At 65.4% G+C, this 112,892-nt stretch carries 106 protein-coding genes, 3 tRNA genes and 1 pseudogene (1 of these 110 only partly in view); 58 read left to right on the top strand and 52 right to left on the bottom strand.

What is annotated here, in order from left to right; translation table 11 throughout:
• Together ACEQZ0_RS01125 and ACEQZ0_RS01130 are read left to right on the top strand one after the other, a co-directional pair.
• Positions 1-309: the final stretch of a fumarylacetoacetate hydrolase family protein gene (locus tag ACEQZ0_RS01125; protein ID WP_370187484.1), read on the top strand. The gene continues 702 nt to the left of window position 1, outside the view; only the last 309 of its 1,011 coding nucleotides appear in the window; its start codon lies beyond the left edge, outside the window; its stop codon occupies positions 307-309.
• Between the two features lie 28 nt (positions 310-337).
• Positions 338-1,600, top strand: coding sequence for a hypothetical protein (locus tag ACEQZ0_RS01130; RefSeq protein WP_370187486.1), 1,263 nt, complete (start codon positions 338-340; stop codon positions 1,598-1,600).
• Positions 1,601-1,633: 33 nt separating this feature from the next.
• On the opposite strand, the gene ACEQZ0_RS01135 is transcribed toward ACEQZ0_RS01130, so the two are convergent.
• Both ACEQZ0_RS01135 and ACEQZ0_RS01140 read right to left on the bottom strand, forming a co-directional pair.
• Positions 1,634-2,797, bottom strand: a complete 1,164-nt coding sequence (locus ACEQZ0_RS01135) for an acyl-CoA dehydrogenase family protein (protein ID WP_370187488.1) — start codon at positions 2,795-2,797, stop codon at positions 1,634-1,636.
• A 43-nt stretch (positions 2,798-2,840) separates the two neighbouring features.
• Positions 2,841-3,602 carry a crotonase/enoyl-CoA hydratase family protein gene (locus tag ACEQZ0_RS01140; protein ID WP_370187491.1) on the bottom strand — a complete coding sequence of 254 codons (762 nt, stop codon included), beginning with the start codon at positions 3,600-3,602 and terminating at the stop codon, positions 2,841-2,843.
• A gap of 95 nt (positions 3,603-3,697) precedes the next feature.
• Here ACEQZ0_RS01140 and ACEQZ0_RS01145 point away from each other — a divergent pair, with 95 nt between their 5' ends.
• The 5 genes from ACEQZ0_RS01145 to ACEQZ0_RS01165 all read left to right on the top strand — a co-directional run bounded on the left by ACEQZ0_RS01145 (position 3,698) and on the right by ACEQZ0_RS01165 (position 8,345).
• Entirely contained in the window at positions 3,698-4,960 is a 1,263-nt protein-coding gene (locus ACEQZ0_RS01145; RefSeq protein ID WP_370187493.1) for an acetyl-CoA C-acetyltransferase, read from the top strand.
• A gap of 58 nt (positions 4,961-5,018) precedes the next feature.
• On the top strand, positions 5,019-6,080 hold the full coding sequence (gene obgE, locus ACEQZ0_RS01150; protein WP_370187495.1) for a GTPase ObgE: 1,062 nt from the start codon (positions 5,019-5,021) through the stop codon (positions 6,078-6,080).
• 113 nt (positions 6,081-6,193) lie between these two features.
• Positions 6,194-7,312 carry a glutamate 5-kinase gene (gene proB / locus ACEQZ0_RS01155; protein WP_370187500.1) on the top strand — a complete coding sequence of 373 codons (1,119 nt, stop codon included), beginning with the start codon at positions 6,194-6,196 and terminating at the stop codon, positions 7,310-7,312.
• A complete protein-coding gene (locus tag ACEQZ0_RS01160) occupies positions 7,309-8,220 on the top strand; it encodes an NAD-dependent epimerase/dehydratase family protein (protein ID WP_370187502.1) in 912 nt (303 codons plus the stop codon). The genes proB and ACEQZ0_RS01160 overlap by 4 nt, the downstream gene beginning before the upstream one ends.
• A 49-nt stretch (positions 8,221-8,269) precedes the next feature.
• A tRNA-Thr gene (locus tag ACEQZ0_RS01165) sits at positions 8,270-8,345 on the top strand.
• A gap of 21 nt (positions 8,346-8,366) precedes the next feature.
• Here ACEQZ0_RS01165 and ACEQZ0_RS01170 read toward each other — a convergent pair.
• The 9 genes from ACEQZ0_RS01170 to ACEQZ0_RS01210 all read right to left on the bottom strand — a co-directional run bounded on the left by ACEQZ0_RS01170 (position 8,367) and on the right by ACEQZ0_RS01210 (position 16,590).
• Positions 8,367-9,122, bottom strand: a complete 756-nt coding sequence (locus tag ACEQZ0_RS01170; RefSeq protein WP_370187505.1) for a phosphoadenylyl-sulfate reductase — start codon at positions 9,120-9,122, stop codon at positions 8,367-8,369.
• Positions 9,119-9,544, bottom strand: coding sequence for a DUF934 domain-containing protein (locus ACEQZ0_RS01175; protein ID WP_370187507.1), 426 nt, complete (start codon positions 9,542-9,544; stop codon positions 9,119-9,121). Before ACEQZ0_RS01175 ends, ACEQZ0_RS01170 begins: the two co-directional genes overlap by 4 nt.
• Complete coding sequence (locus ACEQZ0_RS01180; protein WP_370187509.1) at positions 9,537-11,171, bottom strand: nitrite/sulfite reductase; 1,635 nt, start codon at positions 11,169-11,171, stop codon at positions 9,537-9,539. The genes ACEQZ0_RS01175 and ACEQZ0_RS01180 overlap by 8 nt, the downstream gene beginning before the upstream one ends.
• A complete protein-coding gene (locus tag ACEQZ0_RS01185; protein ID WP_370187511.1) occupies positions 11,171-11,467 on the bottom strand; it encodes a DUF2849 domain-containing protein in 297 nt (98 codons plus the stop codon). Before ACEQZ0_RS01185 ends, ACEQZ0_RS01180 begins: the two co-directional genes overlap by 1 nt.
• Positions 11,464-12,222: a uroporphyrinogen-III C-methyltransferase gene (gene cobA / locus ACEQZ0_RS01190; RefSeq protein WP_370187514.1), complete on the bottom strand. Its 759-nt coding sequence runs from the start codon at positions 12,220-12,222 to the stop codon at positions 11,464-11,466. Before cobA ends, ACEQZ0_RS01185 begins: the two co-directional genes overlap by 4 nt.
• 97 nt (positions 12,223-12,319) lie before the next feature.
• Complete coding sequence (locus ACEQZ0_RS01195) at positions 12,320-13,387, bottom strand: mechanosensitive ion channel family protein (RefSeq protein ID WP_370187516.1); 1,068 nt, start codon at positions 13,385-13,387, stop codon at positions 12,320-12,322.
• Between the two features lie 2 nt (positions 13,388-13,389).
• Positions 13,390-14,601, bottom strand: coding sequence for a cystathionine beta-lyase (gene metC, locus ACEQZ0_RS01200; protein ID WP_370187858.1), 1,212 nt, complete (start codon positions 14,599-14,601; stop codon positions 13,390-13,392).
• Between the two features lie 2 nt (positions 14,602-14,603).
• The gene (locus ACEQZ0_RS01205) at positions 14,604-15,437 is read right to left on the bottom strand and encodes a sulfurtransferase (RefSeq protein WP_370187518.1); all 834 of its coding nucleotides are present in this window, start codon (positions 15,435-15,437) and stop codon (positions 14,604-14,606) included.
• 37 nt (positions 15,438-15,474) lie between these two features.
• Complete coding sequence (locus ACEQZ0_RS01210; protein ID WP_370187520.1) at positions 15,475-16,590, bottom strand: hypothetical protein; 1,116 nt, start codon at positions 16,588-16,590, stop codon at positions 15,475-15,477.
• A 117-nt stretch (positions 16,591-16,707) separates the two neighbouring features.
• On the opposite strand from ACEQZ0_RS01210, the gene queF reads away from it, so the two are divergent.
• The 4 genes from queF (at position 16,708) to ACEQZ0_RS01230 (ending at position 22,838) form a co-directional block, all read left to right on the top strand.
• Positions 16,708-17,166 (top strand): preQ(1) synthase, encoded by a 459-nt coding sequence (gene queF / locus ACEQZ0_RS01215; protein ID WP_370187523.1) that lies wholly within the window; start codon positions 16,708-16,710, stop codon positions 17,164-17,166.
• A gap of 3 nt (positions 17,167-17,169) precedes the next feature.
• On the top strand, positions 17,170-18,942 hold the full coding sequence (locus ACEQZ0_RS01220) for a sulfotransferase (protein WP_370187527.1): 1,773 nt from the start codon (positions 17,170-17,172) through the stop codon (positions 18,940-18,942).
• 154 nt (positions 18,943-19,096) lie between these two features.
• Complete coding sequence (locus ACEQZ0_RS01225) at positions 19,097-21,550, top strand: TonB-dependent receptor (protein ID WP_370187530.1); 2,454 nt, start codon at positions 19,097-19,099, stop codon at positions 21,548-21,550.
• A 4-nt stretch (positions 21,551-21,554) separates the two neighbouring features.
• Positions 21,555-22,838, top strand: a complete 1,284-nt coding sequence (locus ACEQZ0_RS01230) for an APC family permease (RefSeq protein ID WP_370187533.1) — start codon at positions 21,555-21,557, stop codon at positions 22,836-22,838.
• Here ACEQZ0_RS01230 and ACEQZ0_RS01235 read toward each other — a convergent pair.
• Entirely contained in the window at positions 22,835-23,431 is a 597-nt protein-coding gene (locus ACEQZ0_RS01235; protein WP_370187536.1) for a TetR family transcriptional regulator C-terminal domain-containing protein, read from the bottom strand. The genes ACEQZ0_RS01230 and ACEQZ0_RS01235 overlap by 4 nt on opposite strands.
• A 39-nt stretch (positions 23,432-23,470) precedes the next feature.
• On the opposite strand from ACEQZ0_RS01235, the gene ACEQZ0_RS01240 reads away from it, so the two are divergent.
• From ACEQZ0_RS01240 to ACEQZ0_RS01255, 4 genes are read left to right on the top strand one after another with little or no spacing between them, the layout of a single operon-like run.
• On the top strand, positions 23,471-24,637 hold the full coding sequence (locus ACEQZ0_RS01240) for an aromatic ring-hydroxylating dioxygenase subunit alpha (RefSeq protein WP_370187539.1): 1,167 nt from the start codon (positions 23,471-23,473) through the stop codon (positions 24,635-24,637).
• A complete protein-coding gene (locus ACEQZ0_RS01245) occupies positions 24,634-26,241 on the top strand; it encodes a phytoene desaturase family protein (RefSeq protein ID WP_370187542.1) in 1,608 nt (535 codons plus the stop codon). Before ACEQZ0_RS01240 ends, ACEQZ0_RS01245 begins: the two co-directional genes overlap by 4 nt.
• A gap of 53 nt (positions 26,242-26,294) precedes the next feature.
• Positions 26,295-27,692: a M20/M25/M40 family metallo-hydrolase gene (locus ACEQZ0_RS01250; protein ID WP_370187545.1), complete on the top strand. Its 1,398-nt coding sequence runs from the start codon at positions 26,295-26,297 to the stop codon at positions 27,690-27,692.
• Entirely contained in the window at positions 27,689-28,954 is a 1,266-nt protein-coding gene (locus ACEQZ0_RS01255; RefSeq protein WP_370187548.1) for an amidohydrolase family protein, read from the top strand. The genes ACEQZ0_RS01250 and ACEQZ0_RS01255 overlap by 4 nt, the downstream gene beginning before the upstream one ends.
• Before the next feature lie 167 nt (positions 28,955-29,121).
• Here ACEQZ0_RS01255 and ACEQZ0_RS01260 read toward each other — a convergent pair.
• Positions 29,122-29,211, bottom strand: a tRNA-Ser gene (locus ACEQZ0_RS01260).
• 162 nt (positions 29,212-29,373) lie between these two features.
• On the opposite strand from ACEQZ0_RS01260, the gene hspQ reads away from it, so the two are divergent.
• The gene (gene hspQ, locus ACEQZ0_RS01265; protein WP_370187552.1) at positions 29,374-29,754 is read left to right on the top strand and encodes a heat shock protein HspQ; all 381 of its coding nucleotides are present in this window, start codon (positions 29,374-29,376) and stop codon (positions 29,752-29,754) included.
• Positions 29,755-29,767: 13 nt separating this feature from the next.
• Here hspQ and ACEQZ0_RS01270 read toward each other — a convergent pair whose 3' ends face one another.
• Positions 29,768-30,673, bottom strand: coding sequence for an ABC transporter permease (locus tag ACEQZ0_RS01270; protein WP_370187555.1), 906 nt, complete (start codon positions 30,671-30,673; stop codon positions 29,768-29,770).
• A 72-nt stretch (positions 30,674-30,745) separates the two neighbouring features.
• Here ACEQZ0_RS01270 and ACEQZ0_RS01275 point away from each other — a divergent pair, with 72 nt between their 5' ends.
• From ACEQZ0_RS01275 to ACEQZ0_RS01285, 3 genes are all read left to right on the top strand, one after another.
• A complete protein-coding gene (locus ACEQZ0_RS01275; protein ID WP_370187558.1) occupies positions 30,746-31,423 on the top strand; it encodes a GcrA family cell cycle regulator in 678 nt (225 codons plus the stop codon).
• 152 nt (positions 31,424-31,575) lie between these two features.
• Positions 31,576-32,757, top strand: coding sequence for a diguanylate cyclase (locus ACEQZ0_RS01280; protein WP_370187561.1), 1,182 nt, complete (start codon positions 31,576-31,578; stop codon positions 32,755-32,757).
• A gap of 70 nt (positions 32,758-32,827) precedes the next feature.
• On the top strand, positions 32,828-33,349 hold the full coding sequence (locus ACEQZ0_RS01285; RefSeq protein ID WP_370187563.1) for a DUF1993 family protein: 522 nt from the start codon (positions 32,828-32,830) through the stop codon (positions 33,347-33,349).
• A 10-nt stretch (positions 33,350-33,359) separates the two neighbouring features.
• Here ACEQZ0_RS01285 and ACEQZ0_RS01290 read toward each other — a convergent pair whose 3' ends face one another.
• From ACEQZ0_RS01290 to pspF, 15 genes are all read right to left on the bottom strand, one after another.
• Complete coding sequence (locus ACEQZ0_RS01290) at positions 33,360-34,040, bottom strand: spermidine synthase (protein WP_370187566.1); 681 nt, start codon at positions 34,038-34,040, stop codon at positions 33,360-33,362.
• Positions 34,041-34,108: 68 nt separating this feature from the next.
• Complete coding sequence (gene pnp / locus ACEQZ0_RS01295; protein ID WP_370187569.1) at positions 34,109-36,397, bottom strand: polyribonucleotide nucleotidyltransferase; 2,289 nt, start codon at positions 36,395-36,397, stop codon at positions 34,109-34,111.
• A gap of 173 nt (positions 36,398-36,570) precedes the next feature.
• Positions 36,571-36,840: a 30S ribosomal protein S15 gene (rpsO, locus tag ACEQZ0_RS01300; protein WP_278322139.1), complete on the bottom strand. Its 270-nt coding sequence runs from the start codon at positions 36,838-36,840 to the stop codon at positions 36,571-36,573.
• Between the two features lie 5 nt (positions 36,841-36,845).
• Positions 36,846-37,844 carry a tRNA pseudouridine(55) synthase TruB gene (gene truB / locus ACEQZ0_RS01305; RefSeq protein ID WP_370187573.1) on the bottom strand — a complete coding sequence of 333 codons (999 nt, stop codon included), beginning with the start codon at positions 37,842-37,844 and terminating at the stop codon, positions 36,846-36,848.
• Complete coding sequence (locus ACEQZ0_RS01310; RefSeq protein ID WP_370187576.1) at positions 37,841-38,524, bottom strand: site-2 protease family protein; 684 nt, start codon at positions 38,522-38,524, stop codon at positions 37,841-37,843. The genes truB and ACEQZ0_RS01310 overlap by 4 nt, the downstream gene beginning before the upstream one ends.
• Positions 38,525-38,549: 25 nt before the next feature.
• Positions 38,550-39,128 carry a thymidine kinase gene (locus ACEQZ0_RS01315; RefSeq protein WP_370187579.1) on the bottom strand — a complete coding sequence of 193 codons (579 nt, stop codon included), beginning with the start codon at positions 39,126-39,128 and terminating at the stop codon, positions 38,550-38,552.
• A complete protein-coding gene (rbfA, locus tag ACEQZ0_RS01320) occupies positions 39,129-39,530 on the bottom strand; it encodes a 30S ribosome-binding factor RbfA (RefSeq protein WP_370187580.1) in 402 nt (133 codons plus the stop codon). It abuts the gene before it with no gap.
• Positions 39,530-39,943, bottom strand: coding sequence for a PaaI family thioesterase (locus tag ACEQZ0_RS01325; protein ID WP_370187582.1), 414 nt, complete (start codon positions 39,941-39,943; stop codon positions 39,530-39,532). The genes rbfA and ACEQZ0_RS01325 overlap by 1 nt, the downstream gene beginning before the upstream one ends.
• The gene (locus ACEQZ0_RS01330; protein WP_370187585.1) at positions 39,940-40,371 is read right to left on the bottom strand and encodes a PaaI family thioesterase; all 432 of its coding nucleotides are present in this window, start codon (positions 40,369-40,371) and stop codon (positions 39,940-39,942) included. Before ACEQZ0_RS01330 ends, ACEQZ0_RS01325 begins: the two co-directional genes overlap by 4 nt.
• A gap of 17 nt (positions 40,372-40,388) precedes the next feature.
• Positions 40,389-42,908, bottom strand: coding sequence for a translation initiation factor IF-2 (gene infB, locus ACEQZ0_RS01335; protein WP_370187588.1), 2,520 nt, complete (start codon positions 42,906-42,908; stop codon positions 40,389-40,391).
• Positions 42,909-42,983: 75 nt separating this feature from the next.
• Complete coding sequence (locus ACEQZ0_RS01340; protein WP_370187591.1) at positions 42,984-43,685, bottom strand: DUF448 domain-containing protein; 702 nt, start codon at positions 43,683-43,685, stop codon at positions 42,984-42,986.
• The gene (gene nusA, locus ACEQZ0_RS01345) at positions 43,666-45,330 is read right to left on the bottom strand and encodes a transcription termination factor NusA (protein ID WP_370187593.1); all 1,665 of its coding nucleotides are present in this window, start codon (positions 45,328-45,330) and stop codon (positions 43,666-43,668) included. Before nusA ends, ACEQZ0_RS01340 begins: the two co-directional genes overlap by 20 nt.
• Positions 45,330-45,893, bottom strand: coding sequence for a ribosome maturation protein RimP (gene rimP, locus ACEQZ0_RS01350; protein WP_370187596.1), 564 nt, complete (start codon positions 45,891-45,893; stop codon positions 45,330-45,332). The genes nusA and rimP overlap by 1 nt, the downstream gene beginning before the upstream one ends.
• A 154-nt stretch (positions 45,894-46,047) precedes the next feature.
• Positions 46,048-47,493, bottom strand: a complete 1,446-nt coding sequence (locus tag ACEQZ0_RS01355; protein ID WP_370187599.1) for an amidohydrolase family protein — start codon at positions 47,491-47,493, stop codon at positions 46,048-46,050.
• A gap of 34 nt (positions 47,494-47,527) precedes the next feature.
• On the bottom strand, positions 47,528-48,550 hold the full coding sequence (pspF, locus tag ACEQZ0_RS01360; protein WP_370187601.1) for a phage shock protein operon transcriptional activator: 1,023 nt from the start codon (positions 48,548-48,550) through the stop codon (positions 47,528-47,530).
• Positions 48,551-48,717: 167 nt separating this feature from the next.
• Here pspF and ACEQZ0_RS01365 point away from each other — a divergent pair, with 167 nt between their 5' ends.
• From ACEQZ0_RS01365 to ACEQZ0_RS01430, 14 genes are all read left to right on the top strand, one after another.
• Positions 48,718-48,870 carry a hypothetical protein gene (locus ACEQZ0_RS01365; RefSeq protein WP_370187603.1) on the top strand — a complete coding sequence of 51 codons (153 nt, stop codon included), beginning with the start codon at positions 48,718-48,720 and terminating at the stop codon, positions 48,868-48,870.
• Between the two features lie 2 nt (positions 48,871-48,872).
• Positions 48,873-49,763, top strand: a complete 891-nt coding sequence (pspA, locus tag ACEQZ0_RS01370; RefSeq protein WP_370187860.1) for a phage shock protein PspA — start codon at positions 48,873-48,875, stop codon at positions 49,761-49,763.
• A 5-nt stretch (positions 49,764-49,768) separates the two neighbouring features.
• Entirely contained in the window at positions 49,769-50,065 is a 297-nt protein-coding gene (gene pspB, locus ACEQZ0_RS01375) for an envelope stress response membrane protein PspB (RefSeq protein ID WP_370187605.1), read from the top strand.
• Positions 50,062-50,439 (top strand): envelope stress response membrane protein PspC, encoded by a 378-nt coding sequence (pspC, locus tag ACEQZ0_RS01380; RefSeq protein WP_370187607.1) that lies wholly within the window; start codon positions 50,062-50,064, stop codon positions 50,437-50,439. The genes pspB and pspC overlap by 4 nt, the downstream gene beginning before the upstream one ends.
• Before the next feature lie 28 nt (positions 50,440-50,467).
• Positions 50,468-50,785: a hypothetical protein gene (locus tag ACEQZ0_RS01385; RefSeq protein WP_370187610.1), complete on the top strand. Its 318-nt coding sequence runs from the start codon at positions 50,468-50,470 to the stop codon at positions 50,783-50,785.
• Positions 50,782-51,123 carry a hypothetical protein gene (locus ACEQZ0_RS01390; protein ID WP_370187613.1) on the top strand — a complete coding sequence of 114 codons (342 nt, stop codon included), beginning with the start codon at positions 50,782-50,784 and terminating at the stop codon, positions 51,121-51,123. Before ACEQZ0_RS01385 ends, ACEQZ0_RS01390 begins: the two co-directional genes overlap by 4 nt.
• Positions 51,123-51,446, top strand: coding sequence for a hypothetical protein (locus ACEQZ0_RS01395; protein WP_370187616.1), 324 nt, complete (start codon positions 51,123-51,125; stop codon positions 51,444-51,446). Before ACEQZ0_RS01390 ends, ACEQZ0_RS01395 begins: the two co-directional genes overlap by 1 nt.
• Positions 51,446-51,760 carry a hypothetical protein gene (locus ACEQZ0_RS01400; RefSeq protein WP_370187618.1) on the top strand — a complete coding sequence of 105 codons (315 nt, stop codon included), beginning with the start codon at positions 51,446-51,448 and terminating at the stop codon, positions 51,758-51,760. Before ACEQZ0_RS01395 ends, ACEQZ0_RS01400 begins: the two co-directional genes overlap by 1 nt.
• Positions 51,757-52,041 carry a hypothetical protein gene (locus ACEQZ0_RS01405; RefSeq protein WP_370187620.1) on the top strand — a complete coding sequence of 95 codons (285 nt, stop codon included), beginning with the start codon at positions 51,757-51,759 and terminating at the stop codon, positions 52,039-52,041. The genes ACEQZ0_RS01400 and ACEQZ0_RS01405 overlap by 4 nt, the downstream gene beginning before the upstream one ends.
• 31 nt (positions 52,042-52,072) lie before the next feature.
• The gene (locus ACEQZ0_RS01410) at positions 52,073-52,312 is read left to right on the top strand and encodes a hypothetical protein (RefSeq protein ID WP_370187623.1); all 240 of its coding nucleotides are present in this window, start codon (positions 52,073-52,075) and stop codon (positions 52,310-52,312) included.
• Positions 52,309-52,485, top strand: coding sequence for a hypothetical protein (locus ACEQZ0_RS01415; protein ID WP_372520089.1), 177 nt, complete (start codon positions 52,309-52,311; stop codon positions 52,483-52,485). The genes ACEQZ0_RS01410 and ACEQZ0_RS01415 overlap by 4 nt, the downstream gene beginning before the upstream one ends.
• Before the next feature lie 41 nt (positions 52,486-52,526).
• A complete protein-coding gene (locus tag ACEQZ0_RS01420; RefSeq protein ID WP_370187628.1) occupies positions 52,527-52,934 on the top strand; it encodes a SufE family protein in 408 nt (135 codons plus the stop codon).
• Between the two features lie 6 nt (positions 52,935-52,940).
• Positions 52,941-53,291 (top strand): YbaN family protein, encoded by a 351-nt coding sequence (locus ACEQZ0_RS01425; protein ID WP_370187631.1) that lies wholly within the window; start codon positions 52,941-52,943, stop codon positions 53,289-53,291.
• Between the two features lie 71 nt (positions 53,292-53,362).
• Positions 53,363-53,521 carry a YqaE/Pmp3 family membrane protein gene (locus ACEQZ0_RS01430; RefSeq protein WP_370033519.1) on the top strand — a complete coding sequence of 53 codons (159 nt, stop codon included), beginning with the start codon at positions 53,363-53,365 and terminating at the stop codon, positions 53,519-53,521.
• 34 nt (positions 53,522-53,555) lie between these two features.
• Here ACEQZ0_RS01430 and ACEQZ0_RS01435 read toward each other — a convergent pair whose 3' ends face one another.
• Positions 53,556-54,074, bottom strand: coding sequence for a sterol desaturase family protein (locus tag ACEQZ0_RS01435; RefSeq protein WP_370187633.1), 519 nt, complete (start codon positions 54,072-54,074; stop codon positions 53,556-53,558).
• A 49-nt stretch (positions 54,075-54,123) separates the two neighbouring features.
• Positions 54,124-54,549 (bottom strand): acyl-CoA thioesterase, encoded by a 426-nt coding sequence (locus tag ACEQZ0_RS01440; protein WP_370187635.1) that lies wholly within the window; start codon positions 54,547-54,549, stop codon positions 54,124-54,126.
• A 91-nt stretch (positions 54,550-54,640) separates the two neighbouring features.
• Here ACEQZ0_RS01440 and leuC point away from each other — a divergent pair, with 91 nt between their 5' ends.
• From leuC to ACEQZ0_RS01485, 9 genes are all read left to right on the top strand, one after another.
• Positions 54,641-56,092, top strand: a complete 1,452-nt coding sequence (leuC, locus tag ACEQZ0_RS01445; RefSeq protein ID WP_370187638.1) for a 3-isopropylmalate dehydratase large subunit — start codon at positions 54,641-54,643, stop codon at positions 56,090-56,092.
• A gap of 13 nt (positions 56,093-56,105) precedes the next feature.
• A complete protein-coding gene (locus ACEQZ0_RS01450) occupies positions 56,106-56,252 on the top strand; it encodes an isopropylmalate isomerase (RefSeq protein ID WP_370187640.1) in 147 nt (48 codons plus the stop codon).
• Between the two features lie 26 nt (positions 56,253-56,278).
• Positions 56,279-57,115, top strand: a complete 837-nt coding sequence (locus tag ACEQZ0_RS01455; protein WP_370187642.1) for an N-acyl homoserine lactonase family protein — start codon at positions 56,279-56,281, stop codon at positions 57,113-57,115.
• A complete protein-coding gene (leuD, locus tag ACEQZ0_RS01460; protein WP_370187644.1) occupies positions 57,115-57,720 on the top strand; it encodes a 3-isopropylmalate dehydratase small subunit in 606 nt (201 codons plus the stop codon). Before ACEQZ0_RS01455 ends, leuD begins: the two co-directional genes overlap by 1 nt.
• The gene (locus ACEQZ0_RS01465) at positions 57,717-58,715 is read left to right on the top strand and encodes an NADPH:quinone oxidoreductase family protein (RefSeq protein WP_370187646.1); all 999 of its coding nucleotides are present in this window, start codon (positions 57,717-57,719) and stop codon (positions 58,713-58,715) included. Before leuD ends, ACEQZ0_RS01465 begins: the two co-directional genes overlap by 4 nt.
• A gap of 67 nt (positions 58,716-58,782) precedes the next feature.
• Complete coding sequence (locus ACEQZ0_RS01470; RefSeq protein WP_370187649.1) at positions 58,783-59,109, top strand: DUF1476 domain-containing protein; 327 nt, start codon at positions 58,783-58,785, stop codon at positions 59,107-59,109.
• Positions 59,110-59,113: 4 nt separating this feature from the next.
• Positions 59,114-59,347 carry a BolA/IbaG family iron-sulfur metabolism protein gene (locus ACEQZ0_RS01475; RefSeq protein WP_370187652.1) on the top strand — a complete coding sequence of 78 codons (234 nt, stop codon included), beginning with the start codon at positions 59,114-59,116 and terminating at the stop codon, positions 59,345-59,347.
• A 38-nt stretch (positions 59,348-59,385) separates the two neighbouring features.
• Positions 59,386-59,718 carry a Grx4 family monothiol glutaredoxin gene (gene grxD / locus ACEQZ0_RS01480; RefSeq protein WP_370187654.1) on the top strand — a complete coding sequence of 111 codons (333 nt, stop codon included), beginning with the start codon at positions 59,386-59,388 and terminating at the stop codon, positions 59,716-59,718.
• Between the two features lie 314 nt (positions 59,719-60,032).
• On the top strand, positions 60,033-60,815 hold the full coding sequence (locus tag ACEQZ0_RS01485) for an NUDIX domain-containing protein (RefSeq protein ID WP_370187657.1): 783 nt from the start codon (positions 60,033-60,035) through the stop codon (positions 60,813-60,815).
• A gap of 2 nt (positions 60,816-60,817) precedes the next feature.
• On the opposite strand, the gene ACEQZ0_RS01490 is transcribed toward ACEQZ0_RS01485, so the two are convergent.
• A tRNA-Arg gene (locus ACEQZ0_RS01490) sits at positions 60,818-60,894 on the bottom strand.
• A gap of 61 nt (positions 60,895-60,955) precedes the next feature.
• Between ACEQZ0_RS01490 and ACEQZ0_RS01495 the strand changes: the two genes are divergently transcribed.
• Positions 60,956-61,681: a queuosine precursor transporter gene (locus tag ACEQZ0_RS01495; RefSeq protein ID WP_370187659.1), complete on the top strand. Its 726-nt coding sequence runs from the start codon at positions 60,956-60,958 to the stop codon at positions 61,679-61,681.
• 63 nt (positions 61,682-61,744) lie between these two features.
• Here the strand turns inward: ACEQZ0_RS01495 and ACEQZ0_RS01500 are convergent, their stop codons facing one another.
• The 10 genes from ACEQZ0_RS01500 to ACEQZ0_RS01545 all read right to left on the bottom strand — a co-directional run bounded on the left by ACEQZ0_RS01500 (position 61,745) and on the right by ACEQZ0_RS01545 (position 73,258).
• The gene (locus tag ACEQZ0_RS01500; protein WP_370187661.1) at positions 61,745-64,765 is read right to left on the bottom strand and encodes a TonB-dependent receptor; all 3,021 of its coding nucleotides are present in this window, start codon (positions 64,763-64,765) and stop codon (positions 61,745-61,747) included.
• A 202-nt stretch (positions 64,766-64,967) separates the two neighbouring features.
• A complete protein-coding gene (gene virB11, locus ACEQZ0_RS01505) occupies positions 64,968-65,993 on the bottom strand; it encodes a P-type DNA transfer ATPase VirB11 (protein ID WP_370187663.1) in 1,026 nt (341 codons plus the stop codon).
• Between the two features lie 14 nt (positions 65,994-66,007).
• Positions 66,008-67,135 (bottom strand): TrbI/VirB10 family protein, encoded by a 1,128-nt coding sequence (locus ACEQZ0_RS01510; protein ID WP_370187665.1) that lies wholly within the window; start codon positions 67,133-67,135, stop codon positions 66,008-66,010.
• A gap of 3 nt (positions 67,136-67,138) precedes the next feature.
• Positions 67,139-67,909 carry a TrbG/VirB9 family P-type conjugative transfer protein gene (locus ACEQZ0_RS01515; RefSeq protein ID WP_370187668.1) on the bottom strand — a complete coding sequence of 257 codons (771 nt, stop codon included), beginning with the start codon at positions 67,907-67,909 and terminating at the stop codon, positions 67,139-67,141.
• Entirely contained in the window at positions 67,906-69,081 is a 1,176-nt protein-coding gene (locus tag ACEQZ0_RS01520) for a type IV secretion system protein (protein ID WP_370187669.1), read from the bottom strand. Before ACEQZ0_RS01520 ends, ACEQZ0_RS01515 begins: the two co-directional genes overlap by 4 nt.
• Positions 69,078-71,516, bottom strand: coding sequence for a VirB4 family type IV secretion/conjugal transfer ATPase (locus ACEQZ0_RS01525; RefSeq protein ID WP_370187670.1), 2,439 nt, complete (start codon positions 71,514-71,516; stop codon positions 69,078-69,080). The genes ACEQZ0_RS01520 and ACEQZ0_RS01525 overlap by 4 nt, the downstream gene beginning before the upstream one ends.
• Positions 71,506-71,790 carry a type IV secretion system protein VirB3 gene (locus tag ACEQZ0_RS01530; protein ID WP_221600823.1) on the bottom strand — a complete coding sequence of 95 codons (285 nt, stop codon included), beginning with the start codon at positions 71,788-71,790 and terminating at the stop codon, positions 71,506-71,508. The genes ACEQZ0_RS01525 and ACEQZ0_RS01530 overlap by 11 nt, the downstream gene beginning before the upstream one ends.
• 1 nt (position 71,791) lies before the next feature.
• A complete protein-coding gene (locus ACEQZ0_RS01535) occupies positions 71,792-72,091 on the bottom strand; it encodes a TrbC/VirB2 family protein (protein WP_370187673.1) in 300 nt (99 codons plus the stop codon).
• Between the two features lie 5 nt (positions 72,092-72,096).
• Positions 72,097-72,726, bottom strand: coding sequence for a lytic transglycosylase domain-containing protein (locus ACEQZ0_RS01540; RefSeq protein WP_370187675.1), 630 nt, complete (start codon positions 72,724-72,726; stop codon positions 72,097-72,099).
• A gap of 148 nt (positions 72,727-72,874) precedes the next feature.
• Entirely contained in the window at positions 72,875-73,258 is a 384-nt protein-coding gene (locus tag ACEQZ0_RS01545; RefSeq protein ID WP_370187677.1) for a hypothetical protein, read from the bottom strand.
• 266 nt (positions 73,259-73,524) lie between these two features.
• Here ACEQZ0_RS01545 and ACEQZ0_RS01550 point away from each other — a divergent pair, with 266 nt between their 5' ends.
• Both ACEQZ0_RS01550 and ACEQZ0_RS01555 read left to right on the top strand, forming a co-directional pair.
• Positions 73,525-75,087 (top strand): hypothetical protein, encoded by a 1,563-nt coding sequence (locus ACEQZ0_RS01550; RefSeq protein WP_370187679.1) that lies wholly within the window; start codon positions 73,525-73,527, stop codon positions 75,085-75,087.
• 126 nt (positions 75,088-75,213) lie between these two features.
• On the top strand, positions 75,214-77,961 hold the full coding sequence (locus tag ACEQZ0_RS01555; RefSeq protein WP_370187682.1) for a TonB-dependent receptor domain-containing protein: 2,748 nt from the start codon (positions 75,214-75,216) through the stop codon (positions 77,959-77,961).
• Between the two features lie 68 nt (positions 77,962-78,029).
• Here ACEQZ0_RS01555 and ACEQZ0_RS01560 read toward each other — a convergent pair whose 3' ends face one another.
• The 7 genes from ACEQZ0_RS01560 to ACEQZ0_RS01590 form a co-directional block, all read right to left on the bottom strand.
• The gene (locus tag ACEQZ0_RS01560; RefSeq protein ID WP_370187685.1) at positions 78,030-78,707 is read right to left on the bottom strand and encodes a response regulator transcription factor; all 678 of its coding nucleotides are present in this window, start codon (positions 78,705-78,707) and stop codon (positions 78,030-78,032) included.
• Positions 78,708-78,812: 105 nt separating this feature from the next.
• The gene (locus ACEQZ0_RS01565) at positions 78,813-79,835 is read right to left on the bottom strand and encodes an aldo/keto reductase (RefSeq protein ID WP_370187687.1); all 1,023 of its coding nucleotides are present in this window, start codon (positions 79,833-79,835) and stop codon (positions 78,813-78,815) included.
• Positions 79,836-80,053: 218 nt separating this feature from the next.
• Complete coding sequence (locus ACEQZ0_RS01570; protein ID WP_370187689.1) at positions 80,054-80,791, bottom strand: SDR family NAD(P)-dependent oxidoreductase; 738 nt, start codon at positions 80,789-80,791, stop codon at positions 80,054-80,056.
• A gap of 13 nt (positions 80,792-80,804) precedes the next feature.
• The gene (locus tag ACEQZ0_RS01575) at positions 80,805-81,947 is read right to left on the bottom strand and encodes an acyl-CoA dehydrogenase family protein (RefSeq protein ID WP_370187691.1); all 1,143 of its coding nucleotides are present in this window, start codon (positions 81,945-81,947) and stop codon (positions 80,805-80,807) included.
• A gap of 13 nt (positions 81,948-81,960) precedes the next feature.
• Positions 81,961-82,935 carry an NAD(P)H-dependent flavin oxidoreductase gene (locus tag ACEQZ0_RS01580; RefSeq protein WP_370187693.1) on the bottom strand — a complete coding sequence of 325 codons (975 nt, stop codon included), beginning with the start codon at positions 82,933-82,935 and terminating at the stop codon, positions 81,961-81,963.
• Positions 82,936-82,991: 56 nt separating this feature from the next.
• Positions 82,992-83,582, bottom strand: coding sequence for a flavin reductase family protein (locus ACEQZ0_RS01585; RefSeq protein ID WP_370187696.1), 591 nt, complete (start codon positions 83,580-83,582; stop codon positions 82,992-82,994).
• A 40-nt stretch (positions 83,583-83,622) separates the two neighbouring features.
• Complete coding sequence (locus ACEQZ0_RS01590; protein WP_370187698.1) at positions 83,623-85,125, bottom strand: tryptophan halogenase family protein; 1,503 nt, start codon at positions 85,123-85,125, stop codon at positions 83,623-83,625.
• 153 nt (positions 85,126-85,278) lie between these two features.
• Here ACEQZ0_RS01590 and ACEQZ0_RS01595 point away from each other — a divergent pair, with 153 nt between their 5' ends.
• The 5 genes from ACEQZ0_RS01595 to ACEQZ0_RS01615 all read left to right on the top strand — a co-directional run bounded on the left by ACEQZ0_RS01595 (position 85,279) and on the right by ACEQZ0_RS01615 (position 94,816).
• A complete protein-coding gene (locus ACEQZ0_RS01595) occupies positions 85,279-88,620 on the top strand; it encodes a TonB-dependent receptor (RefSeq protein WP_370187701.1) in 3,342 nt (1,113 codons plus the stop codon).
• Between the two features lie 178 nt (positions 88,621-88,798).
• Positions 88,799-89,860, top strand: a complete 1,062-nt coding sequence (locus ACEQZ0_RS01600; RefSeq protein WP_370187703.1) for a LacI family DNA-binding transcriptional regulator — start codon at positions 88,799-88,801, stop codon at positions 89,858-89,860.
• A 224-nt stretch (positions 89,861-90,084) separates the two neighbouring features.
• Complete coding sequence (locus ACEQZ0_RS01605) at positions 90,085-92,460, top strand: glycoside hydrolase family 3 N-terminal domain-containing protein (RefSeq protein ID WP_370187706.1); 2,376 nt, start codon at positions 90,085-90,087, stop codon at positions 92,458-92,460.
• Between the two features lie 111 nt (positions 92,461-92,571).
• A complete protein-coding gene (locus ACEQZ0_RS01610; protein WP_370187709.1) occupies positions 92,572-93,993 on the top strand; it encodes a sugar MFS transporter in 1,422 nt (473 codons plus the stop codon).
• A gap of 91 nt (positions 93,994-94,084) precedes the next feature.
• Positions 94,085-94,816, top strand: a complete 732-nt coding sequence (locus tag ACEQZ0_RS01615; protein WP_370187711.1) for a 3'(2'),5'-bisphosphate nucleotidase CysQ — start codon at positions 94,085-94,087, stop codon at positions 94,814-94,816.
• 87 nt (positions 94,817-94,903) lie between these two features.
• Here ACEQZ0_RS01615 and ACEQZ0_RS01620 read toward each other — a convergent pair whose 3' ends face one another.
• Positions 94,904-95,797, bottom strand: a complete 894-nt coding sequence (locus ACEQZ0_RS01620; RefSeq protein ID WP_370187714.1) for a CoA ester lyase — start codon at positions 95,795-95,797, stop codon at positions 94,904-94,906.
• Positions 95,798-96,054: 257 nt separating this feature from the next.
• Between ACEQZ0_RS01620 and ACEQZ0_RS01625 the strand changes: the two genes are divergently transcribed.
• Genes ACEQZ0_RS01625 through ACEQZ0_RS01640 form a run of 4 tightly spaced genes read left to right on the top strand, consistent with a single transcriptional unit; the run spans position 96,055 to position 101,182 of the window.
• Entirely contained in the window at positions 96,055-97,557 is a 1,503-nt protein-coding gene (locus ACEQZ0_RS01625) for an MFS transporter (protein WP_370187717.1), read from the top strand.
• Positions 97,558-97,582: 25 nt separating this feature from the next.
• Positions 97,583-98,794, top strand: coding sequence for an acyl-CoA dehydrogenase family protein (locus ACEQZ0_RS01630; RefSeq protein WP_370187720.1), 1,212 nt, complete (start codon positions 97,583-97,585; stop codon positions 98,792-98,794).
• 19 nt (positions 98,795-98,813) lie between these two features.
• Positions 98,814-99,884 carry an acyl-CoA dehydrogenase family protein gene (locus tag ACEQZ0_RS01635; RefSeq protein ID WP_370187723.1) on the top strand — a complete coding sequence of 357 codons (1,071 nt, stop codon included), beginning with the start codon at positions 98,814-98,816 and terminating at the stop codon, positions 99,882-99,884.
• Positions 99,881-101,182, top strand: coding sequence for an MFS transporter (locus tag ACEQZ0_RS01640; RefSeq protein WP_370187726.1), 1,302 nt, complete (start codon positions 99,881-99,883; stop codon positions 101,180-101,182). The genes ACEQZ0_RS01635 and ACEQZ0_RS01640 overlap by 4 nt, the downstream gene beginning before the upstream one ends.
• Here the strand turns inward: ACEQZ0_RS01640 and ACEQZ0_RS01645 are convergent.
• On the bottom strand, positions 101,174-102,400 hold the full coding sequence (locus ACEQZ0_RS01645; RefSeq protein WP_370187729.1) for a TetR/AcrR family transcriptional regulator: 1,227 nt from the start codon (positions 102,398-102,400) through the stop codon (positions 101,174-101,176). The genes ACEQZ0_RS01640 and ACEQZ0_RS01645 overlap by 9 nt on opposite strands.
• Entirely contained in the window at positions 102,397-104,133 is a 1,737-nt protein-coding gene (locus ACEQZ0_RS01650) for a class I adenylate-forming enzyme family protein (protein WP_370187730.1), read from the bottom strand. The genes ACEQZ0_RS01645 and ACEQZ0_RS01650 overlap by 4 nt, the downstream gene beginning before the upstream one ends.
• A 176-nt stretch (positions 104,134-104,309) precedes the next feature.
• On the opposite strand from ACEQZ0_RS01650, the gene ACEQZ0_RS01655 reads away from it, so the two are divergent.
• The 4 genes and pseudogenes from ACEQZ0_RS01655 (at position 104,310) to ACEQZ0_RS01670 (ending at position 112,824) form a co-directional block, all read left to right on the top strand.
• Positions 104,310-105,545, top strand: coding sequence for a serine hydrolase domain-containing protein (locus ACEQZ0_RS01655; protein ID WP_370187732.1), 1,236 nt, complete (start codon positions 104,310-104,312; stop codon positions 105,543-105,545).
• Between the two features lie 11 nt (positions 105,546-105,556).
• On the top strand, positions 105,557-107,593 hold the full coding sequence (locus ACEQZ0_RS01660; protein WP_370187735.1) for a 3-hydroxyacyl-CoA dehydrogenase NAD-binding domain-containing protein: 2,037 nt from the start codon (positions 105,557-105,559) through the stop codon (positions 107,591-107,593).
• A gap of 160 nt (positions 107,594-107,753) precedes the next feature.
• Positions 107,754-109,618: pseudogene (locus ACEQZ0_RS01665) on the top strand (TonB-dependent receptor).
• A gap of 260 nt (positions 109,619-109,878) precedes the next feature.
• Positions 109,879-112,824 (top strand): TonB-dependent receptor, encoded by a 2,946-nt coding sequence (locus ACEQZ0_RS01670; protein ID WP_370187737.1) that lies wholly within the window; start codon positions 109,879-109,881, stop codon positions 112,822-112,824.
• Positions 112,825-112,892: the final 68 nt, after the last annotated feature.

Here is a 112,892-nt window from a genome sequence, read left to right on the forward strand (position 1 = left end):
GTCGATGCGACCTTCAGCCTCGCCGACCTGGTGGCGCATGCCGCCAAGACTCGCGATCTTGGCGCGGGCAGCATCATCGGTTCGGGCACCGTTTCGAACCAGGGTCCCGACGGAGATCCGGGCAAGCCGGTTTCCGAAGGCGGCCTCGGCTACAGCTGCATCGCCGAAATCCGCATGATCGAGACCATTGCGGACGGCGAGGCCAAGACCCGCTTTATGGCACCGGGCGACACCGTCCGCGTCGAGATGAAGGACGCCGATGGGCATTCGATCTTCGGCGCGATAGAACAGACGGTCGTCGCAGCCTGACGATCGCCCGCCTGCCGCGGATCACGTCATGTCTCGATCACGACCGGGCAAGCGGCGCTGGCGCATTGTGCTGGCACTGATTCTGGGCGGCGCCGTGGCGCTGTTCCTGCTGGTCACGAGTTCGGCCCCCTGGGTGCCGGAAACGCGCAATGCGACCGCCGAACAGGTCGCCATGGTGCGCGCATTGGCGAACGAAGCGCGGCGGAGCCGGGCAACCGGCGAACCGGTCGAACTCGAGCTCGACAATACCAAGCTCGATGCGCTCTCGGCGATGATGACGCAGGGATTCGACCCCAATCGCTTCGAGGCGAAGCTCGAGGATGGCATGCTGACGCTCACCGGCAGCCGCCCGCTGCTGTTCCGCTGGCTCAACATCCGCGCGCAAACGAGCGGCACGAGCGAGGGAATCCCGCCCTTCGCGGTCAGGATCGGGGCGCTTTCCCTGCCCGGCTGGCTGTCGCGCCTGGGGCTTGGCGTCGCCCAGCGCAGGTTGGCCGGGGAGGACGGCGCGCTCCCGCCGATCGATACGATCGTGCGCTCCATTAGCGTCCGGGAGGATACTCTCACCGCGCAAGTGGTCTTGCCGCAGGGCAATCTGCTCGCCCATGTCAGGGCGACGGGGGTGCCCGCCATCGACGACAGGGCCGTGGCTACGATCTATTGCCAGCTGGCCGAACAGCAGCGCTCCAATCCAGACCCTTTGCTCGCCCACCAACTGGGCCGTGCGCTGGCAGCCGCGGAACCTTCGCCCGAAGGCCATCGGTCCGCGCTGGTCGCGCTGGCGCTGCTTTCAGTGGGGCCGGAAGCGGGCAAGGTAACCGGCGGAAGCGAGGGCGCGATCGGCAAATGCGCCGGCGCCCCCGTGCGGCTGACGCTTCAGGGGCGCGAGGACTGGGCAAAGCACTGGGCGCTTTCGGCCGCTCTGGAAACCACCACCGGCAGCCGCATCAGCGCCGCGATCGGGGAATGGAAAGAGCTTGCGGATACGCTGGCCAAGGGCCCCCTGCTAGGGCCGAATGACCCGAGCGGCTTCTCCTTCGTCGACCTTGCCAGCGACCGGGCGGGAATCCTGACGGCGCGGCAGTTGACCGATCCCGACCGTCTGGCCGCTGCACGCGAGAGGTTGCTTGCCGCCCAGGACGATATGTTGCTCCCCCAGGCCGCGCTGTCGCTGAGCGACGGGATGACCGACGCGGATTTTGCCGCCCGCTACGGCGCGACCGACGATCCGCGCTTCGAAAGGAAGGTCGACAGCATCGATGCGATGCTCCGGCGGGGCGGGATCGACTGACACGATCGGGCGCTTCCCAGCCTGATCGGGCGCTTACATCGAGCGGGCGATCAGCATCTTCATGACCTCGTTCGAGCCGCCGAAGATGCGCGCGATGCGCGTGTCGCGGTACATGCGGGCGATCGGGTATTCGTTGATATAGCCTGCCCCGCCGTGGAGCTGGAGGCACTTGTCGACCACTTCGCTCTGCAGTTCGGTGACCCAGTATTTGGCCATCGCCGCCGTCGCGACATCGAGTTCGCCCTTGAGCAGCTTGGCGATACAGTCGTTGACGAAGACCCGCGCTGCCGTGCCGCGTGCCTTGAGGTCGGCGAGGACGAACTGAGTGTTCTGGAAATCCCAGATCGTCTGCCCGAAGGCCTTGCGGTTCTTGACGTAGTCGAGCGTGACTTCGAGCGCCTTCTCGATCCCCGTCGCCGCGCCCATCGCGATGACGAGGCGTTCCTGCGCCAGTTCGCCCATCAGCTGGTAGAAGCCCTTGCCCTCGACCCCGCCGAGCACGTTTTCGGCCGGGACGAAGACATTGTCGAAGAACAGCTCGGAGGTGTCCGAGGCGTCGAGCCCGACCTTGTCGAGCTTCTTGCCGCGCTCGAAGCCCTCGGCCCCCTCGGTCTCGAGCAGCATCAGCGAGATGCCCTTGGCGCGTTCGTTGGGATCGGTCTTGGCGACGACGATGATGAAGTCGGCGGTCTGGCCGTTGGAGATATAGGTCTTGGCCCCGTTGATGCGGTAGCCATTGCCATCCTTGAGCGCGGTCGTGGTGATGCTCTGGAGGTCGCTGCCGACTCCCGGCTCGGTCATGGCGATGGCGCTCACCAGCTCGCCGGTGACCAGCTTGGGCAGGTATTTCCGCTTCTGCTCCTCGGTCCCGTGGCGCACCAGATAGGGCAGGATGATGGTGTTGTGCAGGCTCGCGGCGAAGCCTTCGACACCGTGCTTGGCCTGCTGGTCGATCACCACCATGTCGTGACGGAAGTCGCCGCCATGGCCGCCGTATTCCTCTGGCACCGAGACGCCGAGCAGCCCAGCCGCCCCCGCTTCGCGCCAGAACTCGCGCTCGACCTGGCCGTCCTCGCGCCATTTCATGATCCGCTTCTGCGGCGCGTGCTGCTGGTAGAACTTGCCCACGGCGTCGGCGAAGATGGCGATCTCCTCGTCTTCCATGAACTCGGGCTGTGGTACGTCGATTACGGGCATCTCTCTGGTCCTCTCGGGTGTTCTCGTGTCGCGCGGAAGGGTCCTACTTGCCCTTCCAGTTGGGCGCGCGTTTCTCGGCGAAAGCGGCGGCGCCCTCGCGGGCGTCCTCGGAAACGAAGACCGGCGCGATCAGCTGCGTCTGGCGGGTATAGCGCTCGTCCATCGGCCAGCCGCGCGACTGCTTGATGACCTGCTTCGAGACGCGCACGGCGAGCGGGCCGTTGGCGACGATCGATGCGGCGAGCTGTTTCGCGCCGTCGAGCGCCGAGCCATCGGTCACGCGGTTGATCAGGCCCAGCTCATAGGCGCGCGCGGCGGTGATGAAATCGCCGGTCAGCGCCAGTTCCATCGCGATCCGTTCGGGGATCTGATCGGGCAGCATCATTACCCCGCCCGCCGCTGCAACGAGGCCGCGTTTCACTTCGGGAATGCCGAATTTCGCACCCGCATCGGCGACCACGAGGTCGCAGGCGATCATCAGCTCGAGCCCGCCGGCCAGCGCATACCCTTCCACCGCGGCAATCAGCGGCTTTTCGGGCGGCTTCTGCACGATCCCGCCGAAACCGCGCCCCTCGATGCTGGGCGATTCGCCGCGCAGGAAGCCCTTGAGATCCATGCCCGAGCAGAAGGTGCCGCCCGCGCCGGTCAGGATACCGACCCGCAAGGCATCGTCGCTGTCGAGCCGGTCCATCGCCGCCGCGATTCCTTCGGCCGCGGCCTTGGTCATCGCGTTCTTGGCTTCGGGACGGTTGATCGTGACGATCAGGATGCCGTCCTCCTCGCTCGTCAGTACCTCTTCGCTCACGCCTCTCTCCCATTGCAATTTGAAACTTGCCTTGCGCCATTGCTGGGCTACGCTTACGCAAACGTCAACCGTTATCAGACCTGAGAGGAACCGCCATGGCCGAAGCCTATATCATCGACGCAGTCCGGACGCCGCGCGGCATCGGCAAGCCCGGCAAGGGCGCACTGTCGCACCTCCATCCGCAGCATCTCGCGGCCACCGTGCTCGGCGCCCTGCGCGAGCGGAACGACCTCGACACGGCTTCAGTCGACGACATCATCTGGTCGACCAGCAGCCAGAACGGCAAGCAGGGGGGCGACCTCGGCCGCATGGCCGCGCTCGCGGCCGGCTATGACATCAGCGCCAGCGGTACCACGCTCGACCGGTTCTGCGGCGGCGGCATCACCTCGGTGAACCTGGCCGCGGCAACCGTCATGAGCGGCATGGAGGACTGCGTCATCGCTGGCGGGACCGAGATGATGAGCTACACCGCCGCCTATGCCGCCGAACAGGCCAATGCCGGCCTGCCGCCGCGGCTGATGGGCTCGGGCAACGAAGCGCTCGACGTGCTCCATCCGCAGAGCCATCAGGGCGTGTGCGGCGATGCGATAGCCAGCATGGAAGGCATCGACCGCGAAGCGCTCGACGCGCTCGCGCTGGTCAGCCAGCAGCGCGCCAAGCGCGCGATCGACGAGGGTCGCTTCGACAAGTCGGTCGTGCCCGTGCTCAACGAAGACGGCACCGTTGCGCTCGACCGCGAGGAATTCCCGCGACCCGAAACCACCGCCGAAGGCCTTGCCGCGCTCAATCCGAGCTTCGCCAAGCTCGCCGATTTCGACATCGGCGGCACGACCTTCCGCAAGCAAATCAACCGCAAGTATCCCGACCTCGAGATCGAGCACTTCCACCATGCCGGCAACAGCTCGGGCGTGGTCGACGGCGCGGCGGCGCTGCTGGTCACCTCGGAAGACTATGCCAAGGAGCATGGCCTCAAGCCGCGCGGCCGGATCGTCGCCTATGCCAATCAGGGCGATTGCCCGACGCTGATGCTCAACGCGCCCGTCCCGGCGGCAAAGAAGGTTCTCGAAAAGGCAGGGATGACCAAGGACGACATCGACGTCTGGGAAATCAACGAAGCCTTCTCGGTCGTCGCCGAGAAGTTCATTCGCGACCTCGATCTCGATCGCGAGAAGGTCAATATCAACGGCGGCGCGATGGCGCTGGGCCATCCGATCGGCGCGACCGGCTCGATCCTCATCGGCACCGCGCTCGACGAACTTGAACGCTCGGGCGGCCGCTACGGCCTCGTTACCATGTGCGCCGCGGGCGGCATGGCACCGGCCATCATCATCGAGCGGGTAGACGATTTCGTCGCCTGACACCGCCTGAGCATGCGTGCCCTCGCCTAAGCCCGCGAAAGCGGCTAGAGGGCGCGCCATGCATTTCCTAGACCAAGCCAAGATCTACTTGAAGTCGGGCGCCGGCGGCCCCGGCGCCGTCAGTTTCCGGCGTGAAAAATATATCGAATACGGCGGCCCCGACGGCGGCAATGGCGGCAAGGGCGGCGACATCGTCTTCGAGGCCGTCCAGGGCCTCAACACCCTGATCGACTTCCGTTATGCGCAGCACTTCAAGGCCAAGCGCGGCGAGCACGGCCAGGGCAAAGACCGGACGGGCGCGGGCGCGCCCGACCTTGTGATCAAGGTTCCCGTCGGCACGCAGGTGCTTTCGGAAGACAAGGAAGAAGTACTCGCCGACTTCACCGAGGTCGGCCAGCGTATCGTCTTCCTCGAAGGTGGTATGGGCGGCCGCGGCAATGCGAGCTACAAAAGCAGCACCAACCGTGCCCCGCGCCAGCACCAACCGGGCGAGCCGGGCGAAGAGATGTGGGTCTGGCTACGGCTCAAGCTGCTTGCCGACGTCGGCCTGTTGGGCCTGCCCAATGCGGGCAAGTCGACCTTCATCAACCAGGTCTCCAACGCCAAGGCCAAGGTCGGCCATTACGCCTTTACCACGCTTGTGCCCAAGCTCGGCGTGGTCACCCACAAGGGCCGCGAATTCGTCCTCGCCGACATTCCCGGCCTGATCGAGGGTGCAGCCGACGGTGCCGGGATCGGCGACCGCTTCCTCGGTCATATCGAGCGCTGCCGCGTGCTGATCCACCTGATCGACATTTCGGGCGACGACCCCGCCGAAGCCTATCGCACGGTCAATGCCGAGCTCGAAGCCTATGGCGGCGGGCTGGCGGACAAGCCGCAGCTGGTTGCGCTCAACAAGCTCGACCTCGCCGACGAGGAACTGGGCGCAGGCTTCGCCGAGGAACTGCTCGCCGCCGGGGCGGACAAGGTCTTCACCATCTCGGGCGCGACGGGCGCGGGCATTTCCGAACTGCTCGACGGGGTGCTCGGCTACCTGCCCGATCGGACCGCGACCGAAACCAATGCCGCCGAGGTCGAAGACGCTCCCGAAGAGGGCAGCGACGAATGGTCGCCGATCTGAGCAACTCCCACAGCACCCATCATCCCGGCCCCGATCCGGGGGCCGCTTTACTTTTCGGCTGCCAAGCAAAAGAAGTTGGACCCCGGATCAAGTCCGGGGTGACGTAGGACACAATGGCAATCGATAGTCTTTCCGACTTGCGCAGCGCGCGCCGCCTGGTGATCAAGGTCGGCTCGGCGCTGCTGGTCGAACACGGCGCCCCGCGCGTCGAATGGCTGGCGACGCTCGCCGCGGAAATCGCCGGGCTGCGCAAGCACGCCGAGGTCATTGTCGTCTCCTCGGGCGCGATCGCGCTGGGGGCGGCCCGGCTCGGCCTTGCCAAGGGCGGGCGCGGCAGCCTCGCCGATGCGCAGGCCTCGGCCTCTGTCGGCCAGGTCGAACTCGCGCGGCTGTGGTCCGACGCGCTTGGCCACCGTGGCATCACCGCGGCGCAGATGCTGGTTACGCTGGGCGATCTCGAGGACCGGCGGCGCTATCTCAACGCATCGGCCACGCTCGCGCGGCTGCTCGAAGCGGGCGCGGTGCCGGTGGTCAACGAAAACGACAGCGTCGCCACCGAGGAAATCCGCTTCGGCGACAACGATCGCCTCGCCGCGCGCGTCGCGCAAGCGGCAGAGGCCGATGCGGTGCTGCTGCTGTCGGACGTCGACGGTCTCTACGACCGCGATCCGCGCGAGGCAGGCGCGGTGTTGATCGCAAGGGTCGCTGGCGTCACGCCCGAAATCACCGCCATGGCCAGCGGCGCATCGTCTTCGGGGCTCGGATCGGGCGGCATGCGCGCCAAGCTCCAGGCGGCACAGATCGCCGAACGCGCGGGGATAACCCTCGTCATCGCCAACGGGACCAACCCCTCCCCGCTCGCTCGCGTACTCGACGAGGGCATCGGCACGCTGTTCGTCCCGCAGGCCGATGCCAACGCGCGCAAGGCCTGGCTCGGCGGTCGGCTCGCGCCGGCGGGCGCGCTGTCGGTCGATAGCGGCTGCATGCGGGCGCTCGACCAGGGCGCCAGCGTGCTCGCCGCCGGCATTACCGAAGTCGAAGGCGATTTCGCGCGCGGCGACCTCGTCGCGATCCACGGGCCCAGGGGAGAACGGCTCGGCCAGGGGCTGGTCGAATATGCCGCCGCCGAATGCCGTGCGATCCTCGGCCTCAGACAGGACCAGCAGGCCGCCAGGCTCGGCTATGCGCCGCGCGCGGCGGTGATCCACCGCGACCACATGGTGCGCGCATGACGATCGCGCTGACCGGCGCTACCGGCTTCGTCGGCCAGGCGGTGCTCGATGCCTGCCGGCGGACGGGCGAGCCGGTGTGTGCGCTGACCCGGCGGCCGCAAGATGCCTGCGAGCATGTCGAATGGGTCGAAGGCGACCTGTCCCATGCCGCGGGGCTCGGCCTGATGTGCCGCGATGCCGAGGCGATCGTGCATGTGGCGGGGCTTACCAACAGCCCCGACCCGGCCAAGTTCGAAGAAGCCAATGTCGGCGGAACCGAGCGCTTGATCGCCGCGGCGAAAGAGGCCCGGGTCAAGCGTTTCGTCTTCGTCTCGTCGCTCTCCGCGCGCGAACCAGCCCTGTCGGCCTACGGCGCCTCCAAGGCGCGCGCCGAGAAGCTGGTCGAGGCCAGCGGGCTCGACTGGACCATCGTCCGGCCGCCGGGCGTCTACGGTCCGCGCGACGTCGACTATTTCGAGATGTTCCGCAGCGCGAAATACGGCTTCGTGCCCTTGCCCCCCGGCGGGGCCAGCTCGATCATCCATGTCGAGGATCTTGCACGGCTGCTGCTGGCACTGGTCGATGCCCCCCCCGCACTGGTGCGCCACCGCCTCTTCGAGCCCGACGACGGGCGCGAGGGCGGCTGGGCGCACAAGGAGCTCGCACACGCGATCGGCAAGGCGGTGGGGCGCCCCGTCTTCGCCCCGCACCTCCCGCGTCCCGTGCTCGAGACTGCGGCGCGGCTCGATCGGCTGCTGCGCGGCGACAAGGCGCGGCTGACCGCTGACCGGGTCGGGTACATGACCCACCCCAACTGGGTCGCGCGGTCCGCCTTCAAGGTCCCCCCCGCCGTGTGGGAGCCGCGCATCCCCGGCGAAGAGGGGCTCGCCGCCACCGCCGAATGGTACCGCGCGCAAGGTTGGCTCTGAAGCACTGGACTTTCGCGCGCGATTGCACGAAAGGCGCGCAAGGGCATGGGCCGGCTTAGCTCAGTTGGTAGAGCACCTGATTTGTAATCAGGGGGCCGCGGGTTCGAATCCTGCAGCCGGCACCACCTGCCCCCGCGGCAAACGGCCTAGAGGAAGGGCTCCTCGCCCGGCCGGTGGATGCCGCATTCGACCTTGTCCCACCCCGACCAGCGGCCAGAGCGTGCGTCCTCGCCTTCGGCCACGGGCCGCGTGCAGGGGGAGCAGCCGATGCTGGGAAAGCCGCGCTCGACCAGCGGGTGGCGCGGCAGGTCGTGCGCCTCGAAATAGGCGGCGATATCCTGGGCCGACCAATCGATCAGCGGGTTGATCTTGAGCCGGCCTTGGGCGTCGGAATTATCGATTTCGAAGCGCGGCAGGTTCGCCCGGGTCGAGGACTGGAAGGCCTTGCGCCCGGTGAAGCTGGCATCGAAGCCGGCGAGCGCCTTCGCCAGCGGCTTGACCTTGCGCAGTTCGCAGCAACCGTCCGGATCGTAGGACCAGCGAAGGCCGCTTTCGTCGCGCGCCTCCAAATCTGCGATTTCAGGGTAAAGGTCGATCCGGTTGAGGCCGATACGATCGGTCAATTCGTCGCGATAGGCGAGCGTCTCGGGGAAGTGCTTGCCGGTTTCGAGGAACAGCACCGGCACCTTGGGATCGACCTGCGCGATCAGGTGCAGCAGCACCGCGCTTTCGGCGCCGAAGCTCGACACCACCGCCGTCTCGCCCGCGAGGCTGCCCTCGATCACCGCGCGCAGCCATTCCTCCGTCTCGCTCCCGCGGAACATGCGATTGAGGCGGATGGCGTCCTGCTCGGTGAAGCGAGGACCCGTGTCGATCCGGTCAATGGCGCGCAGTTCGTTCATCCGTGCCGTTTCGCCCAGATCGGCCTGCGCGTGTCGGCGGCGGTCTGGTAGACTTCGGGCCAGCGTGCGAAGGCTGCCTCGACATCGTCCCGGTCGAGCTGCTGGTCGGGCTCGAAGGCATCGAAGCCGCAGCGGCGCATATAGGCGAGCTGGTCGACCAGCACGTCGCCCACCGCGCGCAATTCGCCATCATAGCCCGCTTCACGCAGGATACGGGCAGAGGAGTAGCCGCGCCCGTCGCCGAAGGCGGGGAAGTTCACTTCGACCAGCGCGAGCCGCTCGAGATGTGGCAACAGCTCGCGGGCATCGTCGCCGGGCTCGATCCGCACCGCCGAGGCATTCGACTGGTCGAGGAAGGAATCGACGGTCACCGCCGGATGGTCGACGGGCTCGTCGTCGCGATAGCGCAGCGTCTCAGCCATAGAGCGCCTCCTTGAAGGGGTTCATGCCGATGCGGCGATAGGTGTCGAGGAAGCGCTCGCCGTCGTGGCGCTCGCGTTCGTAGACGGTGGTGACGGTCTCGACCGCATCGACGATGCCGTTCTCGTCGAAGCCGGGGCCGGTGATCTTGGCGAGGCTGACATCCTCGGCCTCGCTGCCACCGAGCAGGAGCTGGTAGTTCTCCACCCCCTTCCGGTCGACACCGAGGATGCCGATGTGGCCCGCATGGTGATGCCCGCAGGCGTTGATGCAGCCCGATATCTTGAGCTTGAGCTGGCCCAGCGTGGCGGTCTTGCCGGTGGCGGAGAAGCGCTCGGAAATCTTCTGCGCAATCGGGATCGAGCGGGCATTGGCGAGGCTGCAATAATCGAGCCCCGGGCAGGCGATGATGTCCTCGACCGTGTCGAGATTGGGGCTACCCAGCCCCGCCTCCTCGAGCGCGGTCCACAGGGCATGGAGATCGGCCTTGCGGACATGCGGCAAAACGATGTTCTGCGTGTGCATCACGCGCAGCTCATCGAAGCTGTAGTCCTTCGCCAGATCGGCCATCAGCCGCATTTGCTCCGCCGTAGCATCGCCGGGAATGCCGCCGACGGGCTTGAGGCTGATCACCGCCGCGACATAGGCCGCTTCCTTGTGCGGCACCGTGTTGCGATCGACCCACAGCGCGAAATCGGGATCGCTACGATCGATCGCCTCGGGCGCGCCCGTTTCGAACAGCGGGTCCTCGAAATAGCCCCTGATCCGTTCGAGCTCGGCCAACGGCGGTTCGACGCCCTGCTCGAGCAGGTGCGCGAATTCGGCCTCGACCTGGCGGGTGTATTCCTCGGCCCCCAGTTCGTGGACGAGGATCTTGATGCGCGCCTTGTACTTGTTGTCGCGCCGCCCGTGGCGATTATAGACCCTCAGGCAGGCCTCGGCATAGGTGACCAGGCGGTCGAGCGGCACGAAGGGATTGATGCAGGGCGCGATCATCGGCGTGCGGCCCATGCCCCCGCCGACATAGAAGGCGGCGCCCAGCTCGCCCGCGTCGTTCTGCACGATCTGGATGCCGATATCATGCAACCGCATGGCTGCACGATCGGTCTCGCTGGCGATCACCGCGATCTTGAACTTGCGCGGCAAGTAGCTGAATTCGGGGTGGAAACTCGACCACTGGCGCAGCAGTTCGGCATAGGGCCGCGGGTCGGCCACCTCGTCTGCCGCGGCGCCCGCGAAATGGTCCGAGCTGATGTTGCGGATGCAGTTGCCGCTGGTCTGGATGGCGTGCATTTCGACCTTCGCGAGGTCGGCGAGGATGTCGGCCGCGTCCTCCAGCCTGATCCAGTTGTACTGGATGTTCTGGCGCGTGGTGAAGTGGCCGTAGCCGCGGTCGTATCTGTCCGCGATATCGGCCAGCGCATGCATCTGGCGGCTGTCGAGCGTGCCATAGGGAATGGCGACGCGCAGCATATAGGCGTGGAGCTGCAAATAGAGCCCGTTCATCAGCCGCAGTGGCTTGAACTGGTCTTCGGTCAGCTTGCCTTCGAGGCGGCGGCGTGCCTGGTCGCGGAATTCCTCCACGCGGGCATCGACCATCGCCTGGTCGTAAGAATCGTATTTATACATCAGATCACCCAGTTGCCGATGTCGGGATCGGCGGGCTTGAGGGTCAGGTCGGGCCGGATGGTGGGGCCGAGCGCGCGAACGCGTTCCTTGATGTGCGACGGCCGGGGGGTGCCATCCTGCATCTCGGCATCGACCGCATAGGGCACGTTGACGCGGCGCGCGGCCTCCTCGCGGCGGGCGATCTCGTCTTCGCTGCCGGAGATGTCGACTGCGTCTTCGATATGGATCGACCAGTCGCTGCCGGTCCACCAGGTTACCGCGCCGGTCTTGAGGTCGTTTCCGGTAAGCAGCCTCAACGTGCAGCCTCCTGCGCCTGGCGCGCGAGTACCGCGGCATCGCGTGCGGTCACTTCGCCGATGACGATCAGCGCGGGGCTCACGACCGCCTCGCGCTCGACCAATTCCGGCAGGCCCGCGAGCATTCCGCGCAGCACGCGCATTTCCGGGCGCGTACCGTTCTCGATCACCGCCACGGGCATGTCGGGTGCAAGTCCGTCCTCGATCAGTTTCTCGGCAATCTGCGGCGCGGTCTTGACGCCCATATAGATCACCAGCGTGCGGCCCTTGCCCGCGAGACCCGCCCAATCCTGGTCCTTCAGCCCCTTGCACTGCCCGGCGACGAAGCTGACGATGGAGGACGCCTCGCGATGAGTCAGCGCGATCTGCGCCGCCGCGGCGGCGCCATTGGCTGCACTGATGCCGGGGACGACTTCGACAGACACGCCCGCCGCGCGGGCGACCTCGGCCTCTTCGCCGCCCCGCCCGAAGATGAAGGGGTCGCCCCCCTTGAGGCGGACGACATCCTCACCCGAGCGGGCAATGCGCACCAGCAAGTCGCTGATCTCGCCCTGCGGCAGCGTGTGGTGCGAGCGCCGCTTGGCGACCGAGATCAGCTCGGCATCACTGCGCGCCAGCGCGAGGATCGCCGGGTCGACGAGGCCGTCATGAACGATAATGCGCGCGCGTTCGATCAGTCGCGCGGCGCGGACCGTCAGCAGGTCGGGATCGCCCGGTCCCGCGCCGACGAGAAAAATGGTTCCGGAATGTGACATGGCCGCAAGATGCTGGTCGCGGCCGTTTGACGCCAATCAAAATGCGTGTCCGGCGTGGAAGCCAAGATTTTGAAACCGCCGCTGTGCGCCCGGCAACCTAATCTTTTGCGGCCGACGCCCCGCCCTTGCCCTGCGCCATGATGCCGATCAGCCGGTCGAACTGATCACTCGAACGGATATGCAGGTCGCGCTGCGGGAAGGGAATTTCAACGCCGTTTTCCTTGAACAGCCACCACAGCTTCTTGAGCACCGTGCTGCGCACATTGCCCACGCCATCCTCGGGATCCTTGATCCAGCAATGGATGATGAAATTGACCGAGCTGTCGCCATACTCGCTCATCCACACCGTCGGTGGCGGGGCCTTGAGGATACGCTCGCAGCTCTTCGCCGCCTCCAGCATCAATTCCTCGGCGAGCTTCATGTCGGCCTCGTAACTGACCCCGACCGGCACCTGCATGCGCACGTTCTTCGACGAATAGGACCAGTTTTCAACCTGGTTGATCATCAGGTTCTCGTTCGGGATCAGATACTCGCGCTGGTCGCGCGTGGTCACCGAAACCGCCCGGATGCCGATCTTGCGGATCTGGCCGAAGCTCTCGTTGCCGGCCACGTCGGTTACCGCGATGACGTCACCCGGCTTGATCGAACGGTCCATCAGCAGGATTATTCCGGCGATCAAATTGCCGAAGGTCTTCTGCAGGCCGAAACCGATCGCCAGGCCGAACGCGCCCGAGAAGACCGCCAGCGCGGTGAGATCTATCCCCAGCAGGTCGATCCCGAGGAAGAAGGCTGCCGCCCAGACGAGAATGGTGACGATTTTCTCGGTCAGCAATTGCTGCGCATCGTCGAGACGAGTCATGCGGCGGACCAGACGGCGCCCCATCTTGCTGATGAACCAGGCGAAGATGAGGACGCCGAAGATCACCGCGCTGACAATGAGCACGTCGAACAGCGAGATCCTGAAATGCCCGAAGGACAGCGCCACGGCATCGAGCGTGTCGATCACCGAACCGACCGTCTCGCTCTTCGAACTGAGCGCTTCCTTGGCGCCTTCGGCAGCGGCCACGGCGCTCTCCTCCCGGACAGGTTCGGCCAGGCTCCAGGCCTGTTCGACCGGAGGAGCGGAGGCCGTACTGGCCGCGCTGATCGGGGTTTCGCCTTGCACGTCTATCTTTCGTTCATCGCCGCGAAGCCCCTGGCCAGGTCGGCGATCAGATCGTCCTTGTCTTCCAGTCCGATCGATAGCCGGATGGCGTAGCGATCCTCAACCCCCCATCCTTCGCGGGGCCAGGGCATCACGCTGCGCACGGGCTCGACATCGAAGGGCAGAGCGAGGCTTTCGAATCCGCCCCAGCTGTAGCCGATCCCGAAAAGGCGGAGGGCATCGACCAGCCGACAACGTGCGGCATCGTCGCGGCCCTTGAGGACGAAGCTGAAGAGGCCGCAGCCGCCGCTGAAATCGCGTTGCCAGATCGCATGCCCCGGCGTGCCGGGGAGCATGGGCGCAAGGACATGCGCCACATCGCAACGTGCATCGAGCCATTCGGCGATCGCCAGCGCGCTGGCGCTCTGGTGTTCGAGGCGCACGCCCATGGTGCGCAATCCGCGCAGGACCAGCGCGGCATCGTCGGGAGAGACGACATGCCCCAGTTGCTGCGCGCCGAGCCGTAATCGGCGATACCAGTGCTCGCCCGCGCTGGCCGACCCCATCATTACGTCCGAATGCCCGCCGACATGCTTGGTCAGCGCGGTAATTGCGATATCGCAGCCATGCTCGAGTGCGGGAAATCCAAGCGCGGTCGCCCAAGTATTGTCGACGAGGCTGACAGCCCCCTTGTCGCGAGCGATGCGCGCCAGCGCGGGGATGTCGCACACTTCCATCGTCAGGCTGCCCGGCACTTCGAGCATCACCGCCCGCGTGCGGTCACAGAAGGCGGCTTCGTAAGCCTCGAGGTCGAGCGGGTCGAAGAAGCGGTGCTCGATCCCGAAGGTCTTGAGCAGGCCAGTCGCGGCATTGCGCGTCGGATCATAGGCATTGTCGGCCACCAGCAGTACGTCGCCGCTGCGCAGCACCGCCAGCAGGGCACCGACCAGAGCCGCCAGGCCGCTGGGATAGAGTACGGTCCCCGCCGCGCCCGGTTCGAGCGCAGTCAGCGCCTCGCTCAATGCCCATTGCGTCGGCGCGCCGCGGCGGCCGTAGAAGAACTGCCCATCCCGGTTCTGCGCCTTGCGCGCCTTCAGCTCGGCGCAGCTTGAATAGAGATGCGTGCTCGCGCGCCAGACCGGAGGGTTGACCACGTGCTGAGCGAAATCGCCCCCGCGGCCGCCGGTAACCAGCCGCGTCGCGGGGCGATCCCTGCTATCGTCTCCACCGGCCATGGTCAGCGCCCCGCGCCCCTTTCCTTCGGCATGGCGGTATCGGCGCCCCATTCGAGCCAGCTGCCGTCATAGAGCGCGACGTCGTCCTTGCCCGCCAGATGCAACGCGAAGGCGAGCACGCAGGCGGTCATCCCGCTGTTGCAGGAAGTAACGACCGGTTTATCCGGATCGATACCGGCATCGGCGAACAGCGATGAGATTTCGCCGGGTGCGCGATAGGTGCCGTCTTCGGCGAAGAGCTGCGGAAAATGCAGGTTTGCCGCACCGGGGATATGGCCTTCGGACCCGCTGGCCTCCTCGCCGGCGAAGCGTGCAGCATCGCGCGCATCGACCACCTGCTCCTCGCAGGCCTGGCAATTGGCGAGCATTTCGGCCTTCGTGCGGACCTCGCGGACCGGGTCCGGCAGGGGGAAGTCGGTCTGGTCGCTATAGACCGGGCCTTCTTCGATGCTGCGTCCCTCGGTCTTCCACTTGGACATTCCGCCGTCGAGTATCGCGACGCTCTCGAAGCCATAGAGCCGGAAGATGAACCAGGCGCGCGCGGCGCTTCTGATCTGGCTGTCGTCATAGAGCACCACGCGGTCGCCGGGTGCGATCCCCAGTCGTCCCAGCCGGTCGGCGAACTGCCGCGCGCTGGGCAGCGCCTTTGGCACCTCCGATTCCGGATCGACGAAGCTGACCAGGTCGAGGAACCGAGCGCCCGGAATATGCGCCGCCTCGAACTCGGCTGCGGCATTGCGGGGGGAATCGGGCAGGTGCATGGTGGCGTCGAGCACGACGAGGCCGTCCGTCCCTAGCCGGTCGGCAAGCCATTGGGTCGAAACGAGACTGTCCATCTCCGCCCGGGTAGCGGGCGCAGCGGGCGAAGTCGAGCTAGGCAAGCTCGCGCTGGGCGATCGGGGCGTAGCTGCGCGGTCCTTCGTCGAGGTTGAAGGGCTGCACCCGCGGGCCGCCGGGAACGCCCTGCCCGACGACGAAGGTCTTGACCAGCACCTCCTCGCCGGAGCCATCGATCCGCACGCGCAGCAGCGGGACGAGCAGCGGATGGCGCCCCTGCCGGATGACGTGCGCCTGCGCGAGCGGCAATTGCACCTGCCCCTCGAGCGTGACGCTCTGGTGCGGACCGATACGCGCGACCTCGTGCCGGCGTTCGAGCGCGGTGGCGGCGGTGGCGAGTTGCTGCTCCACCGGCAGCGCGGCATGCGCCGAGACGAGGTCGAGCCCGACCGCCAGCTGCGTCAGCGGCGCGCCGGTGCGGTTGGCGAGCGTCATGCGGTACTTGAGCGTCGCGAAGGCGGCGCTGCGGATGAGCTTTTCGTGCTCGATGCTGACCGTCAGCGCCTCGGGCAGCGGCAGCGAGGGCACTGCCGCGGCGGCGGCGCTGGCGACGACGGGACGCTCGATTTCGGGCACCACGGCCGCGCGTCGGCGCTGCCAGGCGACGAAGCCCGCTCCCAGCAGCGCGAACAGGCCCGCGACGGCGGCGAGGGGCAGCCAGGGCAAGTCCTCGCCCGGGGCCTCGGACTGCGGCATGGCGGTTGCCCGCGGGGCAGTCGCGGGTGTCGGGAGCGCTCGCGGCGTAGCAGGGCCAGCAGATGCCTCGTCCTGCGGCGGCGGCGCAGAGGTCCGGGGCTGCGCCGGGCTGGCCGCCACCGGCCGCTGCGTTACCGTGGGGAGAGGACTGGGCACCGGCGTCGGCCCTGCGGCCGGGACCCGCGTCGTCTGCGCGGTTGGCCGGGCCGTGGGCGCAGCCTGTGTCGCCGATGGCGTCGGAGTCGTCGCCGGGGTCGGAGTGGGGGTCGGTGTGTTCACCGCGCGCGGCGCGATGGGAACGCCGGCGCGGGTATCGGCGGGGCCCTGCGCCTGCGGCGTCGCCGAGGGCGTGGGTACTGGCTCGAGCGAGAAATCGCTGACCGACTGCGCCTGCGCCATAGCGGGCAGCGCGGCGGCGAGGGCGATCAGGGAAAGGCGGGTCGGAATGTGCTTCACGGGTGATCGTTTCGCGGGAAAAGGCGCCACAGTGCGGAGCCGCGCTGAATAGGTACTGAAGCGCGCGCTTCCAAGCCCCGGCTTGCGCTGGCGGGCGCTTCGCGGCAGGAGCGCGGCATGAGCGACACACCTGCCCCCAAGTTCCTCGGCGCGAATACCGCGCTGCCCGCCTCGCCCGACGAGGCCGAGCTCGACTACGTCCCCAACCCGCGCAAGGGCCAGCTCTACATGGTGCGCTTCGCCGCGCCCGAGTTCACTTCGCTGTGCCCGGTCACCGGCCAGCCCGATTTTGCGCATCTCGTGATCGACTATGCCCCGGGCGCGACGATCGTCGAATCGAAGAGCCTCAAGCTGTTTCTCGGCTCCTTCCGCAACCATTGCGGCTTCCACGAGGACGTGACCGTCGGCATCGGCCAGCGGCTGTTCGACGAGATGCAGCCGCAATGGCTGCGCATCGGGGGCTATTGGTATCCGCGCGGCGGCATCCCGATCGACGTCTTCTGGCAGAGCGCCCCCCCGCCCGAGGGACTGTGGCTGCCCGATCAGGGCGTCTCCTCCTATCGCGGGCGCGGCTGACGGATGGGCAGCGCGCCGGCGCGAATCCCGCTGTCCGAGCGCCTCGCGCGCGATCCGGGCGCGCTGGCCGACGAACTGCGCACCGTCGTCGCGCGCGATCCGCGCAACACCGGCGCCTGGCGCTGGCTCGGCCGCGCGCTGCGCAAGCTGGGCGAGGACGAGGCGGCCGCCGAGGCCGAGATGGCCGCGATCCGTGCCACCGCGCTGGAACCGCAGATGGTCGCGATCGCCGAGGCCATGCTCGAGAACGATCTGCAGACCGCCGAGCAGCTGCTGCGCCAGCGGCTGCGCAACCAGCCGACCGATGCCGCGGCGATCCGGCTGATGGCAGAGCTTGCCGCACGGATCGGCCGGCTCGGCGATTCGGAAAAGCTGCTGCATCGCGCGCTCGAACTCGCTCCCGGCTTCACCGCCGCGCGCGCCAATCTCGCCAATGTCCTCTACAAGCAGAGCCGCTACGAAGAGGCCGCCAGAGTGCTCGACGAGGTCATCCTGCGCGACCCCGCCAACCCCGGCAATCGCAACCTCATGGCCGCGACGCTGGGGCGGATCGGCGACTATGACGAGGCACTGAGGCTCTATGCCGAGCTGGTCGAGACCTTTCCCGACCATGCCAAGCTGCAGATGAGCTATGGCCACATGCTCAAGACTGTCGGGCGGCAGGAGGACGGCGTCGCCGCCTATCGCGCGGCGCTGGCGGCGCAGCCCGATCTGGGCGAGGTCTGGTGGAGCCTTGCCAATCTGAAGACCGTGAAGTTCACCGACGAAGATGTCGCTGCAATGGAGACCGCGCTCGCGGGTGATCCGGGCCACGAGGACGCACTCCACCTCCACTTCGCGCTCGGCAAGGCCTATGCCGATCGTCACGAGGCCGAGGCGAGCTTTCGCCACTACGCGCGCGGCAATGCGCTGCGCAGCGAGGAACTGGGTTACGCGCCCGAGACGATCGCCGCGCTGGTCGATCGGACGATCGAGGTGCTCACGCCGGAATTCCTCGCCGCGCACGAGGGTGTCGGCGATCCGAGCCCCGATCCGATCTTCATCCTCGGCCTGCCGCGCGCGGGCTCGACCCTGCTCGAACAAATCCTCGCCAGCCACAGCCAGGTCGAAGGCACGATGGAACTTCCCGACATTCCCGCCCTCGCCATGCGCGAGGCGAAGAAGGCGGGCGGCGACCTGCGCGACTGGCCCGACGCGGTGGCCGAGCTGCCGGACGCGCGCTTCGCCGAACTGGGCGAGGAATTCCTCGCCCGCACCCGCGTACAGCGCAAGAGCGGCAAGCCCTTCTACATCGACAAGCTGCCCAACAACTGGAGCTATGCCGGCTTCATCCACCTGATCCTGCCCCATGCGAAGATCGTCGATGCGCGCCGCCATCCGCTGGACTGCTGCTTTTCGAACTTCCGCCAGCACTTCGCGAAGGGCCAGGGCTTCTCCTATTCGCTCGACCACATCGGCCGCTACTACGCCGACTATGTGCGCGCGATGGACCATTACGATGCGGTCTTGCCCGGCCGCATCCACCGCGTGATCCACGAACGCCTGCTCGACGATCCGGAAACCGAGGTGCGCGCGCTGCTTGCCTATCTCGGCCTGCCCTTCGAGGAGGCGTGCCTCGCCTTCCACGAAACCGACCGGGCGGTACGCACCGCTTCGTCGGAACAGGTCCGGCGACCGATCAACCGGGACGGTGTGGGCCAGTGGGAGCCTTGTCGCGCGTGGCTGGGGCCGCTCGAAGCGGCGTTGGGGGATCTTCCACAAACCTACGCGCGCTAGCAATTTCCTTGCTCGCGCCGCCTGTGGCACGTGGCAATTGTGCCATACAATCGACGGAAAGCTGTGTGCAATCGAACTGCGTGGCCATGTCGGGCTTGGCAAACCGCCTGAAAAATGGCGGTAATGTGACCGGGTCTGAATTAGGGAGGGAAACATGCCATTCGAACCTTCGACGCGTCGCCTGTCTCTTGCCGCGAGCCTGCTCGCCGGGACGGCCCTGTCGATCTCCACGCCGGTCTTAGCCCAGGACGTTGCGGATGCCACCGCAGCCACGCCGAGCGACCGCAACGTCATCATCGTCACCGCCAATAAGCGCGAACAGGACCTGCAGGACGTGCCGGCCTCGATCACTGCCTTCGGTACCGAGAAGCTCGACCAGTTGCAGGTCAACGAACTGCAGGATGCGGTGAAATTCCTCCCCTCGGTCACCATCCAGACCGTCGCACCGGGTTTCAGCCAGATCTATTTTCGCGGTGTCGCCAGCGGCGAGAATGCCAACCACTCGGCCTCGCTGCCGACCGTCGGCACCTATCTCGACGAAATGCCGATCACGACCATCCAGGGCGCGCTCGACATCCACGCCTACGACCTCGCCCGGGTCGAGGCGCTCGCCGGGCCGCAAGGCACGCTCTACGGTGCCAGCTCGATGGCCGGCACGATCAAGATGGTCACCAACCAGCCCGACTATGGCGACAACTACGGGGCGCTCGATGTCGAGGGCAACATGGTCGCGCATGGCGACCTGGGCGGGACGATCGAGGGCTTTTACAACTTCGCCCTGTCCGACCGTGCCGCGCTGCGCGTGGTCGGCTGGTATCGCCATGATGCCGGCTACATCGACAACATCGCCGGCAGCCGTACCTATCCGACTTCGGGCATCACCCAGACCAATGCGGCCTTCGTCGAAGACGATTACAACGATGTCGACACCTATGGCGCGCGCGTCGCTCTGGGCATCGAGCTCGACGACAACTGGACGATCCGCCCGACCGTGATGGGACAGGTCCAGACCGCGAACGGCAGCTTCGCGCAGGAACGCTCGAGCGCGGTGACCGGCGACCTCCAGACGGTCCAGTACAATCGCGAATATTCGAAGGACAAATGGCTGCAGGCGGCGCTCACCGTCGAAGGCAAGCTGGGCAATTGGGACCTGGTAGCGACCGGCGGCGGATTGTGGCGCCGCGACACGGTCGACGCCGACTATTCCGACTACGCCTATTTCTACGACGCGCTCTATGGCTACGGCGCCTATTTTTACGACAACAATTACGATCTCGTCAGCCCCAACCAGTACATCCAGGGCGGCGACAAATACCGCCGGATGTTCGGCGAAATCCGCGTGTCGAGCCCGCAGGATGCACCGGTGCGCTTCATCGGCGGCCTGTTCGCGCAGCGCCAGAAGCACGAGATCACGCAGAACTACATCGTCGACGGCATTGCCGATATCAACGTGGTTCCCGGCACCGCCAGCGATATCTGGCTGACCCGGCAGGATCGCACCGACCGCGACTATGCGGCCTTCGGCGAGATCAGCTTCGACGTGACCGACCAGCTGACGCTGACCGGGGGCGCGCGCCTGTACAAATACAAGAACTCGCTGGTCGGCTTCTTCGGCTATGCGCAGAACTTCTCCTCGCGCACGGGCGTATCGGCCTGCTTCACCACCGACGGACCGCCGCTCAACGAGAACCCCGGCGGGACGCTGGCCGCGCCGATCGTCGACGGCACGCCCTGTACCAATCTCGACAAGACCACGTCGGATACCGACGCGATCTACAAGCTCAACGCGACCTACACGATCAATCCCGACGTGCTGGTCTACGCCACCTGGTCGCAGGGCTTCCGTCCGGGCGGGATCAACCGGCGCGGGACGCTGCCGCCCTACGGTCCGGACTCGCTCGACAACTACGAACTCGGCTGGAAGACCCGCTTCGGCGATGTCACCTTCAACGGCGCGGTTTACCAGGAGGACTGGAGCGATATCCAGCTGTCGTTCCTCGGCGAGAACGGCCTCACCGAAATCCGCAACGCCGGAATCGCGCGCATCCGCGGGATCGAGGCCGATTTCACCTATGCCGCCAACGGCTTCACCCTGTCGCTTTCGGGTAGCTACAACGATGCCGAAATCCGCCGCGATTTCTGTCGTATCGCCAATCCGAGCTTCGATTGTACCTTCGACCCGGGCGACGGACGCACCAATGCGCTGCTCGCACCGTCGGGCACGGCCCTGCCCGTTACCGCCAAGTTCAAGGGCAATGCCCTGGCGCGGTACGAATTCCCGCTGGGATCGTGGGACGCGCATGTGCAGGGTGCGGTGGCGCATATCGGCAAGCGTCGCAGCGACCTGCGCGACTTCGAGAATGCGCTCAAGGGCTTCTTCGATCCCTATACCACGGTCGATCTGAGTTTCGGCGTGAAGAAGGACGGCATGCGCTTCGAGCTCTTCGCCACCAACCTGTTCGACGAGCGCGGGGTGATCAACAGCGGGGTCCAGTGCCTCGAGACCACCTGCGGCGATCCCGGCGGGCTCAGTTCGACTGGCGGCGTCTTCTACGATGTGGTGATCAAGCCGCGGATCGTGGGGCTGAAGGCCGGCTTCGATTTCTGAGCCGGTGAACGCACCAACCGACACCAGGGAAAGGCCGGGCCGCAAGCTCGGCCTTTTCGCTGCCATCGCGCTGGTCGTCGGCAACATGATCGGATCGGGCGTGTTCCTGCTGCCCGCCAGCCTCGCGCCTTTCGGCTGGAACGCCGTGTTCGGATGGCTGGTGACCATCGCGGGTACGCTGGTGCTGGCCTGGCTGCTGGCGGTGCTGACCAGGGCCCTGCCCGCGGCGCGCGACCCGATGGGATTCGTCGAGGAAGGCTTCGGCGAGGTCGCCGCTTTCCTCGTCGCCTGGATATACTGGGTCTCGGTGTGGACTGCGGTGGTCTCGATCGCGGTGGCCGCGATCAGCTATCTCTCGGCCTTCTTGCCGTGGATCGGCGCGACGCCGATGGCGCCTGCGCTGTGTTCGATCGCGCTGGTATGGGCGATGACGCTGATCAATCTGCGCGGGGTCCATGCGGCGGGCAATTTCCAGATCCTGACCGTCGTGCTCAAGACTCTGCCGCTGCTCGCGGTGATCGTGGTCGCAGCGATCGTCCTCGGCAATGGGCAGGCCGACATCCGCCCCTACGAAGCGGCGACGATCAACGGCGCCGACCTGCGCGGTGCCGCGGCGCTGACGCTGTTCGCGCTGCTCGGCTTCGAATGCGCCAGCCTGGCCGCGGCGAAAGTCGAGAACCCCGAGGTCAACGTGCCGCGCGCGATGATGTGGGGCACGGCACTGACCGGCCTTCTCTACCTGCTGGTCTGTTCGGCGGTGGCGCTGATGCTGCCCGAGGCCGAAGCAGCGGCCTCGCCCGCCCCGCTGGCAAGCTTCGTCGCGCGCTACTGGTCGGCCGAGGCGGCGTCGCTGGTGACAATCTTCGCCATCATCAGCTGCGTCGGCGCGATCAACGGCTGGGTGCTGATGCAGGGCGAACTGCCGCACAACATGGCAATGCGCGGGATGTTGCCCGGCTGGTTCGGGCGCACCGACAGGCGCGGCACGCCGCTGCAGGCGCTGGTCGCCTCGAGCGTGATCGCAACCCTCTGCCTGCTGCTCAATGCGAGCCGTTCGATGCAGGGCATATACGAATTCGTGCTGTTGCTTTCGACTAGCGCGGCGCTGTGGCTCTACCTCGCCTGCGCGCTGGCGGCCTGGCGGCTGCGGATCGCGCGCTTGATCGCGCTACCGGGCGCCATCTACGCGGTCTGGACGCTGTGGGGTGCCGGCTGGGAAGCGAGCGGGTGGAGCCTCGTGCTGATGCTCGCTGGGCTGCCGCTCTACTGGTGGGCGCGGCGCCGCTAGGCGACCAGCGTATCGAGCCAGCGCGCGGCGAGCTGGCCCGCCTGTTCGGCGCTGAAAGGCGCCCCGCCCAGCGAGAGCTCGAGCCACAGTCCGTCGATCAGCGCGGTCAGCGCGATGGCGGTCAGCGCGGGATCGGCGAGCTGCGGGCGCCATGCGACGAGGAGGCGTTCGAGCCCCTCGCGGAAATCGCCATAGACCTCGGAGCGCACCTTGGCGACTGCGGGATCGCTGCGCGTCAGGCTCCAGAAGGCGACGTAACTCGCGAGAAGTTCGGGCGAGGCAATCGGCGGGCGGAAGCTCGCGGTGAGATAGGCGAGCACACGGGCGCGCGGGTCCTCTCCCGCTGCGGACACGGCCTCGTCGAGAGCCCCGGCGATGCGCGCACCGGTCCAGCGATAGGTCTCCGCCATCGCCTCGGAAACGCCCGCAAAATAGTGCCGCAGAAGGCCGGGCGAGACCCCCGCCTCGGCGCAGATCGCGCGCACCGAAACGCCCGCCGCGCCCTTGGCAGCGAGCACGCGCGCGGTTGCCTCGATCAGGCTCTGGCGGCGTTCGTCGGGCGCAGCGCGGGTAAAGGCCGGTTGTGCGGTCATGGCGAGCTTGTTATACGACCGTATAGCAAGGAGGGCGCGATGGCAATGCGGAGGATCGAAGAGGCGACCAGTGACCCGCTGGACGGGTGGAGCCTTCCGGCATGGACCTACCATGACGAAGAGTTTCACCGCCTCGAGCTCGACCGCGTCTTCCGCCCGAGCTGGCAGGTCGTCTGCCATGTCAGCGACGTGCCCGGCACTGGCGACTGGCACACGCTCGACTATTGCGGTGAAAGCGTCATCGTGGTGCGCGGCAAGGATGATGTCCTGCGTGCCTTCACCAATGTCTGCCGCCATCGCGGTTCGCGGCTGGTCGACGGCGAGGTCGGCTGCGCGAAGAAGCTCGTCTGCCCCTATCACGCGTGGACTTACGATCTCGACGGGCGGCTGACCGGCGTGCCCGACAGCGCCAGCTACCCCACGCTCGACAAGGAGCGTGCGGGTCTGGTGCCGGTCGAGCTCGAAACCTGGCGCGGCTTCGTCTTCGTCCGGCTCGATGACGATGGCGGCCCGTCCGTGGCGCGGATGATGGCACCCTACGAGGCGATGGTCGAACCCTACCGCTTCGAGGAATTGTCCGCGCTCGGCCGCGTCACGCTGCGCCCGCGCGAGGTCAACTGGAAGAACGTCGGCGACAACTATTCGGACGGCCTGCACATCCCCGTCGCCCACCCGGGCCTCACCCGGCTGTTCGGCAAGAGCTACGGCGTCGAGGCCGAGGCCAATGTCGACCGCATGTGGGGCGACATGCAAGACCGCGAGAGCGCCAACTGGTCCGAGCGGATGTATCAGAGGCTGCTCCCGCAAGTCCCGCACCTGCCAGCGGAAAGCCAGCGCCACTGGCTCTATTTCAAGCTCTGGCCGAACGTCGCCTTCGACATCTATCCCGACCAGGTCGACTTCATGCAGTGGCTCCCGACGGGCCCTACAACCTGCCTCATCCGCGAGATAAGCTATGTCCTGCCCGACGATCGCCGCGAAATGCGCGCCGCGCGCTATCTCAACTGGCGCATCAACCGGCAGGTGAACGCCGAGGACACCGCACTCATCACCCGCGTGCAGGAAGGCATGGCTTCGCGCAGCTTTGCGATGGGCCCGCTCTCCGACAAGGAAGTGTGCCTCAAGCACTTCTGCAAACGCATGCGCGAAACCATTCCCGAGGCACGCCTCGAACGCCAACCTCCTGCCGGCTGGAGCCATCAATGACCAAGCAATACGACGCCGTGATCATCGGCGCAGGCCACAACGGGCTTGTCTGCGCCTTCTACCTCGCGCAGGCCGGGCTCAAGGTGCGCATCGTCGAGCGCCGCGATACCGTCGGCGGCGCAGCGGTCACCGAGGAGTTCCACCCCGGTTTCCGCAATTCGGTAGCAAGCTACACCGTCAGCCTGCTCCAGCCCAAGGTCATCCGCGACATGCGGTTGCACGAACACGGCTATCGCGTGATCGAACGGCCGATCTCGAACTTCCTGCCGCAGGAAGACGGCGGTTATCTCAAGCTCGGCGGCGGGCTCGAGCGCACGCAGGCGGAATTCCGCAAGTTCTCCGATGCCGATGCCGAGGCGTTGCCTGCCTATTACGATGCGCTCGAAGGCGTGGCCGAGGTGCTGCGCGACCTTGCGCTCAAAAGCCCGCCCAATGTCGGCGAAGGCCTGCGCACGCTGATCGCCGGGGCGACGCAAGGGTGGGGCATGTCGCGCCTCTCTCTCGAGGCCAAGCGCGATATCCTCGACCTCTTCACCAAGTCCGCCACCAGCTTTCTCGGCCAGTGGTTCGAGAGCGAAGCGGTCAAGGCCGCCTTCGGCTTCGACGCGGTAGTCGGCAACTATGCCAGCCCCAACACGCCGGGCAGCGCCTATGTCCTGCTCCACCATGTCTTCGGCGAAGTGAACGGCAAGAAGGGTGCCTGGGGTCACTGCGTCGGCGGCATGGGCACGATCACGCAGATCATGGCCGATGTCTGCCGCAAGTGCGGCGTCGAGATCAGCCTCGAGGCGCCGGTCGCCGAAGTGCTGGTCGACGGTGACGCAGTCGCGGGCGTGCGGCTCGAAGGCGGCGAGGAGATCGCGGCCAAGCGCGTCATCGCCAATGTCGGACCCAAGCTGCTCTACGGCACAATGCTCGACGAGAGCCATCAGCCCGAGGATTTCCGCCGCCGGATGCGCGGCTTCAAGGCGGGTGGCGGCACCTTCCGCATGAACGTGGCGCTCTCGGAACTGCCGAAATTCACCGCCCTTCCCGAAGCCGGCGAACACCACCAGTCGGGCATCATCCTCGCCCCCACGCTCGAATACATGGACAAGGCCTTCCTCGACGCGAAGGCGCATGGCTGGTCGAAAAAGCCGATCGTCGAAATGCTGATTCCGAGCACGGTCGATGATAGTCTCGCCCCCGAAGGCCAGCATGTCGCCAGCCTCTTCTGCCAGCAGTTCGCGCCCGAGCTTCCCGACGGACGGAACTGGGACGACGAGGAGGACGCAGCCGCCGACACGATCATCGACACGGTCGAGGCGGTCGCACCCGGTTTCCGCGCCTCGATCCTCGGACGGCAGGTGCTCAGTCCCAAGGGGCTCTACGACAAATTCGGCCTCGTCGGCGGCGACATCATGCATGGCCACATGAGCCTCGACCAGCTGTGGTCGGCTCGCCCGGTGCTGGGCAATGGCGCCTATCGCGGGCCGGTAAAGGGCCTCTACATGTGCGGCGCGGGCACGCATCCGGGCGGCGGCGTTACCGGCGCGCCGGGCCACAATTGCGCGCGCGAGGTCATTTTCGACCGCGGCAACTGGCGCAGGTTTTCCGCGATTTGACCGCTCCCCGAGCGGTGCTACGCCTGTGTAATATCCAGAGAGGAATAGTCCGAATGCGTACCAGCCTGATCGCCGCGAGCCTGCTTGCCCTTGCCACCGCCGCTCCCGTGTCTGCAAAGAGCACTCCGGCGGCCGTGCAGGAAGTCATCGACCTTTCGAAGGAGGCGATCGGATTCCGTTCGGTGCGCGGCGAAGGCAACGAGACGGGCAAGGTCGCCGAACTCTTCCGCGAAACTCTGCTGAAAGGTGGCTGGTCGGCCGACGATATCGAAATCGTCCCGGTCGACGACACCGCCTATCTGATCGCCACATGGCCGGGCAGCGATCCCGCGCTCGGCCCGATCGTCATCTCCGCCCATATGGACGTGGTCGAAGCCAAGCCCGAGGACTGGGAACGCGATCCCTTCACCGCCGTGGTCGAGGACGGCATGCTCTACGGCCGCGGTTCGAGCGATACAAAGTTCGACGCGGTGCAGGCGATGGTCGCCACCATCCTGCTGCGCCAGCAGGGCTTCAAGCCGAAGCGCAGCATCGTGATCGCCTATTCGGGCGATGAAGAGACCACGATGATCACCTCCAAGATGATCGCCGAGAAACTGAAGCACGCCAAGCTCGTGCTCAATGTCGACGGCAATTCGGGCGTCCTCGACGAGGCGACCGGCAAGCCCGCATACTGGGTCTGGCAGGGGGCCGAGAAGACCTATGGCGACTTCAAGCTCGAGGTGACGAACCCTGGTGGCCACAGCTCGGCACCGACGGACACCAATGCCATCGCGCAGCTATCGGCTGCCTTGGCGCGGATCGGTGCCTATCGCTTCACCCCCGAAGTCAACGACATAACCCGCGACTATTTTTCCAAGGCGGCCGATTTCGAAGGGGATCCGCTGCTCGCCGCCGCCATGCGCGCCTTCGCCAAGGACCCCAAGGACAAGGCAGCGATCGCCGTACTGCGCGCAAATCCCGCCACAATTGGTTCAATCGGCACCACTTGCGTGCCTACCATGATCGACGGCGGCCATGCTCTCAATGCCCTGCCCCAGCGCGCCACCGGCTATGTCAATTGCCGCATCTTTCCAGGGCACTCGAAAGCCTCGATCATCGCCGAGCTGAAAGAGGTCGCCGACGAGCCGGCGCTGACGATCGAGGAGATCAATTCCGAATATGTCACCGAGGCCGATGCCTCGCCCTACGACAAGACATTCGTCGATGCCGCGACCAAGGCGATCCGCGCCTCTTTCGGCAATGTCCCGATCATCGCCTCGCAGGCCTCGGGCGCATCGGATTCGATGTGGTACCGCGCGCTGGGCGTGCCCAGCTACGGGGCCAGCGGCACCTTCATGAAAGACAGCGACGGCTATGCCCACGGGCTCAACGAGCGCGTGCCGGTCACCAATATCGCCAGAAGTATCGACTACTACCACGTGCTGCTGACCGAGCTGGCGTCGAAGTGAAGGCGCTCGCACTCGCCGCCGCGCTGATCGCCGCACCTGCCTCGGCGGGATCGCTCTATGTCGAGACGGGCGGGCTGCTCGATGTCGCGCATGGCACGATCGCGAGCGGACAATGCATCCTTGTCGAAGGCGAACGCATCGCGCGCGTCGAGGCCTGCGGTGCTACCCCCGAGGGGGCCGAACGGATCGACTGGTCGGCCTACACCGTCCTCCCCGGCCTCATCGACCTGCACACCCATCTCGCCGACGCCGGGCAGGATGCCGATCTCGCGCTGCCGCTCAAGACCTCGCCGCAACTGTCCGCCCTCACCGGAGCGCGCAATGCCAGGATCACGCTCGAGGCGGGCTTCACCACCGTGCGCGACGTGGGCACCTATCGCGGGCTCACCGACGTTGCGCTGCGGGACGCGATCGATCGCGGGCTCGTCCCCGGGCCGCGCATGGTCGTTGCCGGTGCCTATTTGACGCATCCGGGTGGCGGCGGCGAGCTGAACGGCGTGATCGCCAACGACCAACTGCCCGCCGACATGCGGTTGGGCGTGCTGACCAGCCCGGCGGAAGCGGCCGAACGGGCCGAGTTCCTGTTCGCCCACGGGGTCGATTTCCTCAAGATCATCGCCACCGGCGCGGTGCTCGCCATCGGCACCGAACCCGGCGAACCCGAGGTCACCGAGGACGAGATGCGCGCTGCCGTTGCAGTCGCCAGGGCGCATGGTTCCTACGCGACCGCACACGCGCATGGCGCCGAAGGAATCAGGAACGCCATCCGCGCCGGCGTGCGCAGCATCGAACATGCCAGCCTGATCGACGAGGAAGGCCTGCGCATGGCGCGTGATCACGGCGTCTGGCTGGTGATGGACGTCTTCAACGGCGACTGGATCGACGAAGTCGGCACGCGCGAGGGCTGGCCCGAGGAATATCTGCGCAAGAATCGCGAGACCACGCAGATCCAGCGCGACAATTTCCGCCGCGCGGTCGAGCTGGGCGTGCCGCTTGCCTTCGGGAGCGACGCCGGGGTCTATCCGCACGGCCTCAACGCGCGCCAGTTCGCCTATATGGTGGCCAATGGCATGACTCCCGAACAAGCGATCCGCGCGGCGACGCTGAATGCCGCCACGGTGATCGGGCAGGAGGACGAGCTGGGATCGATCGCGCCGGGCAAATTCGCCGACCTGATCGCGGTCGCAGCAAATCCGCTGGAGGACGTCACCGCGCTCGAAGACGTCACCCATGTGATGAAGGGCGGCGTGCTGGTCCGCTAAGTGGGACGTTGGGTCGGGCCGGCAGGGGCCCCCGTGGCGGAGAGGGAGGGATTGGCCTTCGCTTCGCTTCGGCCCTCTCCGGCGCTTTCGCGCCTCCGAGTCCGACCCTGAGGGTTCTCAGCCGCTCGCATATCCGCCCCCGGCCCATGCTTGCCGGCAGGGGCCCGTGGCGGAGAGGGAGGGATTCGAACCCTCGATACGGTTGCCCGTATACCGCATTTCGAGTGCGGCGCATTCGACCACTCTGCCACCTCTCCGCATATGTCGGGTGCGCTTGCGGGCCAGGGCCCCGGTCGAAGCGAGGCGCGCCGATTAGCCGAGCACCCCCGCCTTGCCAAGCCCCTTTTCACGAGAATTCGGGGGAACATCTCGTCGCCCCCATTGTAAGCCGGCCGCAAGGCCCCATATCCTTGCTTCCCATGGAACGAGCACAGTATTTCTCCGCCCAGGCCGGTCGCACCATCGATGCCCCGCGCCGCGTCAAGAGCCGCTTCGCCATCGGCGACGTGGTCAAACACCGTGTGTTCGATTTCCGCGGGGTCATCTTCGATATCGACCCGGTCTTCGCCAATAGCGACGAATGGTACGAGGCGATCCCCGAGGACATCCGGCCCGATCGCAACCAGCCCTTCTACCACCTGCTCGCCGAAAGCGACGAGAGCGACTATGTCGCCTATGTCAGCCAGCAGAACCTGGTGACGGACTCGGTTTCCGGACCGGTCTCGCACCCCGATGTGCACCAGTATTTCGAGCATTTCGAAAACGGCCGCTACCGCCTGCGGCGGAGCATGACGCACTGAGCGCCCGACACGCTCAGTTCTTGATCTTCCAGCCCGATCTGAGCAGCGCATAGGCGCCGAACGCGATCAGCGCGTTCAGCACCAGCAGGCCCGCACCGGCCAGCGCCACCGCGCCGGCGCCGCCGTCACCGATATCGCTTTGGCCAAGAAACCCGTACCTGAAGCCCGAAATCACGTAGAAGAACGGGTTCGCGTGGCTGATCGCCTGAAAGGCGGGGGCGAGCCGGTCGATCACATAGAACGTGCCCGACAGCATCGCCAGCGGTGCGATGACGAAATTGGTCACCGCGGCATTATGGTCGAATTTTTCCGCCCAGATCGACGCCAGCAGGCCGAGGAGCGACAGCATAGCGGCGCCCATCAGCCCAAACCACACCACCGCCCAGGGGTGCGCCATGGCGAGACTGACGCCGGGATAGAGCAACATCGCGCCGGCAACGACGAAGCCGACCGCCACCGCCCGCGTCATCGCCGCACCGACGATTCCCGCCATCAGCTCGCCTTCCGACAGCGGCGGCATCAGCAGGTCGATGATCGTCCCCTGGATCTTGCCCGAGAGCAGCGAAAAGGAGGAATTGGCGAAAGCATTCTGCATCATCGCCATCGCGATCAGCCCCGGCGCGACGAAGGTCGGGAAGCCGACTCCCAGCACTTCGCGCCCGCCGCGACCGAGCGCGACCGAGAAGATCACAAGAAAAAGCAGTGTGGTGACCGCCGGAGCCCAGATTGTCTGCGTCTGGACCTTGAGAAACCGGCGCACCTCCTTCATATAGAGGCTCCACAGGCCTATCCCGTTGATCCCGCGGATCACCGGGCGCCCCCGCGGCGGAAACCGGCCCTTCCCTCCGGCATTTTCTTCGATGAAGGATGCGTCCGGGTGATCGCTACCGGGCGATGCGGGCTGGGCTTGATCGACCATGGGGGCGCGACTAGGCCCAAGCGCCACGGCATGCAAGCCGCGGCGTCGAGACACGACTAACAGGACTGCGCAATGAGCTGGACCGACGAACGGATCGCAACGCTGAAGAAAATGTGGGAAGGCGGCTCGACCGCCAGCCAGATCGCCGACGAACTGGGCGGCGTCAGCCGCAATGCCGTGATCGGCAAGGCGCATCGCCTCGGCCTCAAGTCGCGTCCCTCGCCGGTCAAGGCGAACGAGAAGAAGCCCGCACCCAAGCCCAAGCCCGCCGCGCCCAAGCCGGTCGCGAAGAAGGTCGCAAAACCCGCCGCCAAGGCTCCTGCGCCTGCGCCCGCCAAGCCCGCAGCCGCACCCGCCCCCAAGGCGGATTCGGCAATTCCCTCGCAGCCGCTGCCCAACAAGAATGCCGATCTCCCCAAGATCGTCTCGGTCGGGCCCGGCGGCTTCCTGCGCCAGGGCCCTGGCGACCAGCAGGCCCCGATCCCGCCCGCGCCGCCGCGCCGGCTGGTGCCGGCCAAGCCGAGCCCCGAGATCGCCGACAAGACCAGCCTGCTCGACTTGTCGGACAAGGTCTGTCGCTGGCCGATGGGCCACCCGGGCGAACCCGATTTCCATTTCTGTGGCGAGGCCGTGAACCCCGGCTTCCCCTATTGCGTCGAACATTGCGGCCGGGCCTATCAGGCACAGCTGCCGCGCGGTGCGCGCCGTCCCCCTCCGCCGCTGCCGTTTGGCGGCCCGCGGGTGCGCTGACGATGGACTGACAACCATCGGGTCGCTCCCGCCGTCAGCAATATTTTGCGGCGGCACCAAAACAGAGCACAGCGGTTGACCCTGCGACAGGCGGGCAGGGTGCCAGCGTGCGCATTCGGCCAGGTTGGGGCCGGGAAAGGGGGACCGAAGGCGTGGACTGGCCCAACATCATCTTCGGCGCGTTCATGGCGCTTGTCGTGGTGTTTGCCACCTCGGCGCTGTCGCTCGCCATCGTCATGCGGCAACAGTACCTGCTGTGGCTGGTTGCCCGCTGTGCGGCCATCGGCCTGGTGGCGCTCACCTTCGAACCCGTCGCGACCGACCTATTCCGGACAGCCGCACAGTGGCATGCCGCCCGCGTGTCCGCCACCGATCTCATGGTCGCGGTGACCGGCCCCCTGCTTGCCACGTATGTCGGGAACGAATCCGGGCTGAAAAAGACGCGGCTGATGCTGTGGCTGATGTTTCCGGCTGGCGTGCTGCTGTCGCTGTTTGCGGCCAGGTTCGCCGGCTCGCGTCAGCTCGACTGGTTCCACGATCTGATCCTGTTCGGCCTGGTCATGGTCCTCGTGACCGGGCTGATCAATGCCGTGCGTGCGGGGAGCCGGGCCGCCACCTTCCAGACGCTTGCCTGGGCGCCAGCCCTCGCCACCGGCTTCATCGCCTTCCATTTCGAAATCGTCCGTAACGAACCGATGCCGTTTTACGCGGAAGCCATGCTGATCGCCTTCTCGATCGAGTTCGTGGTCACCGCGACGGGCATTGGCGACGGCCTTGTCCGGGCCCAGCGCGAGCGGGACGAGGCGCGCGAAGGAATGCAGGAAGCCAAGCGGGCCAACGCCATCGATCCACTGACACAGATCGCCAATCGACGCGGGCTGGTCGAGGGGTTCTCCGATCCGAAACGTGGTAGACCGATGGGCGTGGCCGTGATCGACTGCGATCATTTCAAGCGGATCAACGACATGCTCGGTCACGATGTCGGCGACGAGGTCCTGTGTGCGGTGGCCCGCGGGCTCAAGCACCAGAACGTCTTTCCCGCCCGCCACGGCGGCGAGGAATTCGTCGCGCTGCTCTACGGGGCGAACTGGGAAAGGCTGGCCGAAAACATCCGTCGGCGGATCACGATCTCGGTCCTCGAACGTGTCCCCAAGGTACCGTTCCCGGTGACTGCCAGCGCCGGTCTTGCGGAAATCGCTGCGGAAGACACGCTCGACGCCGCGATCAAGAAGGCCGATCTGGCCCTCTATGCCGCCAAGGCGGAAGGGCGCGACCGGCTGCTGGTATATTCCGGAGCGGGAACGATCGGCCCGCAGGCGTTGCGCAGCGCCTGACCTCGTGGCAACAGCGGGCCAGGCGCCTGCGCGCCGCCCGGTCGCCCCACGCCGAAAGGGAAACACAGCCATGCCGATTTCGCTTCACGCCGCCTATGTCCCGAGCGCGCTGCAAATGCTCGGCACCGCAGAGCATCTGGTCGATACGGCGGAGAAATGGTGTGCCGAGCAGGGCAGCGAACACGCCGATTTTATCGGCGCGCGGATTTACGAGGACATGCTGCCCTGGTGTTATCAGGTGAAATGCGTGGCCGAACATACGCAGGGATCGATCGAGGGCGTGCGCAAGGGCGTCTATTCGCCCGACCTCAACCCACCACCGACGAGTTTCGATGACCTGCGCGCCAAGCTGGCCGGAGCGGTCGCGGCGATGGAAGCGCTGAGCGAGGAGGAGATGGAAGCATTCATCGGCCAGCCGATGCGCTTCGAATTCAAGGATTCGCGCATGGATTTCACCGCCGAGGATTTCCTGCTCAGCTTCAGCCAGCCCAATTTCTATTTCCACTGCGCCACCGCCTACGACATCCTGCGGATGAAGGGCGTGCCGGTGGGCAAGCGCGACTTCATGGGCCGCGTAAGGATCAAGACCTGACGCGCGGCGCCTAGCGCTTGCGGGCGAACCAGATCGTGTGGCGCGGGCCCTTGTTGTTGGGCCGCGCGCGTACTTCGCGCACCTCGACGTCGAAGCCGCTTTCCTTCAGCCGCGCGGTGAATTTGTGGTCGGGCGCCGCCGACCACACGGCGAGGATACCGCCGGGCCTGAGCGCGTCGCGCGCCTTGCCCAGTCCGGTCTTCGAATAGATGCGGTAATTGGCGTCGCGCACGATCCCGTCGGGGCCGTTGTCGACATCGAGCAGGATCGCATCGTATTTGTCGGTGGTCCCGTCATTGGCATCGTCGATCAAAGCCGCGACGTCGCAGATCACGACCTGCCCGCGCGGATCGGCGAGGCTGTCGCCGGTGAGGTGCGCGAGCGGCCCTTCGGCCCATTCGAGGATTTCGGGGACGATCTCCGCCACCGTCACCGAGCCGCCCTCGGGCACATGGGCAAGCGCCGCACGATAGGTGAAGCCCATGCCATAGCCGCCGATCAGAACGCGCGGGCGCGCTGCATCGAGCTCGGCCAGAGTCAACACCGCAAGCTGCTCCTCCGAAAACTGCATCCGCGTGCCCATCAGCTCGTCGCGGCCGAGCATGATGAGGAAATCGCGCCCGTGGCTGACAAGCGTCAGCGTCTCGCCATCGGGGATGTCAGCGGTAGCCAGGGTTTCGCGGGGCAGCATGGCAGGGTCTCCAAAGCAAAGGGGCCGCAGGCGGACCTGCGACCCCTCCGTTACCGATTGGCGAAGGATCAGTCCTTCAGGAAGTCGGGCACGTGGGCTTCGCCACCGCCGTCGCGGTCGCCACGGTCGCGGCGCGGGCCACGATCGCGATCGCCACCACGACCGCCACGGCCGCCGCGGCGGTCGCCGCCACGGTCGCCACGCGGGCCACGGTCACCGCGCGGTTCGCGCGGCGGACGGGTGTCTTCCAGCTCTTCGCCGGTTTCCTGGTCGACCACGCGCATCGACAGGCGGACCTTGCCGCGCTGGTCGATCTCGAGGACCTTGACCTTCACTTCCTGGCCTTCCGACACGACGTCGGTCGGCTTCTCGACGCGCTCGTTCTTCATTTCGCTGACGTGGACGAGACCGTCCTTGCCGCCCATGAAGTTCACGAAGGCACCGAAGTCGACGATGTTGACGACCTTGCCGTTGTAGATCTTGCCGACCTCGGGCTCTTCGACGATGCCCTGGATCCAGGCCTTGGCGGCTTCGATCTGGGCGCTGTCGGACGAGCTGATCTTGATCACGCCTTCGTCGTCGATGTCGACCTTGGCGCCGGTTTCGGCGACGATCTCGCGGATCACCTTGCCGCCGGTGCCGATGACGTCACGGATCTTCGACTTGTCGATCTGGATCGTCTCGATGCGCGGAGCATGCTTCGAAACCTCGGTGCGCGAACCGGTCAGTGCCTTGTTCATCTCACCCAGGATGTGCGCACGGCCGGCCTTCGCCTGCTCGAGCGCCTTGGACATGATTTCCTGCGTGATGCCGGCAACCTTGATGTCCATCTGCATTGTGGTGATGCCCGCCTCGGTGCCGGCAACCTTGAAGTCCATGTCGCCGAGGTGGTCCTCGTCGCCGAGGATGTCCGACAGGACAGCGAAGTCGCTGCCTTCGAGGATCAGGCCCATGGCGATGCCCGACACCGGGCGCTCGATCGGAACGCCGGCGTCCATCATCGACAGACAGCCACCGCAGATCGTCGCCATCGAGCTCGAGCCGTTCGACTCGGTGATGTCCGACAGGACGCGGATCGTGTAGGGGAAGTCCTCATGCGTCGGCAGCACGTTGTGCAGCGCGCGCCAGGCGAGCTTGCCGTGGCCGGTATCGCGACGCGACGGGGCGCCGAAGCGGCCCACTTCACCGACCGAATAGGGCGGGAAGTTGTAGTGCAGCATGAAGCGTTCGTACGACAGGCCTTCGAGGCCGTCGATCATCTGCTCGCTGTCCTTGGTGCCGAGCGTGGTCGAGCACAGCGCCTGCGTTTCACCGCGAGTGAAGAGCGAGGAGCCGTGCGCACGCGGCAGCACGCCGACCATCGCCTCGATCGGGCGAACCTGGTCGAGCTTGCGGCCGTCGATGCGGGTACCGTCCTTGAGGATGGCGCCGCGGACGATTTCGGCTTCGAGCTTCTTGGTCAGCTTGATCGCGGTCATGCGCGCCTGGCCGTCGAACTCGTCGCTGGCATAATGCGCCTTGACCTTGTCGCGCGCGGCATTGAGCGCGTCTGAGCGGGCCGACTTGTCGGTCAGCTTGTAGGCTTCGGCGATATCCTTGCCGACCATCGCCTTGATGGCCGACTTCATATCGTCGTTGCCGTCCTGCGAGGCGACGTCCCAAGGCTCCTTGGCGGCCTGTTCGGCGAGGTCGATGATCGCGTTGACGACCGGGCGGATGTTGTCGTGGGCGAAGGCCACCGCACCGAGCATTTCGGCTTCGGTCAGTTCCTTGGCTTCCGATTCCACCATCATCACGGCATCGCCGGTGGCGGCGACGACGAGGTCGAGGCGGCCGTCATCGGCCAGCGCGGTGGCCTGCTTCGGATTGAGGATGTATTCGCCATCCTTGAAGCCGACGCGGCAGGCGCCGATCGGGCCCATGAAGGGGACACCCGAAATGGTCAGCGCGGCCGAGGCGGCGATCATCGCCAGCACATCGGGCTCGCATTCGCCATCATAGCTGAACACCTGCGCGATAACATTGATTTCGTTGTAGAAACCTTCGGGGAACAGCGGGCGGACCGGGCGGTCGATCAGGCGGCTGGTGAGCGTTTCCTTCTCGGTCGCACCGCGCTCGCGCTTGAAGAAGCCACCCGGGATACGGCCGGCCGAAGAGAATTTTTCCTGGTAGTGGACGGTCAGGGGGAAGAAGTCCTGGCCTTCCTTGACGCTCTTGGCGGCAGTGACCGCACACAGAACGACGGTTTCGCCATAGGTGGCGAGGACCGCGCCGTCAGCCTGACGGGCAATGCGGCCGGTTTCCAGAGTGAGGGTCTTTCCGCCCCACTCCAGCGATACGGTTTTCGTGTCGAACATGAAGTTTCCTTATGAACCCGCCGGGCCTGATTGCCGGGCGGGGCCTACAGTGCCGGGTATGCCGTCCCGGTCCGGTTCGAGGCGTTTCTCGCCTCCATTTTCCGCTTCCGCGCCGGATTGCGCGGATGCCGGATAAACGAAGGGGCGACCTGAGCCGCCCCTTCGAGAAACTCTTACTTGCGAAGACCCAGCTTCTGGATCAGCGCATTGTACCGCTCGACGTCTTTCTTCTTGAGATAGGCGAGCAGGTTGCGGCGCTTGTTGACCATCATCAGGAGGCCCCGGCGCGAGTGGTTGTCCTTGTGGTTGGACTTGAAGTGCTCGGTCAGGTTGCGGATGCGCTCGGTCAGGATCGCGACCTGGACTTCGGGCGAACCGGTGTCGCCCTTGGCGACGGCGTTGTCCTTGATGATCTCGGCTTTTTTCTCGGCGGTAACCGACATTACATTTACTCCGCGACATCCGGTAGGTTGAAACCCCGCACGACCCTGGCCGTGCCTCCGCTGAGTTCCATCAAGGCCACCGGCACATCGTGCAGCGTCGCAAGGTGGAGCCCGTCGGCATGGGGCAGCCCCGACAATACCCGGCCCTGGCGGACCGCCTGCGCGCTGTCGGGATCGAGTTGCAAGGCCGGGATGTCGTCCAGCCCCGCCTCGAGCGGCAGGAGGAGGTTTTCGATGGCCGCGCCCTTAGCTTGTTTCTCCAGTTTGTCCAGCGAAATCGCCTGTTCCTCGCGGAACGGGCCGGCCTTGATGCGCCTGAGATAGGTGACGTGCCCCACGCTTCCAAGCGAGTGCGCGATGTCCCGTGCAAGGCTTCGGATGTAGGTTCCCTTCGACACATGCGCGACGAGCGTCACGCTGTCGGCCAGTTCGAGCGGAGCCTGCGGATCGTAGGGGTCGGGCCGTCCGGCGGTGGTGGCGAAGGTCGAGCGCAGTTCGGCATCCTCGCGCTCGCCCGGGAAACCGAGCGAGTGGATTGTCACCGCGCGGGTCTTCATTGTCACCTCTTCCCCCGCCCGCGCGCGGTCATATGCCCGCTTGCCGTCGATCTTCACGGCCGAATAGGCCGGCGGGACCTGCTCGATATCGCCGGTGAAATGATCGAGCACGGCAGCGATGGCGGCCATCGGCGGGCGGCGGTCGCTGCGCTCGATCACCTCGCCCTCGGCATCGAGCGTGTCGGTCTCCTCGCCGAACTGGATGGTGAAGGCGTAGATCTTGTCGCTGTCGAGCATGCGCCCGGCGAGCTTCGTCGCCTCGCCCAGCGCGATCGGCAGGACGCCTTCGGCAAGCGGATCGAGCGTGCCGCCGTGACCGACCTTGGTCCTGGCATAGCCGTTCTGGCGCAGCACACGCTTGACCGCCGAAACCGCCTGCGTCGAGCCGAGCCCACGCGGCTTGTCGAGTACCAGCCAGCCGTGGGGTGCGGGTTTCGGGTCGCTCATCCGGCGACGATCCGCGCGACGTTGTCGGCGAGGCCGAAGAAATGCATCACGATCCACTGCACCGGCGGCCACACCACATGTTCGACGATGCCGCTGTCGGGGAAGGCCCAGGTCGCGGCGACGAGCACGATGATCAGCACCATGCCGAGCTGCTGCAGCTTCTGCCACTGCGCGGCCATGCTGCGGGGCAATAGGCCGCCGACAATATGCGACCCGTCGAATGGCGGGATCGGCAGCAGATTGAAGAAGGCCAGGAAGGCATTGATCATGATGAAGCTGGCAAATGCGGTCATCGCCCAGTCGGGCATCGACGTTCCGCTGACTCCCAGCAACACGCCGACGAGGACGGCAGCGATGAAGGCGAGCAGGATGTTCGTTGCCGGACCGGCAGCTGCGACCAGCATCATCCCGTAGCGCGGATTGTCGAGCCGCCGGGCATTGACCGGCACGGGCTTGGCCCAGCCGAACACAGGGCCGCCGAACAGCGCCAGCGCACCGGGCACCAGCAGCGTGCCGACTGGGTCGACGTGGCGCAGCGGATTGAGCGACAGGCGCCGCTGTTCGCGGGCCGTCGGATCGCCCAGCGCTAGCGCCGTCCAGCCATGCGCAACCTCGTGGAAGACGATGGCGACGATCAGGCAGGGGATCAGGATCACCGCGAGGAGAAGCGTTTCGGTCATGGCGGGCTAGATAGGGAGCGCGGTGTCAGCCCGCCAGCGCTTCGCGGAAATGCTTGCGGCACATGGCGACATAGCGATCGTTGCCGCCGATCTCGGTCTGCGCGCCTTCGCTCACCGCCCTGCCCTCGGCATCGACGCGCAGGTTCATCGTCGCCTTGCGTCCACAGTCGCACACGGCCTTCATCTCGACCAGCGAATCGGCAATGCCGAGCAGCGCCGCCGATCCGGGAAAGAGCGCGCCCTGGAAATCGGTCCGGAGGCCATAGCAGAGCACCGGGATGCCCGCGTCGTCGGCCAGCCGCGCCAATTGCCATACCTGGTCGTCGGTCAGGAACTGCGCCTCGTCGACCAGCACGCAGGCGATGGGGTCCTCGGCATGGTCGGCCAGCACGCGCGCCTCGATATCGGTGTCCGCCTCGTAGCGATGCGCATCGCTGGAAAGGCCGATGCGGCTCGAGATCGCCCCGAAACCGGGCCGGTCGTCGAGCGCGGCCGTCCACAGCGACACGCGCATGCCGCGTTCGCCGTAGTTGAAGGCGGCCTGCAGCAACGTGCTGCTCTTCCCCGCATTCATGCTGGCATAGTAGAAATAGAGCTTGGCCACTCAGTCCTCTGCGTCGAGATCGCGGGCGACCTTGGGATCGTTGAGCAAGCGCTCGATCCGATCGGCCTCGTCGAAGCTCTCGTCGGGCTGGAAGTTGAGCCGCGGCGCGAATTTGAGGCCCAGCCGCTGCGCGACCTCCTTCTGGAAGAAGGCGGTATTGGTCCGCAGCGCCTTGAGCACCACGCCCTCGTCCTCGCCCAGCAGCGGCTTCACATAGGCTTTCGCATTGCGCAGGTCGGGCGTCATGCGTACTTCGGTGACCGCGATATTGCTCGCCGAGAGGACCTCGTCATGCGCCTCGCCGCGCGCGAGCAGTTCGGACAGGATATGGCGCACGCGCTCGCCCACCTTGAGGACGCGGACCGACTGTTGCTCGGGGGTGGATTGCTGGTGCTTGGCCATCAGTTTTCTCCGGTCGGACGCGGTGTCGGGATCGCGGTGCTGGTCGAGCGAGCAAGCAAAGTGCCGGTCTCGTCGAACAGCTCGCCTTCGAGGAAGATGACCTTGCGCCCGCGACGCACGACGCGGCCCTTGCCCACCAGCGGACCGGCGCGCACGGGCTTCAGGAGGCTCATCGAGATTTCGAGGTTGAGCGGCGCTTCGGCCTGGTCGGTGGCCCAGACATGCGCCCAGCCCATCACCTCGTCGAGGAAGCCCGCGACGAGTCCGCCCTGCACGCTCCCACGCGGGGTGATGAAGCTGTCAGGCGCGTGAAAGCGCAAGGTGATCTCCTCGCGCTCCTTGTCGAAGCTCTCGAAGGCAACGCCCATCAAGTCGGCATGGGCATGGCCGAGAGCATGCTTGGGGTCGGTCAATCGTTCACTCCCGGTACGGGTGTCGGGATGGCGCTGGAGGTTGCGCGGGCCAGCACATTATCCTCCCGGTCGAGCAGTTCACCCTCGAGGAAGGCCACGCGCTTGCCCACCTTCACCACGCGCCCCTTGGCGGTGATGGTTTCCATCGGGACCATGCGCAGGAAAGTGAGGTTCATGTCGAGATTGAGCGGGAGACGCTGATCGGCTGCGCCGAAACGCGCCTCGGTCACCGCGAGCAGCGCGCCGCCCATGACCTCGTCGAGGAACCCCGCGATCAACCCGCCCTGCACCGCGCCGCGCGGAGATGCGAAGCTCGGCGGCGGGGTATAGCGACAGGTGAGTTCGCCCTTTTCTGCGTCGAAAGAGACGAACTCGCTGCCCATCAGCTCGGACGATGGCGAGCGCCTGCGTTCGTAGATCCTCGCCATGCGTCCTCAGCCCCTGCTTACAGCGTGCGCTCACGCTCCTCGACTTCGAAGACCTCGAGCTGGTCGCCCGGCTGGATGTCGTTGGTGTCGGCGAGGACCACACCGCATTCGAGACCCGTGCGGACCTCGTCGACATCGTCCTTGAAGCGACGCAGGCTGGCGATGGTGGTAGCCGAGACGATGACGTCGTCGCGCGTGAGGCGTGCGTGCAGCCCCTTGCGGATGACGCCTTCCTCGACCAGCAGGCCGGCGGCCTTGTCCTTCTTGCCCGAACGGAACACTTCCTTGACCGCGGCACGGCCGACGACGTGTTCGATCCGCTCCGGACCCAGTTCGCCTGCCATCTCCTTCGCGATTTCCTCGGTCAGGTGGTAGATGACGTCGTAATACTTCATCTCCACGCCATCGCGCTTGACCAGCTCGCGCGCCTTGGCGTTGGGGCGGACGTTGAAGCCGATGATCGGTGCCTTCGAGGCCGCGGCCAGCTGCACGTCGCTTTCGGTGATCGCACCCACGCCCGCGTGCAGCACGCGGACTTTGATATCGTCGTTCGAAAGGTTGTGCAGCGCGGTGGTGATCGCTTCGACCGAGCCTTGCACGTCGGCCTTCACCAGCACCGGGAATTCGATGACGTTCGACGCGAGGTTGTTGAACATCGTGTCGAAACTGGTCGGCGCGAGTGCGGTGCGCTTTTCGGTCGCCTTTTCCTGGCGGTATGCCGCGACTTCGCGGGCACGCTGCTCGTTCTCGACCACGGTCAGCGTATCGCCGGCGCTCGGCACGCCGCCGAGGCCGAGGACCTCGACCGGCATCGAGGGGCCGGCTTCCTTGATCTGCTTGCCCTGGTCGTTGACGATCGCACGGACACGGCCGCTTTCGGTCCCGACGACGAAGGTGTCGCCGCGCTTGAGCGTGCCGCGGGTAACGAGCACGGTCGCGACGGGGCCGCGGCCCTTGTCGAGCTGCGCCTCGATCACGGTCGCTTCGGCCATGCGGTCGGGGTTGGCTTTCAGTTCGAGCAGTTCGGCCTGCAGCGCGATCTTGTCGAGCAAATCGTCGAGCCCGGCCTTGGTCTTGGCCGAGATCTCGACGTCCTGCACATCGCCCGACATCTTCTCGACGATGATCTCGTGCTCGAGCAGGCGCGTGCGGACATTGTCCGGATCGGCTTCGGGCTTGTCCATCTTGTTGATCGCCACGATCATCGGGACGCCAGCCGCCTTGGTGTGATTGATGGCCTCGATCGTCTGCGGCATGATGCCGTCATCGGCAGCGACCACCAGCACCACGATATCGGTGATGTTGGCGCCGCGCTGGCGCATCTGGGTAAAGGCAGCGTGGCCCGGCGTATCGAGGAAGGTGATCGCGTCGCCGCCCTTCGTCTTCACCTGATAGCTGCCGATGTGCTGGGTGATGCCGCCAGCTTCGCCCTTCACGACATTGGCGCCGCGCAGCGCGTCGAGCAGGCTGGTTTTGCCGTGGTCGACATGGCCCATGATGGTGACCACCGGCGGACGCGGCTTGAGCGTCTCTTCGGGATCGACATCCTGTTCGGCCGAAATATCGACATCGGCTTCGGACACCTTCTCGATGCGGTGGCCGAACTGTTCGACGAGCAGCTCCGCCGTATCCTGGTCGATCGTCTGGTTGACGGTGACCATCATGTCGAGATTGAACAGTTCCTTGACGAGGTCGGCGCCCTTCTCGCCCATGCGCTTGGCCAGCTCGCCGACCGTGATCGCCTCGGGGACGACGACGTCGCGGACCTGTTTCTCGCGCGGCTTGCTCGAGCCGCCGCCCTGCATGCGGCGCTCCTTTTCACGCGCACGCTTGAGCGCGGCGAGGCTGCGCGCACGGCGGCCTTCGTCCTCGTTGAGGGCCTTCTTGACCGAAAGCTTGCCAGAACGACGCTTGTCCGAAGTCTCGGCGCCGCGCGCGGGCTTGTCTTCCTTCTTCTTGCGCTCGGGCTTCTTCGGCTCGGGACGCGCGACGGGCGTGAAGCGACGCGGGGCCGGGGCCGGCGTGGCACTGCCGGTATCTTCGGCAGGAGCTTCCTCGGCAGGAGCTTCCTCGGCGGGAGCTTGCACCGCCTTCTTGGCGTCTTCCTTGGCCTTCTTGGCGGCCTCGGCTTCGGCCTTCTTGTTCTCCTCGGCGCGCTTCTTCTCGTCCTCGGCGGCCTGCTTGGCCTGCTCTTCCTCGCGCTTGCGCGCTTCCTCGGCCAGCCGCAGGCGATCTTCCTCGGCTTCGCGCTGGAGGCGGGCGACGCGTTCCTGCGGGGTTTCCCCGGCGGGCGCGGGTTTCTTGGGCGCGGCAGGCTTGGCTGCGGGCGCAGGCGCCGGAGCGGGCGCGGCCTCGACCTTGGGCTCCGGAGGCGGCGGAGGCGGGGTCTCGCCGGGCTTCACGAGCTTGCGGCGGCGCTTCACCTCGACCGCGACCTTGTTGGTGCGGCCGTGGCTGAAGGTCTGCTTGACCTCGCCCGGCTGCGCGCCCTTCAGGGTCAGCGGTTTGCGGGCTGGTTTCTTGTCGTCGTCGCTCATTCTTGCTCGTTTCTCTTCTTCGTATCGTTCAATTCGTCATCCGGCCCGCGCGCAAGCGCGGCCTTCGTTGGTCGGCTAAGCCTGCCCCAGATAGTGCATGAGGCGCGTCAGGGGCTTCATCACCCTCGCGGCCGCAGCATCATCGGCCCCGGAGCCCGCAACGGCCAGATGGACGACATTGTCGCGGCCCAATGCCACAGACAAAGCGTTCCGGTCCAGAGGCAGTTCGAGCCCGCGTTCGCCCGACCCTTCCGCCTCGCGTCCCACGCGCCAGGCCTGGTCTAGCTTCTTGCGGCCGTCCTCGCTCGCATCGCGGGCATGCAGCAGCAGCGCCACGGCCCCGCCGCGTGCCGCCTCGGCAATGCGCTGCGTCCCCAAGATAAGGCTTCCGACGCGCATTTCGAGCCCCAGCCGGTCGAGCAGGACGCGGGTCAACGCATCCTCGACCATTTGCGGCAGGTTTTCGGGCAGTTCGAGATCGCCGGTCTTGAAGGCCCGCGCGAGCGCGCCCTTCAGCCTGCCCTTGGCCTGGGCCTCGACAAGCTGGCCGCGCGTAACGCCGATCCATGCACCGCGACCGGGCGCCTTTTCCTGCGCGTCGGGCAGCACGAGGCCTGCGGGCGAGGCAACCAGCCGCACGAGCGTTTCGCGCGGGGCCGTCTCGCCCGAAAGAATGCAGCGGCGTTCAGGGCAGCCCTTGGCGGGCCCGGAAGCTTTCCGGGCCTTGGGCGTGTCAGCGATGTCGGGGCTCAGGCGCTCATTGGGTGGAGTCCGCATCGGCGGCCTCCTGCGTGTCGGCATCACCGGCATCGGTTGCCGGAGCTTCCTCTTCGTCGTCGAACCAGTGTGCGCGGGCAGCCATGATGATCTCGTTGCCCTGCTCTTCGGTCAGACCGTATTCGCCCAGCACGCCGCCCTTGTCCTGCTCGCGCACCGAAGGGCGCCGCATCGGCGGGCCATCGGCATTGTTGCGGCGGCGCGGAGCTTCGCGCTTCTTCTGGATCAGTTCGTCGGTCGCGAGATCGGCGAGATCGTCGAGCGTCTTGATGCCCGCCTTGCCCAGCGTGACCAGCATGGCCTCGGTGAGATGCGGCAGCTCGGCAAGATCGTCCTCCACACCCAGTTCGCGGCGCGCCTCGCGATGCGCAGCTTCCTGGCGCTCGATCGCTTCGAGCGCACGGCTCTGGAGTTCCTCGGCGAGTTCCTCGTCGAAGCCCTCGATGCTCGCCAGTTCGTCGAGTTCGACATAGGCGACTTCCTCGAGCTCGGCGAAGCCTTCGGCGACGAGCAGCTGCGACAGCGTTTCGTCGACATCGAGTTCCTCTTCGAACATCTTCGAGCGCTCGGCGAATTCCTTCTGGCGCTTCTCCGAGGCTTCTTCCTCGGTCATGATGTCGATCTGGTTGCCGGTCAGCTGGCTGGCGAGACGCACGTTCTGGCCGCGGCGACCGATCGCGAGCGACAGCTGGTCATCGGGAACGACGACTTCGATGCGCCCGTCTTCCTCGTCGAGCACGACGCGGCTGACGGTAGCCGGCTGGAGCGCGTTGACGATGAAGGTCGCGCCATCTTCCGACCAGGGAATGATGTCGATCTTCTCGCCCTGCAGCTCCTGCACCACGGCCTGGACGCGGCTGCCCTTCATGCCGACGCAGGCGCCGACCGGATCGATGCTGGAATCGTGGCTGATCACGCCGATCTTGGCGCGGCTGCCCGGGTCGCGGGCAGCGGCCTTGATCTCGATGATGCCGTCGTAGATTTCGGGCACTTCCTGCGCGAACAGCTTCTTCATGAAGTCGGGATGCGCACGGCTGAGGAAGATCTGCGGGCCGCGATTGTTGCGCTCGACCTTGGTGATCAGCGCGCGGACGCGCTCGCCGACGCGGGCGGCCTCGCGCGGGATCTGCTGGTCCCGGCGGATGACGCCTTCTGCACGGCCGAGGTTGACGATCACATGGCCGAATTCGACCGACTTGATCACGCCGGTGATGACTTCGCCCGCGCGGTCCTTGAATTCCTCGTACTGCCGCTCGCGTTCGGCATCGCGGACCTTCTGGAAGATCACCTGCTTGGCGCTCTGCGCGTCGATGCGGCCGAGATCGACCGGCGGCAGCGGATCGACGATGAAGTCGCCGACCTTGGCATTGGCGTCGAGCTTGGCGGCTGCCTTGAGGTCGACCTGCTTGAAGTAGTCCTCTACTTCCTCGACCACCTCGACGACGCGCCACAGGCGCAGGTCGCCGGTCTGCGGGTCGAGCTTGGCCCGGATGTCGTTTTCCGCGCCGTAGCGGTTGCGGGCGGACTTCTGGATCGCTTCTTCCATCGCCTCGATGACGATGGCCTTGTCGATCATCTTTTCCGAAGCGACCGAATTGGCGATCGCGAGGAGTTCAGCCTTGTTGGCGGAAATGGCACTGGCCATCAGTCGTCTGCCTTCTCTTCAGTTTCGACGATTTCGTCGGCACCGCTCGTATCGAGCGGCTGGGTGGCGGCGATCAGCGCGTCGGTAAGGACGAGCTGCGCCGAATGGATCTGGTCGCGGGGAACGGATACCTCGCCCGCCTTGCGGTCGTCGATAGTGACCATATCGCCATCGATGCCCTTGAGAAGCCCGCGCAAGTTGCGCTGGCCATCCCAGCCCTTGGTCATCGAGATCTTCGTTTCGTGCCCCGCCCAATCGGCGAAATCCTTCGCACGGGTCAGCGGGCGATCGATGCCGGGGCTCGACACCTCGAGGTGATAGGCGCCGTCGATCAGCACCTCGCCCTGCTCCTCGAGTGCGTCGATACGGTCCGAAACGCGGCGCGAGAGCGCGGCGCATTGGTCAATGACCAGCTGGCCGGTAGCAGGGTCCTCGGCCATGATCTGCAGCGCCTCGCCGCCGTCACCGGCTTCGGAGGGCATCATCTTGACGCGCACGAGCTCGAAGCCGAGCGCCTGCGCCTCGGGTTCGATCACTTCGGTCAAGCGTGCAAGATCGGCCATTCGGTCTCCAATTACAGGTCCCATACGACACTGCGGTTGCGACAGGTCTTTGCGGCCGGCCCCTCGCGGCGCCAGCCCCTCCAGTGTCGCGACAATGTCGGGATGGAGAGGCAGATAGGCGCGAGTCCCGCGAAAGGCAAGAGGCGATCGCGCGCTATTGTCCCAGCATCGCCGGATCGATCGGGGTTCCCTGCGCGGCCATGCCCTCGACGAGATTAGCAATGGTGCGCCCCGGATCGTGCTGCGACGCGGCGGCATCCAGCTCCGCAAGCCGTTCGCGAGACAACCAGCGGCCCGAACGGACCACGGCCTCGGGATGCCTCAGGCAGGTGACATCGGCCAACGGATCGCAGGCATAGAAGACGATATCCGCAATGCAGTCGCTGGCGAGGCACCCGCTCTGATTGCCCTGCCCCAGCGCAACCGCGGCATTATGCGTCGCCATGGCGATGATCTTCACCGGCGAAAACCCGGCTTCGGCCAGCTGGTCGAATTCATCATGCAACGAGACGCCGGGAATATTGGTGAAGATGCCTGCATCGCTGCCGGCCACCAGCAGAACACCCGCCTGATCGAGTATTCGAGTGAACTGCTGGTAGAATGCCGCCGCTTCCTCTTCCTGCGCGGGATCGCGCGCCGCCCAGGCTGCAATATGGCCCGCCTCGGTGCGCTGCGTCACCGGATTGAGCTTTTCGGTTCCCGGGCGACGGGCATAGGCGCCGTCGGTCGCGGCGACGCGGGCTAGGTTGCGATGCGCGACCAGCGTGGGAGTGACCGGGACGCCGGCAGCGGCGATGCGTTGCGCCAGTCGCCGGGCGGCCACCGGATCGCGGCGATCGCGCAATCCATGCCAGACGATCGACTCGACATGCTCGATCGTCTCGAAGCCATCGTCGAGGATCTCGTCGAATCCTATCGCAAAGGGGCGATCCTGCGGAATGCCGGGCGCTCGCCTCCCTTCCGGCGTATGGCCCGCCACGCGCATGCCGCGCGCCGCCGCCTCGTCGCGAACCGCCTCGTAGGCCTCGCGGGTGAGGTTCGAATAGACCTTGATCCGCTGGTATCCCGCTGCATCCTGCGCCGCGACGGCCGCCTTGGCTTCCGCAGCCGCGCCCACCAGCTGATGATTGATCTGCTGGTTGGGTCCCGGGCTGTTGAGGATCGGCCCGGTCGTCAGCAAATGCGGCCCGTCGACCTCGCCCTGCTCGATGCGCTGCGCGAGCGCGAGATGAAAGGGCATGCCCGACATGTTGCGTACCGTGGTAATCCCCGAGGCCAGGTAAGCGCCCCGCGACGCCCGGTCCCAGACGTGGACATGCATGTCGACGAGGCCGGGGATGGCGCTCAGACCCTCGCCGTCGACGACCCGGGCCCCGGACACTTCGGGGGCCGAGGTGGCGGGCCCGGCATACACGATGGTCCCCGCCTCGATCACCAGCACCGCGTCCTCGGCAGGGGCCTCGGCGGACCGCGCGGGATCGACCAGCCGCACTCCCTCGATGCGCAGTGGGCCCGGCCCCTGCGGCGCGGCGGCCAGCAGCGGCGCGGTCAGGCACAGGCCCAGCGCCGTGGCCAGGCGGCGGATGTTGCGGATCGTCATGGCTTCCCCCCGGTTGCCGGGCGCAGGTGCCGCGTCAGTCGTCGTCGGTCAAGGCGTGCTTCTTGATGCAGTGGCGCAGCTGGTCGTAGGTCAGCCCCAGCGCCTTGGCGGTCTGGCGCTGGTTCCAGCGATGCTTGCCGAGCGCGAATTCGACGATCGCGCGCTCGTGCGCGTCGACCGCGGCGCGCAGATCGTCGATGCTCTCGAAATCGGGCCCTTGGGGAGCCACCGCCGCACGGGGAACGGGCGCCTCGGCCTGGCGCGAGGGTGGGCTGGCCGGCTTCCACGGGCTGTCGAAGGGATCGAATACGACATGCCCGATCGGCTGGCTCCAGTCGTCCCAGCGGTAGATCGCACGCTCGACCACATTGCGCAATTCGCGCACATTTCCCGGCCAGTCATGCTTTTCGAGCTGTTCGGCGACATGCGGGGCAAAGCCGGGCCAGCCCTCCCAGCCGAGTTCGGCGGCCATGCGGCGGCCGAAATAGTCGGACAGGACCTCGACGTCGCCCTCGCGCACGCGCAAGGGCGGAAGCGTAATGACCTCGAAGCTCAGCCGGTCGAGCAAATCGGCGCGAAAATCCCCGCGCTCGGCCTTGGCCGGAAGGTCTTCGTTGGTGGCGGCGACAATGCGGACATCGACGCGGATCGGGCGACTCGCACCGATGCGGGTGACCTCGCCATATTCGACCGCGCGCAGCAGCCGCTCCTGCGCGCCCATCGACAATGTGCCCAGTTCGTCGAGAAATAGCGTCCCCTTGTCGGCTTCCTCGAACCGTCCGGCGCGCGTTCTGGTAGCACCGGTGAAGGCACCCGCCTCGTGCCCGAAAAGCTCGGCCTCGATCAGCGTTTCGGGCAACGCGGCGCAGTTCATGATCACCAGGGGTTCGTCCCAGCGGGTGGAGAGACGATGGAGGCGTTCGGCAATCAGTTCCTTGCCGGTCCCGCGCTCGCCGATGACCAGCACCGGGCGGCGCATCGGCGCAGCGCGGCTGGCGCGCTCGACCGCGTCGAGAAAGGCGCCCGACTGGCCGATGAACTGATTTTCCCTCTCCATGGCCAAGAGATAGGAATTTTTCCCGATACTTGGCAACAGAAACCAACATATCGTTGGTCGAAAAACCAAAGACCCAAGGAATTCTCCCGTTTTTCGGGTTTGGCATGGCGCTTGCTGAACATGGGACAACAGCAATCGGCCAGATGGCCCCGAGGGAGGTAGCCCAGATGTACAACCGCAATTTCTTCCGCAGCCAGCTCGGACAGGCCGCCATTGCCAGCACTGCGGCGATGGTCACCTTCGTCCTGCTGAGCACGCAGATCGCGGTAACCGCCCCCAACCCGGCGCTGGCCACCTACGAACAGGTCGAGATCGCATGACCCTGCCTCCCGACCACGATCCCCTTGGGCCGGAGCGCCGCTCCCCCGACAGTCCCCGCGGCAGCGATGCCGAAGGCGCTTCGGCCCGCCCCCGCTTGTCGCGTATCGAGGAAGAGGTAGAACGGCTGCGCCGCTCGCCGACTCCGACCCGCGACACCGGGCGGCCCAAGGGATCGGACTTTTTTTCCAGTGGAGCACCCCTAATGGGCATTTTCAGCCGTACCCGCGACATCATCGCCGCCAATTTCAACGATATGCTCGACAAGGCGGACGATCCGCAGAAGATGATCCGCATGATCATCCTCGAGATGGAGGAAACGCTGGTCGAGGTTCGTGCCAGTGCCGCGCGCACCATCGCCGACCAGAAGGAAATGCACCGCCACACGGTCAAACTCGACAAGCTCCAGGCCGATTGGAACGAGAAGGCGCAGCTCGCCATCTCGAAGGACCGCGAGGATCTCGCCCGGGCCGCGCTGGTCGAGAAAAAGAAGGCGGCCGACATGAGCGACCAGCTCAAGCAGGAAATCGCCGTGCTCGACGATGCGCTGCGCGCCTACGAACAGGACATCCAGAAGCTGCAGAACCGCCTGCGCGAAGCCCGCAGCCGCCAGACCGCCATCGCCGCCCGCCTCGAAAGCGCGGAAAACCGCGTCAAGCTGCGCAGCCTGATGACCAATGAACGCGTCGACGATGCGCTGAACCGGTTCGACCAGCTCGAACGCCGCGTCGACTATGCCGAAGGCCGGGCCGATGCGCTGAGCATCGCCGACCAGTCGGACAAGCCGAGCCTCGCCGACGAAATCGCCGCGCTGGAAGGCGCCGATGCGATCGACGACGAACTCGAACAGATGAAAAAGGCGCTCGGCAAGGGCAGCGCCAGCAAGGAGGACTGAAACCCATGGAAGAGATCATCATCATCCCCGCAATCTTCATCGGGCTTCCGTGGCTGATCCTCCACTACATCACCAAGTGGAAGACCTCCGCAACGATCACCACCGACGATGAAGTGCTGCTCGAGGAACTCTACAACCTCGCCAAGCGCCTCGACGACCGGATGGACACGGTCGAACGCCTGGTCGCCAGCGACAACCCCGAATTCCGTCCCGCGCGCCTCGTCCACGATAGCGAGCAGGACAACCAGCAGCTGCGCGAACTCGAACAGCTGATCGCCGAGAAAAAAGGAGCAGCCAAGTGAACAGCCCCCGCACCACGCTTTACCGCGACAAGCAGAACGCGAAGCTGATGGGCGTCTGCGCGGGTATCGCGGACTACACCGGCGTCAACGCCTTCTGGGTCCGCTTCGGCCTGATCGCCCTGACCTTCATGGCCGGCGGTTCGACCATCCCGTTCTACTTCATCGCCGGCCTGCTGCTGAACAAGAAGCCCGCGCACCTCTATGTCGACCATGACGAGAGCAAGTACTGGCAGCGCGTCCGCCAGAATCCGAAGCGCACGGCCCGCGAGATCCGCAGCCGCATGAAGGATGTCGATCGCCGCCTGGCGGAAGTGGAGACCTTCTACGTCAGCAGCAATCCGCGCCTCAATGCAGAAATCGAACGCCTGCGCTGAACGGCGCCGCAACAGGGGAGACTGACTTATGGACGCCGGCGCAATCGGAGCAATGATCCCGATCGTTGCCCTGTCTATCCCGATCGTCGCGATCTGGACCAGGCACCAGCAGAAGATCGCCGAGATGAACGTCAAGAGCACGGCCGAGGCAACCGCGGAAAAGGCGGCACAATACTCGAGCCGGGTGACCGACCTCGAAGACCGCGTCCGCGTCCTCGAACGCATCGTCACCGACAGCGGCTATAATGTCGCGACCCAGATCGAGGCGCTGCGCGACCAGCGCAAGGTCGAACAACGCGACAGCGGCGTGCCATTGACGATCAAGCAGGGGGAAACAACGGAATGAATTGGGGTGGACCTGAATTCGTGCTCGCGATCATTGCGCTGAGCACCGGCGGCTGGCTGGTGAACAACTGGATCCGCGCCAAGCACGGCTACTCGCTCGAGGACGAGTGGGGCGGCAAGACCGAGCGTAGCGATGGTGCCGAAACCAGGGCGCTGAAGGCCGAGAATCGCCAGCTGCACGACAAGATCGACGCCATGCAGGATCGCATGGTGGTTCTCGAAAAGATCGTTACCGACCGCGGCTATACGCTGCGCGACGAGATCGAAGCGCTCCGCGACAAGCCGGCCAATGGCGATGCGGGGGTAAAGCTGACCATCAGGGAAGGGGAGACGGCTTAATGGAAAAGATTGCAGCTCTTCAGGCACTCGCACCGTTTCTCGGCGTCGGCGTCGTCTCGCTGTCCATCGCCTGGGTGGTCAACACCTGGATCCGGGTGCGCAATGGCTATCCGCTCGAAAACAGCTGGGGCAAGGCCGTCTATCCGAGAAACGACCAGGCGGTCGAACGGGTCAAGCTGCTGACGCAGGAGAATGCCGAACTGCGCGCCGAACTCGGCGCGCTCAAGGACCGGCTGGGCAATGTCGAACGCATCGTCACCGACAGCGGCTATCACCTGACGCATGAGATCGAACGCCTTCGCGACGGCAAGGAGGCCAACTGATGGATCAGGACCTGATACTGATCTTCGGCTTCATCCTGACCATCCTGATGATCGTCATGCCGATGGCCTACCTGTTCCAGAAGCGCGCCGCCGAGCATGAGGAGCGCAAGCTCGAACTTGAGGCCCGCAAGGCGGAGGCCGAAGCGGCGCTGAACAGTCGCGCCACGGCGGATTACCGCAAGTTCGAGGAACGCCTGCGCGTGCTCGAGCGGATCGCCACCGACGGGAATCACGACCTCGCGCTGCAGATCGAGCAATTGCGCGACCTGCACGAGATCGACGCCCTGACCGACACGCGGGAGGCCGCGCAATGAGTTGGCCGATTGCCATTGTCTTTATCGTTCTGATCGTCGCCGTCGGGAAAGTCTTGGCCGCGAAATACCGCGCGCAGGCGGGGATCATCGAGGACAAGCAGGGCAATCAGCACTGGGTCGGCAAAGGCGGCGATCCCGAAGCGCAGCGCGAAATCGAAAATCTGCGCGAGCGGATAAAGGTGCTCGAACGGATCGCAACCGAAGGCAATTCGCTCGATGCGCGCGAAACCAAGCGCATCGCCGCCGAAATCGAAGCCCTGCGCGACAAGCAGGCCGATTGAAGGCGGCAAGGTTCAAGGAGGACATGGAATTATGTTCGAACCGACAGTGATCATAGCTGGCGCAGCGCTGGTCGGGCTGACCATCGTTGCAGCGGCGTTGCTGCGGGCCTGGCACGGCTGGCTGGCGCTGAAGCGTCAGGAGCTCGAACAGCACACGGGTGCCGAAACGCACGCAGCCGGTTCCCCGATGGGTGCGGCGCGGATCGAGCTTGCCGATCTCAAGGAGCGGATCAAGAAGCTCGAGGCGATCGCCAGCGGGGTCGACCTGTGAGCGTGGTACGGACCGACGCGGCCCGCGCCGGAATCGGGCTTGGCAGCGCGATCGCCGTCGCGATCAGCTGGAGCCTGCACAACTCGATCATCTGGGCGGCAATCCACGGCTTCTTCGGGTGGTTCTACGTGGTCTACTACGCATTCACCCGTCCCGGCGGCCTGGCGGGCTGAGCCCGATGGACGCCCGTCGGCCCGCCCGCTAAGGGCGCGCCATGCGCACACTTTCCGACATTGCCGAAGAGTATGAATTTCTCGAGGGCGACGAACGCTATCGCCTGCTGATCGAGCTAGGCCGCGAACTCGAAGAGATGCCGCAGGCGCTCAAGACCGACGCCACGCTGGTGCGCGGCTGCAGTGCGCAAGTCTGGGTCTACCCGACCGGCGATGCGGAGCACCTGCATTTCCTTGCCGACAGCAATGCGGCCATCACCAAGGGCATCGTCGCGCTGGTCATCGCCGCAGTACAGGATAAACCGGCGAGCGCGGTCGCGAGCATGGATATCGCCGCCGCGCTCGAGCCGTTCGACCTCAAGAACCAGCTGTCGAGCAACCGTACGCAAGGCGTCCCCAACATGATTGCGCTGGTCCGCGAACATGCCGCGCGGATCGCGGCGGGATAGACCGGGATGAAGCGGCCGCTCTATTCCGCGCTCGGTCTCCTCAGCGTGGCGCTCGGCGCGGTCGGTGCTTTCCTGCCGATCATGCCGACGGTGCCCTTCCTGCTGCTGGCGGTCTATTTCTTCGCCCGCAGCAACCCCGCATGGGAACAGAAGATTCTCGACCATCCGCACTGGGGTCCGCAGGTCCAGGACTGGCGCGAGCGACGCGCGATCAGCCGCCGCGCCAAGACCATGGCGATCGGGGCCATGACCGCCGGCACGGTCTTCACCTGGTACACGCTGGGTCACCCCTGGTACTGGGTTTCACTGGCAATTCTGGTGACCTGCGGAAGCTGGATCGCGACCCGCAACGAGTGATTTTCGGAACAGCCCCATCTTCGAAGCGTTGGGTTATCGAACGACGGGCGGGCTGACGAAAGGATTTCTCGATGCCGATTCTCATCCTCATCGCCACCATCCTGATCCCCCCGCTGGGGGTGGCCGCCAAGCATGGCCTGGGCGGGACCGCGCTGCTCAATCTCGTGCTCACGCTGCTGGGATATATTCCGGGCCTGATTCACGGCCTCTACGTGAATTACGCCAAATAACTTCGCCGCGAGAGGCGATCGAAGCGTCGGGGCCTCAGGCTCCGGCGCTTTCGCGTACCAGCGCGATACCCGCCTCGCGCTGGCGCTTGAGTTCGGCCTTCAGCCTGGCCGGATCGCGCGCGAAGACGAAGCCGAAACTGACCCCGCCCTCCTTGCCGATAGTTGCATGATGAAGCTTGTGGGCCTGGACCAGCCGCTTGGCATAGCCCCGCTTCGGCACCCACGTGAAATAGCGCTGGTGGACCAAGCCGTCGTGTACCAGCGTGTAGATAATCCCGTAGACCAGTATACCGAGCCCGATCCATGTCCCCGGCCACCATGCGTCCGCGCCCATGATCATCGGGCTGCCCGAGGCGAACATGCCAATACTCGCTGCTGCGCCAACCAGCGCGTATAGGTCGTTCCGCTCGAGCGGATTGTCATGCGGTTCGTGATGATCGCGATGCCATCCCCAGCCGAAGCCGTGCATGATGTATTTGTGGCTCGCCCACGCGACCCATTCCATCGCGACGACGGTGGCGAAGACGATCGCTGTGGGAAGCAGGAAATCCATGACCCGAATATATACCCGTGCTTCGCGCAGGCAAAGCGCGCCGTGCGGTTCACTCGCCGGTATAGCGTTCCTGCTTGCGCGGGAGGCCGAAGAAATTCTCGGCGACGTCGCGGCTGATGCGCGCCGGACGCAGGCTTTCGGCATCGATGCAGCACCACATGCTCTTTACCTCGGCCAGCACCTCTTCGCCGCGGCGGATAACCGTGTTGTAGAAGCTGCGCGCGCCCGCGATCTTTTCAAGCACTGTCTCGGCGATCACGTCATCGTGGAGAAAGGCCGGGCGGCGATAGGTGATCTCGTGCTTGAGCGCGACCCAGGCCTTGCTCGCCACCTCTTCGGCAGGGGCCAGCTTGCGCCAATGCGCCAGCACCGTGTCCTGCACCCAGTTGAGGTAGCGCGCGTTGTTGACGTGCCCCATGAAATCGATGTCGTCGGGGACGACAGTGATCGGAAAGGAAAACGGCTTTGCTGACATGGGTGTCAATAAAGCAGAGAAAGGTTAAGTTTGGAAGACTCTGCATTTGCCTTTTTGCCGTAGCGGGAAAGCTGCCGCAGACATGGACGCCATGGCAAGCAAACCGCGCACGCTCTACGAGAAGATCTGGGACGCCCATGTGGTGGAGCGCCGCGACGACGGGACCTGCCTTGTCTATATCGACCGCCATCTGGTGCACGAAGTCACCAGCCCGCAGGCCTTCGAGGCGTTGCGGCTCGCCGGACGCAAGGTGCGACGCCCCGATCTGACTCTGGCGGTACCCGATCACAATTTGCCGACCACGCCGCGGCTCGGGCCCGATGGTGCGCGACTGCCGATCGCCGATCCGCAGAGCGCGCAGCAGCTTGCCGCGCTCGAACGCAATGCGCCCGAATTCGGCATCGCCTATATCGACGCGGTCGCGCCCGAACAGGGGATCGTCCATGTCGTTGGTCCCGAGCAGGGTTTCTCGCTCCCCGGCGCGACGATCGTCTGCGGCGACAGCCACACCGCCGCGCATGGCGGGATCGGCGCACTCGCCTTCGGCATCGGGACCAGCGAAGTCGAGCACGTGCTGGCGACGCAGACGCTGCAGCTGCGTCGCTCGAAGACGATGGAAGTTCGCGTCGACGGCGTGCTCGGCCCCGGGGTCACGCCGAAGGACCTGATCCTCCACATCATCGGCGTGATCGGCACGGCGGGCGGCACCGGCCATGTGATCGAATATCGCGGCAAGGTGTTCGAGGACATGAGCGTCGAAGGCCGCCTGACCGTGTGCAACATGAGCATCGAAGGCGGCGCGCGGGCGGGCCTGATCGCGCCCGACGACGCGGTCTTCGAGTACCTCAAGGGCCGCCCCTATGCCCCGCAAGGCGAGGCCTGGGACAAGGCCGTCGACTGGTGGCGATCGCTTTCCACCGACGAAGGCGCCGCTTTCGACAAGTCGGTCGTGATCGACGCCGCCGAAGTCGAGCCGACGGTGAGCTGGGGCACCAGCCCTGAGGACGTCGTCCCGGTAGGCGGCACCGTGCCCGCGCCCGAAAGCTTTGCCGACCCGTCCAAGCAGGACGCGGCAAGGAAGAGCCTCGACTACATGGGCCTTGTCCCCGGCACGCCGATCGAGGACATCAAGGTCGAGAACGTCTTCATCGGCAGCTGCACCAATTCGCGGATAGAGGACCTGCGCGCCGCCGCCGAGGTCCTCAAGGGCCGCACGAAGGCCGCCAATGTGCGCTGGGCGATCGCCGTGCCCGGTTCGGGCCTCGTCAAGCGACAGGCCGAGGCCGAGGGGCTCGACCGCATCTTCACCGATGCCGGCTTCGAATGGCGCGAGCCGGGATGTTCGGCCTGCCTCGCGATGAACCCCGACAAGGTCGCCCCGGGCGAACGTTGCGCCTCGACCAGCAACCGCAATTTCGTCGGCCGCCAGGGGCCCGGCGCACGCACCCATCTGGTCAGCCCGGCCATGGCCGCTGCCGCCGCCGTCACCGGTCGCCTTGCCGATGTGCGCAAGCTCGCCCCTTGCCAAGATGGCGGTGCCTGACCATTGAGGAAGCATGACCAAGAAACTCAAGATTGCCGGAGCCATCGGCTCGGCCGCCATCGCCGCCGCGCTGCTCTATGCCGGCAAGCGCAAGGTAAAGAAGAAGGGGCCGCAGCAGCCGGGTCCGATTCCGTCGGGAGAAAAACCCGAAACCGATTGAGGTCGCGCGTCGCAGGGGAGAGAGACATGACGCCGAAATCCGCAATTGCCGCCGCTCTGCTAGCGAGCATAGCCATGCCTGCCACCGCGCAGGAGGCGCCTGACATCGAGATGTGGCGCCTCGATTGCGGCACGATCGAACTCAGCGATGCCGGGCCGTTTTCCGATACCCATCTCTACGACGGCGAACAGCGCACGCTGACCGACAGCTGCTATCTCATCCGCAACGACGAGAAATACCTGCTTTGGGATGCGGGCTTTCCCGCAGCGCTCAAGGGTAAATCGAACACGCAATGGGTGTTCACGGTCAGCCTGACCGAGACCATCCCCGAGCAGCTGGCGAAGATCGGCATCGATCCGGCGGAGGTGACCTACGTCGGCCTCAGCCATTATCACGACGATCACATCGGGCAGGCGCGGGATTTCCCGGGTGCCGAACTGCTGATCGGGCACGGCGATGCCGAAGCGGTCACTTCGGGCCGGATGGAGGCGACACGCGCGCAGCTTGCCCCCTGGCTTGCCGAGGGTGCGAGGGGCAAGGTCACGCGCGTCGCGGCAGATCACGACGTCTTCGGCGACGGATCGGTGCGCATTGTGGCAATGCATGGCCACACGCCGGGGCACAAGTCGCTGGTGGTAAAGCTCCCGCGCATGGGCACGCTGATGCTGACCGGCGATCTCTATCATTTCGAAGAGCAGATCGAGAACCGCGGTGTGCCGCAGTTCAACACCGACCGCGCCGACACGCTGGCGTCAATGGATCGCTTCGACCGGATGGCCGACAATCTCGACGCCACGATCGTGATCCAGCACGATCCGCGTCACCTGGTGCGCCTCCCCACCTTCCCCGAGAGCGCGCAGTAATGAAAGCCGTATCGACCATCCATGGCCGCGCCATTCCGCTCGGACTCAAGAACGTCGACACCGACGTCATCATCCCCGCGCACTGGCTCAAGACGATTAGCCGCGAGGGCCTTGGCAAGGGCGCCTTCGAGACGATCCGCCAAACGCCCGGCAACCCCTTCGACCTAGAGGATTTCGCCAACGCGCCGATCCTCATCGCGGGCGACAATTTCGGCTGCGGGTCGAGCCGCGAACATGCCGCCTGGGCGCTGCTCGACATGGGTGTCACCGCTGTGATCGCTCCGAGCTTTTCCGATATCTTCGCCGGCAACGCCTTCAAGAACGGCATCCTCGCGGTCGAATTGTCGCAGGAGCAGGTCGACCGGCTGCTGGCGGTGGCGCGCGAAGCGCCGATCAGCATCGACCTCGAAAACCAAGTCGTTACCACCCCGTTCCAGGACCGGTTCGAATTCGAGATCGACCCGTTCCGCAAGCGCTGCCTGCTCGAGGGGCTCGACGAAATCGGCCTGACGCTCGGCAGCGAAAGCGCGATCACCACCCATGAACAGATACGCGAGGGCGCCCTGCCCTGGCTCGACAAACCCAACAGGAGAGAAGCAGCGTGAAGGCAGTCCTTTCGAAGGAAACCGGCGGCCCCGAAACCCTCGTCGTCGAGGATATCGACGAGCCCACACCCGGCAAGGGTGAGGTCCTGGTCAAGGTCGCCGCCTGCGCGATCAACTTCCCCGACACGCTGATCATCCGCGACATGTACCAGTTCAAGCCGCCCCGCCCCTTCGCGCCGGGCGGCGAAATCTCGGGTACGATCGAGGCGCTCGGCGAAGGCGTGACCGGCTATGCGGTGGGCGACCGCGTGATGTGCGGGGTCGGCAATGGCGGGCTGCAGGAAAAGGTCGCCGTGGCCGCCGCGCGCCTGTTCAAGGTGCCCGAAGGGATCGACTTGGTGAAGGCCAGCGCGCTGCTGATGACCTATGGCACCACGATCCACGGCCTCAAGGATCGCGGCGACATCAAGGAAGGCGAAACGGTGCTGGTGCTCGGCGCAGCGGGCGGCGTCGGCCTCTCCGCGGTCGAACTCGCCAAGGCCTATGGCTGCCGCGTGGTCGCGGCCGTTTCGACCGAGGAAAAGGGCGATGTCGCCAAGCGGCACGGAGCCGACGAGGTGGTGATCTACCCCCGCGCGCCGTTCGACAAGGATACGTCGAAGCAGCTCGCCAGTGATTTCAAGGCTGCGGTCGGCCCCGATGGCGCGGACATCGTCTACGACATCGTCGGCGGCGACTATTCCGAACCCGCGCTGCGCGCGATCGCGTGGGAGGGCCGCTTCCTGGTGATCGGCTTTCCCGCCGGGATCGCCAAGATGCCGCTCAACCTCACCCTGCTGAAGAGCTGCGATATCCGCGGTGTTTTCTGGGGCGCCTTCACCGCGCGCGAGCCCGAGCGCAACCAGGAGAACATCGAAGAGCTGTTCGACCTGTGGAAGGCGGGCAAGATCGATCCCCTGATCAGCGAAACCTATCCGCTCGAGCGGGCGCACGAGGCGATCGCCAAGCTCGAAAACCGTGGGGCGATCGGCAAGCTCGTCGTGGTGATGGAATAACCGCCCTTGCGGGGCGTGGGGGCCGCGCCTATTCCGGCCCCCGAGATTCCATCCCGAGAGGACTGACATGACCAATTTCAAGGATCGCGAGCGCGGCGAAGAAGCCAAGTTCGCTTTCGACGAGGAAAACGCCTTCAAGATCGCCGCGCGCCGCAACCGGCTGGTCGGCGAATGGGCTGCCATGCTAATGGGCCTGACCGACGAGGAAACCGACGCCTACAAGAAGGCCGTCGTGCAGGCCGATTTCGAGGAAGCTGGCGACGAGGACGTGATCCGCAAGATCCTCGGCGACCTGACCGCCGCCGAGTGCGACGTCAGCGAAGCCGACATCCGCGCCAAGCTCGATGAATGCGGCGTCGAGGCCCGGCGCCAGTTCATGAGCGACCAGGGTTGAACCGATGCCGATGCCAGCTCAAGACATCGTCGCCATGATCGAGGAGGCGCTTCCGGGTGCCGAGGTCGAAATGCGCGACCTGGCCGGCGATAACGACCACTGGGCTGCAAAGGTTACCGCGCCGCAATTTGCGGGGCTCACCCGCGTGCAGCAGCACAAGCTGGTCTATGAGGCGCTCGGCGGGCGCATGGGTGGCGAACTGCACGCCTTGCAACTGACCACCCAAGCCCCCACCTGATATTTCGCAGACCGAATTCAGACAAAGGACGGGCCACTATGTCCGATACCAACCAGCGCATCGCCGATATCGTCGGCGGCAATGACGTCGTGCTCTTCATGAAGGGCACGCCCCTCTTCCCGCAATGCGGCTTTTCGAGCCGCGCCGTGGCCATTCTCGACCATTGCGGCGTCGCCTATGACAGTGTCGACGTGCTGCAGGACATGGAAATCCGTCAGGGGATCAAGGCCTATTCCGACTGGCCGACCATCCCCCAGCTCTATGTGAAGGGCGAATTCGTCGGTGGCAGCGACATCATGATGGAAATGTACGAAGCCGGCGAATTGCAGCAGATGATGGATGAAAAGCAGGTCGCCAAGGCAACCTCCTGATCCGCGCTCGAGTGCCTTCGCGGGCGCAGCGGATCATCGGCCAGAACGGGTAAGGCCCGCCGGGTGAACAACCTGGCGGGCCTTTTTGGGTCTGGGAGCCGGTACCTGGAGACTGTAGCCCGGCACCCCGCAGAAGACTTGAACAAGACAGGCGCTTATCTGCACGCGTCGTGCCAAAAGAACACCGTCCCCGGGTTCTCTGGCACTTCGATGGTTAACGCCAGGTTCGTTGCAACGCTTAGTGTAAAAATTTCCGACGAAGCGCCGCCGCCTTTGCGCTTGGCAAGCCTCGCGACCCTCGGCACAAAGCCTGGATGAACGAATTTTCCGACAGGAACGCCGACGGCATCCCGGCTGCCACCGTAGTCATCTTCCGCAACGCACCGCAGGGCGGGCCACCGCAGATCCTCATGACGATCCGCTCGCGCGAAATGGTCTTCGCCGGCGGCATGGCCGTGTTCCCCGGTGGCAGAGTCGATCCGGCCGATTTCGAGCTGGGTGCAAGCATCGGCGGTCCGCTCGATCCCGACGAAGCGGCGCATCAGGTCGCGGTCGTGCGGGAAACGCTCGAGGAGACCGGGCTCGCGATCGGCCTGTCGGGGGAAATCGATGCCGAAAGAGCGCATGCGGCGCGCGCCTTCCTGCAGCAGACCGGCGAGCTTGCCCCGGTGCTCGACCATTTCGGGTGGGAACTCGATCTCGACCAGCTGGTGCCCTTCGCCCGCTGGTTCCCCAAGAACGAGCGCATCCCGCGCGTCTACGACACGCGCTTCTACCTCGCCGACCTCGGTACCGGAGCAGTCGAGATAGAGGCCGATCTGTCGGAAAACACGCATCTGTTCTGGACCACCGCGCAAGGTGCGCTCGAGGCGGCGGAAAAGGGCGACATCAAGGTCATCTTTCCCACCCGCCGCAATCTCGAACGGCTCGCGCTGTTCGGCAGCTTCGCCGAAGCCAAGGCGCAGGCCGAGGCCATTCCGGTGCGGACGATCACACCCTACATGGGCGAGCGTGGCGGGAAGACCTGGCTCGAGATCGGCGAGGACCTGGGCTATCCGGTCACCGGGGAACCGCTGGAGAGTGTGGCGCGGGGGTAAACTGGCGCGCCCGGCAGGACTCGAACCTGCAACTCCAAGCTTAGAAGGCTCGTGCTCTATCCAGTTGAACTACGGGCGCGCGTTGCGCACGCCATAACGTGCCTTTTGCGGCGGGCCAATCGGCACTACGCCTTATAACGATGGAAAAATCACCGCAGACGGCCTCCGGACACCGCTTCCGCTATTACGATCTCGTGATGGCGGCATTCGTCACCATCCTGCTGCTGTCGAACCTGATCGGAGCATCGAAGCCGAGCTATGTCGACCTGCCGGGTATCGGCTCGTGGTCGTTCGGTGCCGGCGTGCTGTTCTTCCCGGTCAGCTATGTCATCGGCGACGTGCTGACCGAGGTATACGGCTATGCCCGTGCGCGCCGGGTGATCTGGACCGGCTTCGCCGCGCTGCTGTTCATGGCCTTCATGGCCTGGGTCGTGGTGCACCTGCCCCCGGCCGCGGGCTGGCCCGGACAGGCGGCCTATGAATTCGTCTTCGGCAATTCCTGGCGTATCGTCCTCGCCTCGATGGTCGCCTTCTGGGTGGGCGAGTTCGCCAACAGCTATGTTCTGGCGAAGATGAAGCTGTGGACCGAAGGGCGGCATCTGTGGATGCGCACGATCGGCTCTACCGTGGTCGGCCAGGGGCTCGACAGCCTGATCTTCTATCCGCTGGCTTTCTGGGGCCTGGCTGGCTGGCCGGTCGAGCTGCTGTGGCAGGTCGTTTTGTCGCAATGGGCGATCAAGACCGCATGGGAGGCGCTGTTGACGCCCGTGACCTATGCGGTGGTCGGTGCGCTCAAGCGCGCGGAGGGCGTCGATCTTTTCGATACCGCAACCGACTTCTCGCCCTTCGCCTCCACCCGGAACTGACGGCACAGAAAAGGGGCGGCCCGCCGGACCGCCCCTCCCCTCTCCCATCTTACTGGGTTGTGCCTAGAACTTGGCCCCAACCGCAATGCCGTAGCGCCGCGGATCGAGCGTGAAGATATTGGTGAACAGGCCCGAACTCGCGTCGGTGACATAGAGCCCTGTCACCGAATCGCTGTCGAAGATGTTCTGCACGAACCCACGGACGAACCAGCGGTCGTCCGCGCCATTGAGCTGGATCGAGGCATTCGCCTGGACGAAGGGTGCGATCCGGTTGACGCGACCGTTGAAGACGTTGCCGTACTGTTCGCCGGTGAAGGCCAGGTCGAAGCGCGGAACGAGGCTCATGCCGTTGCCGAATTCAGCCGTGTACTGGACCCCGATCGAAGCCTTGAACTCGGGCGCCTGCGGCAATTTGTTGCCCTTCAGATTGACCTGGACACCCGGGCTGAGAACCTGGATGCCGCCGAAGGCCTGGCCGAGGGTGACACCCGGAGCAGCGGGAGCCGATGTCAGCGCGTCAAGCGCCCCGCAAATGCTGAAGGCGCCGTTGGAAACGATACCGCCATCGGCCGGGAAAGGTGCCGGCGCCTGGAGATTGGCGCCCGCCTGCAAGCCGGGGATGGCCCCTGCGTTGATCAGGTTGTTCACCTGGGTGACGTAGCCGTTGGCATTGCCGCCGGTCACCGCACACAGCGCGCCATTGGTGATGTCCTTGATGATCACGGCCGTGGGATCGCCGCCACCCGGATCACGCGGATTGCTGAAGAACTGGTCCCCGGCGACCTTCGCATTGAGGTAGCTGAGGTTCATGTTGATCAGCCAGTTGTCCGACGGACGCATGATCGATTCGAGTTCAAGACCCCAGATCTTGGCATCGATCGTGTCGTTGACCGACGTCCGCGCGATGATGCGGCTGAGCTGGAGGCTCGAGTAATCGTAGTAGAAGCCGGTCAGGTTGACCTGCAAACCGCCGTTGAAGAAGGTGTTCTTCGACCCGATTTCGTAGGCATTGAGCGATTCGGGCCCGAAGCTCTCCGATACCGCGAAGACCGGCGACAGCGGCGGGTTGATCCCGCCCGACTTGTAGCCGCGCGAATAGGAGGCATAGAGCAGGTTGTCAGGCGTCACTTCGAAGTCGAGCACGACGCGGCCGGTGACCTTGTCGAATCCGACCTGGCGGGTCTGGTACAGCTGGTTCCCCGGGGTGCCCGGATCGGCATCGAAGGTCACGACGAATGGCGAGTCGAAGGGGTCGCCATCGTTGCTGTAGGGATTGAGGAAGTTTGCCAGGGTCGTCCGTGCGGACAGCCTCTTCTTGTCATTGTTGTAGCGAATGCCGGCGGTCAGCTTGAGCCGGTCAGAAATGTCGAAATAGACTTCCCCGAACAGGCCGTAGCTCTTCAGCTTGAAGCTGTCGGTGTTGTTCCGATAGAACGAAGTTGCCAGGTAGGACGGCGGGAGATCGTTGTTCGGATCCGCGTCCACCGTCGAACCGAAGCTCGTGAACGACCCCAGGATACCGGTGATGTAGTCGATTGCGAAGGCGTTGACGTAATAGTCGGTATTGAAGGCCTTGGCCTCGGCATAGATACCGCCGACCAGGAAGTTGAACGGGCCGTCGAAGTCGCTCGAAATGATCGCTTCAGCCGACCATGATTCGCCGTTCGAACGCGAGCGGTCGAAGGCGCCGGGCAGGTCCGAACAGATCGACTGGCCTTCGAAAGCGCCCTGGTTGCTGATCAATGTGTCGGAAGTGCAGAGCTGACCATTCGGCCCGTCCGGCGTCAGCGCGTTGAATACCGGCGAGAAATAGGCCGACGATCCGGGTACGAAAGCCGGGAACGGTGCCGGCAGACCGGTCGGAACGCCGTTGGCCGCGAAGAATGCCAGGCTGTTCAGCGCCGTCTGGAACTGGGCCGAACTGCGGCTGGGAATACCCAGATTGTAATCCTGGCGGGAATCGACCGAGGTTTCCTGGTACATGCCCGTGAGCGACAGCCGCATGCTGCCGAAACGCTGGTCGAGATGTGCCTGGACCTGCAGTTCGTCGGCGAAATATTCCGGCGTGAACGATGTGCCGACGGTGCGGACGTCATTGGGTTCATCGAAGGTGGAATAGATATCCGGCCCATAGAGGCTGTTGAGACCGAAGGAATTGCCCAGGGCAGCGCCCAGCTGTGTCGTCAGGAACTCGACCGAGCCAAGCGTACCGGTGAAGGTCGAATTGGTGTTGGTATTGTCGAAGTCGCGGCGGTTGTTGAGACAGCCGAGCACGCCCGTGGGATCGCGCTGGCACTGCTGCTTCTGGATACGCATGCGCTTGTCGTTCTCACGGAAGTAATACCCCATGATATCGAGCGTGGTATCGGCCGTGGGCTCCCAGCGCAGCGAGCCGCGGATCGCATACATGTCGCGATCGTCTAGGTCGTTGCCGTCGTAAATGTTGGTCGTGTAGCCGTCGCGGTTGAGGTAGAAGCCCGCCGCGCGCAGCGCCAGCGTATCGCCGATGGGCACGTTGATCATGCCCTTCGCCTTGATGCTGTTGTAATTGCCGTATTCGAATTCGCCGCGGGCACCGAAAATGCCGAGCTCGGGCTTGGCGGTCACGACATTGACGACGCCCGAGGTCGCGTTGCGACCGAAGAGGGTGCCCTGCGGCCCGCGCAGCACCTCGACACGTTCGAGGTCGAAATATTCGGTTTCGAACAGGCGGGTGCCGAACAGCGGCGAACCATTGGTGTGGATGCCGGTGGCGGCATCGCACGAAGTGCCGACGCACAGGTCGCCGATCCCGCGAATGGTGAAGCTCGACCCGGTGAAGTTCGACTTGGTGAAGGAGACGTTGGGAAGCGTCAGTTGGAGGTCGCTGGCATTTTCGATCTGCTGGGCCTCGAGCGCTTCGGCATCGAAGGCGCTGACCGCGATCGGAACTTCCTGCAGCGACTGGTTCTGGCGCTGGGCGGTAACGATGATGACATTGTTGCCGAGCCGCGGCTGGTCGTCTTCGGTTGTTTCCTGAGCAAACGCCGGAAACGCAATCGCGCTCGCGCAGATTCCCGCGAGCAGGGAAGCCCTTACCCTCATTAACCCTCTCCTCTCCATGTGGCCGTCTTTTTGCAGCCTATGTTCCCATAGCTATCATACATTCGTATGCACGCAAGCGATTGCGCATGATTGTTGCGCAAAAGCCGGGGGAATTTTGGCATCTGTTGTCCAACCGCCGCAATCGCGGAAAATTGACGCTACGGAATGCTGGGTTTGGCGAGGTGCGGTAAATTTGCCGCAATCAGGCGAGCGTGTGGCTCTCGGCAATCTGGGTGATACCGCGCTTGCCCGAGGCATCGCGCCCGAGTTGTACAATTACGTCAATCACGCTGGCCGCATAGGCGATCGTGTCGCTGCGCGTGAGGCCGATTCCCGTCTGCATCACCATCAGCGAAAGTTGCTCGAGCGCACCGCGCAGGCTGTTCGCGTGAATGGTGGAGAAGCTGCCCGGGTGGCCGGTGTTGATCGCGCGCAGGAAGCTGACGCTTTCCGCGCCGCGCAATTCGCCGAGCACGATGCGGTCGGGGCGCAGGCGCAGCGCTGCCTGGAGCAGCTCGTTGGCGGTAACCTTGGCCTCGCCCAGCTCGCCCTTGACGGCAACCAGCCCCACACCGTTCTCGCCCGGCAGCTTCAGTTCGGGCGTATCTTCGACCAGCACAACGCGCTCCTGCTTCGGGATTTCGCCGAGCATGGCGTTGAGGAAGGTCGTCTTACCGGTGCTGGTGCCGCCTGAGACGAGGATCGTGCGCCGCTGGCGGATCGCCTCGCGCAGGAAGGCGACCGGTTCGGCTTCCGCATCGGGCATGACTCCGCGCTCCGGCGGAGTCAGCGGTCCTGTGTCGTAGGCGTCGAGCGGCAGGTCGAGGCGACGGTGGCGGCGGATCGCCATGGCCCAGTGCTTGCGTGCCGCGGGCGGGCCGCAGAACTGCACACGCGCGCCACCCGGCAGCGTCGCGCCAAGCAACGGATGCTCGCGGTTGATACCCTGGTGGCTGACGCGGGCGACCTGTTCGGCCAGTCTCTGGACCAGCCGGTCGTCGATGTCTGGCCGCAGGACCTTCTGCATGCCGCCGGCGGCAGCATCCTCGACCCAGACCTCGCCAGGCCGGTTGACGAGGATTTCGGTCACCGTATCTCGCTCGAGCCATTCGCGAAACGGCGCGAGATAGGCGTCCAGATAGACGCTCCGCTCGCCGTGAAGATCGACCGGCGGGGCGTCCTCTTCCGGATTGTCGTCCGGCTGGAAGGGATGGATGTCGGCGTTCACGTCTCGTGCAATGCTCAGCTGACCGAGGAGAAATCCAGGTCGCGCGCGGTGAAAATGCGGATCGGTTCGCCCTGGCGCACCCGCACGGTGGGGCCGCGCTGGCCATCCTGCTGCGCTGCCGTGGCCGCTGCCGTGGAGCTCGCCCCGCCGATCATCACGCCGGCCGCGCCGCCCGTGGCAAGCGAACCCACGCCGCCGACGACCGACAGCAGCATGGCCGAGCCGAAGCGCTTGAAGAAGCTGTTGCCCGAAACCTTGCCGGCTAGGCCCGTGGTGCCGTCGAAGCCGATCGCGGGCGAGGCGAGATTGACCGAGGCGCCATCGGGCCGGATCAGCCGCGTCCAGATGACGTAGGCGCGCTTCTGCCCGTTCTGCAGGCCCGACTGGTACTGGCCGATCAGACGGCTCGAGCGCGGGACGAGGATCTTGGTCCCGTCGAAGCTGCGCACATCCTGGCTCACCACCGCGCGGACATAGCCCGGCACATTGGTGTCGATCGCGGTCTCGAGAACCGCCGGGATCAACGTGCCCTGCGTGACGGTGGTCGCGGGATTGACCATTGCCCTGGCCTGCGCCGGTGCTCCGCCGACGCCGCCGATGCGGCTCGCGAAATCGGACGCGGAGTTCCCGGTCGAACCGGCGCCCCCGGCCTCGGCGGCAGCCGGCTCGGCAATCGCCAGCGTTGCGGGCGAGGCCCCGGAGTCGAACACGACAGTGGGGTTGGCATAAGGATTGGCAGCGAGACCCGGCTGCGGCTGCGCGGCGAGCACGGGTTGCGGCGCGGGATCGGGACGCGCTGCGGGGGCGGCGATGGTCTGCGCCTGGGCCGGAGGCGTGATCGCCGCGGCGGGCACCGGCGGAGCCACCTCTACCGGTGCCTGCTTGCCGCCGATCCCTTCGGACGGTGTAATCCGGGCAGAATTCATGCTCCACAGCGTGACGAGACCAAGCCCCGCGACGATGGCGATGCCCGCAATCATGCCAAGCGCATCGGACTTGCCCGCAGGCCGCGCCACGGCGGGGAAGGCGTTGCGCTGCGCAAGGTCGATGACCTCGGCATCGGTTTCATCGCGCGGATCGACATCGTTGGCGATACCGGCATCGCCGGGCTTCTTCTCGGGCAGTCGCATGGCGAGACGCATGTTTTACCTCCCCTTCGAGGCGAGAGCGGCCTTGCCGCTCGCATTGGTTGCGGGCCGTTCGGGCCCCGTGTTGACCAGCTGGGCGCTATCCTCGCCCGAGCGCAGGACAATCGTGCGCGGCACTCCGTCGACGACGATGGTATCGCCGCGCACGGTAAAGTTGACCGGGCCCTCGACCCCTTCGCCATTAGTGACGAGGATTGCCGGAACATCCTTGCCATTGGGCCAGGTCAGGAAGGTTGCCGTGCCATCGTCATAGGTATTCTCGGGCAGCAGTTCGGGGTCGCCCGAAGCGTTCCACGCGAAATTCAAGTCCGCGGGATCGACCACGGCATAGGGGTCGCGCGCCGCCTGGCGCTCGATCGCATTCGGCGCTGCCGCCATCTGCACCTCCTCATCCTCCGGTTCATCCGGATAGGCGAAGCGCATCAGGTAGAGCGGCTTGGCATTGGGGGTGGCGACGAGGTCGAACAGATAGGTGCGCTTGCTGGTGATGACCGTGAGGTTGGTCGCGGCCCGCGGTTCGAGCGGCTTGACGAACAGGATGTTGGCGCGCTTGTTAGGGGTGACCTGCCAGCTCGCGCTGTCGCCGATGGCGACGTTTTCGATCACCTCGTCGTCGCCGAACATGATGCTCGCCTGCACGGTAACGCGGCCTTCGACGCGCACGACCTTGAATTCGTCGTACATTACCTCGACGAGGCGGGAATCCTGTGCAGCAGCCGGCGCGGCCAACAGGGCAAGGGCGAGCGCGGGAATGAGCGCGCGGGTCATGCGTGTTTCTCCATCGAACGGTCGAGGGCCTTGGGAGCGGCGGGTTTGAACCGGCTACCGATGCCGGAGCCGCGCACGCGGGCCTTGCTGGAAGGGGATTGCTGGCCAGAGCCCGAAGAGGTCGCATAGACCTTGGTCACGCGGGCAGTGCCGCTGCCGCCCGCGCCGCCGCTGTCGTTGGCGGCATAGGCGGTGGGTACGGCCGAGACGTCGATCTTGCGCGCCTGTGAACTGGTTTGGTTGGCGGCCTGTGCCTGCGCGAGAGCGGCCTGTGGGATTGCTGCCTGTGGAGCGGCAGCGGGGGCAGACTTATCTTCCGAGGACGGCGTGAGGCCGAACACTGTCCAGCCTGCAACCATCGCGCCCGCGACCTTGAGCACCAGCACCATCAGCGCGACATGCACCGCGCCGATCATGAAGAAGCCCATCGCGGCCTGCGGGTCGACCTGTCCGGGCGTTGCGGTCAGGGCCGCGAGGATCGGCACGGCCATTTCGAGCATGATGCTGCCGCCGAGCACGGCGAACAGCGGCGCCAGCGCACACATCGTCAGCCCCTTGATCCAGCCGGTGAACAACCCGCGCGTACCGTTGAACAGCGCCATGACCACGAAGATGGGACCAAGCGCGACAAGGATACCGAGCACAATCTTGGTCGTTACCAGCAGGCCGACCGTACCGAGCATGAACAGCATCGCGCCGAGCCACATCATCCCTTCGGGCGAGAAGGCGGAGAACTCCTCATTCCCCCCGCTCGCTTCCTGGATGGCGATGAAGACCACGTCGATCTTCTGCGCGAAGGTGTGCGTGGCAGAGCCCTGGCTACCAGTCAGGATACCGGCGAGATAGTCGGGTGTGAGCACCGCGAGGTTCCACACCACGCTCTGGTAGGCGATCCAGCTGGTCGCGAAGGTCAGCACGAGGCCGAGCGTCATCATGCGCGGCACGAGGCTGCGTATGCCGATATTGGTCCGGCCGGTCAGCAGCGCGAAGGCGAACAGCGCGATGAAGATCGTCAGCAGCAGCGTCAGCACCAGGGAGAGCTGCCCGCCGCTGGCGAACAGCCGTCCGAAGGCAGCGGAGCTCGCCTCGCCCGCGATGCAGTCGACACCGCGCAGCGCGGCGGCGACGCCGTTGCCGAGCTCCTGCGCGGCCTGCTGGCAGTTCGCGCTCACTCCGCTGCAAGGCCCAGGGCTTCGACCCCGGCCTCCCCTTCATCGATCGCGCCGCCGGGCCACTTGGTTCCGGTGAGCGCGGGGAACCAGTCCGAAGGCGCATCGCCGAGCGCTTCGCGCAGCAAGTCGAGCCTGCGCACCGAGCTCTCGCGACCCGAGAGCAGCGTCAGCACTTCGGGCGCGCCCGACAGGTCCAGCCGCACCACCACACTCGCATCGGGCTGGCGCACCAGGAAACAGCGGCTGTGCGCCGGCAGCGTGCGGATGAGCGCAAGCTCGTGCTCGGTCAGGCCGAAACCGTCGCAGTAATCTTCGGGCCGCGCACGGCTGTTGGGCATGAACACCATGGTCGCGGTCTGCTCGACCAGGGCAGTCGAAATGCGGCTTTCAAGCGCGTCGCGCGCCGACTGCGTGGCGAAGCCAACCAGTGCGTTGCGTTTCCTGAGCGTCTTGAGCCAGTCGCGGATGCGCGCGGCGAAGACCTCGTCGTCGAGCGCCTTCCAGCCCTCGTCGATGAGGATCATCGTCGGCTTGCCGTCGAGGCGCTCCTCGATCCGGTGGAAGAGGTACATCATGGTCGGCGTGCGCAGCTTCGGGTTCTCGAGCAGCGCAGTCATGTCGAAGCCGAGCACGCGGGCCGACAAGTCGAGCTTGTCCTGCGCATTGTCGAACATCCAGGCGTTCTCGCCTTCGCCGATCCAAGCACCAAGGCGGTCGGCCAGATCGCCCGGTTGCGGACGGCGGCTGCCCGACAGAAGCTCCTTGAAATGGCGCAGGCGGCGCAAGCTCGCATCATTGGCATAGGCCGCGTCGACCGCGCCCGCGATGGTCTGCTCTTCTTCCGGCCCTTCGGCCTTGAGCAGCACGCCCAGCCAGTCGCGCAGGAAGGCCTTGTTGCCCGGCGTATCGGGCAGCGCGAGCGGGTTGAAGCCGGTCGGCTCGCCTGCACGGATGCTGTCGTAGCGCCCGCCAATGCCACGCGCGAACAGCTCCGCCCCGCGGTCCTTGTCGAACAGGATCGTGCGGGGGCTGAACTTCTGCGCCTGCGCGGCGAGGAAGTTCATCACCACGGTCTTGCCTGAGCCGCTTGGCCCGATGACCGAGAAATTGCCGAGGTCGCCATGGTGGAAGTTGAAGAAGAACGGGGTCGCGCTGGTGGTTTCCAGCAGCGTCACCGCCTCGCCCCAGTGGTTGCCCTGCGCCTGGCCCAGCGCAAAGCCGTGGAGCGATCCGAAGCTCGCCATATTCGCGCTGGAGATCAGCGCGCGGCGGACGAGATAGCCCTCATTGCCCGGGAACTGGCCCCAGAAGGCGGGCTCGCAATTGGTATCCTCGCGCACCGCGATCGCGCCGGTATCGGCAAGCGCAGCGGCGCAGGCGGCCATGGCATCGTCGAGGCGGCCGAGGTCGCGCTCCTTGACCATGACGGTCAGGTGATGGTCGCCGAAACCGACTGCGCCATTGCCCAGCGCGTCGCGCGCGGCCATCATGTCGGCGCGTTCGGCGGCGGCTTCCTCGTCAGCGCTTTTTAGGCGGCGGATGGCGAGATCCATGCGTTCGCGCGCGGTCTGGCGTTCGGTCGGGGCGTAGCTTTCGCTGACCACCATTTCGAAGGGCAGGCGCAGCAGGCTGTCGAGCAGGCCAGGGCTAGTCGCCTCGGGGTAATCCTTGAGGCCGAGGATCGCGCCGAAGTCGGGCGTGCCCGAGCCACGCATCTCGATCGCGTCGAGCCCGAAGCTGACGCGGCGATAGGGCAGCATGTGACCCACATCGACGTCGTCTGCAGGCCGGCGCACCGGGCGCATCTCGCCATTGTAGAGCGCGGAAAGCAGCTCGAGCATTTCCGAATTGGTGTTGCCCTGCGGCCCGACATAATCGCCAAGCGGCGTCGCGCCATAGGCCGCGAGCGAGGCAACCAGCCCCTGCGATGCCGCGCGCAAGCTGCGCAAATCCTTGGGATCGGCTTCGAGCCTCTCGCCGCCACCGCGCCTGAACTTCTTGCTCACCCGTTCTGCAAGGCCCGCCTTGCCGCGCGCGGGGCGGCGGATCAGGGTGATGAACTGGTCGTTCACGAACAACTGGCCCGAGCCGAGCCGTTCGCGCCAGCGGGTGTCGATATGGCGGCTGATCGGATCGGGGAACTCGGCTTCGAGTTCGACCGAAACGCGGCGTCGGATGACGTGATGGTAGAGCACGAACCGCGCATCCAGCGTCGAGCGCAGCACAACCTCGCGCGTTGCGGCATGGGCGTTGAGCGCCTCGCTGTCCTCGGTCTCGAACAGCAGCCCCGGCACCTGGATCGCGGTCATCACGCTGCCGTCGCGCAGCAGCATGGTGCTTTCGTCGATCAGGCGCAGGTACGGCAGCCGGTCGCCGGCGCGCGCTTCCTTCGCGCTCCAGGCGGCGGCGCCCTTCCATTTGTCCTTACGCGGCATAGGAATTGCACCCCCAGCGCTTGTAGTTCTTTACCCGCGGGCACTTGCTGACCTTGGTGATCCACAGGTCGAAGATGCGCGGTTCGCGCAGGCAGGCGAAATAGCCGACGCCGTGCATCACGGCGAAGACCAGCAGGGCAAGCCAGCTGCCGGTGATGAGGAAGGCCTCGGTGGTCACCATCCCGTTGATGATGAAATAGTTATATGTCACCCCCGCGAACATCTGCGGACGCGTCAGCGCGCGGTGGACGGGATGGCGGACCAGCGCGGTCATTTTACGCGGCAACCCCTTGAATTCCGGCTACGATCGAAGCGGCACCGAACAAGATGAACACGCCGATGATGACGGTCGCACCGAAGCGCCAGTTGAGCCGGCCGGTGAGCATCATGAAGCCGACGGCGGCGACTGCCATGACGGCAACCGCGGTGGCGACATTGCCCAGCAGCGTGCCCTGGAGCCAGCCGAGCGCAGCTACGATCGGTCCCGATCCGGCCGGATCGGCGGCCTGCGCGAAAGCGGCGGACGGGGTTATCAGGGCGGCAAGAGCTGCCGGAATGAAAAGCTTGCGACTCAAGTAACTTACTCCCGTGAATGATCGGACAGGCGACCCATAATCGCTGCCACATAGGTCTGCGTTTCGCGAATGCGCGGGATGCCCCCCGCCCGGATGACACGCCCGGGCCCCGCATTATAGGCCGCGAGGGCTTTTTCGAGATCGCCGTCGAAGCGGTCGAGCTGTTCGCGCAAGTACCGCGCGCCGCCCTCGAGATTGGCGAAGGGATCGGCGGGATCGACATCGAGATCGCGCGCCGTGGCAGGCATGAGCTGGGCAAGGCCCCGTGCACCGACCGGCGAAATCGCATCCGGGCGCCAGCGGCTTTCCTGCCACACCAGCGCCTCGATCAGCGTCGGGCTGAGATCGAAGCGAACGGCGAGTTCGGCGACCTTGGCCTTGTAGCCTTCTGGCACAAGCTGCGCATGCAGTTGGGGATCGGCCACGGCGACTTCGGGAACGAAAATCTCCGGCGGCACTTCTGCAAAGGGTTCGACAGGCGCAAACTCGGACGGGATGGCAGCGGGCGCGGCGCCCCCGCCGGCTACCCAGCGCGCACCGTCGACATCGATCTCCATGACATCCGCCTTCACCGGGAAGGCGGTCAGCGCCGCACAGGACAATCCCATGCTCAGCGCCCAGCGTGCGAGAATCATTGCACCCTCCGTCCAGTCCCCTTGGGCATACTACATGACACGCGGGTGACAAAAAGCTGATTCCAGTAAGAAACCGTCGCAGCACGATACAAAACGGCCCGCCCCTGCAAAGAGGCGGGCCGTTGCGGCTCAACAGTTTTCCAAGGAATTAGCGAAGCGAGAGCGCGTAATAACGCGAAAACTCGCCGCGCTCGAGCATCGCCAGCCCCTTGCGGGCAAGGCGACGTGAATCGACCCAGTCCCCGGTGGCGGTTTCGAGTTCGACGCTGGTGCGGGCCTCGGCCACTGCAGTAAAGGCCGCGCGCGCCGCATCGTACTCGCCCGTGCGTGCGAGCGCGATTGCGTGGTTAATAAGGCGGGCCGGATCGTCCTGTGACAGTTCGTCGCACGCCTCGATCGCCTTGCGCGCATCGGCATCCCGACGGGCGACAAGCTCTTCATAGCCGACGTCGTATTCTGCCACGGGTCCCGCCACAGCCGCCACCGGACCCTGCGCCAGAATAGCCAGCGCAACGCTCGTCAGGATGATCATGATCGCTCTCCCCTATCTGTTTCGGGTGGGAGAATGCGCCCTCTCGCTACGCACTGCAATAAAAGCGTAACATTGTCACAAATCTGCAATCTGGTGCATTTCAGCATCACTTTTCGGTTGTCCCGCAGTTCGTCGCATTAGCTGCCGAAACTGCAACATAACGGTCATGAGCCGACAAAAACTGTCACGAACGGTCCCTAGCGGACGAGTCGCGATCAACGAACTCGCAACTCGATTCATTCCGGTTTTTGAGGGGACCGCTACCCGTGACCAATTTCCATCGTTCGCTCGTTCTCGGCTGCTCCGCCCTGGCTCTCGCCAGCTGCGGTGCCGACGAAATCGTCTCGCCGGGCACCGGCGGGAACATCACCATCAACAATCCGCCCGCCACTCCGGCGCCCACGCCGACGCCCACGCCGACCTCGGCGCTGGTCACGCCGGCTGCCGGCTGCCCGACCATCTCCGACCCGGTCGGCCTGACCGATAGCGGCACCATCTCGGGCCCCACCGGTGAATATCGTGTCTGCACACTGCCCGCGCGTTTCGATGCTTCCTCGACCCTGCCCTATATCGATGGCCTGCTCTATCGCATCAACGGCCGAGTCGACGTCGGTACCGATGGCGGCCCGACCGCCTCTTCGGCCGACACGGATGTCGAACTGACCATCGAACCGGGCGTAATTCTGTTCTCGCAGGGTTCGGGCTGGCTCAACGTCAACCGCGGCAACACGATCCAGGCCAACGGCACCGCCGACCGCCCGATCGTCTTCACCAGCCGCGACAACGTCCAGGGCCTCAACACCGACAATTCGTCGGGCCAGTGGGGCGGTGTCGTCCTTTCGGGCCGTGCCCCGATCACCGACTGTATCGCACCGGGCGCAACGCCGGGCACCGTCGCCTGTGAACGCCAGGTCGAAGGCGCAGCGCAGCCCGCCCTCTTCGGCGGCGCGACTCCGGGTGACAGCTCGGGCAGCATGACTTACGTCCAGATCCGCTATTCGGGCTTCGTCCTCTCGGGCGACAACGAACTCCAGTCGCTGACGCCCAGCGGCATCGGTTCGGGCACCACGCTGCGCAACATCATGAGCTTCAACAGCTCGGACGACGGCGTCGAGTTCTTCGGCGGCCGCGTGAATTTCCGCAACCTCGTCATCGTCGGCGCGGAAGACGACGGTCTCGATTCGGACACCGGCGTGAAGCTCAATGCGCAGAACGTGATCGTTATCCAGCGCCCCGGCGTGGGCGACACCATCATCGAAGCCGACTCGAACAACGGCCTCGAAGACCAGACCCCGCGCCAGAACACCAAGATCTCCAATGCCACCTTCATCGCGAACAGCGGCACGGGCGACCAAGCGATCCGCATCCGCGGCGGCACGGACTACACCATCGTCAACTCGATCCTCGTCGATCAGTCGGGTGCAACTCCGTGCCTGCGAATCGACCTTCCGGAAACGATCCGTGCGGCCGATGCCAGTCTCGATGAAGCCGGCCCGCCGGTCTTCAACAGCTTCGTGATGGATTGCGCGGTCGATTTCCGCGACGGTTCGGGCGGCGTGACAGCGGCGCAGACGCAGAGCTTCTTCGACGCCGGTTCGAACACCGACTCGAACTTCACCAACACGCTGACGATGACCTACGTCAACGGCACCAACGAAAACGCCGTCACCGTCTTCGACCCGACCGTGTTCTCGTCCTTCTTCACCCTGCCGACAAACATTGGCGCGGTGTATCCGGGCAACGAAACCTGGGTCCAGGGTTGGACCTGCAATTCCTCGTTCGCGAACTTCGGTTCGGTGAGCGACTGCACCAGCCTGCCGGTCTACTAATCGGCATTGAAAGGCCGTGGGGCGCGCAAGGGGTGCGTCCTGCGGCCTTCTTCGCATTTCCGCACAGGGGCCATCGCAGGGCCCCGACCAGATTCCAAAGGCCTGAATATGAGGGGGTCTCGAACCATGTCGACCGGCAAGCAGCTCACCGCGCTGCTCCTGCTCACCACCGCGCTCACCGTTCCCGGCGCAGCTTTTGCGCAGGACGCCAGCACGGGCGCAGAAGGCGTTCCCGCCACTGAAAACGCCACAACCGAAGCCGCGCCGGCACAGGATGCGGCAGCCGCCGGCCAGGCGCCGGACGATGAAGCGTTCGAGGAGCCCGAAATCTCGGTTCCCGGCGGAGCCATCGTAGTTACCGGTCGCCGCCGGCAGGACGTCACCCGCGCATCGAGCCAGGTCGTCTCGGTTCTCGACAGCGCCAGCATCGCACGCACCGGCGAGGGCGACATCGCGGGTGCGCTGACACGCGTCACCGGCCTGTCCACCGTCGGCAACGGCCTTGTCTACGTCCGCGGCCTCGGCGATCGCTATTCGCTCGCCCTCCTCAACGGCCTGCCACTGCCCTCGCCGCAGCCGCTCAGCCGCGTCGTTCCGCTCGATATCTTTCCGACCAGCATCATCGCCTCGAGCCTGGTGCAGAAGACCTATTCGGCCAACTTCCCCGGTGAGTTCGGCGGCGGCGTGATCAATCTCACGACCCGCGCCGTGCCCGACGACAGCTTCGTCAAGGTCAGTGCCGGCATCTCGGGCGATACCGAAACCACCTTCGGCACCGGCTATAGCTATTACGGGTCGGACTACGACTGGTTCGGTTTCGACGACGGACGCCGCGAACCCGGCCCCGCGCTGCAGTCCTTCCTCGATAGCGGCCGGTCGATGACCGATCCGGACGTCGACCAGCAGGCAATCCTGACCGAGCTGGGAGATCCCAACCTGATCCTGCTGCAGAGCATCGGGAAACTGCCGGTCAACTGGTCGGCGGGCATCACCGCGGGAACCAGCTTCGATGCCTTTTCCGACGGCCGGTTCGGCGTGATCGCGACCGCTTCGCTGAGCAATAAGTATCGCAACCGCTTCATCACCCGCCAGTCGGCGCTCAACGGCGAACTCGATCTCGACCAGACCGGCTCGCAGTTCCAGACCGACCAGCGCATTCTCGCCAATGCGATGCTCGGCCTTGGCCTCGAAGTGGGCGAACACCGCTTCCGCCTGACCAATCTCTTCATCCGCGACTCGCTGAAACGCGCCTCTCTCGCACAAATCAACGACCTCACCGACGACGATGACGACCTGTTCCAGAACACCGGCTGGTACGAACGCCAACTGCTCGACTCGCAGTTCGTCGGCGAGATGAAGTTCGGCGACCTCTCGGTCGACATGCGCGCCGGCTATGCGCAGACCCAGCGCGAGGCGCCGAACGAATGGGAGTTCGTCTACTCGCGCGATATCAATCCCTCGGGCGAGCTCGACGGCGTATATCTGAACTTGCAGAACGGCGGACAGCGCGGGCGCACCACCGTCGCCTTTTCCGACCTGACCGAAGACCTCTATTATGGCGGTCTCGACATCAGCTATCGCCTGGCCAACTGGCTGGGCGTGACCGTGGGCGGCGCCTATACCGACACCAGCCGCCTGTCGCGTCGTCGCGAATTCGATATCCGCACGACCGGGGCCTACCCGCAGGCGTTCGGGGCCTTCCGGCCCGACAATCTGCTCGGCGATTCGCTGATCGCGCTGGGGTACGATAGCGCCGCGCAGACCGCAGCCGGGATCGGCCCGTTCTCCTATACGATCATCGAAACAACCGCTGCCGACCCCGCCTTTTCAGCCGGGCTCGAGATCAAGGCAGGGTATGCCCAGGCCCGCCTCGAACCGACGACCGGTGTCTCGCTCGACGTCGGGGCCCGCTACGAGGACGCGACGCAGGTAGTCGTGCCCCTTGGGCTCGACGGTCTGCCCAACGGGTCGGTCAATGCAACGCTGCTCAACAACGATTACTGGCTCCCGGCCGCCACGCTGACCTGGGAAGTGGCCAACAGCCTGCAGGCGCGCCTCAATGCGTCGAAGACCATCGCACGGCCGCAGTTCCGCGAACTGATCCTGCAGACCTACTACGATCCCGAGACCAACCGCCAGTTCACCGGCAATCCCGGCCTGGTCGACAGCGAGCTGACCAATTACGAGGCGCGGCTCGAATATTACTGGGGCTCGGGCAGCCGGCTGAGTGCCGCGGGCTTCTACAAGGACATCAAGAACCCGATCGAGGTCTTCTCGAGCTTCAACGACAATTCGGTCGTCAGCCGGTTCGCCAATGCCCCCTCGGCCACGCTCTACGGGGCCGAACTCGAGGTGCAGTGGAACAAGGACCTCTACAACCTCGGCGACTGGTGGGACAGCAAGCGCCTCGTGGCGATCGCCAATTACACCTACACGCAGTCGGACATCAGCGTGCAGGCCGGCGACATGGTCAATGTCCCCGAACTGGGCGGGTTGCAGGCGGCGACCAACTTCTTCGAAGACGGCACCGCGCTCACCGGCCAGTCGGACCACATCGCCAACGTGCAGCTGGGCCTCGAGGATCTCGACCGGGTCAGCCAGCTCACCTTCCTGTTCAACTACGGCAGCAAGCGGGTGATCAGCCGCAGCACGCTGTCGCGCCCAGACATCCTCGAGAACCCCGGCCTGACGATCGATTTCGTCGCCCGCCAGGGCATCAGGCTGGCGGGGACCGATCTCGAAGTGAAATTCGAGGCGCGCAACCTGACCGGACGCGATCACTTCGAATACCAGACGACCGGCACCACGCGGATCGAGAACAACAGCTACAAGGTCGGCCGCAGTTTCAGCCTCTCGGTCTCGGCCGAGTTCTGAGCGGCACCGGGCCCGCTTGCAGGAAGGGGCCGCCTCCGGGCGGCCCTTTTTTGTCTGGCCGCCAATGCTCAGTCGTAGCTGTCGTAGACATATCCGAGCGAGCGCACCGTGCGCACGCGCTCGCCTGCGCCGACCTTGCGCAGCGCGCGGCGCAGGCGGCCGATCCAGACGTCGACCGTGCGCTCGTCGATCGGCGGTTCCTGCTTGCCCAGTGCCGCGATCAGGTCGCTGCGCGAGAGCACGCGGTCGGGGTTCTGCGCCAAGAAATGCAGCAGGCGGAATTCGTTCGGCCTGAGGTCGAGCGGCTGGCCGCCCCAGCGTGCCTGCAGCGCGGCGAGATCGACCAGCAGGTGGCCGAGTTCGAGCCGCTCGGTGATGCGGGCCTGACCGGGCTCGGCCTGGAGCGCCATGACCCGGTCGAGGATCGCGTTCCGGTCGAGGGGGCCGACGACGTAATCGTCGGCGCCGGCGCGCAAGGCCCTGCGCTTGTCCTCGGCATTGTCCCGCTCGAGCACGATGGCGATATGCGCTTCGGCCAGGCGCGGGTCCGACCGCAGGCGGCGGCACATCTCGAGCCCCGATAGATCGTCCATCACCCAGTCGATGAAGGCATAAACCGGACCCTCGACCAGCCGGTGCGGACCGTCGGGAAAGAGGCGGGCGAAGGCATAGCGGATATCGCCATTCTCGAAATCGGCGAGCTCGCCGGCAATCGGGTCTGTCAGAAAAATATTGATCGTACGCACGCGGCTGTCTTCCCACCCTGTCGGGCAAGCGTTGCCGCAGCCATGTGACCTGTTTGTGACCCCTCCGTCGCGTTTGTAACACTTCGCCCCGCAAGGCGAATTTCCCTATTCTCCGGCCACCGAAAGCGTCCAGTCGCGGGGCGCGGTCGAGGCTATCCCGACGGGCGCCTTCGGCACGTAGGGAGCCTCGAGGCGCGCCACTTCCTCGGCGCTCAATCCGAGCTCGAGCGCGGCCATCGCAGCCGCGATGTGCCCGGGCTTGGTCGCCCCGATGATCGGCGCTGTCACCCCCTTGGCGAAGTGCCAGGCGAGCGCGACCGTGGCGCGCGACACGCCGCGCTCGCCGGTGATCGCGCCGACCGCCTCGACGATGGCGCGATCGGCCTCTTCATGCTGGCGGTAGAGCGTCTTGCCGAAGCCGTCGGTCTCGCTGCGCACCGTGGCATCGTTCCACGCCCGCGCGAGCTTGCCGCGCGCCAGCGGGCTCCACGGGATCACCGCCACGCCCTGGTCTTGGCAGAGCGGCAGCATCTCGCGCTCTTCCTCGCGGTAGAGCAGGTTGACGTGGTTCTGCATCGAGATGAAGCGGGTCCAGCCGTTGGCTCTCGCCACTTCCTGCGCCTTGGCGAACTGCCAGGCCCACATCGAGGAGGCGCCGATATAACGCGCCTTGCCCGATTTCACGATGTCATGGAGTGCTTCCATGGTCTCCTCGATCGGGGTGAAATCGTCCCAGCGGTGGATCTGGAACAGGTCGACATAGTCCATCTTCAACCGCACCAGGCTGTCGTCGACTGCCTGCAACAGGCTCTTGCGCGAATTGCCGCCGGTGTTGGGGGCCTGCCGCCAGGGAAGAAAGGCCTTGGTCGCGAGCACAATCTCGTCGCGCCTGGCGAATTCGCGCAACAGCTTGCCAACCACCTCTTCCGAGGCGCCGAGCGAATACATGTTCGCCGTATCGAAGAAGTTGATCCCTGCCTCCAGCGCTTCGCGGATAAAGGGCCGGCTCTCGTCTTCGGACAGGACCCAGTCGCCATGCCAGCCGCGGGTGGTGTCGCCATAGCTCATGCAGCCGAGGCAGAGGCGCGACACCTTGAGGCCGCTGGGGCCGAGATTGACGTAATCCATGGGATGGTCCTTCCTGTGCGACGGCCCGATTTGATACACGGACCGGGTGACAAAGGTGACAGGGTGTCACCTTCAGATCGCCGCCAACTTACTGTTTACATTGCCATTCCGAAAAAGTGACGCGAGGTGTGCGCGAGAAAAGCGATGGTGCCTCGCCGCTCTGCATCGTCTTCATCGCAAACGCCGGTGGAGTAGGAAAGAGCCCGCACCACCGGCACTCACGCGAGAGTCATGCCGCCATCGACGCGGATGGTCTGGCCGACCACGTAATCGGCCAGCGGCGAGGCGAGGAACAGCGCCGCGCCCGCCATGTCCTGCGGCGTCCCCATGCGTCCGGCCGGGATCCGCGCCACCGCCCCCGCCGCGCGCTGCGCGTTCCCGGTGGTCACCTCGGTCAGCTTGGTCGGGACGAGGCCCGGCGCGATGCCGTTGACGCGTATGCCCTCGCCCGCCCAGGCCTGCGCGAGACTGCCGACGAGGCTGACCGCGCCCGCCTTGCTGGCGGCATAGGCCGGATTGCCGATCATCGCGTGATAGGCGCCGACCGAGCTGACGATGACCAACGAGCCGCCCCGTTCCGCCAGCTTCGCTCGCACCGCGCGGGCGCAATCCATCAGCGAATCGAGGTTGACCGTCATCACCGCGTCCCAGCCCTCGCGTTCGAACTCCTCGCGGCGATAGCGCACGACGCCCTGGCACAGGACGACGACATCGAGCCGGTCGGGCAGCTCGAATGCGGCCACCGCATCCCGGTTCGAAACGTCGAGCGAATGGAAAGCCAGCCCGTCGAGATCGCTGCCCTCCCCCGCGCTGTAGTCCTCCGCAGAAGCCCGGGTGCCCGTCACATGGACAAGGGCGCCGCGGGTGCGAAATCCATGTGCGATACCGTTCCCTATTCCGCTCGTCCCCCCGACCACGAGAACGGTCTGGCCGGAGAAATCGAGCGGATCGGTCATGGCTGCGGCCTCCTCAGATCGAGCGCGAGATCACTTCCTTCATGATCTCGTTGGTGCCGCCGAAAATGCGCGTCACGCGCGCATCGCGCCACAGGCGGGCGATGGCGTATTCGTTCATGTATCCCGCCCCGCCATGCAGCTGCAACGCCTTGTCGCAGGCTTCCCATTGCAGGTCGGTGTGCCACAGCTTGGCCGCGCTCGCCTCGTCGGTCGTCAGTTCGCCCGCCAGGTGTTTCTTGATCGCCCAGTCGAGATGCGCCCAGCCGACCTGCAGCTTGGCCTTCAAATCGGCGAGGACGAATTTGGTGTTCTGGAATTCGAACACCGTCTTGCCGAAGGCCTTGCGGTCCTTGGTGAACTTGACTGCCTCGTCGAAGGCCCGCTGCGCCGAAGCCTGCGCGCCCACGGCGATGCCGAGGCGTTCCTGCGGCAGTTCCTCCATCAGGTGGATGAAACCCCGCCCCTCGCCGCCGAGGATATTGGTCATCGGCACGCGGACATCGTTGAAGAAGAGCTCCGACGTATCGGCCGAGTGCTGGCCGATCTTGTCGAGGTTGCGCCCGCGTTCGAACCCCTCGGTGTCGGCATCGACCAGCACCAGAGTGGTGCCCTTCGCTCCCTGCGAAGGATCGGTCTTGGCGACGACGATGATGACATCGGCGTTCTGGCCGTTGGTGATGTAGGTCTTCGACCCGTTCACCACCAGATGGTTGCCGTCCTTGATCGCGGTGGTGCGGATGCCCTGCAAGTCGCTGCCCGCGCCCGGTTCGGTCATGGCGATGGCCGAAATGACGTCGCCCGAGACCATGCCCGGAAGATATTTCTGCCGCTGCTCCTCGGTGCCGAGCCGCTCGATGTAATTCGCGGTGATGTCGTTCTGCAGCGTGAAACCGGCCGAACTGCCGAGGTAGGACAATTCTTCGCACAGCACGCAGTTGAAGCCGAAATCGAGGCCCAGCCCGCCATTCTCTTCCTTGACCGTGGGGCACAGCATGCCCGCTTCGCCCAGCGCCTTCCATGCGCTGCGCGGGACGATGCCGTCCGCCTCGTGCTGGTCGAGATAGGGGGTCATGTGTTCGGCGAAGACCTTGCGCACGGTATCGCGGAAGGCCTCGTGGTCTTCATTGTAGGCAGTGCGCTGGCTGGTATCGAGCATGGGTCTCTTGTCCTTAGTTGAGGAAACCGGTCAGGCGGCTGCGGATGATTTCCTCGGCTTCGCGCATGATCCGGTCGATCAGTTCCTTGCAGGTCGGGATATCGTCGATGAGCCCGGCAACCATTCCGCAGGACCATGCGCCCGCGTCCATATCGCCTTCCATCATGATCCGCGGATAGACGCCCGCGACCTGTTCGATGATGTCCTCGAACTTGAGGTCGGCGCCCTTTTCCTTTTCGATCTTGAGCAGTTCCTCGACCGCATCATTGGTCATCACCCGCTCGGTATTGCGCAAGGGGCGCATGACCAGCCTTGTATCGAGCTCGGATGCAGCGACGATCGCCTTTTTCACATTCTCGTGCACCGGCGCTTCCTTGGTGGCGATGAAGCGCGTGCCCATGTTCATGCCGTCGGCGCCCATCGCGAGGCTGGCGACGAGGCTGCGCGCATCGGCCATCCCGCCGCTGGCGACGAAGGGAATCTCCAACTCGTCCGCCGCGCGCGGCAGCAGGATCATGTTCGGGATATCGTCCTCACCCGGGTGGCCGCCGCATTCGAAGCCGTCGACGCTGACCGCATCGCAGCCGATCGACTGCGCCTTGAGGCTGTGGCGCACGCTGGTGCACTTGTGGATCACCTTGACCCCGGCATCCTTGAAATAGGGCAGGACCTGCTGCGGGTTGTTGCCTGCGGTCTCGACCACCTTGACCCCGCCTTCGATGATGACCCGGACGAGCCCCGGGTAATCGGGCGCGTTGACCGTGGGCAGGAAGGTCAGGTTTACGCCGAAGGGCTTGTCGGTCATGTCGCGGCACTTGGCGATCTCGTCGGCCAGCTTTTCGGGGGTGCCCTGCGTAAGGCCGGTGATGATGCCGAGGCCGCCGGCATTGGAGACCGCCGCCGCCATTTCCGCAAAGCCGACGTAGTGCATGCCGCCCTGGATGATCGGATGCTCGATGCCGAACAGTTCGGTGATGCGGGTCTTCATGGCGGGCCTCTCCCTAGTTGCTTTTCGCAACGGGTATCGGGCGGGGCGCGCCGAGTCTAGCGCTTCGCCACGCGTTCGAGCGCGGCGAGCAGTTCGGCCCCGCTCGCCGTAAGGGAAAGCGTCGAGCCCGCGCGTTCCGCCAGCCCTTCGCGCTCCAGATCCTCGCCCGTCGGGCTGCGCATGATCCGTCCATAGCGGCCGCCGTGATAGATCAGCGGCTCGACCTCGCGGCGGTCGAAATCGGTCACTTCGCCGAGGAAGATGGCATGGTCCCCGCCTTCGTATTCGAACCGCGCGGTGCAGCCGAAACGCGCGGCATAGCCGGGGATCAGCGGTGCGCCTTCGGGCCCGTCGATATCGTCGAGGGCAGCGAACTTGTCCTCTCCGGCGCGCGCGAAGCGATCGGACATCGCCTGCTGGTCCGCCGCCAGGACATGCACCGCCCAGGTCTGCGCATCGCGGAATACCGGCAGCGTTCGCGAGCGCAGCGACAGGCTCCACAGCACCATGGGCGGGTCGAGGCTGACCGAATTGAAGCTGTTCGCGGTCAGGCCGAAGGGGCGACCCGCCGCATCGCGCGCGGTCACGATGGTGACGCCGGTGACGAAACTGCCGAGCGCGTCGCGGAATGCCGTGGGATCGAACATCGGTTGTGCAGCTAGTCCGCGCGCCTGTGGAGGGCAAGGCTCAGGCAGGCGCGGGACAATATTTGCCGAGATACTGGCCGTGGCCGGGCATGTGCTGAACCAGCCAGCGGATCGATTTCTCCATCTCGTCGACTTCCTTGGTCGTCACGTCGGCGATACCGTCGGCCATCGGGCTGGTTCCGCCCATGGCGATGCCCTGCCCCATCATCACCGCCGCCCAGCTGGTGGTGGTGAACAGCTCGTCCTCCTCGCGGAAGATCTGCCCGTTGGCCTTGAAGATCTCGATCTTTTCGGTGAGCGTGGCGGGCACCTCCATCGTGCGCACATAATTCCAGAAATCGGAATCGTCGCGGCGCGTGGCATTGTAGTGCAGCACCAGGAAATCGCGGATACGTTCGTATTCCTTGACCGTCAGGCGGTTGTAGGTGCTCGCCTGCGCCTCGTGCACCCCGTCGAGCGAAAGTGTGGCAATGAGCTTGTTCACACCGGTATTGATAAGGTGGATCGAGGTGGATTCGAGCGGTTCCATGAACCCCGAGGCCAACCCCAGCGCGACCACGTTCTTGTTCCAGAACTTCTTGCGCCGGCCGGTGACGAAGCGGAGGAAGTTGGGTTCTGCCGTGGGCTTGCCCGCCAGGTTGTTGACCAGGATATCGTGCGCCTCGTCGTCGCTCATGTAGCGGCTGCAATAGACATGGCCGTTGCCGTTGCGATGCTGCAGCGGCACCTGCCACTGCCATCCCGCGCGATGCGCCGTAGCGCGCGTGAAAGGCGGCGGCGGCGATCCGTCGTCGCGATTGCAGGGCAGCGCCACCGCCCGGTCGCAGGGCAGGTAATGCGTCCAGTCCTCATAACCGGTCTGCAGGGTCTGCTCGATCAGGACGCCCCTGAATCCGGTGCAGTCGACGAAGAAATCGCCTTCGACCTCGACCCCGCTCTCGAGCGTGAACCCGGTGACGAAACCGGTCTCGGGATGCTGGCGGACCGAGCGGACCTTGCCCTCCTGCCGCACCACCCCGTGCCTCTCCGCATACTGGCGGAGGAACTGCGCATAGCGGGTGGCGTCTATGTGATAGGCATAGTTCATCGGCGGAAGATCGTCGCGATCATAGTCCTCGGTGCGCGAGAACTTGCCGAAATAGGCGGCCATCGTTTCGAGGTTGAACGCCTGCAAGGGGCGCTTGTCGCCACGCTGGCGCAGCGCGTGCCAGACCTGATGGAAGGAAATCCCGTTGAGGTCGTAGCCATAGGCGCCGAACGGGTGGATGTAGCTCTCGCCGACCTGCCCCCAATTGACGAACTGGATCCCCAGCTTGAACGTGCCCTGCGCCGCCGCGAGCATCTCGCGCTCGTCGATACCAAGCACCTTCTGGAAGTCGACGAAAGGCGGGATCGTCGCCTCGCCCACGCCGACCGTGCCGATCTGCTCCGATTCGACCAGCGTGATCGCGAGATCGCGTCCGTCGCGGATCCGCGAGAGGGCGGCAGCCGCCATCCAGCCGGCCGTCCCCCCGCCCAATATTACGATATGCTCGATAGCCATGTCCCACCCATGCCAGCAATGACGCGCTGTTGCCAGACGGCAACGCCCGATTGTTAACGTTCATATGACGTCTTGTGAACGCTCACAAGACACGTTATGTGACAGGCTGATTGCAGGATCCAAACTGCGACGTCTTGGGATAAGGGAGGATACATGTTTCGCACCAAGCCGGGTGCCGCGCGCCGCATCGCCGCACTCACCACAGCATCGAGCCTAGCGCTGAGCGCGGCTTGCCCTGCCTTCGCCCAGCAGACGGAGGAGGCGCCAGAGGACGACGCCGCAGTCGCGACGCCCGCCGCCAACGCGAACCTCATCATCGTCAGCGGCTATCGGGCGTCGCTCGAATCGGCCCAGAACTTCAAGGAAAACGCCGACACCGTCGTCGACGTCATCACCGCCGAGGACATCGGTGCGCTTCCCGACCGGTCGGTCGCCGAAACGCTGCAGCGCGTCCCGGGCGTCAATATCGGCCGGTTCGAGAAGACCTCCGATCCGACGCGTTTCTCGGTCGAAGGCACTGGGGTCATCATCCGCGGCCTGCCCTACACGCGCTCGGAACTCAACGGTCGCGACATCTTCTCGGCCAATGGCGGCCGCGTCCTCAGTTTCGAGGATGTTTCGCCCGAACTCGTCGGCCGCGTCGAGGTGTACAAGAACAGCACCGCGGACATGATCGAGGGCCACATCGCGGGGATGGTCAATCTCGTCACCCGCAAGCCGCTCGACAATCCCGGCTTCCATGTCGCCGGCTCGATCGAAGCGAACTACGGCGACCTGCGCGAGAAATGGTCGCCGACCTTCAACATCCTGGCCTCGGATACGTTCGAGACCGGTGCCGGCACTTTCGGGCTGCAGGTCAGCTATTCGAAGTCGAAGCTCAAGAGCCGCACCGACGCCTCGCAGATCGTCGACCCCTGCTATCGCAACGCCGACCTCAGCGGAGGCTGCCTGCGTGCGCAGAACGTGAACTCGGGCGGCTTCCAGGGTGATGTCTTGCTCGGCCCGGACCAGTTCCCGCCGGCCAATTCGGTCATCGTACCGCAGTTCGCCAACGTTCGTTCGACCACGCTCGATCGCGATCGCGAGGCCTTCTCGGGCGTGGCGCAGTTCGAAACGCTCGACGGCGGCCTGCTGATGACGCTGGAATACCTGCGTTCGGAGACCGATTTCTTCACCGAAGAATATGCTATTCTCGGCCGAATCGACGATGGCGTCTCCTCGCCGAGCCCGCGGCCGGGCACCGACTGGACCTTCGACGCCAACGGCAATTTCCAGAGCGGCATCCTGACGCAGAACGTCGGCAATGAATATGCGACGCCCTATGGCCTCGGTGGCATTCCGACCGATTCGCTGCGCTTCCTGCGCGACACGAATTCGGTCACGCAGGACATCTCCTTCGACGCGGAGATGAACTTCACCGACCGCTTCCGCGGCCATGTCGAGATGCAGTATGTCGATTCCAAGCTCACTCGCGATTCGGTCTTCGGCGCGATGAGCACCTGGTCCGACATTTCAGTCGACCTTACCGGCAACATACCGAACATCGAATTCCTCGCCCCTCCCGGCGCGCCCGCCGACTATTTCACCAGCGGGTTCTTCACCTATTACTGGTTCGGCCTCGACAGCCGCGAGAAGAACGAGGGCAATCTGTTCAGCCTGGCCGGCGACTTCGAATACGACGTCAGCGACGACGGCTTCTTCAAGAAGGCCTCCTTCGGTGCCCGCTGGGCGGCGCGCGACCGGGTGAACCGCAACACCAACTTCAGCACCTGGGGCAACCTTTCAGCTCCCTGGGCAGGCCGTGCAGGCTGTGCGCCCTGGGGCGAAGGTCCGGGCTGCTTCTCGGGACCGGGCCCCTATGTGCCCGATTGGGCGGGCTTCACCCCGGGCCGGTTCTACACCGGACTGCCGGGGCAGGAATTCGCCATTGCCGGCGGGGTCTATACCGACGAATTCCCGAACGCGTCGCAGTATCGCACCCCCTTCGCCGACAACTTCCAGCGCGGCCGGGCAGCCACTCCGATCGAAAACGGCGGCGCCTATTTCTATGGCGGCGACGACTTCCTGCAGGAATATCTCGACGGGGTCACCGACCAGCAGTGGGACGAAATCTCGACTGCCGGGCAATCGCCGGAACGCTTCAATCTCGGCGTCAACGGGCGTAGCCGTACGCTGGCCGATGGCACGGTCGTGCAGTGCGATCCGTTCTGCCCGGCGGAAATCTCCGACGTTACCGAGATTACCTCGGCCGCCTATGCGCGCCTTGATTACGGAGCCGACCTCGGCGGCAGCTGGACCGTCAGCGGCAACATCGGCCTGCGCTACGTGGAAACGAAGGTCAGCAACGATGCGCTGGTCTCGTTCCCCGATCCGCAGCAATTCGACGCGGTGGCAAACGGGGGCAACGGCGACGGCGTCGTCCAACCCGCGGAAATCACCAGTTCCTGCCCGCCGGTTCCGCCGGGAGGCTTCGCCCCCGAGGTGCTCTACTGCCAGCTCACCGGCGCGCGCCTCGCGGAATACGCTTCGCTGTTCACCGGCGAACTGGTTCCCGATACGAGCGACATCCGGTTCGATCACTGGCTGCCGGCGTTCAACATCAAGCTGGACAGTGGCACCGGCGTGGTCATCCGCGGCGCTGTGTCGAAGGCGATTTCGCGCCCCGACCTGAACCTGTTCAACGCCGGCGGGGTGCTCGGCTTCAGCGGCAATGTCGACAGCGGCCCGCTCCTTGCGATCAGCACGGGCAACCGCAACCTTCGTCCGATCGAATCGTGGAACTACGATCTGAGCGCCGAATGGTACTTCGACGACGTCGGCTCGATCACGGCGGCTCTCTTCATGAAGGACATCGACGGTATCGTGCAGAACGGCCGCGGCCTGGTGAATTACACCGCGCCCAGCGGTACGTCGCAGGATGTGATCATCAACGGCCCCGCCAACGATATCGACGGTACGCTGAAAGGCTTCGAAATCGCCTACCAGCAGACGTACGATTTCCTGCCGGGCTTCCTCAGCGGACTGGGCTCGCAGCTGTCGTACACCTATGTCGACGGCGGCGACTTCCCGAACCCGAACATCTCGGGCATCGGTTCGCCCTCGGTCAATTCCGACGGCGCCCCGATCAACGCGGGACCGTTCGTATCGCAACTCCCGCTGGCAGGCATTTCGGAGCACACGATCAATGCCACCGTGTTCTACGAGCGGGGGCCGTTCTCGGCTCGCGCTGCCTACAACTGGCGCAGCGAGTTCGTGGTCACGGTACGGGACGACCTCTTCCCGTTCTCGCCGATCTACCAGGATGCAGGTGGCCAGCTCGACGCGTCGATCTTCTACGACGTCACCGACAATCTGAAATTGGGCATCCAGGGCGTGAACCTGCTCGACTCGGTGACCAAGCTCTCGACGGTCGTCGATTACGACGGCACCCGGGTCACGAGCGCGGCCTTCCGCAACGACCGACGCTACACCTTCATTGCCCGCTTCAATTTCTGATCGGGCAGGGTTAGCGACTGACGAGACGGGCTCCTGTTGTCGTGACGGGAGCCCGGATCGTTTTCATGCGGGGGTGCGGCCCCTATTCCACAACAGGGCACGTCTGCCGCATTGATCGGAATAGTGCCGTCGTTAGGATCGACAGGCCGGAGCGCGTCCGGCCAGGAGGCGAATTCGGATGGGTCGGCGACGTCAGTCAGTGACCATCAAGCACGTGGCAGCCGATGCAGGGGTTTCCCTGCAAACGGTGAGCCGCGTCATCAACAACGAGCCCAATGTCCGCCCGGCGATGAAGGAACGGGTGCAGGCTAGCATCGACAAGCTCGGCTATGTCCCCTCGATCGCCGCGCAGCGGATGAGCGGGTCGCGCTCATACCTCATCCTGGCGATCAACGACCGCGACCGGACCATCGCCGACTGGCGCGCGCGCGACGGACGCGACTGGGTCGACCAGATGCTGCTGGGCGGCATGCTGACGGCGGCCGAACGCGGCTATCGCATGATCTTCGAGCTGGTCGACACGCATAGCGACCATGTCGAACGCGAACTGGGCGCCGCGATCGCGGCCCTGCAGCCCGACGGGGTGATCGTGACGCCGCCGCATTCCGAGAATCCGCAGATTACCGGGCTTCTGGCCGAGCGCGGAATTCCGTTCGCGCGGATCGGATCGAAAGCCGAAGGGCCCGGCATTGCCATGACGATGGGCGACGAATTGCTCGCGGCGAAGGCGACCGACCACCTGATCGAACTCGGCCACACGCGGATCGGTTTCATCGCCGGATCGGACGAATACAGCCTTTCGGGCTGGCGCGTCGACGGCTGGCGCGAAGCGATGGCCAATGCCGAACTTGCTTGCGACGACCTGCTCGAGAGGGGGGATTTCGGCTTCGAGAGCGGACTTGTCGCGGCGCGTGCCCTGCTCGACCGCGAGGCAGCGCCGACCGCGATCATCGCCAGCAGCGACCAGATGGCGCTGGCGACGCTCGAGGTTGCGAAGGAGCGCGGGCTCGATGTCCCGCGCGACCTCTCGATCGTCAGCTTCGACAATACCCCCGTGGTGCGCTTCACCACCCCCGCCCTTACCGCGCTCGACCAGCCGATCGCGCGAACCGCGGCGCGCGCCGTCGAGCTGCTGATCGACACGCGCAAGAACGGCACGCCCGAACAGCCGGTCGTGGTCGAGGGCGAACTGGTCGTTCGCGGATCGACCGCGCGCGCGCCGTCACGCAGCAGTAGCTGACGCCGTCGATTGGGCAGTTCGCGCCATCGTCGCAAGAGGGCGGCGCAATCGCGGAACACGCTGCAAGCCGATCACCCCGGCGTTGGCGCCACGCGCTTTCGGCGCTTCGCGGGAAAACCGCATGAAGCCACCCGGCGGCCGCTTGATTTTCCCCGATCCGCATGGCAGTCCCGTCTATTGATAACGTTCTCATTCATATCGGGGACGCGGAGGGGAAGTTCGGAATGAAAAGCTTTTTGATGGCGACGGCTGCGGCCCTGGCTCTGGCGGGCTGCGCCACGGCTCCGATGCAGCGGCCGGAAGGTCACGCCGCGCTGCCGGCGCCCGTGGCCGAAGAGGATGCGCGCATCGCCGATCTGCTCGCGCGGATGAGCATCGAACGCAAGGTCGCGCAGCTGATCCAGCCGCAGATCGGCTCGTTCACCCCCGAGGACATGCGCCGCTATCGCTTCGGCAGCTACCTCAATGGCGGCAACGGCGGGCCCTATGGCGACGAGTTCGCACCCGCTTCGGAATGGCTGCGCTACGCCGACGAGATGTACCTCGCCTCGGTGGCGCCCATGCCCGGCGGCGAACCCGTGATCCCGACCATGTGGGGCACCGATGCCGTCCACGGCCACACGAATGTCGTCCGCGCGACGATCTTCCCGCACAATATCGCCCTCGGCGCGACGCGCGACGCCGATCTCGTCCGGCGCATCGGCGAAGCGACCGCGGTCGAGATCGAGGTGACCGGCATCGACTGGAACTTCTCCCCCACGATCGCGGTGGCCCAGGACGACCGCTGGGGCCGGACCTATGAAAGCTATTCCGAAGACCCGGCCATCGTCGCGCCGCTGGGCGCCGCGCTGATCGAGGGCCTCCAGGGCCGCAAGGGCGACCCGAACCGCCTCGGCGCGGGCCACGTCATCGCCACCGCCAAGCATTTCTTCGGCGATGGCGGAACCGACCAGGGCGTCGACCAGGGCGAAGTCACCGGCGATATCGACGCGCTGAAGACGATCCATGCCGCCCCCTACCCCGCCGCGATCGAGGCGGGCGTCGAAGCGGTGATGGCGAGCTTCAATTCGATCAACGGCCGCAAGATGCACGGCAACAAGGCGCTTCTCACCGGCGTGCTGCGCGACGAGCTCGGATTCGATGGGCTGGTCGTTGGCGACTGGAACGGCCACGGACAGGTCGCCGGCTGCACCAATACCGACTGCCCGCAGGCGCTGCTCGCCGGGCTCGACATCTACATGGTGCCCGACGACTGGAAGGGCCTGCTCGAAACCACCGTGGCGCAAGTGCAGGACGGAACCATCCCCATGGCCCGGCTCGACGAGGCGGTCGGCCGGGTCCTGCGCGTTAAGCTGCGCGCGCACCTGCTCGACGGTATCCTGAAGCCATCCGACCGGCCGAATGCCGGCCAGTACGACCTGCTCGGATCGCGGCAGCACCGCGCCATCGCGCGCGAGGCGGTGGCCAAGTCGCAGGTACTGCTCAAGAACGACGGCGTGCTTCCGCTGAAGGCGGGGGCGAATATCCTCGTCGCCGGGAGCGCGGCCGACGATATCGCGCAGGCGGCGGGCGGGTGGACGCTGACCTGGCAGGGCGGCGGCGAACTCGACAACAGCTATTTCGCCGGAGCGACCTCGATCTGGCAAGGGCTGAAGGATGCCGCCGAGGCGAGCGGGGGAACCGCGCGGCTGTCGGTCGACGGACGCTATACCGACACTCCCGACGTGGCCGTGGTGGTCTTCGGCGAGAAGCCCTATGCGGAATTTGCGGGCGACCGGAAGGATCTCGCCTTCCGCGACGAAGAGGGCCTCGAACTGCTGCGCAATTTCAAGGCGGCGGGCGTGCCGACGGTCGCAATATTCCTCAGCGGGCGGCCGATGTGGGTCAATCGCGAGCTCAATCTTGCCGATGCCTTCGTCGCGGCCTGGTTGCCGGGGAGCGAGGGCGCGGGCGTGGCCGACGTCCTCACGGGCGCCGCCCCGGCGACAGGCAAGCTCGGCTTCAGTTGGCCCGAGACCTGCGATTTCGGCCCGCTCAACGGCCCAGACGGCGCGCTGTTCGCGGTCGGCTACGGCCGCGCGCTCGGCGATACCTCGCCGCTGCGCACGCTCGACGAGACCTGCGATGCCCTGCTCGCTGGCGATAGCGCCGAATGGTTCGTCAACGGCCGCTTCGCCGACGGTGTCTCCGCCACCGCGGGGGGCGCCGCCCTCCCCGATCTGCGCGGATCGGCCGCGGGTGTCACCGCCGTGGGCATCGATCGCAATGCGCAGGAGGATTCGCGCAAGATCACCTTCACGCCCGGCGCCTCGCTGACCATCGCGCAGGAGAGCGAGGGATCGGGCGCCTATCGCATCGTTTATCGCGTGGCCCAGCGACCCGCCCGGCCGGTCACGCTTGCAGTGGGCGACGCGACCATCGACCTCACTCATCCACTCTCCATCGCAGCGGAGAAGGACTGGCGCGAAATGGTCATTACCGGGCAATGCGCCGCGGGGCTCGGCGACGCGCTGACCTTCACCTCGCGGGGCGCGTTCACCTTCGACATCGCCTCGATCAGGCGCGAGGAGATGGCCGAAGGAACCGGCTGCTCGTTCTGAACGAATGCATTCGTATTCGTCTTGTGACGCGGTTATGGCGTGTCACACCACGCAGGAAGAAATACGGCCGGGCACCTCTATGTCGCACCGTGCCCAGGGAGGAAATCTGACATGGCACTCGCACCCGATGTTGCGACGAGCACCGATCCGTATCCGCTCGAGGACGAGGGCACGCATGTAAATGCGCCGGGCCTGCAATATTTCGTCTTCGCGCTGTTCTTCATCTTCGGCGGCATCACCTCGCTCAACGACGTGATCCTGCCCAAGCTGAAAGAGCTCTTCACGCTCAACTACACCCAGGCGATGCTGGTGCAGTTCTGCTTCTTCACCGCCTACCTCATGATCGGCATTCCCGGCGCCGAACTGGTCAAGCGGATCGGCTACATGCGCGGGGCCGTCGCTGGCCTGCTGATCATGATGGCCGGGTGCCTGTTGTTCATTCCGGCCAGCCAGACGGCGACCTACGGCCTGTTCCTCGGCGCATTGTTCATCCTCGCCAGCGGCGTGGTGATCGTTCAGGTCGTGACCAACCCGCTGATCTCGCTTCTCGGCCCGCAGAAGACGGTCCACAGCCGGCTCACCTTCGCCCAGGCCTTCAACAGCCTCGGCACCACAATATTCCCGATCGTGGGCTCGGCACTCATCCTGGGCAGCCTTGCCGGGGTGAGCGCAGCCGAGCTTTCGGGCGCCGAGCTGCAGCAATATCGCACGGCCGAAAGCGCGGCCATCGTATCGACCTACATCGGCCTTGCCGTGGCGCTGGCGGTGATTGCGCTGGTCGTCTGGCTCAACCGCAAGAAGCTGCCGCACGATGCCAAAGCCATGCGCGGCGATGCGCTCACCACGATGACCCGCTACCTCATCGGAATCGTGCCGATCGTGATCGGCGGCTGGCTGGTGATCCAGGGCAATGAAATCCCCGGCGTGGCACTCCTGCTGATCGGTCCGGCGATCTGGCTGTGGGGCAACGCCCTGCTCAGCCGCACGCGCTTCTCCTTCGGGGCTGCATGCATCTTCCTCTATGTCGGCGCCGAAGTCGCGATCGGCTCTCTCATCGTCAACTACCTCATGCAGGACAGCGTCATGGGCCTGACCGAGCGCGCGGCGGGCGACATGATCTTCCTCTACTGGGGCGGTGCGCTGGTCGGCCGCGTGATCGGCTCGCTGGTGCTGCGCTTCGTCAGCCCCGGCCTCGTCCTGATGGGCGTGGCGCTGGGCGCGATTTCGCTGGTGCTGGTTTCGACCAACACCACGGGCACGGTCTCGGGCTACAGCCTGCTGGCGGTCGGCCTGATGAACTCGATCATGTTCCCGACGATTTTCTCGCTCGCCTGCGAAAAGCTCGGGCTCAAGGCAGCCGACGGGTCGGGGATCATCAATATCGCGATTTTCGGCGGCGCGGTGATCCCGCTGCTCACCGGAATGCTGGCCGATGCCAGCGGCAGCCTCGGCACGGCGATGATCCTGCCCATCTCCTGCTATGCGATCATTGCAGCCTTCGGGATCTACGCGCGCAAGCCCGCCACCGCCTGATTTCGCACCTGCAACAGTTCGGGGGTTCGCAAGGCGGCTTCGGTCTGCCATGCGGCCCCCCAAGCTTTTGGACACAGGGAACAATATCGACATGACCGACGCCGAACTCGCGGCCCACCTCGCCGAAGTGGCGGGCCGGATCCTGATCGAGGTCCGCGAAAGCGGCATGTTCGAGGGCAAGGCGCTGGGCAAGGCGGGCGACCAGACCGCCAACCAGTTCCTCGTCCATGCGCTGCGCGAGCAGCGGCCCGAAGACGGCCTCCTGTCCGAAGAAAGCAAGGACACCGACGCGCGCCTGTCGAAAGACCGCGTATGGATCGTCGATCCGGTCGACGGCACGCGCGAGTATGGCGAAGCGCGGACCGACTGGGCGGTCCATGTCGCGCTCTGCATCAATGGCAAGCCCGAGATCGGTGCGGTCGCCCTGCCCGGCCTCGGCATGGTCCTGCGCACCGACCAGCCGATCGCCATGCCAGCAAGTTCCGAAAAGCCGCGCATGGTGGTCAGCCGCACGCGCCCCGCGGCCGAAGCGGTCGCGGTGTCCGAAGCGATCGGCGCCGAACTGGTCGGCATGGGATCGGCCGGGGCCAAGTCGATGGCGGTGGTCCGTGGCGAGGCGGAGATATACCTTCACACCGGTGGCCAGTATGAATGGGACAGCGCTGCGCCCGCCGCGGTCGCGCTGGCGCATGGCCTGCACGCGAGCCGCATCGACGGCAGCCCGCTGATCTACAACAATGCAGACACCTACATGCCCGACCTGCTCATCTGCCGCCCCGAATGGGCCGAGCGGGTGCTCGGGGAGGTCGGTAAGCTAGCTTGATTCAGTCATTGCGAGCGTAGCGAAGCAATCCAGTCCCGCGCCGTCTGGATTGCCGCGTCGCCTGCGGCTCCTCGCAATGACTGAAGGTTAGCCCTCGACCTGCGCCAGCAACTGGCGCGCCCGGGAGAGATGCGGACGGTCGAGCATGCCGCCCTGCCAGCCGATCGTCCCCGCACCGGGATTGGCCTCGAACAGGCCGACGATCTCGCGCGCCTCGGCAATCTCATCCTCGCTCGGGGTAAAGGCCTCGTTGATCACCGGAACCTGCGCCGGGTGGATCGCCAGCATCCCGCGATAGCCCTGGCGGCGCACCTCGATCGCACGCTTGCGCAGCGCCTCGAGGTCGCGGAAATTGGTGTCGATCGTTTCCACCGGGACGACCTCGGCTGCCGCGGCGCCAAGCAGGCACAGGCTGCGCGCAAGCTTGTAGGTGAAGGCGAAATCGCCATCGAAATCCTTGTTGCTCTGCGCGCCGATCGAATCCGCAAGGTCTTCGGCGCCCCAAGTCATCGCCGCCAGCCGCGGCGCGCCGCCGTAATCGCCTGTGGTAAACATCGCCGCCGCGGTTTCGGTCACCAGCGCGATCACCGGGGTCGAGCCCGGCTCGATCCCATTCTCGACTTCGAGCGCGGTCATCTGGCGATCGAGCTCCTCGACATCGTGCCGCCCGCGCGATTTGGGCAGCATGATCCCGCCGGGCCGCGCCGGCATGACCACCGCCAAATCGTCGGCGGTCCACGCGCCGTCGAGCGGGTTCACCCGCACCCACAGCCGCGCGCGTTCTTCATCGCTTCTGCCGTTCAGGAAATCGGCGATAGCTGCGCGCGCGCTTTCCTTGCCGCTCTCGACCACCGAATCCTCGAGATCGAAGATCACGATATCGGCCTCGCCTTCGGCGGCCTTGGCCATCTTCTTCTCGCTGTCGCCCGGGGCGAACAGCCAGCTGCGCATGCGGATCCGGGGCTGGAATGTCTCACTCATGTGGGTGCTTGAGGCGAATGCGGTCGTCCGCGTCAAGGGTAAAGCGCCATGCCGTAGCGTCGGCATGCTGGCGCTTGCCCACTTTCGGTTGTGCGGTATGCTAACCATCGCCCGGAGAGCATGCGATTCCCCGAAAACCGGCGAACGCATGGGGCAGGAGAGGAGCGTGACTGGGTGCGGCACTGGCCCCGGCATAGGATTGTCGCCGTTCGAACGGCATTTCCGAAAATCGGGTATCCCGACCGGGAGCACCTGCGGTGAGCCGCGCCGATCCCCTGCCAGCAAAAGCGCCGCCCAAGCTCTCGGCTGCGACCCGGATTGCCTACGGGACCGGCGCAGTCGCCGACGGCATCAAGAATGCGGCGTTCTCCACCTATCTGCTGCTTTATTTCAACCAGGTGCTCGGCGTGCCTGCGGCCATCGTTTCGACGGCGATCGCGCTGACGCTGGCTGTCGACGCCGTGGTCGACCCGCTGATCGGGCGGATTTCTGACGTCACCCGCTCGCGCTGGGGGAGGCGGCACCCCTATATCATCGGCGCCGCGATCCCGACCGCCGTGTGCTTTGCGCTGACATGGTTTCCGCCTTCCGGCCTCACCGATTTCCAGATGGGCGTGTGGATCTTCGCCTTCGCCTCGCTCACTCGCGCCTGCATAAGCACCTACCAGGTGCCGGCCAATGCGATGGGAACCGAGCTGACGCAGGACTATACCGAGCGCACGCGCATCTACGGCCTCAGGTACTGGTTCGGCTATGCCGGCACCTTCGCCTTCGCCGCCTTCGCGCTCTCGGTATTCTTCCGTGCAACTCCCGAGTATCCGCAGGGCCAGCTCAATCCGGCAGGCTACACGCCTTTCGCGCTGACCGCGGCGGCGGTGATCCTCGTTACGATCCTCATCTGCGGCTTCGGTACTGCCAGCCGCATCCCGCATTTGCGCCAGACCGAAGAGCGCGAGCAAGCGGCGGGCGTTCTCACTCACCTCAAGGAGATGGGCTCAGCCTTCACCCACCGGGCATTCCTGACCCTGTTCGGTTTCTCGGTGCTCAAGTGGACCGCGATCGGGCTCTACGGGGCAACCTCGCTCTATTTCGGGACCTACGTCTACCGCCTGACCGCGCTCGAGCTTGCACTGCTCACGCTCGACGGCTTCGTCGCGGTGTGCATCGCCCTCCCCCTTGCCCCGCGCTTCACCCGCTGGTGGGGCAAGCGTAAGACTGCGATGTTCATGGCCTTTTTCGGCGTCGCGCTCGGAACATCGCCGCTGTGGCTGACCTATTTCGATGCGTTCTTCGAACCCGGCCACCCGCTGCTCGTGCCGGTGCTGCTGGTGATCAACGCGGTCTACGGCGCGATGGTGGCGATCAGCCTGATGACGACTTCGTCCATGCTTGCCGACGTTGTCGAGGACGATGCGGTCCGTTCCGGGCGGCACAATGCGGGCATCTATTTCGCTGCCAACAGTTTCGCGGTGCAGTGCGCGGCGGGGCTCGGCATCCTCGCCGCGGGCGTCGTGCTCGAGACCTCGCAGTTCCCGGTCGGTCTCAAGCCCGAGGACGTCACCCGCGCCATGACCGACAGCCTGATCGCGCACTACGTACCGATGGTGATGGCGCTGTGGGGGATTGGCTGCCTGATCCTTTGGGCCTACCCCATCACCGAAGCGAAGCATCTCGAGAACGTCGAGAAGCTGCGCGCCCGCGAGGCCGAGGCTGCCGCACGCATACAGAGCAACAATCCCGTAAGCGGCGCCAGCCGCTAGGATGCAATTTACGAAGGAGAGGCCCATGGCTACCCAGCTAGAACCCGATGCCCATGCCGACGAGGATGCCTTCCGCACCGAAGTGCAGCAGTTCCTCGCCGAGCATTTCCCTGCCGAACTGAAGAACAAGGGCAACGCGCTTGCCGGCGTCGACGGTCCGACCGACGAAACGCCGGCCATGACCGCATGGCGCAAGGCCGTGGGCGAGCGCGGCTGGGGCACGCCGACCTGGCCCAAGGAGTATGGCGGCGGCGGCCTGACCAAGGCGCAGGCCAAGATCATCGACCAGGAATTCGCCAAGGCGGGCGCCTACAACCCGATCGGCGGCATGGGCGTGATGATGTTCGGCCCCACCCTGCTCGAATACGGCAGCGAGGAGCAGAAGCGCGAGCATATCCCGCCGATCTGCCGCGGCGAAATCCGCTGGTGCCAGGGCTATTCGGAGCCCAATGCCGGCTCCGACCTCGCGAACCTACAGACCTTCGCCGAGGACAAGGGCGATCACTATGTCGTCAACGGCCAGAAGACCTGGACCAGCGGCGGCCAGTGGGCCGACAAGTGCTTCGCCATCGTCCGTACCGACAAGAGCGACAAGCACCGCGGCATCAGCTTCATGCTGATCGACATGGATGCACCGGGCGTCGAGGTCCGCCCGATCACCATGATCAGCGGCACCAGCCCGTTCTGCGAAACCTTCTTCGACAATGTGAAAGTGCCCAAGAAGAATCTCGTAGGCGAGGAAGGGCAAGGCTGGACCATCGGCAAGCGCCTCTTGCAGCACGAGCGCACCAACATCTCGGGCGGCGGCCGCCTTGCCAGCATGATGGGCCAGAGTCTCGGCGATATCGCCAAGAATTACGTCGAGACCGATGCGGACGGCGAACTGGCCGACAAGGTGCTGCGCGACAAGATCGCCGATTTCGAGATCCGCTGGAATTCCTTCCTACTGACGGCCCGCCGGGCGGTCGAGGAAAGCAAGGCACAGGGCGGCGTCTCCGAAATCAGCTCGGTGCTGAAGAAGGTCGGCACCAAGCTGAGCCAGGAACGCAGCGAGTTGCTGATCGAGATCCGCGGGTTGCAGGGCCTCGGCTGGGAAGGCGAGGAGTTCACCGACGGCGAACTCGAAGCCGTGCGCGGCTGGCTCTTCGGCAAGGCCACGACGATCTACGGCGGCTCGACCGAAATCCAGAACAACATCATCGCCAAGCGCGTGCTCGGCATGCTCGACCACCAGTAAGACAGGGGAGCACACAGACATGGCAGTTCTCAACGAAGAACAGGAAATGCTGCGCGACATGGCGCGCGACTGGGCGACCAACGAAAGCCCGGTAACCGAATTCCGCAAGGTCCGCGCAAGCGGCGAGCCGCAGGCTTACGACAAGGATGCCTATGCCACGATGGCCGAGATGGGCTGGGCCGGTGTGATCATACCCGAAGATCACGGCGGTTCGGATTTCGGCTTCATGTCGGCGGGCCTCGTAGTCGAGGAACTCGGCAAGACTCTGACCGCCAGCCCGCTGGTCGCCACGACCATTGCTGCCAGCGCAATCGTGCTGGGCGGCAGCGAGGAGCAGAAGGCCAAGTGGCTGCCCAAGCTCGCCAGCGGCGAGACGGTGGCAACGCTCGCGGTCGACGAGGGCGCGCATCACGATCCCAGCACGATCGAGACGAGCGTTTCGGGCGGAAAGCTGACGGGCAAGAAGGCCTTCGTCCACGAAGCGCATGGCGCAGACCTGTTCGTAGTCGCGGCCAAGGACGGGCTCTATCTCGTCGAGAAGGGTGACGGCGTGTCGCTCGCCACCCGCAAGCTGACCGACCAGCGCAGCCATGCCGACGTGAATTTCGACGGTGCGGCGGCGGACAAGCTCGAAAGTGGCGGCGACAGTCTGCTCGACGATGTGCTCGATCGCGCGCGTGTCCTGACTGCCGCCGAAATGCTCGGCATGGCGCAACAGGTCTTCGACACCACGCTCGACTATCTCAAGCAGCGCGTCCAGTTCAACCAGGTGCTCGCCACCTTCCAGGCGCTGCAGCACCGCATGGCCGACCTCTTCGCCGATCTCGCGCAGATGCGCAGCGCGGTCGAGGCGGGCCTGCAGGCGGTCGATGGCGGCTTCGGCGTCGCACGCGCGGCGACCATCGCCAAGGCTGAAGCCAACCGCGTGCTGCACACGATCAGCAATCAGGGCATCCAGCTGCATGGCGGGATCGGCATGACCGACGAATACGACGTCGGCTTCTACCTCAAGCGCGCTCGTGTGCTCGAGGCAGCCTGGGGTTCGTCGAGCTATCTCAAGGACCGCTTCGCCAAGCTCGGCAGCTATTGAGCGAAGCGCTCGCCTCATCGGGCGAGGACGATACGGCGCCCCCGGACGGCGATGTCTGGGGGCGCCATCGCGCCTTCATGGAGGCGAACCTCCGGCGCAATTATGCGACCAATCTAACGCACGGCGTTTTCGGCATGACCGGCTTCCGGCTGATCTATGCCCCCACGATCATCCCCGCTTATCTCTATCTGCTGACCGGCAGCGCCGCCGCGGTCGGCCTCGGCACCGCGCTGCTGCAACTGGGCGGGACGATCTCGCCGATCCTCTCGGGGGCGCAGATCGAAAGCCGCAAGCGGATCCTGCCCTACGCGATCACCGTCGGCTCGATGATGCGGGTCATGGTCCTGGCCCTCGCGATCGCCGCCTGGACGCTCGAGGGAACCACGCTGCTGGTCGTCACCCTCGCCAGCTTCCTGCTGCTCGGCTTCTTCAGCGGGGCGCAGCGGGTCGCCTTCCAGATGCTGATGGCGAAGCTCATCCCGATCGACCGCCGCGGGCGGCTGCAGGGCATCCGCAACATGGCCGGCGGGCTCATCGCCGCGGGACTTGCCTGGGTAGCGGGGCATTATTTCATCGAGCAGAAATGGCTCGGCAACGGCTATGCGACCACCTTCCTGCTCGCCTTCCTGCTGACCTCTGTCGGGCTGTTCGTGCTGCGGCTGGGTATCCGTGAGCCCGATGCGCCGCGGCTGCGCCCGGTGCTGCCGCTGCGCGAAAGGATAGGCCAGTTCGGCGAGCTGGTGCAGCACCCCGATTTCCGCGCCTTCCTCATCGCGCACGGCCTCGCCGCGATCGCCCGCGTCGGTCTGCCGTTCTGGACGCTCTATGTCGGCGACAGGCTGGGGCTCGACGGAGCGCTGGTCGGTTCGCTCAGCCTCGCCTTCCTCGCCGCCGACACCCTATCGAACCTCGTCTGGGGATCGCTCGGCGACCGGATGGGCTTCCGCGCGGTCTATCTTGGCGCGCTGGCCAGCAGCCTTGCGGGCATGCTGTTGCTGGTCTTCGGCGACGGCTGGCTGCTTTACGCCAGCTTCGCCTTCCTCGGCTTCGGCTTCTCGGGCTGGATGATGGCGGCCATCTCGCTGGTGCTAGAGTTCGGCGAGCACGAGGACATCCCGATGCGCCTCGCGCTGACCACCACGGTCGAGGGCGGCGTGTCGTCGATCGGGCCGGTGCTGGTGGGGCTGAGCATTGCGGCGCTGGGTTACGTCCCGCTGATCCTCGCCGCCTTCGCCTCGCTGCTCGCCAGCCTGACACTGATGGTCTGGCGGGTACGCGAGCCGCGCGGTTCAGCCTGACGGCGCGAGCATCCCTTCGGACATGACCGAAAGATAGGTCCGGATGGCCTCGCCCGGCGGATCGAAGCGCGCCGCCCAGTGGCGCGCCTCATAGGCCGAATTGACCGTCGACATGATGACCTGCCCGGCCACCAGCGGATCGATCGCACGGACCGAACCGTCGGCGATCCCGTCGATCAGCATGCCGGCAAAGCGCCGGGCCAGCCGGTTCGAACGGGTCACTACATCGGCCTTGTGCTCCGCATCGAGCGCTTGCAGCGCCGTGGTGCGCAAGAGCGGCGTGGGATCGAAGAACTGCAAATCGACCAGTTCGGCCAGCACGCTTGAAAGCCGGGTCCAGTAATCGGTCCCGATCTCCCGGCCGGCGATCTGGACCGAGGACAGGCGATCATAGCTTTGCTGGAAACAGGCCAGCACCAGATCGTCCTTCGCCTGGTGGTGGTGGTAGAAGCTGCCCTTGGTGACGTTGAGGCTCTCGGCGATCCGGTTCACCGAGGCGCCACGATAGCCGAGCTGGTTGATCATGACCGTCGCCGCGCGCAGGAACGCTTCGTTCTGGCCGGGTTCCTCGGTATCGGGCGTGCGCCAGTTGCCGATCAGCTGCTGCGGTTCGAAGGTCCCGCGCCGGGCTGGCAGGCCGTGGGCGAGAATGTCGAACAGGCGCTCCTCGATACGATCGAAATCGAGCACCGAATAGCGTTGCGACCACACCGGCCACCACATCATCGCCTCGAGCAGGACATGCGCCCGGGCAGAAAACAGCGCGCGCTCCTCATTGCTGCGCCATTCGCCGAAGAAGCGGCGCACGAGATCCACCACGCGCAGGTAATGCGCCATCAGCGGATCCTGCACCTCGGATTCGAGCGTGCGGATTTCCGACAGGGCGGTGGTGAGGCCGCGTTCGCCCGCGCGGATGCGCTTGCGCAGCGCGATATGCGCGGCGATGAAATGACGCAGCCGCGCGGCCGGATCGGCCTGCCCCAGCGCTTCCTGCGCCATCGCCTCCATCAGCGTCAGCGTCTGGTCGTAAACCGCCACGACCAGCTGTTCCTTGCGCGGGAAGTAATAGGTCACGCTGGTCGCGTTGAGTCCGATCGCTCTCGCCACCTCGGCCAGTGTGGTCGCCTGTACCCCCACCTCGTTGATCAGTACCGAAGCGGCATGGATGATGGCCTCGCGTTTCTCGCCGAACTTGCGAGTGGCGGCGGGGCGGTTCATGCGAAGAACGCCCCGAGATCCTTCTTGAGGATCTTGCCATTGGCGTTGCGGGGGAGCGTATCCTCCACGAAGGCCACGCGTACCGGCACCTTGAACTTCGCCAGCCGCCCGGCAACCCATGCACGCAATTCCTCCTCGCTCGCCGACATGCCCGGGGCGAGGTGAACGACCGCCGCGGGTTCTTCGCCCAGCGTCGTGTGCGGAATGCCGATCAGCGCCGCGTCGGTCACCGCCGGGTGGTCGTAGAGGACGTTCTCGACTTCGGAGGAATAGATGTTCTCGCCCCCGCGGATGATCATGTCCTTCGCCCGGTCGGCGATGTAGCACCAGCCTTCCTCGTCGAGCCGGGCGAGATCGCCCGTGCGAACCCACCCGTCGACGAAGGTTTCGGCGGTCGCTTCGGGCCGGTTCCAGTACCCCTTCACCACCATCGGCCCGCGGGCCCACAACTCGCCCACCTCGCCCACCGGCAGCTCGGTCTTGCCGTCGTCGGCCATGATCCTGAGATCGGCCACCGCAACGGGCGGGCCGCAGCTGTCGGGGCGGTAGAGATAATCTTCGGAGGAATGGCCGGTGACGGTGGCCATGGTCTCGGTCATGCCCCAGCCATTGCCCGGCAGCGCGCCGAAAACTTCGTGGATCTTGCGCACCAGCTCGGGTGCGGAGGGGGCCCCTCCATAGGCGATCGCCTCGAGGCTGGTGAGGTCGTAATCCGTGCGCGCAGGGTGCTCGATCAGCTGCCAGGCGATGGTCGGAACGCCGCCGGTCAGATTCACCTTCTCGCGCTCGATCAGTTCGAAGGCCTTCACCGGGTCCCACTTGTGCATGAACACCATAGTATGGCCCGCCGCGACATAGCCCATCAAACCAGCCGAGCAGGCGGTGACGTGGAACAGCGGAATGACCGTGAGACCGACCTTCTGCACAGGTTCGGGCGGTTGTTCGCCCCGGCGCAGTGCGGCGCAGGCGGCGTTGAACCCGCTCGACAGGATATTGGTGCAGAGGTTGCGATGGGTGCCGAGCGCGCCCTTGGGCTGGCCGGTGGTGCCGCTGGTATAGAAGATCGTCGCTTCGTCCTCGGGCGCGATGTCGCACTCGGGCAAGTCGCCTTCGGGCAGCGCGGCATAATCGTTGGGCGCCCCGAGGATATCCTCGAGCCGCTCGGCACTATCCGGCACGCCATCGCTGCGCGAAATGAAGACCGTCTCGAGCCCGGACAGTTCGCCGCGGTGCGGGGCAATCCGGTCCCAGCGTTCATCGTCGCAGACGAGCAGCTTGGCGCCCGAATTCGACAGGCCGAAGGCAAGCTCCTGCCCCGTCCACCAGGCGTTGAGCGGCACACAGATCGCACCGATCGTTACCGCGGCGAAAAAGACGACCGGCCATTCGGGAAGGTTGCGCATCGCCAGCGCCACGCGGTCGCCCTTGGTCACGCCGCGCGCGCGGAATTCGCCCGCGAGGCGGGCCACCGCGCGGAACCATGCATCATAGGTAACCCGTTCGTCCTCGTAGATGGTGAACAGCCGATCGCCGTGCGCGCGGCCCGCCATCGCGACCAGCCGCAGATTGGCGGGGGCGTTCTTCCATACGCGCGTCGGCACTCCGTGGATGTCGAGCGTTTCCATCTCGAAGCGCTCGCCCGGCGCCGTCAGCCGTGCCACGCATTCGCTTCGCGACATAGCCGGCCAGTTTTCCGGCGGCACGAACCCGATCGCCCGAGCAAGGTCGTTCATGGCATCCCCCTTCTCCGCCGCCTCTCCCCGGGCGACTCTCTCCGCACTTGGTCTAAACCCGCTTCGCCCTTCCGCGCAAGCCGCCTTCGAAGTAGAGGTATGAGGGTGGCAAGAACAGATGAATTCGCTATTCGTGCAAAACCGAAGCATAGGTATGCGCGGTGGAGGAGAGAGGAATGTTCGAGCTGGCTAAGGCCGCGGCCCAGGGATTCGATGCCGACAGGCTGGCACGGATCGCCCCCTTCCTGGCCGAGACCTATATCGAAAGCGGGCGCCTGCCCAATGCGCAGCTGGTGGTCGCACGCGACGGGAAGCCGGTGCACTACACAAAGCTCGGCAGCATGGGCGACGACCAGCGGCCCTTGCGCGACGATGCCCTGTTCCGCATCGCCAGCATGACCAAGCCGGTGACCTCGGTCGCCTTCATGCAGCTGGTCGAGCAATGCCGGGTCGCGCTGGAGGAGCCGGTCACGCGCGTGTTCCCCGAATTCGCCGATCTCAAGGTCTACGCCGGCGGCGGCGGCTCGATTCCCTTCGCACCGGGCGCGCCTGCGCATCCGATGCGCTTCGTCGACCTGCTCACGCATATGTCCGGCCTCACCTACGGCCTGCAGAATCGCAACAATATCGATGCAGTCTATCGCGAGCACAATTTCGACTTCGCCCGCGATCACCTCGACAGCGACCGCTTCATCGACAAGCTGTCGAAGCTTCCGCTCGAATTCGCCCCCGGGCAGGGCTGGAACTACTCGGTCTCGACCGACGTCCTCGGCATTGCGGTCGAGCGGATCAGCGGTATGCGGCTGGGTGACTATTTCGAGAAGCACATTTTCGCCCCGCTGGGCATGGAGGACACGCGCTTCGGCGTTGCCGAGGGGCAGGGCGAGCGGCTGGTCGATGCCTACGCCTATCGCCCGGGCCAGGCGCCGAAGATGATCAATGCGGGCGCCACGAGCAAATTGAACCGGCCCGGCACCTTCGACAGCGGCGGGGGCGGCTTGATCGGAACGATCGCCGACTACCATCGCTTCGCGACCATGCTGCTGAACGGCGGTGAGCTGGACGGCGCACGCATCCTCGGCCCCAAGACCGTACGGCTCATGCGCACCAATCACCTTCCGAACAATGCCGACCTCACCGAGATGTCGAGCAGCCTGTTTTCGGAAGCCAACAATGCCGGGACCGGCTTCGGCCTCGGCTTCGCCATGGTGATCGACCCGGCAAAGACGCTGATGCCCTCCAGCCTCGGCGAATTCTACTGGGGCGGTGCCTATTCGACCGCCTTCTTCGTCGACCCCGTCGAACGGATAACCATGGTCTTCATGACGCAGGTCTATCCTTCGTCGACCTATCCGATCCGGCGGCAGCTCAAGACGCTGATCTACTCCGCCCTCACCGAAACCTACGCCTGAGGAGACCCCCGATGACCTCGCCCATCCGCACCGAACGCCACGACAACGTCCTCGTGGTCATTTCCGACAACCCGCCGGTCAATGCGCTCGGCCAGGCAGTGCGCGCGGGCCTCAACGACGCGATTGGCGAGGCGCTCTCCGACGACACGATCGAGGCCGTCGTGATCCGCTGCGACGGCCAGACCTTCTTCGCCGGCGCCGACATCACCGAATTCGGCAAGCCGCCCGTCGGACCCAACCTGCCCGAAACGCTCGACGCGATGGAAGCCAGCGACAAGCCGGTGGTCGCCGCGATCCACGGCACCGCGCTGGGCGGGGGCTGCGAGGTCGCGCTCGCCTGCCACTACCGCGTCGCCGTGCCGAGCGCGAAGTTGGGCCTGCCCGAAGTGAAGCTCGGCCTGATCCCGGGCGCAGCCGGCACCCAGCGCCTGCCGCGCCTCGTCGGCGCCGAGGCCGCCCTCCCCCTCGTCGTCGGCGGAAATCCGATTTCGGCGAAAAAGGCGCAGGCGATCGGCCTCGTCGATGCGCTGGCTGGCGAAGGCAGCCTCGAAGCCGACGCCATCGCCTTCGCCAGATCGAAGATCGGCCAACCGGTCCCGCGTGCTTCGGAGGGCACAGCCAATGAGGACGGCGTCCGCGACCCCGACCTGTTCGACCGATTCCGCGCCAGCCAAGCGCGCCGTATCCGCGGCTTCGATGCGCCCAATGCCGCGATCGAGGCGGTCAAGGCTGCGGGCGAGCTTTCGTATGCCGATGGCGTGAAGAAGGAGCGCGAGCTGTTCATGAAGCTGATGAGCGGCACGCAGAGCGCCGCCATGCGCCACTATTTCTTCGCCGAACGCGCCGCCAACAAGATCGACGACGTGCCCAAGGACACCCCGCTGATCCCGATCAAGAAGGTCGGCGTGATCGGCGCCGGCACGATGGGCGGTGGCATAGCGATGAACTTCCTCTCTGCCGGGATCCCGGTGGCCATCCTCGAGATGAAGCAGGATGCGCTCGACCGCGGCACCGGTGTGATGCGTAAGAATTACGAGAATACCGCCAAGAAGGGCCGCATGACTGCCGACCAGGTCGAGCAGGCGATGGGGCTTCTGACCCCGACGTTGTCTTACGACGATCTTGCCGATTGCGACCTCGTGATCGAGGCGGTCTACGAGAACATGGAGGTCAAGAAGCAGGTCTTCGCCAAGCTCGACGAGGTGGTGAAGGAGGGCGCAATCCTCGCCTCCAACACCAGCTATCTCGACATTGACGAGATCGCCACGGCGACGAAGCGCCCTGGCTATGTTGTCGGGATGCACTTCTTCTCGCCCGCCAATGTCATGAAGCTGCTCGAGGTCGTACGGGGCGCGAAGACCCGCGACGACGTGCTCGCCACGGTGATGAAGCTCGCCAAGACAATCGGCAAGGTTGCCGCGGTCTCGGGCGTCTGCCCCGGCTTCATCGGCAACCGCATGCTTTCGAAACGCCAGGAGCAGGCGAACGAGTTGATCATGGAAGGCGCGAACTATTGGGAGGTCGACGACGTACTGCTCGAATTCGGCTTCCCCATGGGCCCGTTCCAGATGGGCGACCTCGCCGGGATCGACATCGGCTGGCACCGCGACCCCACCAAGGTTACCACCATCCGCGAGGCGCTGTGTGCCGCCGAGCGCTTCGGCCAGAAGAACGGCAAGGGCTTCTACGACTACGACGAGGCGCGCAACCACACGCCGTCGGACGAAGTGAAGGCGATCATCGCCGACTTCGCTGCCAGGGAAGGTAAGCAGCAGCGCAAAATATCCAAGGACGAAATCCGCGAGCGCCTGCTTTACCCGATGGTCAACGAGGGCGCGAAAATCCTCGAGGAAGGCATGGCCCAGCGCGCGAGCGACATCGATGTGGTTTGGATCAACGGCTACGGCTGGCCGCTCTATACCGGCGGCCCAATGTTCTGGGCGCAGACGATCGGGCTCGATACCGTCGTCGCAGGCCTGGAAAAGCATGGCCTTCCGGTTAGCAACTATCTGCGCGAAAAGACCGAAGGCAGCGGCAAGTTCGACTAGGATAGAGCGGAATCTGCGACATTTTTGAAACGCCGGTACGGAAATCGGTCGACTGGGCAAGTCGTTCGTCCAGCTGCGCTTGACTTGCAACGGGCGGACGGCTTGTGACCAAATCTAAAGGGACTCTGCACAAGCTGGGTCCGGGATGAGAGGAGAAACTATGAGAAAGTTCGGTCTACGCCACCAATGCGCCTTCGGTGCGCTCGCGATCTCGCTTGCCATCGCTCCCGCAGCGGCCCAGGCGCAGGATGCGACAACCGCAGATGCCGAAGAAGCTCAACCGGCTGACAATACCGGCCTGGATACCGGCAATGTCATCATCGTCCGCGCCCAAGGCCGCGAACAGGCCCTTGCCGACGTGCCGGTCGCCGTCTCGGCCGTCTCGGGCGAGATGCTCGAGAAATCGGGCGTCGCCGACATCCGCGACCTTACCCAGGTCGCGCCCTCGCTGCTGGTTTCCTCCTCGGGCAACGAAGCCAATGGCTCCGCCCGTATTCGTGGGATTGGTACGGTCGGCGACAACCCCGGCCTCGAAAGCTCGGTCGCGGTCTTCGTCGACGGCGTCTATCGCTCGCGTTCGGGCAATGCGCTGTCCGAACTCGGCCCGCTCGACCGCGTCGAAATCCTGCGCGGTCCGCAGGGCACGCTCGGCGGCCGCAACTCCTCGGCGGGCCTGATCAACATTTATACCGCGCCGCCCGAATTCGAGTTCTCGGGATACGGCGCCTTCACTTACGGCAATTACGACGCGATCAAGGTCGAAGGCGGCGTGAACGCCCCAATCTGGCCCAGATTCGCGATCTTGGCGGCACGGGCGACGTATACAACCAGACGAGCGAGAACTTCGCCGTCTTCACCCACAACATCGTCCACATCACCGACACCGTCGATCTGACGCTCGGCCTTCGTTACACCAACGAAACCAAGGACTTCGATGCCACGTTCAGCAATGACAACGTGTTCTGCCCGCAGAACCGCGCGCTGCTGAGCGGCCTCCTTACGACGCCTCTTGCGGGCCTCGCCGGCGGCCTCATCGCGCTGTCCTGCCAGGGCAACTCGACCAGCGAACTCGACGGCGTCTCGGTCGCCGACACGCGCGACGAGGACGAGTTCACCGGTACGGCCATCCTCAGCTGGAAGCCCAACCCGGACTGGCTGGTCTATGGTTCGTACTCGAAGGGCTACAAGGCCGGCGGCTTCAACCTCGACCGGTCGGCGCTGTCTAACCCGCTGCTGTTGAACCCCAACAACCTCGACACGGCGAACCTCCAGTTCGACGCGGAAACGGTCAACGCCTACGAAATCGGCCTGAAATACGCCGCCCGCAAGTGGGGCTTCAGCGTGGCAGCGTTCCGGCAGGAATTCAGCAACTTCCAGCTGAACACCTTCAATGGTTCGGTCTTCCTGGTCCAGAACATCAACGGCTGCGACACCGATCTCGGCGGGGCCGATCGCGACGGCAGCGCCGCCACGGGCGCCTGCGCGGTCGACAACGTCGCTCCTGGCGTGGTCGCGCAGGGCTTCGAATTCGAAACCTCGCTCAGCCCGATCCGCGACCTGACCATGACCATGGGCATCACCTATTCGGACACCAGCTACGAGAGCAATCTCGTCGGCCGGGACGACGGTTCGCCGCTCGATCCCGCGTTGCGCCTGCTGCCGGGCGACAATCTGTCGAATGCGCCCGAGCTGGCGGCAACCGCTTCGCTCAGCTGGACCCCGCCGATCGGCAATTCGGGTCTTTCGGGCCTGGTGTTCCTCAATGCCCGCACTACCGGCGACTACAACACCGGCTCGGACCTGCTCTATGGCAAGGAACAGGACGGCTACACGATCGTGAACGGTCGCATCGGGATCACCGGCCCCGATCGCCGCTGGGGGGTCGAGCTGTGGGCCAACAACCTGTTCGACGTCGACTATACGCAGGTGGCGTTCAACACGCCGTTCGTGGCGCCGCAACAGACCTACTCGGCCTTCCTGGCCGAACCGCGGACCTACGGGATCACGGTGCGCGCCGGTTTCTGACCGCGCATCCCTGCCAATCCACGAAGGGGCCCGGCATCCACGATGCCGGGCCCTTTTTTCATGTCTCCCGGAAACCGGGCGGCGTCTCGCAGGTCCTTCGCTCGGACCCTTTGCCTGGCGACACCATTCGAACTGGCGGTACGAGATGCTACGTAAGTTTCGAACATAATTCCCCCTAACGCTTGACATAAAGCGCAAGAGCGCATTGAATTTCGATTGGAGGGTACGCGTCAAGACGTGCTCCCGAGGGAGAGAGGACCATGACCAGATTCACATTACGTCACAGCTGCGCCCTGGGCGCGCTCGCGATCGCCGCCCTGTCGTCGAACCCGGCCTTCGCCCAGGCCGAGGCCACCGGTGCCGCGGCACAGGACGAGACCCGCATCGTCGTCACCGGCTCCTACATCCGCGGCACACCCGAAGATGCGGCGCTGCCAGTCGACGTCCTCTCGGCGGAAGAGCTCCAGAACAAGGGCATCACCTCGCCGCTCGAGATGATCAAGGAACTCCCCTCGGTCGGATCGGTGCTCGGCGACACGAACCAGTTTTCCACCGCGGCGCAGGGGTTCCAGGGCAACGGCTCGATCAACCTTCGCGGCCTCGGCCAGACCCGCACGCTGGTGCTGCTCAACGGCAAGCGGATGATCCAGGCACCCGGTGACGGCTTTACCGATACCAACTTCATCCCGCTCTTCGCGCTGCAGCGTGTCGAAATCCTCAAGGATGGCGCTGCCGCTACCTATGGTTCGGACGCGATCGCCGGGGTGGCCAACTTCATCACCCGCACCAATTTCGACGGGGTCGAGGTTGCCGGCGACTGGACCTTCATCGATGGCTCGGACGGCAACTACAACGTCAGCGCGCTCGTGGGGAAGAACTTCGGCGACGTAAACGTGATGGTCGGGGCTGGCTGGCAGCACCGCTCGGAACTCGCCACCACTGCCCGCGACTACACATCGCAAACCTATGACGTGAATGCCTCGGGCTATTCGGCACTCGCCACGCCGGGCCTCTTCGCGGTGACCTATCTCGGAGCCGGCGGGCTGAACACGGTCCTGTCGCCGGACAAGGGATGTAATGAACTCGGCGGTTTCCAGACCGGACCGGTATGCCGTTTTACCTATATTCCCTACGACAACATCACCGAAGAAGAAGACCGCTACCAGGTCTACGCCAAGGCCGAGGCGGATCTCGCCGACGGTGTGCGCTGGCATCTCGATGCCTTGTGGGCAAAGACCGACCTTGAGAGCCTGAATTATTCGCCGGCCTTCCCGCCGACGCAGGGGCCGAAGGGGTCTGGCTTCGTAAGCGCATTCTCCACTTCACCAGCCAACCCGGCCGTGGCCGCGTTCCTCGCCCAGCAGGGCCTGCCCCCCTCGGGCGGCGCGAATGGCCCGGTGGTCGCGGTGACCAACGTCTACTACCGCCCGTTCGGCTTCCTCGGCAATCCGCGCGATACCGAACGCGGTGCCGGTGAGGGCCTCGCCAAGAACAACGCCTGGCGTATTTCGACGGGGCTCGAATACGACCTTGGCGACAGCCTCGTGCTGAACATGGATGGCACCTATTGGCGCTCGGCCCGCACCGCCTACGCACCGGGTATCGTCGGTTCGCGCCTCCAGGCGGCCCTCAACGGCTTCGGCGGGGCAGGTTGCACGGGCACCACTCCGGGAGCCAATGGCTGCAAGTGGTTCAACCCGTTTGTGCTCGCCGGTCCGGAAAACCCGGCCAACAATCTCGCCAACCCATATTATGTGCCTGGCTTCGAGAATGATCCGGACCTGGTGGCTTGGCTCCAGATTCCCAACGGGACCTTCCAGCGCGAAGAGCAGTTCGTGATCGACATGGTGCTTGCGGGCGGAACCGGCTTCGAACTGCCCGGCGGCGAAGTGAATTTCGCCTTTGGCGGCCAGTATCGCAAGAACAACTTCATCAGCCGTCCGCTGAACGACGAGTCCAATCTCGACATCAACCCGTGCTTCATCGAAGGCGACCAGAGCTGCGTTGGCACTGCAACCGACGGTGTCGGCCCGTTCATCTTCCTCGGCGGCACGCGGCCCGTCGCGCTGGACCAGAGCGTCTACGCCCTGTTCGGCGAACTCCAGTTGCCGGTGCTCGACAATCTGGAAGTCACCGCCGCGATCCGCTTCGAGGATTACGGCGACCCGATCGGATCGACGATCAATCCCAAGGCAGCAGTCCGCTTCGAGGCGACCGACTGGCTGACACTGCGCGGTTCGATCGGTACGACTTTCCGCGGGCCGCTGGCCAACAATGTCGATGCCAACTTCGTCACCGCTTTGCAGGGGCTGACCGCTGCGGGCGGCAACTACAAGTCGGTCGATATCTACGGCAATCCGGCGCTCGATCCGGAAACCGCGCTGACCTACAACTTCGGCTTCATCGTCGATACCGGCAACTTCACCTTCAGCGCCGACTACTGGACCTACGATTTCAAGGACCAGATCGTCATCACCCCGGCCGATGCCATCGCCAGTTCGGTCGCAACCGGGGCGCTGACGGCGAACGGGACCCGGCTGATCGACTGCAACGCCGCGCTGATCGGGCTGATCACGCTTTCGGGCAACGCCTGCACGGCCACCTCGACCGGGCTCGACATCGCCCGGGTGCGGACGCAGTACGTCAACGGTCCCGACGTCAAGGTGCGTGGCATCGACTTTGCCGCCAATTACGATATCGAAGCCGGCTTCGGCGTGATCTCGATCGGCGGCAATGCGACGTGGAACCTTGCCTACAAGACCGACGATTTCTCCGTGGACGGGGTGCTTGTGACGAGCGCCTACGATGCAGTCGGCTTCGGCAACTACTTCCGCGACCCGGGCACGCTGCCCGAATGGCGCGCCAACGGCTACGTCAACCTCCGCACCGGGGGGCTGAACGCGCGCTATTCGATCAACTACATCGACAGCGTGTTCGACGAGCGCTGCACGGCCGATCCGTGCTTCGTCATCGCGGGCGTTCCTGCGGGCAGCAATTACGGCCGGAACAGCGGCAGCTATACGCAGCACGATCTGGTGCTGAACTATACGCTGCCGGTGCAGTTCGCCGAGGTTCAGCTGACCGCTGCGGTGATCAACATCTTCGACGAAGCGCCCGCCGAGGCCTACCTGCCGCTGGGGTACAATCCCTTCATCGGCAACGGCATCGGGCGCAACTTCCGCCTCGGCCTGCGCACTCGCTTCTAGCGACGGTCGAACCAAACGGACGGGGGGCCCGGGCGCAAGCTTCGGGCCCCTCGACATTGAACCAGAGG

This window comes from Qipengyuania sp., from assembly GCF_964227205.1.
GTDB lineage: Bacteria > Pseudomonadota > Alphaproteobacteria > Sphingomonadales > Sphingomonadaceae > Qipengyuania.

Coding starts and splice junctions, on each gene's coding strand:
- truB (WP_370187573.1), bottom strand. CDS start 37,844: ATGAGCGACCCGAAACCCGCACCCCACGGCTGGCTGGTACTCGACAAG.
- ACEQZ0_RS01420 (WP_370187628.1), top strand. CDS start 52,527: ATGCGCACACTTTCCGACATTGCCGAAGAGTATGAATTTCTCGAGGGC.
- ACEQZ0_RS01435 (WP_370187633.1), bottom strand. CDS start 54,074: ATGGATTTCCTGCTTCCCACAGCGATCGTCTTCGCCACCGTCGTCGCG.
- rbfA (WP_370187580.1), bottom strand. CDS start 39,530: ATGGCCAAGCACCAGCAATCCACCCCCGAGCAACAGTCGGTCCGCGTC.
- ACEQZ0_RS01170 (WP_370187505.1), bottom strand. CDS start 9,122: ATGAACGAACTGCGCGCCATTGACCGGATCGACACGGGTCCTCGCTTC.
- ACEQZ0_RS01135 (WP_370187488.1), bottom strand. CDS start 2,797: ATGCCCGTAATCGACGTACCACAGCCCGAGTTCATGGAAGACGAGGAG.
- ACEQZ0_RS01515 (WP_370187668.1), bottom strand. CDS start 67,909: ATGACCCGCGCGCTCATTCCCGCGCTCGCCCTTGCCCTGTTGGCCGCG.
- ACEQZ0_RS01310 (WP_370187576.1), bottom strand. CDS start 38,524: ATGACCGAAACGCTTCTCCTCGCGGTGATCCTGATCCCCTGCCTGATC.
- leuC (WP_370187638.1), top strand. CDS start 54,641: ATGGCAAGCAAACCGCGCACGCTCTACGAGAAGATCTGGGACGCCCAT.
- ACEQZ0_RS01650 (WP_370187730.1), bottom strand. CDS start 104,133: ATGAACGACCTTGCTCGGGCGATCGGGTTCGTGCCGCCGGAAAACTGG.
- ACEQZ0_RS01175 (WP_370187507.1), bottom strand. CDS start 9,544: ATGGCTGAGACGCTGCGCTATCGCGACGACGAGCCCGTCGACCATCCG.
- ACEQZ0_RS01235 (WP_370187536.1), bottom strand. CDS start 23,431: ATGACCGCACAACCGGCCTTTACCCGCGCTGCGCCCGACGAACGCCGC.
- ACEQZ0_RS01385 (WP_370187610.1), top strand. CDS start 50,468: ATGGACGCCGGCGCAATCGGAGCAATGATCCCGATCGTTGCCCTGTCT.
- pspB (WP_370187605.1), top strand. CDS start 49,769: ATGGAAGAGATCATCATCATCCCCGCAATCTTCATCGGGCTTCCGTGG.
- ACEQZ0_RS01130 (WP_370187486.1), top strand. CDS start 338: ATGTCTCGATCACGACCGGGCAAGCGGCGCTGGCGCATTGTGCTGGCA.
- ACEQZ0_RS01410 (WP_370187623.1), top strand. CDS start 52,073: ATGTTCGAACCGACAGTGATCATAGCTGGCGCAGCGCTGGTCGGGCTG.
- ACEQZ0_RS01580 (WP_370187693.1), bottom strand. CDS start 82,935: ATGAAGACCCGCATCACCGAACTGTTCGGCATCGAGCATCCGATCATC.
- rpsO (WP_278322139.1), bottom strand. CDS start 36,840: ATGTCGGTTACCGCCGAGAAAAAAGCCGAGATCATCAAGGACAACGCC.
- ACEQZ0_RS01570 (WP_370187689.1), bottom strand. CDS start 80,791: ATGACCGATCCGCTCGATTTCTCCGGCCAGACCGTTCTCGTGGTCGGG.
- ACEQZ0_RS01600 (WP_370187703.1), top strand. CDS start 88,799: ATGGGTCGGCGACGTCAGTCAGTGACCATCAAGCACGTGGCAGCCGAT.
- ACEQZ0_RS01145 (WP_370187493.1), top strand. CDS start 3,698: ATGGCCGAAGCCTATATCATCGACGCAGTCCGGACGCCGCGCGGCATC.
- ACEQZ0_RS01220 (WP_370187527.1), top strand. CDS start 17,170: ATGGGCAGCGCGCCGGCGCGAATCCCGCTGTCCGAGCGCCTCGCGCGC.
- ACEQZ0_RS01285 (WP_370187563.1), top strand. CDS start 32,828: ATGCCGATTTCGCTTCACGCCGCCTATGTCCCGAGCGCGCTGCAAATG.
- ACEQZ0_RS01205 (WP_370187518.1), bottom strand. CDS start 15,437: ATGGACAGTCTCGTTTCGACCCAATGGCTTGCCGACCGGCTAGGGACG.
- ACEQZ0_RS01450 (WP_370187640.1), top strand. CDS start 56,106: ATGACCAAGAAACTCAAGATTGCCGGAGCCATCGGCTCGGCCGCCATC.
- ACEQZ0_RS01525 (WP_370187670.1), bottom strand. CDS start 71,516: ATGCCGCGTAAGGACAAATGGAAGGGCGCCGCCGCCTGGAGCGCGAAG.
- ACEQZ0_RS01475 (WP_370187652.1), top strand. CDS start 59,114: ATGCCGATGCCAGCTCAAGACATCGTCGCCATGATCGAGGAGGCGCTT.
- ACEQZ0_RS01485 (WP_370187657.1), top strand. CDS start 60,033: ATGAACGAATTTTCCGACAGGAACGCCGACGGCATCCCGGCTGCCACC.
- ACEQZ0_RS01390 (WP_370187613.1), top strand. CDS start 50,782: ATGAATTGGGGTGGACCTGAATTCGTGCTCGCGATCATTGCGCTGAGC.
- ACEQZ0_RS01275 (WP_370187558.1), top strand. CDS start 30,746: ATGAGCTGGACCGACGAACGGATCGCAACGCTGAAGAAAATGTGGGAA.
- ACEQZ0_RS01620 (WP_370187714.1), bottom strand. CDS start 95,797: ATGAGTGAGACATTCCAGCCCCGGATCCGCATGCGCAGCTGGCTGTTC.
- ACEQZ0_RS01440 (WP_370187635.1), bottom strand. CDS start 54,549: ATGTCAGCAAAGCCGTTTTCCTTTCCGATCACTGTCGTCCCCGACGAC.
- leuD (WP_370187644.1), top strand. CDS start 57,115: ATGAAAGCCGTATCGACCATCCATGGCCGCGCCATTCCGCTCGGACTC.
- ACEQZ0_RS01340 (WP_370187591.1), bottom strand. CDS start 43,685: ATGCGGACTCCACCCAATGAGCGCCTGAGCCCCGACATCGCTGACACG.
- ACEQZ0_RS01365 (WP_370187603.1), top strand. CDS start 48,718: ATGTACAACCGCAATTTCTTCCGCAGCCAGCTCGGACAGGCCGCCATT.
- ACEQZ0_RS01660 (WP_370187735.1), top strand. CDS start 105,557: ATGACCTCGCCCATCCGCACCGAACGCCACGACAACGTCCTCGTGGTC.
- ACEQZ0_RS01500 (WP_370187661.1), bottom strand. CDS start 64,765: ATGAGGGTAAGGGCTTCCCTGCTCGCGGGAATCTGCGCGAGCGCGATT.
- ACEQZ0_RS01395 (WP_370187616.1), top strand. CDS start 51,123: ATGGAAAAGATTGCAGCTCTTCAGGCACTCGCACCGTTTCTCGGCGTC.
- ACEQZ0_RS01530 (WP_221600823.1), bottom strand. CDS start 71,790: ATGACCGCGCTGGTCCGCCATCCCGTCCACCGCGCGCTGACGCGTCCG.
- ACEQZ0_RS01430 (WP_370033519.1), top strand. CDS start 53,363: ATGCCGATTCTCATCCTCATCGCCACCATCCTGATCCCCCCGCTGGGG.
- ACEQZ0_RS01425 (WP_370187631.1), top strand. CDS start 52,941: ATGAAGCGGCCGCTCTATTCCGCGCTCGGTCTCCTCAGCGTGGCGCTC.
- ACEQZ0_RS01615 (WP_370187711.1), top strand. CDS start 94,085: ATGACCGACGCCGAACTCGCGGCCCACCTCGCCGAAGTGGCGGGCCGG.
- ACEQZ0_RS01455 (WP_370187642.1), top strand. CDS start 56,279: ATGACGCCGAAATCCGCAATTGCCGCCGCTCTGCTAGCGAGCATAGCC.
- ACEQZ0_RS01585 (WP_370187696.1), bottom strand. CDS start 83,582: ATGTTCGATCCCACGGCATTCCGCGACGCGCTCGGCAGTTTCGTCACC.
- ACEQZ0_RS01400 (WP_370187618.1), top strand. CDS start 51,446: ATGGATCAGGACCTGATACTGATCTTCGGCTTCATCCTGACCATCCTG.
- ACEQZ0_RS01545 (WP_370187677.1), bottom strand. CDS start 73,258: ATGATCATCCTGACGAGCGTTGCGCTGGCTATTCTGGCGCAGGGTCCG.
- ACEQZ0_RS01405 (WP_370187620.1), top strand. CDS start 51,757: ATGAGTTGGCCGATTGCCATTGTCTTTATCGTTCTGATCGTCGCCGTC.
- ACEQZ0_RS01540 (WP_370187675.1), bottom strand. CDS start 72,726: ATGATTCTCGCACGCTGGGCGCTGAGCATGGGATTGTCCTGTGCGGCG.
- rimP (WP_370187596.1), bottom strand. CDS start 45,893: ATGGCCGATCTTGCACGCTTGACCGAAGTGATCGAACCCGAGGCGCAG.
- ACEQZ0_RS01635 (WP_370187723.1), top strand. CDS start 98,814: ATGGCAGTTCTCAACGAAGAACAGGAAATGCTGCGCGACATGGCGCGC.
- ACEQZ0_RS01595 (WP_370187701.1), top strand. CDS start 85,279: ATGTTTCGCACCAAGCCGGGTGCCGCGCGCCGCATCGCCGCACTCACC.
- ACEQZ0_RS01610 (WP_370187709.1), top strand. CDS start 92,572: ATGGCACTCGCACCCGATGTTGCGACGAGCACCGATCCGTATCCGCTC.
- infB (WP_370187588.1), bottom strand. CDS start 42,908: ATGAGCGACGACGACAAGAAACCAGCCCGCAAACCGCTGACCCTGAAG.
- grxD (WP_370187654.1), top strand. CDS start 59,386: ATGTCCGATACCAACCAGCGCATCGCCGATATCGTCGGCGGCAATGAC.
- queF (WP_370187523.1), top strand. CDS start 16,708: ATGAGCGACACACCTGCCCCCAAGTTCCTCGGCGCGAATACCGCGCTG.
- ACEQZ0_RS01290 (WP_370187566.1), bottom strand. CDS start 34,040: ATGCTGCCCCGCGAAACCCTGGCTACCGCTGACATCCCCGATGGCGAG.
- ACEQZ0_RS01510 (WP_370187665.1), bottom strand. CDS start 67,135: ATGCGTCTCGCCATGCGACTGCCCGAGAAGAAGCCCGGCGATGCCGGT.
- metC (WP_370187858.1), bottom strand. CDS start 14,601: ATGGCCGGTGGAGACGATAGCAGGGATCGCCCCGCGACGCGGCTGGTT.
- cobA (WP_370187514.1), bottom strand. CDS start 12,222: ATGTCACATTCCGGAACCATTTTTCTCGTCGGCGCGGGACCGGGCGAT.
- pnp (WP_370187569.1), bottom strand. CDS start 36,397: ATGTTCGACACGAAAACCGTATCGCTGGAGTGGGGCGGAAAGACCCTC.
- ACEQZ0_RS01605 (WP_370187706.1), top strand. CDS start 90,085: ATGAAAAGCTTTTTGATGGCGACGGCTGCGGCCCTGGCTCTGGCGGGC.
- ACEQZ0_RS01555 (WP_370187682.1), top strand. CDS start 75,214: ATGTCGACCGGCAAGCAGCTCACCGCGCTGCTCCTGCTCACCACCGCG.
- ACEQZ0_RS01330 (WP_370187585.1), bottom strand. CDS start 40,371: ATGGCGAGGATCTACGAACGCAGGCGCTCGCCATCGTCCGAGCTGATG.
- ACEQZ0_RS01355 (WP_370187599.1), bottom strand. CDS start 47,493: ATGACGATCCGCAACATCCGCCGCCTGGCCACGGCGCTGGGCCTGTGC.
- ACEQZ0_RS01575 (WP_370187691.1), bottom strand. CDS start 81,947: ATGCTCGATACCAGCCAGCGCACTGCCTACAATGAAGACCACGAGGCC.
- ACEQZ0_RS01590 (WP_370187698.1), bottom strand. CDS start 85,125: ATGGCTATCGAGCATATCGTAATATTGGGCGGGGGGACGGCCGGCTGG.
- ACEQZ0_RS01225 (WP_370187530.1), top strand. CDS start 19,097: ATGCCATTCGAACCTTCGACGCGTCGCCTGTCTCTTGCCGCGAGCCTG.
- ACEQZ0_RS01240 (WP_370187539.1), top strand. CDS start 23,471: ATGGCAATGCGGAGGATCGAAGAGGCGACCAGTGACCCGCTGGACGGG.
- ACEQZ0_RS01160 (WP_370187502.1), top strand. CDS start 7,309: ATGACGATCGCGCTGACCGGCGCTACCGGCTTCGTCGGCCAGGCGGTG.
- nusA (WP_370187593.1), bottom strand. CDS start 45,330: ATGGCCAGTGCCATTTCCGCCAACAAGGCTGAACTCCTCGCGATCGCC.
- ACEQZ0_RS01250 (WP_370187545.1), top strand. CDS start 26,295: ATGCGTACCAGCCTGATCGCCGCGAGCCTGCTTGCCCTTGCCACCGCC.
- ACEQZ0_RS01670 (WP_370187737.1), top strand. CDS start 109,879: ATGACCAGATTCACATTACGTCACAGCTGCGCCCTGGGCGCGCTCGCG.
- obgE (WP_370187495.1), top strand. CDS start 5,019: ATGCATTTCCTAGACCAAGCCAAGATCTACTTGAAGTCGGGCGCCGGC.
- hspQ (WP_370187552.1), top strand. CDS start 29,374: ATGGAACGAGCACAGTATTTCTCCGCCCAGGCCGGTCGCACCATCGAT.
- ACEQZ0_RS01245 (WP_370187542.1), top strand. CDS start 24,634: ATGACCAAGCAATACGACGCCGTGATCATCGGCGCAGGCCACAACGGG.
- ACEQZ0_RS01630 (WP_370187720.1), top strand. CDS start 97,583: ATGGCTACCCAGCTAGAACCCGATGCCCATGCCGACGAGGATGCCTTC.
- ACEQZ0_RS01180 (WP_370187509.1), bottom strand. CDS start 11,171: ATGTATAAATACGATTCTTACGACCAGGCGATGGTCGATGCCCGCGTG.
- ACEQZ0_RS01645 (WP_370187729.1), bottom strand. CDS start 102,400: ATGAACCGCCCCGCCGCCACTCGCAAGTTCGGCGAGAAACGCGAGGCC.
- ACEQZ0_RS01270 (WP_370187555.1), bottom strand. CDS start 30,673: ATGGTCGATCAAGCCCAGCCCGCATCGCCCGGTAGCGATCACCCGGAC.
- proB (WP_370187500.1), top strand. CDS start 6,194: ATGGCAATCGATAGTCTTTCCGACTTGCGCAGCGCGCGCCGCCTGGTG.
- pspF (WP_370187601.1), bottom strand. CDS start 48,550: ATGGAGAGGGAAAATCAGTTCATCGGCCAGTCGGGCGCCTTTCTCGAC.
- ACEQZ0_RS01655 (WP_370187732.1), top strand. CDS start 104,310: ATGTTCGAGCTGGCTAAGGCCGCGGCCCAGGGATTCGATGCCGACAGG.
- ACEQZ0_RS01495 (WP_370187659.1), top strand. CDS start 60,956: ATGGAAAAATCACCGCAGACGGCCTCCGGACACCGCTTCCGCTATTAC.
- ACEQZ0_RS01565 (WP_370187687.1), bottom strand. CDS start 79,835: ATGGATTACGTCAATCTCGGCCCCAGCGGCCTCAAGGTGTCGCGCCTC.
- ACEQZ0_RS01470 (WP_370187649.1), top strand. CDS start 58,783: ATGACCAATTTCAAGGATCGCGAGCGCGGCGAAGAAGCCAAGTTCGCT.